The organism is Kribbella sp. NBC_00359, assembly GCF_036097425.1.
Lineage (GTDB): Bacteria > Actinomycetota > Actinomycetes > Propionibacteriales > Kribbellaceae > Kribbella.
In genome coordinates, this window is the sequence record NZ_CP107975.1 from 8,068,521 (window position 1) to 8,182,203 (window position 113,683).

At 69.1% G+C, this 113,683-nt stretch carries 115 protein-coding genes (1 of these 115 running past the window's edge); 42 read left to right on the plus strand and 73 right to left on the minus strand.

Translation table 11 applies throughout. The features are described from left to right. From OG876_RS39120 to OG876_RS39135, 4 genes are all read right to left on the minus strand, one after another. Positions 1-482, minus strand: partial view of an RluA family pseudouridine synthase gene (locus OG876_RS39120; protein ID WP_328527012.1) — the 5' portion only. It extends 427 nt beyond the left edge of the window; the window shows 482 of its 909 coding nt (coding positions 1-482); its start codon is at positions 480-482; its stop codon lies off the left edge, out of view. Between the two features lie 14 nt (positions 483-496). Beyond that, entirely contained in the window at positions 497-1,045 is a 549-nt protein-coding gene (gene lspA, locus OG876_RS39125) for a signal peptidase II (protein ID WP_328521770.1), read from the minus strand. A gap of 158 nt (positions 1,046-1,203) precedes the next feature. After that, entirely contained in the window at positions 1,204-1,893 is a 690-nt protein-coding gene (locus tag OG876_RS39130; protein ID WP_328521771.1) for a TraR/DksA family transcriptional regulator, read from the minus strand. A 181-nt stretch (positions 1,894-2,074) separates the two neighbouring features. Then, the gene (locus tag OG876_RS39135) at positions 2,075-2,350 is read right to left on the minus strand and encodes a DUF167 domain-containing protein (protein WP_328521772.1); all 276 of its coding nucleotides are present in this window, start codon (positions 2,348-2,350) and stop codon (positions 2,075-2,077) included. 276 nt (positions 2,351-2,626) lie between these two features. On the opposite strand from OG876_RS39135, the gene ileS reads away from it, so the two are divergent. Beyond that, positions 2,627-5,779: an isoleucine--tRNA ligase gene (gene ileS / locus OG876_RS39140; protein ID WP_328521773.1), complete on the plus strand. Its 3,153-nt coding sequence runs from the start codon at positions 2,627-2,629 to the stop codon at positions 5,777-5,779. Position 5,780: 1 nt separating this feature from the next. Here the strand turns inward: ileS and OG876_RS39145 are convergent, their stop codons facing one another. Then, a complete protein-coding gene (locus OG876_RS39145) occupies positions 5,781-6,257 on the minus strand; it encodes a MarR family winged helix-turn-helix transcriptional regulator (protein WP_328521774.1) in 477 nt (158 codons plus the stop codon). A gap of 47 nt (positions 6,258-6,304) precedes the next feature. Here OG876_RS39145 and OG876_RS39150 point away from each other — a divergent pair, with 47 nt between their 5' ends. Next, a complete protein-coding gene (locus tag OG876_RS39150; protein ID WP_328521775.1) occupies positions 6,305-6,880 on the plus strand; it encodes a pyridoxamine 5'-phosphate oxidase family protein in 576 nt (191 codons plus the stop codon). Between the two features lie 107 nt (positions 6,881-6,987). Here OG876_RS39150 and OG876_RS39155 read toward each other — a convergent pair whose 3' ends face one another. From OG876_RS39155 to OG876_RS39180, 6 genes are all read right to left on the minus strand, one after another. Then, positions 6,988-7,746 (minus strand): DivIVA domain-containing protein, encoded by a 759-nt coding sequence (locus tag OG876_RS39155; RefSeq protein ID WP_328521776.1) that lies wholly within the window; start codon positions 7,744-7,746, stop codon positions 6,988-6,990. Positions 7,747-7,993: 247 nt separating this feature from the next. Then, positions 7,994-8,299 (minus strand): YggT family protein, encoded by a 306-nt coding sequence (locus tag OG876_RS39160; RefSeq protein ID WP_134098308.1) that lies wholly within the window; start codon positions 8,297-8,299, stop codon positions 7,994-7,996. Positions 8,300-8,337: 38 nt separating this feature from the next. Then, positions 8,338-8,904 carry a cell division protein SepF gene (locus tag OG876_RS39165; RefSeq protein WP_328521777.1) on the minus strand — a complete coding sequence of 189 codons (567 nt, stop codon included), beginning with the start codon at positions 8,902-8,904 and terminating at the stop codon, positions 8,338-8,340. A 70-nt stretch (positions 8,905-8,974) separates the two neighbouring features. After that, the gene (locus tag OG876_RS39170) at positions 8,975-9,688 is read right to left on the minus strand and encodes a YggS family pyridoxal phosphate-dependent enzyme (RefSeq protein ID WP_328521778.1); all 714 of its coding nucleotides are present in this window, start codon (positions 9,686-9,688) and stop codon (positions 8,975-8,977) included. Beyond that, complete coding sequence (gene pgeF / locus OG876_RS39175) at positions 9,685-10,422, minus strand: peptidoglycan editing factor PgeF (RefSeq protein WP_328521779.1); 738 nt, start codon at positions 10,420-10,422, stop codon at positions 9,685-9,687. Before pgeF ends, OG876_RS39170 begins: the two co-directional genes overlap by 4 nt. A gap of 9 nt (positions 10,423-10,431) precedes the next feature. Beyond that, a complete protein-coding gene (locus tag OG876_RS39180) occupies positions 10,432-11,415 on the minus strand; it encodes a S41 family peptidase (RefSeq protein WP_328521780.1) in 984 nt (327 codons plus the stop codon). Between the two features lie 57 nt (positions 11,416-11,472). On the opposite strand from OG876_RS39180, the gene OG876_RS39185 reads away from it, so the two are divergent. Next, positions 11,473-11,994 (plus strand): ArsR/SmtB family transcription factor, encoded by a 522-nt coding sequence (locus tag OG876_RS39185; protein WP_328521781.1) that lies wholly within the window; start codon positions 11,473-11,475, stop codon positions 11,992-11,994. A 33-nt stretch (positions 11,995-12,027) separates the two neighbouring features. Here OG876_RS39185 and ftsZ read toward each other — a convergent pair whose 3' ends face one another. From ftsZ to mraZ, 13 genes are all read right to left on the minus strand, one after another. Beyond that, positions 12,028-13,614 (minus strand): cell division protein FtsZ, encoded by a 1,587-nt coding sequence (gene ftsZ, locus OG876_RS39190; protein ID WP_442914058.1) that lies wholly within the window; start codon positions 13,612-13,614, stop codon positions 12,028-12,030. A gap of 202 nt (positions 13,615-13,816) precedes the next feature. Then, positions 13,817-14,557, minus strand: coding sequence for a cell division protein FtsQ/DivIB (locus tag OG876_RS39195; RefSeq protein ID WP_328521782.1), 741 nt, complete (start codon positions 14,555-14,557; stop codon positions 13,817-13,819). A gap of 18 nt (positions 14,558-14,575) precedes the next feature. Next, entirely contained in the window at positions 14,576-16,036 is a 1,461-nt protein-coding gene (murC, locus tag OG876_RS39200; RefSeq protein ID WP_328521783.1) for a UDP-N-acetylmuramate--L-alanine ligase, read from the minus strand. Then, the gene (gene murG, locus OG876_RS39205; RefSeq protein WP_328521784.1) at positions 16,033-17,121 is read right to left on the minus strand and encodes an undecaprenyldiphospho-muramoylpentapeptide beta-N-acetylglucosaminyltransferase; all 1,089 of its coding nucleotides are present in this window, start codon (positions 17,119-17,121) and stop codon (positions 16,033-16,035) included. The genes murC and murG overlap by 4 nt, the downstream gene beginning before the upstream one ends. Positions 17,122-17,150: 29 nt before the next feature. Beyond that, positions 17,151-18,389, minus strand: a complete 1,239-nt coding sequence (gene ftsW, locus OG876_RS39210; protein ID WP_328521785.1) for a putative lipid II flippase FtsW — start codon at positions 18,387-18,389, stop codon at positions 17,151-17,153. A 15-nt stretch (positions 18,390-18,404) separates the two neighbouring features. Then, a complete protein-coding gene (gene murD / locus OG876_RS39215; protein ID WP_328521786.1) occupies positions 18,405-19,844 on the minus strand; it encodes a UDP-N-acetylmuramoyl-L-alanine--D-glutamate ligase in 1,440 nt (479 codons plus the stop codon). Then, positions 19,841-20,890: a phospho-N-acetylmuramoyl-pentapeptide-transferase gene (gene mraY / locus OG876_RS39220; protein WP_442914204.1), complete on the minus strand. Its 1,050-nt coding sequence runs from the start codon at positions 20,888-20,890 to the stop codon at positions 19,841-19,843. The genes murD and mraY overlap by 4 nt, the downstream gene beginning before the upstream one ends. A gap of 29 nt (positions 20,891-20,919) precedes the next feature. Beyond that, positions 20,920-22,314 carry a UDP-N-acetylmuramoyl-tripeptide--D-alanyl-D-alanine ligase gene (locus OG876_RS39225; protein WP_328521788.1) on the minus strand — a complete coding sequence of 465 codons (1,395 nt, stop codon included), beginning with the start codon at positions 22,312-22,314 and terminating at the stop codon, positions 20,920-20,922. Next, positions 22,311-23,837 carry a UDP-N-acetylmuramoyl-L-alanyl-D-glutamate--2,6-diaminopimelate ligase gene (locus OG876_RS39230; protein ID WP_328521789.1) on the minus strand — a complete coding sequence of 509 codons (1,527 nt, stop codon included), beginning with the start codon at positions 23,835-23,837 and terminating at the stop codon, positions 22,311-22,313. Before OG876_RS39230 ends, OG876_RS39225 begins: the two co-directional genes overlap by 4 nt. A 50-nt stretch (positions 23,838-23,887) precedes the next feature. Then, complete coding sequence (locus OG876_RS39235) at positions 23,888-25,669, minus strand: peptidoglycan D,D-transpeptidase FtsI family protein (RefSeq protein WP_328521790.1); 1,782 nt, start codon at positions 25,667-25,669, stop codon at positions 23,888-23,890. 466 nt (positions 25,670-26,135) lie between these two features. Then, positions 26,136-26,786 carry a hypothetical protein gene (locus OG876_RS39240; protein ID WP_328521791.1) on the minus strand — a complete coding sequence of 217 codons (651 nt, stop codon included), beginning with the start codon at positions 26,784-26,786 and terminating at the stop codon, positions 26,136-26,138. After that, positions 26,786-27,751, minus strand: a complete 966-nt coding sequence (gene rsmH / locus OG876_RS39245) for a 16S rRNA (cytosine(1402)-N(4))-methyltransferase RsmH (RefSeq protein ID WP_328521792.1) — start codon at positions 27,749-27,751, stop codon at positions 26,786-26,788. The genes OG876_RS39240 and rsmH overlap by 1 nt, the downstream gene beginning before the upstream one ends. A 244-nt stretch (positions 27,752-27,995) precedes the next feature. After that, positions 27,996-28,427, minus strand: a complete 432-nt coding sequence (gene mraZ, locus OG876_RS39250; RefSeq protein WP_132144096.1) for a division/cell wall cluster transcriptional repressor MraZ — start codon at positions 28,425-28,427, stop codon at positions 27,996-27,998. A 594-nt stretch (positions 28,428-29,021) separates the two neighbouring features. On the opposite strand from mraZ, the gene OG876_RS39255 reads away from it, so the two are divergent. The 3 genes from OG876_RS39255 to OG876_RS39265 are packed head-to-tail and all read left to right on the plus strand — an operon-like array spanning position 29,022 to position 33,660. Then, positions 29,022-29,960: an AAA family ATPase gene (locus OG876_RS39255; RefSeq protein WP_442914205.1), complete on the plus strand. Its 939-nt coding sequence runs from the start codon at positions 29,022-29,024 to the stop codon at positions 29,958-29,960. 3 nt (positions 29,961-29,963) lie between these two features. Further along, a complete protein-coding gene (locus tag OG876_RS39260; RefSeq protein WP_328521794.1) occupies positions 29,964-31,250 on the plus strand; it encodes a DUF58 domain-containing protein in 1,287 nt (428 codons plus the stop codon). Positions 31,251-31,302: 52 nt separating this feature from the next. Next, entirely contained in the window at positions 31,303-33,660 is a 2,358-nt protein-coding gene (locus tag OG876_RS39265) for a transglutaminase family protein (RefSeq protein WP_328521795.1), read from the plus strand. Positions 33,661-33,808: 148 nt separating this feature from the next. Here OG876_RS39265 and OG876_RS39270 read toward each other — a convergent pair whose 3' ends face one another. From OG876_RS39270 to OG876_RS39310, 9 genes are all read right to left on the minus strand, one after another. Then, positions 33,809-34,225 carry a DUF3040 domain-containing protein gene (locus OG876_RS39270; RefSeq protein ID WP_328521796.1) on the minus strand — a complete coding sequence of 139 codons (417 nt, stop codon included), beginning with the start codon at positions 34,223-34,225 and terminating at the stop codon, positions 33,809-33,811. 217 nt (positions 34,226-34,442) lie between these two features. Beyond that, complete coding sequence (locus tag OG876_RS39275) at positions 34,443-35,189, minus strand: methyltransferase domain-containing protein (protein ID WP_328521797.1); 747 nt, start codon at positions 35,187-35,189, stop codon at positions 34,443-34,445. Between the two features lie 90 nt (positions 35,190-35,279). Next, positions 35,280-36,122, minus strand: coding sequence for an ABC transporter permease (locus OG876_RS39280; RefSeq protein ID WP_328521798.1), 843 nt, complete (start codon positions 36,120-36,122; stop codon positions 35,280-35,282). Next, the gene (locus OG876_RS39285) at positions 36,119-36,934 is read right to left on the minus strand and encodes an ABC transporter permease (protein ID WP_328521799.1); all 816 of its coding nucleotides are present in this window, start codon (positions 36,932-36,934) and stop codon (positions 36,119-36,121) included. The genes OG876_RS39280 and OG876_RS39285 overlap by 4 nt, the downstream gene beginning before the upstream one ends. Next, the gene (locus tag OG876_RS39290) at positions 36,931-37,965 is read right to left on the minus strand and encodes an ABC transporter ATP-binding protein (protein WP_328521800.1); all 1,035 of its coding nucleotides are present in this window, start codon (positions 37,963-37,965) and stop codon (positions 36,931-36,933) included. Before OG876_RS39290 ends, OG876_RS39285 begins: the two co-directional genes overlap by 4 nt. Positions 37,966-38,115: 150 nt before the next feature. After that, positions 38,116-39,327, minus strand: coding sequence for a DUF480 domain-containing protein (locus tag OG876_RS39295; RefSeq protein ID WP_328521801.1), 1,212 nt, complete (start codon positions 39,325-39,327; stop codon positions 38,116-38,118). Between the two features lie 105 nt (positions 39,328-39,432). Beyond that, complete coding sequence (locus tag OG876_RS39300; RefSeq protein ID WP_328521802.1) at positions 39,433-39,699, minus strand: hypothetical protein; 267 nt, start codon at positions 39,697-39,699, stop codon at positions 39,433-39,435. A gap of 28 nt (positions 39,700-39,727) precedes the next feature. Further along, positions 39,728-40,201 carry an SAV_6107 family HEPN domain-containing protein gene (locus OG876_RS39305; protein WP_328521803.1) on the minus strand — a complete coding sequence of 158 codons (474 nt, stop codon included), beginning with the start codon at positions 40,199-40,201 and terminating at the stop codon, positions 39,728-39,730. After that, a complete protein-coding gene (locus OG876_RS39310; protein ID WP_328521804.1) occupies positions 40,198-40,752 on the minus strand; it encodes a DUF6504 family protein in 555 nt (184 codons plus the stop codon). The genes OG876_RS39305 and OG876_RS39310 overlap by 4 nt, the downstream gene beginning before the upstream one ends. 412 nt (positions 40,753-41,164) lie before the next feature. Between OG876_RS39310 and OG876_RS39315 the strand changes: the two genes are divergently transcribed. Next, positions 41,165-41,635, plus strand: a complete 471-nt coding sequence (locus OG876_RS39315; protein ID WP_328521805.1) for a YbaK/EbsC family protein — start codon at positions 41,165-41,167, stop codon at positions 41,633-41,635. Here OG876_RS39315 and OG876_RS39320 read toward each other — a convergent pair. Continuing rightward, positions 41,628-42,359 (minus strand): nucleotidyltransferase domain-containing protein, encoded by a 732-nt coding sequence (locus OG876_RS39320; RefSeq protein ID WP_328521806.1) that lies wholly within the window; start codon positions 42,357-42,359, stop codon positions 41,628-41,630. The two genes, OG876_RS39315 and OG876_RS39320, sit on opposite strands and share 8 nt — an antisense overlap. 10 nt (positions 42,360-42,369) lie before the next feature. Then, a complete protein-coding gene (locus OG876_RS39325) occupies positions 42,370-44,292 on the minus strand; it encodes an N-acetylmuramoyl-L-alanine amidase (protein ID WP_328521807.1) in 1,923 nt (640 codons plus the stop codon). Positions 44,293-44,463: 171 nt separating this feature from the next. Here OG876_RS39325 and OG876_RS39330 point away from each other — a divergent pair, with 171 nt between their 5' ends. From OG876_RS39330 to OG876_RS39340, 3 genes are all read left to right on the plus strand, one after another. Further along, a complete protein-coding gene (locus OG876_RS39330; protein ID WP_328521808.1) occupies positions 44,464-45,075 on the plus strand; it encodes a DUF4126 domain-containing protein in 612 nt (203 codons plus the stop codon). Next, positions 45,075-46,382, plus strand: a complete 1,308-nt coding sequence (locus OG876_RS39335; RefSeq protein ID WP_328521809.1) for a phytoene desaturase family protein — start codon at positions 45,075-45,077, stop codon at positions 46,380-46,382. Before OG876_RS39330 ends, OG876_RS39335 begins: the two co-directional genes overlap by 1 nt. A gap of 90 nt (positions 46,383-46,472) precedes the next feature. Then, on the plus strand, positions 46,473-48,677 hold the full coding sequence (locus OG876_RS39340) for a HelD family protein (protein WP_328521810.1): 2,205 nt from the start codon (positions 46,473-46,475) through the stop codon (positions 48,675-48,677). Here OG876_RS39340 and OG876_RS39345 read toward each other — a convergent pair. Next, positions 48,674-49,204 (minus strand): SixA phosphatase family protein, encoded by a 531-nt coding sequence (locus OG876_RS39345; protein ID WP_328521811.1) that lies wholly within the window; start codon positions 49,202-49,204, stop codon positions 48,674-48,676. The genes OG876_RS39340 and OG876_RS39345 overlap by 4 nt on opposite strands. Before the next feature lie 4 nt (positions 49,205-49,208). Then, positions 49,209-50,126 carry a methylenetetrahydrofolate reductase [NAD(P)H] gene (metF, locus tag OG876_RS39350; protein ID WP_328521812.1) on the minus strand — a complete coding sequence of 306 codons (918 nt, stop codon included), beginning with the start codon at positions 50,124-50,126 and terminating at the stop codon, positions 49,209-49,211. A gap of 57 nt (positions 50,127-50,183) precedes the next feature. On the opposite strand from metF, the gene OG876_RS39355 reads away from it, so the two are divergent. Next, on the plus strand, positions 50,184-51,254 hold the full coding sequence (locus OG876_RS39355) for a polyprenyl synthetase family protein (protein ID WP_328521813.1): 1,071 nt from the start codon (positions 50,184-50,186) through the stop codon (positions 51,252-51,254). A gap of 4 nt (positions 51,255-51,258) precedes the next feature. Here OG876_RS39355 and OG876_RS39360 read toward each other — a convergent pair whose 3' ends face one another. Next, entirely contained in the window at positions 51,259-51,678 is a 420-nt protein-coding gene (locus OG876_RS39360; protein ID WP_328521814.1) for a helix-turn-helix domain-containing protein, read from the minus strand. A 76-nt stretch (positions 51,679-51,754) separates the two neighbouring features. Between OG876_RS39360 and OG876_RS39365 the strand changes: the two genes are divergently transcribed. Continuing rightward, complete coding sequence (locus OG876_RS39365) at positions 51,755-52,111, plus strand: DUF4180 domain-containing protein (RefSeq protein WP_328521815.1); 357 nt, start codon at positions 51,755-51,757, stop codon at positions 52,109-52,111. Here the strand turns inward: OG876_RS39365 and OG876_RS39370 are convergent. From OG876_RS39370 to thiE, 3 genes are read right to left on the minus strand one after another with little or no spacing between them, the layout of a single operon-like run. Further along, positions 52,094-52,528, minus strand: a complete 435-nt coding sequence (locus tag OG876_RS39370; RefSeq protein ID WP_328521816.1) for a barstar family protein — start codon at positions 52,526-52,528, stop codon at positions 52,094-52,096. The genes OG876_RS39365 and OG876_RS39370 overlap by 18 nt on opposite strands. Beyond that, positions 52,525-52,953 (minus strand): ribonuclease, encoded by a 429-nt coding sequence (locus OG876_RS39375; protein WP_328521817.1) that lies wholly within the window; start codon positions 52,951-52,953, stop codon positions 52,525-52,527. Before OG876_RS39375 ends, OG876_RS39370 begins: the two co-directional genes overlap by 4 nt. Then, the gene (gene thiE / locus OG876_RS39380; protein ID WP_328521818.1) at positions 52,950-53,594 is read right to left on the minus strand and encodes a thiamine phosphate synthase; all 645 of its coding nucleotides are present in this window, start codon (positions 53,592-53,594) and stop codon (positions 52,950-52,952) included. The genes OG876_RS39375 and thiE overlap by 4 nt, the downstream gene beginning before the upstream one ends. Before the next feature lie 42 nt (positions 53,595-53,636). Between thiE and thiO the strand changes: the two genes are divergently transcribed. The 5 genes from thiO to OG876_RS39405 all read left to right on the plus strand — a co-directional run bounded on the left by thiO (position 53,637) and on the right by OG876_RS39405 (position 60,086). Further along, the gene (thiO, locus tag OG876_RS39385) at positions 53,637-54,785 is read left to right on the plus strand and encodes a glycine oxidase ThiO (RefSeq protein WP_328521819.1); all 1,149 of its coding nucleotides are present in this window, start codon (positions 53,637-53,639) and stop codon (positions 54,783-54,785) included. Positions 54,786-54,952: 167 nt separating this feature from the next. After that, positions 54,953-55,909: a LysM peptidoglycan-binding domain-containing protein gene (locus OG876_RS39390; RefSeq protein WP_328521820.1), complete on the plus strand. Its 957-nt coding sequence runs from the start codon at positions 54,953-54,955 to the stop codon at positions 55,907-55,909. A gap of 73 nt (positions 55,910-55,982) precedes the next feature. Beyond that, a complete protein-coding gene (gene pknB, locus OG876_RS39395; RefSeq protein ID WP_328521821.1) occupies positions 55,983-57,932 on the plus strand; it encodes a Stk1 family PASTA domain-containing Ser/Thr kinase in 1,950 nt (649 codons plus the stop codon). Positions 57,933-57,966: 34 nt separating this feature from the next. Further along, positions 57,967-58,857 (plus strand): DMT family transporter, encoded by an 891-nt coding sequence (locus OG876_RS39400; RefSeq protein ID WP_328521822.1) that lies wholly within the window; start codon positions 57,967-57,969, stop codon positions 58,855-58,857. 17 nt (positions 58,858-58,874) lie between these two features. Next, positions 58,875-60,086 (plus strand): glucoamylase, encoded by a 1,212-nt coding sequence (locus tag OG876_RS39405; RefSeq protein ID WP_328521823.1) that lies wholly within the window; start codon positions 58,875-58,877, stop codon positions 60,084-60,086. On the opposite strand, the gene OG876_RS39410 is transcribed toward OG876_RS39405, so the two are convergent. Beyond that, complete coding sequence (locus OG876_RS39410; protein WP_328521824.1) at positions 60,083-61,153, minus strand: glycoside hydrolase family 172 protein; 1,071 nt, start codon at positions 61,151-61,153, stop codon at positions 60,083-60,085. The two genes, OG876_RS39405 and OG876_RS39410, sit on opposite strands and share 4 nt — an antisense overlap. A gap of 97 nt (positions 61,154-61,250) precedes the next feature. Between OG876_RS39410 and OG876_RS39415 the strand changes: the two genes are divergently transcribed. Further along, on the plus strand, positions 61,251-61,751 hold the full coding sequence (locus tag OG876_RS39415; RefSeq protein WP_328521825.1) for an SRPBCC domain-containing protein: 501 nt from the start codon (positions 61,251-61,253) through the stop codon (positions 61,749-61,751). A gap of 192 nt (positions 61,752-61,943) precedes the next feature. On the opposite strand, the gene OG876_RS39420 is transcribed toward OG876_RS39415, so the two are convergent. Then, positions 61,944-62,471: a hypothetical protein gene (locus tag OG876_RS39420; RefSeq protein WP_328521826.1), complete on the minus strand. Its 528-nt coding sequence runs from the start codon at positions 62,469-62,471 to the stop codon at positions 61,944-61,946. Between the two features lie 70 nt (positions 62,472-62,541). Here OG876_RS39420 and OG876_RS39425 point away from each other — a divergent pair, with 70 nt between their 5' ends. Both OG876_RS39425 and OG876_RS39430 read left to right on the plus strand, forming a co-directional pair. Further along, positions 62,542-62,745, plus strand: a complete 204-nt coding sequence (locus OG876_RS39425) for a hypothetical protein (protein ID WP_328521827.1) — start codon at positions 62,542-62,544, stop codon at positions 62,743-62,745. A gap of 20 nt (positions 62,746-62,765) precedes the next feature. Further along, positions 62,766-63,080, plus strand: coding sequence for a hypothetical protein (locus tag OG876_RS39430; RefSeq protein WP_328521828.1), 315 nt, complete (start codon positions 62,766-62,768; stop codon positions 63,078-63,080). Here the strand turns inward: OG876_RS39430 and OG876_RS39435 are convergent. The 5 genes from OG876_RS39435 to OG876_RS39455 all read right to left on the minus strand — a co-directional run bounded on the left by OG876_RS39435 (position 63,064) and on the right by OG876_RS39455 (position 66,385). Next, positions 63,064-64,185 carry a Gfo/Idh/MocA family protein gene (locus OG876_RS39435; RefSeq protein WP_328521829.1) on the minus strand — a complete coding sequence of 374 codons (1,122 nt, stop codon included), beginning with the start codon at positions 64,183-64,185 and terminating at the stop codon, positions 63,064-63,066. The genes OG876_RS39430 and OG876_RS39435 overlap by 17 nt on opposite strands. Positions 64,186-64,252: 67 nt before the next feature. Further along, on the minus strand, positions 64,253-64,831 hold the full coding sequence (locus OG876_RS39440) for a flavodoxin family protein (RefSeq protein ID WP_442914059.1): 579 nt from the start codon (positions 64,829-64,831) through the stop codon (positions 64,253-64,255). Between the two features lie 101 nt (positions 64,832-64,932). Then, positions 64,933-65,214, minus strand: a complete 282-nt coding sequence (locus tag OG876_RS39445; protein ID WP_328521831.1) for a hypothetical protein — start codon at positions 65,212-65,214, stop codon at positions 64,933-64,935. 1 nt (position 65,215) lies between these two features. Further along, positions 65,216-65,803, minus strand: a complete 588-nt coding sequence (locus OG876_RS39450) for an NAD(P)H-binding protein (protein WP_328521832.1) — start codon at positions 65,801-65,803, stop codon at positions 65,216-65,218. Positions 65,804-65,902: 99 nt separating this feature from the next. Further along, complete coding sequence (locus OG876_RS39455) at positions 65,903-66,385, minus strand: MarR family winged helix-turn-helix transcriptional regulator (RefSeq protein WP_328521833.1); 483 nt, start codon at positions 66,383-66,385, stop codon at positions 65,903-65,905. A gap of 374 nt (positions 66,386-66,759) precedes the next feature. On the opposite strand from OG876_RS39455, the gene OG876_RS39460 reads away from it, so the two are divergent. After that, positions 66,760-67,719: a PPK2 family polyphosphate kinase gene (locus OG876_RS39460; RefSeq protein WP_328521834.1), complete on the plus strand. Its 960-nt coding sequence runs from the start codon at positions 66,760-66,762 to the stop codon at positions 67,717-67,719. A gap of 3 nt (positions 67,720-67,722) precedes the next feature. After that, complete coding sequence (glpK, locus tag OG876_RS39465) at positions 67,723-69,234, plus strand: glycerol kinase GlpK (RefSeq protein ID WP_328521835.1); 1,512 nt, start codon at positions 67,723-67,725, stop codon at positions 69,232-69,234. Positions 69,235-69,283: 49 nt separating this feature from the next. On the opposite strand, the gene OG876_RS39470 is transcribed toward glpK, so the two are convergent. The 5 genes from OG876_RS39470 to OG876_RS39490 form a co-directional block, all read right to left on the minus strand. After that, the gene (locus tag OG876_RS39470) at positions 69,284-70,261 is read right to left on the minus strand and encodes a ribose-phosphate diphosphokinase (protein ID WP_328521836.1); all 978 of its coding nucleotides are present in this window, start codon (positions 70,259-70,261) and stop codon (positions 69,284-69,286) included. A 72-nt stretch (positions 70,262-70,333) separates the two neighbouring features. Then, positions 70,334-71,356, minus strand: coding sequence for a threonine aldolase family protein (locus OG876_RS39475; protein ID WP_328521837.1), 1,023 nt, complete (start codon positions 71,354-71,356; stop codon positions 70,334-70,336). Beyond that, positions 71,353-72,726, minus strand: coding sequence for a class II 3-deoxy-7-phosphoheptulonate synthase (locus OG876_RS39480; RefSeq protein WP_328521838.1), 1,374 nt, complete (start codon positions 72,724-72,726; stop codon positions 71,353-71,355). Before OG876_RS39480 ends, OG876_RS39475 begins: the two co-directional genes overlap by 4 nt. Positions 72,727-72,769: 43 nt before the next feature. Further along, positions 72,770-73,162: a DUF2237 family protein gene (locus OG876_RS39485; RefSeq protein WP_328521839.1), complete on the minus strand. Its 393-nt coding sequence runs from the start codon at positions 73,160-73,162 to the stop codon at positions 72,770-72,772. 35 nt (positions 73,163-73,197) lie between these two features. Beyond that, positions 73,198-73,980 (minus strand): lysophospholipid acyltransferase family protein, encoded by a 783-nt coding sequence (locus tag OG876_RS39490; RefSeq protein WP_328521840.1) that lies wholly within the window; start codon positions 73,978-73,980, stop codon positions 73,198-73,200. 273 nt (positions 73,981-74,253) lie between these two features. Between OG876_RS39490 and OG876_RS39495 the strand changes: the two genes are divergently transcribed. The 7 genes from OG876_RS39495 (at position 74,254) to OG876_RS39525 (ending at position 79,400) form a co-directional block, all read left to right on the plus strand. Next, entirely contained in the window at positions 74,254-75,024 is a 771-nt protein-coding gene (locus tag OG876_RS39495; protein WP_328521841.1) for an alpha/beta hydrolase, read from the plus strand. Continuing rightward, the gene (locus OG876_RS39500; RefSeq protein WP_328521842.1) at positions 75,017-75,802 is read left to right on the plus strand and encodes a hypothetical protein; all 786 of its coding nucleotides are present in this window, start codon (positions 75,017-75,019) and stop codon (positions 75,800-75,802) included. Before OG876_RS39495 ends, OG876_RS39500 begins: the two co-directional genes overlap by 8 nt. Positions 75,803-75,834: 32 nt before the next feature. Further along, complete coding sequence (locus OG876_RS39505) at positions 75,835-77,082, plus strand: ornithine cyclodeaminase (protein ID WP_328521843.1); 1,248 nt, start codon at positions 75,835-75,837, stop codon at positions 77,080-77,082. Positions 77,083-77,093: 11 nt separating this feature from the next. After that, the gene (locus tag OG876_RS39510; RefSeq protein WP_328521844.1) at positions 77,094-77,516 is read left to right on the plus strand and encodes a YybH family protein; all 423 of its coding nucleotides are present in this window, start codon (positions 77,094-77,096) and stop codon (positions 77,514-77,516) included. 21 nt (positions 77,517-77,537) lie between these two features. Then, positions 77,538-78,287 (plus strand): enoyl-CoA hydratase-related protein, encoded by a 750-nt coding sequence (locus tag OG876_RS39515; protein ID WP_328521845.1) that lies wholly within the window; start codon positions 77,538-77,540, stop codon positions 78,285-78,287. Positions 78,288-78,405: 118 nt separating this feature from the next. After that, complete coding sequence (locus tag OG876_RS39520) at positions 78,406-79,149, plus strand: phytanoyl-CoA dioxygenase family protein (protein WP_328521846.1); 744 nt, start codon at positions 78,406-78,408, stop codon at positions 79,147-79,149. A gap of 53 nt (positions 79,150-79,202) precedes the next feature. Further along, a complete protein-coding gene (locus OG876_RS39525; protein WP_328521847.1) occupies positions 79,203-79,400 on the plus strand; it encodes a hypothetical protein in 198 nt (65 codons plus the stop codon). On the opposite strand, the gene OG876_RS39530 is transcribed toward OG876_RS39525, so the two are convergent. The 7 genes from OG876_RS39530 to OG876_RS39560 form a co-directional block, all read right to left on the minus strand. After that, a complete protein-coding gene (locus OG876_RS39530; protein WP_328521848.1) occupies positions 79,390-80,130 on the minus strand; it encodes an endonuclease/exonuclease/phosphatase family protein in 741 nt (246 codons plus the stop codon). The two genes, OG876_RS39525 and OG876_RS39530, sit on opposite strands and share 11 nt — an antisense overlap. Further along, on the minus strand, positions 80,127-81,269 hold the full coding sequence (locus tag OG876_RS39535) for an ROK family glucokinase (RefSeq protein ID WP_328521849.1): 1,143 nt from the start codon (positions 81,267-81,269) through the stop codon (positions 80,127-80,129). Before OG876_RS39535 ends, OG876_RS39530 begins: the two co-directional genes overlap by 4 nt. Positions 81,270-81,333: 64 nt before the next feature. Continuing rightward, positions 81,334-82,308, minus strand: coding sequence for an ROK family glucokinase (locus OG876_RS39540; RefSeq protein WP_328521850.1), 975 nt, complete (start codon positions 82,306-82,308; stop codon positions 81,334-81,336). After that, entirely contained in the window at positions 82,299-82,697 is a 399-nt protein-coding gene (locus OG876_RS39545) for a hypothetical protein (RefSeq protein WP_328521851.1), read from the minus strand. The genes OG876_RS39540 and OG876_RS39545 overlap by 10 nt, the downstream gene beginning before the upstream one ends. Beyond that, complete coding sequence (locus OG876_RS39550; RefSeq protein ID WP_328521852.1) at positions 82,694-84,007, minus strand: ArsA family ATPase; 1,314 nt, start codon at positions 84,005-84,007, stop codon at positions 82,694-82,696. Before OG876_RS39550 ends, OG876_RS39545 begins: the two co-directional genes overlap by 4 nt. A 6-nt stretch (positions 84,008-84,013) precedes the next feature. Further along, entirely contained in the window at positions 84,014-84,445 is a 432-nt protein-coding gene (locus tag OG876_RS39555; RefSeq protein ID WP_328521853.1) for an SRPBCC family protein, read from the minus strand. 11 nt (positions 84,446-84,456) lie between these two features. Beyond that, entirely contained in the window at positions 84,457-84,927 is a 471-nt protein-coding gene (locus OG876_RS39560; RefSeq protein ID WP_328521854.1) for a hypothetical protein, read from the minus strand. A gap of 106 nt (positions 84,928-85,033) precedes the next feature. Here OG876_RS39560 and OG876_RS39565 point away from each other — a divergent pair, with 106 nt between their 5' ends. The 6 genes from OG876_RS39565 to OG876_RS39590 all read left to right on the plus strand — a co-directional run bounded on the left by OG876_RS39565 (position 85,034) and on the right by OG876_RS39590 (position 90,960). Continuing rightward, complete coding sequence (locus OG876_RS39565; RefSeq protein WP_328521855.1) at positions 85,034-86,821, plus strand: AMP-dependent synthetase/ligase; 1,788 nt, start codon at positions 85,034-85,036, stop codon at positions 86,819-86,821. A 32-nt stretch (positions 86,822-86,853) separates the two neighbouring features. Further along, complete coding sequence (locus OG876_RS39570) at positions 86,854-87,294, plus strand: STAS domain-containing protein (RefSeq protein WP_328521856.1); 441 nt, start codon at positions 86,854-86,856, stop codon at positions 87,292-87,294. A gap of 102 nt (positions 87,295-87,396) precedes the next feature. After that, positions 87,397-88,332, plus strand: coding sequence for an ABC transporter ATP-binding protein (locus tag OG876_RS39575; RefSeq protein ID WP_328521857.1), 936 nt, complete (start codon positions 87,397-87,399; stop codon positions 88,330-88,332). Continuing rightward, complete coding sequence (locus OG876_RS39580; protein ID WP_328521858.1) at positions 88,329-89,093, plus strand: ABC transporter permease; 765 nt, start codon at positions 88,329-88,331, stop codon at positions 89,091-89,093. The genes OG876_RS39575 and OG876_RS39580 overlap by 4 nt, the downstream gene beginning before the upstream one ends. 12 nt (positions 89,094-89,105) lie before the next feature. Then, entirely contained in the window at positions 89,106-90,335 is a 1,230-nt protein-coding gene (locus tag OG876_RS39585; protein ID WP_328521859.1) for a sensor histidine kinase, read from the plus strand. Continuing rightward, a complete protein-coding gene (locus OG876_RS39590; protein ID WP_328521860.1) occupies positions 90,328-90,960 on the plus strand; it encodes a response regulator transcription factor in 633 nt (210 codons plus the stop codon). Before OG876_RS39585 ends, OG876_RS39590 begins: the two co-directional genes overlap by 8 nt. Here the strand turns inward: OG876_RS39590 and OG876_RS39595 are convergent, their stop codons facing one another. From OG876_RS39595 to OG876_RS39610, 4 genes are read right to left on the minus strand one after another with little or no spacing between them, the layout of a single operon-like run. Continuing rightward, positions 90,961-91,836 carry a carbohydrate ABC transporter permease gene (locus OG876_RS39595; RefSeq protein ID WP_328521861.1) on the minus strand — a complete coding sequence of 292 codons (876 nt, stop codon included), beginning with the start codon at positions 91,834-91,836 and terminating at the stop codon, positions 90,961-90,963. After that, positions 91,833-92,879 (minus strand): carbohydrate ABC transporter permease, encoded by a 1,047-nt coding sequence (locus OG876_RS39600; RefSeq protein ID WP_328521862.1) that lies wholly within the window; start codon positions 92,877-92,879, stop codon positions 91,833-91,835. The genes OG876_RS39595 and OG876_RS39600 overlap by 4 nt, the downstream gene beginning before the upstream one ends. Before the next feature lie 8 nt (positions 92,880-92,887). Then, entirely contained in the window at positions 92,888-94,147 is a 1,260-nt protein-coding gene (locus tag OG876_RS39605; protein WP_328521863.1) for an extracellular solute-binding protein, read from the minus strand. Then, complete coding sequence (locus OG876_RS39610) at positions 94,144-95,385, minus strand: hypothetical protein (protein ID WP_328521864.1); 1,242 nt, start codon at positions 95,383-95,385, stop codon at positions 94,144-94,146. The genes OG876_RS39605 and OG876_RS39610 overlap by 4 nt, the downstream gene beginning before the upstream one ends. A gap of 102 nt (positions 95,386-95,487) precedes the next feature. On the opposite strand from OG876_RS39610, the gene OG876_RS39615 reads away from it, so the two are divergent. Beyond that, on the plus strand, positions 95,488-97,209 hold the full coding sequence (locus OG876_RS39615; RefSeq protein ID WP_328521865.1) for a glycoside hydrolase family 36 protein: 1,722 nt from the start codon (positions 95,488-95,490) through the stop codon (positions 97,207-97,209). A 14-nt stretch (positions 97,210-97,223) separates the two neighbouring features. Further along, a complete protein-coding gene (locus OG876_RS39620) occupies positions 97,224-98,225 on the plus strand; it encodes a LacI family DNA-binding transcriptional regulator (RefSeq protein WP_328521866.1) in 1,002 nt (333 codons plus the stop codon). Here the strand turns inward: OG876_RS39620 and OG876_RS39625 are convergent. Further along, positions 98,174-99,400, minus strand: a complete 1,227-nt coding sequence (locus OG876_RS39625) for an MFS transporter (protein WP_328521867.1) — start codon at positions 99,398-99,400, stop codon at positions 98,174-98,176. The genes OG876_RS39620 and OG876_RS39625 overlap by 52 nt on opposite strands. 67 nt (positions 99,401-99,467) lie before the next feature. On the opposite strand from OG876_RS39625, the gene OG876_RS39630 reads away from it, so the two are divergent. From OG876_RS39630 to OG876_RS39640, 3 genes are read left to right on the plus strand one after another with little or no spacing between them, the layout of a single operon-like run. After that, on the plus strand, positions 99,468-100,445 hold the full coding sequence (locus tag OG876_RS39630; RefSeq protein ID WP_328521868.1) for a DUF5937 family protein: 978 nt from the start codon (positions 99,468-99,470) through the stop codon (positions 100,443-100,445). Positions 100,446-100,471: 26 nt separating this feature from the next. Continuing rightward, a complete protein-coding gene (locus OG876_RS39635; RefSeq protein WP_328521869.1) occupies positions 100,472-101,146 on the plus strand; it encodes a hypothetical protein in 675 nt (224 codons plus the stop codon). 45 nt (positions 101,147-101,191) lie between these two features. Continuing rightward, positions 101,192-102,166 (plus strand): EamA family transporter, encoded by a 975-nt coding sequence (locus tag OG876_RS39640; RefSeq protein ID WP_328521870.1) that lies wholly within the window; start codon positions 101,192-101,194, stop codon positions 102,164-102,166. On the opposite strand, the gene OG876_RS39645 is transcribed toward OG876_RS39640, so the two are convergent. The 7 genes from OG876_RS39645 to OG876_RS39675 form a co-directional block, all read right to left on the minus strand. After that, positions 102,163-103,314, minus strand: coding sequence for an alanine--tRNA ligase-related protein (locus OG876_RS39645; RefSeq protein WP_328521871.1), 1,152 nt, complete (start codon positions 103,312-103,314; stop codon positions 102,163-102,165). The two genes, OG876_RS39640 and OG876_RS39645, sit on opposite strands and share 4 nt — an antisense overlap. Before the next feature lie 196 nt (positions 103,315-103,510). Then, a complete protein-coding gene (locus OG876_RS39650; protein WP_328521872.1) occupies positions 103,511-104,629 on the minus strand; it encodes a glycosyltransferase family 4 protein in 1,119 nt (372 codons plus the stop codon). Further along, positions 104,626-105,870 (minus strand): M48 family metallopeptidase, encoded by a 1,245-nt coding sequence (locus tag OG876_RS39655; protein ID WP_328521873.1) that lies wholly within the window; start codon positions 105,868-105,870, stop codon positions 104,626-104,628. Before OG876_RS39655 ends, OG876_RS39650 begins: the two co-directional genes overlap by 4 nt. Beyond that, positions 105,863-107,314 (minus strand): hypothetical protein, encoded by a 1,452-nt coding sequence (locus OG876_RS39660; RefSeq protein WP_328521874.1) that lies wholly within the window; start codon positions 107,312-107,314, stop codon positions 105,863-105,865. Before OG876_RS39660 ends, OG876_RS39655 begins: the two co-directional genes overlap by 8 nt. Before the next feature lie 142 nt (positions 107,315-107,456). Next, positions 107,457-108,506 carry an NlpC/P60 family protein gene (locus OG876_RS39665; protein ID WP_328521875.1) on the minus strand — a complete coding sequence of 350 codons (1,050 nt, stop codon included), beginning with the start codon at positions 108,504-108,506 and terminating at the stop codon, positions 107,457-107,459. Positions 108,507-108,721: 215 nt separating this feature from the next. After that, complete coding sequence (locus tag OG876_RS39670) at positions 108,722-108,991, minus strand: hypothetical protein (protein ID WP_328521876.1); 270 nt, start codon at positions 108,989-108,991, stop codon at positions 108,722-108,724. A 70-nt stretch (positions 108,992-109,061) separates the two neighbouring features. Next, positions 109,062-110,369, minus strand: coding sequence for an NYN domain-containing protein (locus tag OG876_RS39675; protein ID WP_328521877.1), 1,308 nt, complete (start codon positions 110,367-110,369; stop codon positions 109,062-109,064). 174 nt (positions 110,370-110,543) lie between these two features. Between OG876_RS39675 and OG876_RS39680 the strand changes: the two genes are divergently transcribed. Next, complete coding sequence (locus OG876_RS39680; RefSeq protein ID WP_328521878.1) at positions 110,544-112,337, plus strand: DEDD exonuclease domain-containing protein; 1,794 nt, start codon at positions 110,544-110,546, stop codon at positions 112,335-112,337. Here OG876_RS39680 and OG876_RS39685 read toward each other — a convergent pair. Then, on the minus strand, positions 112,334-112,747 hold the full coding sequence (locus OG876_RS39685) for a hypothetical protein (RefSeq protein WP_328521879.1): 414 nt from the start codon (positions 112,745-112,747) through the stop codon (positions 112,334-112,336). The two genes, OG876_RS39680 and OG876_RS39685, sit on opposite strands and share 4 nt — an antisense overlap. Positions 112,748-112,870: 123 nt before the next feature. Here OG876_RS39685 and OG876_RS39690 point away from each other — a divergent pair, with 123 nt between their 5' ends. Next, entirely contained in the window at positions 112,871-113,662 is a 792-nt protein-coding gene (locus OG876_RS39690; protein ID WP_328521880.1) for a helix-turn-helix transcriptional regulator, read from the plus strand. Positions 113,663-113,683 lie beyond the last annotated feature (21 nt).

Sequence of the window (113,683 nt, forward strand, 5' to 3'; positions counted from 1 at the left end):
ACCGTGCGCTCCTTGAAGGCGCGCTTGAGCACGGTGTACGCGTACTCCGTCTTCGCGACGACCATCAGCCCGGACGTGCCGACGTCGAGCCGGTGCACGATGCCCTTGCGTTCGGCCGCGCCGCTGGTTGAGATGTTGAAGCCCGCGCCGGCCAGATGGCCGATCACAGTCGGGCCGGTCCACCCCGGTGACGGGTGCGCGGCGACCCCGACCGGTTTGTCGACCACGACGATCTCGTCGTCGTCGTACACGATCCGGAGGTTGTCCACCGTCTCCGGTACGACGGTCACCTCGCCGGGCGGAGGTGGTAGCTCCACATCGAGCAGTACCCCGGCCGACACTCGCGACGACTTCGGTGCCGGGGAGCCGTCGACCTGGACCAGACCGGACTCGATCAGCTCCGCGGCCTTGGTCCGGGATACGCCGAACAGCCGCGACAGCGCCGCGTCCAACCGCTCGCCCGCCAGTCCGTCCGGCACCATCACGGTCCGCGAACTCACTTGCGGTGCTCCCGGGTGCCGTCGAGCTTGACCCCACGCAGGGTCTGGATCACCAGCAGGATCGCGGCCGACGTGACCGCCATGTCCGCGACGTTGAAGATCGCCCAGTGCGGAGTCTGCAGGAAGTCGACCACGTGCCCGTGGAACGGCGAGGGCTCGCGGAAGATCCGGTCGATGATGTTCCCGACCGCGCCCCCGAACAGCAGTCCGAACGCCACCGCCCAGCCCGCCGACCCCAGCCGCCGGGACAGGTAGACGACCCCGACCGCCACGGTGATCTGCACGGCACTGATGTACGGCGTGTAGCCCGACCCGAGACTGAACGCGGCGCCGGAGTTCCGGATCAGGTTGAACTTGAGCAGGCTCCCGATCACGTTCACCGGCTCACCCGGCGTCAGATGCGCCAGGGCCAGAGCCTTCGTCAGCTGGTCCAGGATCAAGATCAGCAACCCGACCCCGCCGAACAGCGCCGCCCACTTCCAGGACCTGCCGGCCTGGCCGCCTCCGCCACCGGTCTCGGCGGCCGAAGAAGAGGTAGCGGACACGGCCTCACCACTATCGGAGGCGGCCGCTTCGCCGCCGGTCGGCTCACGGGAGCCGTCATCGGGGGCTGGGGACGACGGAGAACCGGCCGACGGGGTGTCGGCCGGTTCCGTTGACTCCGAGGGCGCGTCCCCCACCTGCTGGGACGAGTCGGTGTGGCTCAGCGGCGTTCTTCGCGTTCTTTGCATGACACGCACAGTGTCGCACGGGGGAACGCCTGCAACCGACCCTTACCGATCGCGTTGCCGCAGCTCTCGCACACGCCGTACGTGCCGTCGTCGATCTTCGCCAGGGCGCGCTCGATCTGGTCGAGCATGTCCCGGGCGTTGTTCGCCAGCGACATCTCGTGGTCGCGCTCCAGCGTGGTGGAGCCGACGTCGGCCTGGTCGTTCCCGGCGCCGTCACCACCGTCGCGGAGGAGTCCGACGATCTCCTGCTCGGCGTCGTGGATTTCCTTCCTCAGGTGCACCACGTCGGCTTCCAGCTCGCCGCGGAGCTCGGCCAGCTCGGCCGCGGTCCACGGGCTCTCGCCGGACTTCACCGTGAGGGTCTCTGCCTTGTGTGCTACGGACTTGGCCGGCGCCGTTGCCGGAGTCCTGTTCTCGTTGGTCTTCATGGCCACCCTCTTCGTCGGAGCATGCTTGGCAGGGGTCTTCTTGGCCGGAGCCTTCTTCGCCGCGGCGGTTGATGTCGACTTCTTCGCCGCGGAAGTCTTCGTGGCCGGCGAGGTCTTCGCCGGTGCCTTCTTGCGGGCCGTGGTCGTGGCCGGCTCGGTCGTCTTCTTCGCGGCACTCTTCTTGGCCGCGGCAGTGCCTTGGGGGGCGGTCTTCTTGGGAGCCGATGTAGCCATGGTCAGCTACCCCCTGCCTTCGTCGGTGACTGAAGCGGACTGGTCGCAAGACACTAGGCCACGTGTTCACCACGTGCCAGTCCGACGCGCAGACCGTGGGGATACGGTAGTCGGTTGTTCAAGCCCACTCGATGTTCCGCGCGTCACAGCGAAACTGACAGAAGTTCGGTTATCCCCTGGCTCAGCCGAGCAGTCGTTTCAATCTCGGCCGGATGTCGCTCTCCTCCCCCTCCACCTCGACCACCTTGTCCCGGCTGGTCGCGCCCCGCACCAACGTCACCCCAGAGCGTCGTACGCCGAACGCGGCAGCAACCGCAGTCAGGACAGCCTTCGTCGCCTGTCCCTCCACCGCACGGGCTGCCACCGCGACCACCAGGGCCGGACCAGACGGTCCGTCGTACCGGCCCCCGACCGCGGTCCGTGAAGCTCCCGGTCGCACCCGCAGGAGAATTCTCATCCCTGAATTCTTGCCTGACCACCGATTAACGATTCGTAGTTGCCTCGTACTACGCCGTACACTGACAACCGCGATCCGCAAGGCAGTGATGGGGCAATCACCCCTGAGCCGCCGGAAGAACAGTCCGCAAGGACCTATTAGAACCGGCAGCGTCTCGTAAAGGAAGTGGGTGACTGTACTCAAAGTCACCAAGGAGGGTGGTACCGCGCGGTAGCAGGCGACACGCCTGGTGCTTCGTCCCTCGTCAGCAGTCACTGGCGACGAAGGACACCGAAGATGGCGGCAGACACCCCGGAAACCCCCTGGCGGCAGGTCCCGGCCCAGGTTGATTTCCCCGCGCTCGAGCGAGAAATGCTCACCCTCTGGGACGAGCACGACACCTTCGCGAAGAGCCTCGAACAGTCCGCCGGCGGACAGCCGTGGACGTTCTTCGAGGGTCCCCCGACCGCGAACGGGATGCCCGGCACCCACCACATCGAGGCGCGCGTCTTCAAGGACGTCTTCCCGCGCTACCGGACCATGAAGGGCTTCTGGGTCGAGCGCAAGGCCGGCTGGGACTGCCACGGTCTGCCGGTCGAGGTCGCGGTGGAGAAGGAACTCGGCTTCAACGGCAAGAACGACATCGAGGCGTACGGCATCGCCGAGTTCAACGCCAAGTGCCGTGAGTCGGTGCTGCGGCATGTGGACGCGTTCAACGAGCTCACCGTCCGGATGGGCTACTGGGTCGACCTCGAGCACCCGTACCGGACCATGGACCCCGAGTACGTCCAGTCCGTCTGGTGGTCGCTCAAGCAGGTGCACGACAAGGGCCTGCTGGTCGAGGACTACCGCATCACGCCGTACTGCCCCCGCTGCGGCACCGGTCTGTCCGACCACGAGCTCGCCCAGGGCTACGAAACGGTCGTCGACCCCTCGGTCTACGTCCGCTTCCCGCTGACCTCCGGTCCACTGGCCGGCAAGGCGTCACTGCTGGTCTGGACCACGACCCCCTGGACACTCGTTTCAAACACCGCGGTCGCAGTACACCCCGACGTCCAGTACGTCGTCGCCACCGACGGCAACGAGTCCCTGGTGGTGGCCGAGCCGCTCCTGGACAAGCTAGGCGAGGGCTGGACGGTGACCGGTCAGTACGGCGGTCGCGAGATGGAGCGGTGGACGTACCAGCGGCCGTTCGAGCTGGTGGAGTTCCCCGAGCCGGCGCACTACGTCGTACTGGCCGAGTACGTGACCACCGAGGACGGCACCGGTCTGGTGCACCAGTCCCCTGCGTTCGGTGCGGACGACCTCGCGGTGAGCCGCGCGTACAACCTGCCGGTCGTGAACCCGGTGGACGCGACCGGTCACTTCAACGCCGACGTACCGCTGGTCGGCGGGCAGTTCTTCAAGAAGGCCGACGAGGACCTGGTCAAGGACCTCGCCGCGCGCGGCATCCTGTTCAAGCACGTACCGTACGAGCACCCGTACCCGCACTGCTGGCGCTGCCACACCCCGGTCATGTACTACGCCCTCCCGTCCTGGTACATCCGCACCACGCAGGTGAAGGACGCCCTGCTCCGGGAGAACGAGAAGACCAACTGGTACCCGGACTCGGTCAAGTGGGGCCGGTACGGCGACTGGCTACGGAACAACATCGACTGGGCCGTCTCCCGCTCGCGCTACTGGGGTACGCCGCTGCCGATCTGGCGCTGCGAGGACGACCACCAGGTGTGCGTGGGTTCGCTGGCCGAGCTCGGTGAACTGGCCGGCCGGGACCTGAGCGAGACCGACCCGCACCGACCGTACGTCGACGACATCACCTTCGACTGCCCGACCTGTGGCGCCGAGGCTCGCCGCGTGCCCGAGGTGATCGACGCGTGGTACGACTCGGGTGCGATGCCGTTCGCGCAGTGGGGCTACCCGTGGGCGGCCGGATCGAAGGAGAAGCTCGAGGAGGCGTACCCGGCCGACTTCATCTCCGAGGCGATCGACCAGACCCGCGGCTGGTTCTACACGCTGATGGCGATCGGCACGCTGGTGTTCGACGAGTCGCCGTACCGCGATGTCGTCTGCCTCGGCCACATCATGGCCGAGGACGGCCGGAAGATGTCCAAGCACCTGGGCAACATCCTCGAGCCGATCCCGCTGATGGACGACCACAGCGCGGACGCGGTGCGCTGGTTCATGGCCGCGTCCGGGTCGCCGTGGAAGGCGCGCGGCATCGGGCCGAACGTGCTGAACGAGATCGTGCGGAAGGTGCTGCTCACCTACTGGAACACGGTCGCGTTCCACGCGCTCTACGCCCGGCTGGCCGACTGGTCGCCGGCCGACGCTCCGGCGGTCGCCGACCGCTCGGTGCTGGACCGCTGGCTGGTTAGCGAGACGCACCGACTGGTCCGCGACACCGACGAGGCCTACGCGGTCTACGACACGCAGCGGCTCGGTCTGCAGATCAACTCGTTCGTCGACGTGCTCTCGAACTGGTACGTACGCCGTTCCCGCCGCCGGTTCTGGTCCGGTGACGCCGGCGCACTGGCGACGCTGCACGAGACGCTCGACGTGCTCACGCGGGTGATGGCGCCGCTGATGCCGTTCGTCACCGAGCGGGTCTGGCAGGACGTGTTCCGCCCGGTCACGCCCGGCCTGCCGGAGTCGGTCCACCTCACGAGCTTCCCGACGTACGACGAGAGCCTGATCGACGACGTACTGACGCAGCACGTGTCGATGGCCCGGCGCGTCGTCGAGCTCGGCCGGTCGGCACGGGCCGAAGCGAAGGTGCGGACGCGTCAGCCGCTGTCCCGCGCCCTCGTCGGGTCCGCGGCGATCGCGGACCTGTCGCCCGAACTGCTGCGGGAGATCGCCGAGGAGCTCAACGTGGGCGCGGTCGAGCCGCTGTCCGCGGCGGGCGCGGATCTGGTCGAGTTCTCTGCCAAGGGCAACTTCCGTGAGCTCGGCAAGCGATTCGCCAAGCAGACGCCGGTGGTCGCGGCCGCGATCGCCGCCGCCGACGCCGGCGCGCTCGCGGTCGAACTGAAGGAGACCGGGACGGCGAGTGTCGTCGTCGACGGCGAGGACGTCCGCGTGGGCGAAGCCGAGGTGCTGCTGTCGGAGCGGCCGAAGGAAGGCTGGTCCGTGGTGAACGAGCAGGGCGAGACCGTTGCCCTCGACCTCGAGGTGACCCCGGAGCTCAAGCAGGCCGGCCTGGCCCGCGAGGTGGTCCGGACGTTGCAGGAGGCCCGGAAGAACGCCGGCCTCGAGGTGTCGGACCGGATCAAGGTCTGGCTGACCTCGACTGACGCCGACCTGACCGATGCCCTCGGCAAGCACGCCGACGAGATCGCCCGCGAGGTGCTCGCCGTCGAGCTGAGCCAGTCGGCACCGTCGGAGTCCGCGGACGTTGCCACCGGCACCGAAGAGGACCTGCAGCTCACCTACTGGCTGACGAAGGCCTGAGCTAGCGAGGTGGACGGACGGCGCGGGCCCGCAACGACGGGCTCGCGCCGAGCAGGTTGATCGTGTCGACCAGCAGTGTGCGCGCCGCCTCGACGCGATCGTCACCCAGAGCCTGACGAAGCTCCGCATCGAGGGCGGCCCGGTGTTTGCGCGCCGCCGCGATCACGGCGTCGCCGCGGGCGGTGAGTACCACCTGCCGGGCGCGCGCGTCCGCGGGATCCTGCGCGCGGCTGAGATAGCCGCGCTTCTCCAGGTCGACGACCGACTTCGAGCCCGCCTGCTGGGTGACCCCGAGACGCTCGGCGAGTGTGCTGATCGTCACCGGTCCGCTGACCAGATGCTGGAACACGACGCCGTCGGCGAAGCGTGCGTCCTCGAAACCGTCCGCGCCGAGCCGGCGCTGGATCTCGTCCGCCAACGCCCAGCCGGTGAACAGCGACGCCAGGGACAGGTCGGCTTCAGCGGGATCGAACTCCATACCCGTGAACTATACAACCTTGGTTGTGCATCTGATAATCTACAACCATGGTTGTGCAAAAGGAGTTCGTGGACAGAGCGCACCGGATCGTCTGGTGCACGGTGGCGACGGTCGGGCCGGACAACCGGCCGCGGACCCGGATCCTGCATCCGCTCTGGGAGTTGGACACCGAGCTGGTTGGCTGGATCGTGACGCGCGCGACGCCGGTGAAGGTCCGGCATCTGGCGTACAGCCCGTATCTGAGCTGTAGCTACTGGGAACCCGCGCAGGAGGTGGCGGTTGCCGACTGTCACGCGGAGTGGGTCGACGATGTGGCGACCCGGCAACGAGTGTGGGAGCTGTATCGCGACGCTCCGGCCCCACTGGGGTACGACTTCTGGAGTGTGTTCCCCGAGGGGCCGGCCTCAGGTCATGGGGCCTCCCGGCCTGGACTGAGGAGTGGAGGGAGCGCAGCGACCGGAACGACGAGGGAAGGCCGGGAGTCAAAGCCCCATGACCCCCGCGCCGGAGGCGCGGCATTCAACAGAGAATCGCCCTCACTCCTACGGCTCGCGCCGTACCGGCTTCGGCTTACCGACGTCGAAACGCTCAGTGGCCGGAAGCAACCTCTCGCCTGGCCCTGACCCTCGCACTGACACCCTGTCACCAGCACGAGACGGTGTGTCAAAAGGGCCCGGACATGACGAAGAGGCGGTGCTGCCGGAAAGCACCGCCTCTCGTCGCGAGGTTTTTAGACGCCGTGACCGTGCGCCTGCGCGCGAGCCTCCGGACGGAAGCCGTTCCGCGGGCTGAGCGTGTCGTCGCCGTTGCCCAGCGCCTTGAGCTGCTCGGTGAAGTAGGTCTTCAGCCGGCTGCGGTACTCGCGCTCGTAGGCGTGCAGGTCGTCGATCGTGCGCTCGAGCTGGCCCTTCTGCTTCTCCAGCGTGCCGAGCATCTGCGCCCGGCGCTCGGCGATCTCGCCGTCGAGCTTCTCGGCGCGGGCGCGAGCCTCACCGGTCATCCGGTCGGCCTTGCCGCGCGCCTCGTTCTCCAGCCGCTCGGCCTTGGCGCGGGCCTCGCCGATGATCTTGTCGGCGGTGTCCTTCGCCTCCTGGACCAGGTCGTCGGAGTGCTTGGTGGCCATCTCCAGCAGCCGCACAGCGGAGCTGGAGGCGTCCCCGACGGTTCCTGCTGCCGCAGCAGCCCCCGCGGCCGCTACAGCGGGCACCACGGGTGGCTTCTCCTCCGGCTTCTCGACCACGACCGGGGGCTTGGGCTGTTGCACGACGGGCGGCAGCGCGGCGGTCTGGTCGACCGGCCGCTCCTGGCCGGCGCCCGCGCGCTGAGCCGCCGCGAGCTTGGCCCGCAGCTCCTCGTTCTCGGCGAGAAGTCGCTCGAGCTCGGCTTCGACCTCGTCGAGGAAGGAGTCGACCTCTGTGACGTCGTAGCCCTCCCGTAGTCGGACGGGCGTGAATTGCTTCGAGCGGACGTCATCCGGCGTCAGCGGCATCTTTCACCTCGTTTGTCTGTGTCTTGGCGGAGTCCCCGTGGCCAACACCATCGGCGACTCAGTAGATCACGTTATCGCTTCGTTGTGTTCTAACGGAATCCGGGCGGGCGAAACAGCCCCCCGCCCGCGGAACGCCGGCAACGAACCGGCCCCGTTTCTCGTGGTTGTACCTACCCTGTCCCCGGCGTCCTCACCCTCGGACTCGGTGGATGATCCACCGGTTCCCTGTGGTCTGCGCCGCACTGGATCACAGTGAGCGCAAGGCCGTCGAGTTGATCGACATCGCCACAGAGACGATGACGAACAGCATCAGCATGGACAGGTCGATCCGCACCCCGCCGGCCCCGATCGGGGGCAGGATCCGCCGCAGCGGCTTCAGGAGCGGATCGGTGATCGAGTAGATCAGTTCGAAGAACAGCAGCAGCGGGCCCTTCGGGTGCCACTGCGGCGCGAACATGACGATCAGACTGAGTACGAACCGCGCCACCAGCACGAGGAAGAAGGCGAGCAGCACCCAGCTGAGAACACTGAGGACGAGCGCTAGAGCAACCATGTCGTCAATGAGTGTAGAAGACGGCGGAAGGGAGCGGGTCAGCTCTGGTTGTAGAACCCGTCCGCCGCGATCTTCTCCTTCTCCTCGGCGGCCACAGTCACGTTCGGCGGGCAGACCAGGAACACCTTGGTGGTGATCCGCTCGATCGACCCACGGCAGCAGAAGATCAGCCCGGCCGCGAAGTCGACCAGTCGCTTGGCGTCGGCGTGATCCATCTCGGTCAGGTTCATGATGACGGGCGTGCCGTCGCGGAAGTGCTCACCGATGACCCGCGCCTCGTTGTAGCTGCGCGGGTGCACGGTGGTGATCCGGGCCAACTCGGTAACCTCCGGGGATGGTGCGACACCACGTCGTTCTGGAAACTTGCTGACCGTCGCGCCCTGCTCCTCGCGGCCTGAGTGAATGTGCGACTCGGCCCGCGGTTCGCGGACGTCCCGGTTCTCCCGGCCGGCGGGTACCGGCTCGGTCTCGTGGGACTCCCCGTCGACGGCTTCGTCCTCGTACTCGTCGAAGTCGTCGTACTCGTCGTCGTACCGCGCGTTGTAGCGCTCCCCGTCCTCGACCAAGCCGAGGTAGACACCCATCTTGCGCAGCGCGCCGCTCATGGCCCTCCAGCCCCTCGATCCGGTTCGACGACAACGGTGAGCAGGAAGCAAAACCTGCTCGATGTCGACACTAACCCGCGGGGGTACGCGTTCCGAGTAAGGCGCGCCCGAGCCGGACGTGTGTCGCTCCCTGCCTGATCGCGGCGTCCAGGTCGGCCGTCATCCCGGCCGAGATCCAGTCGGCGCCGGGGTGTTCGGAGCGTAGCCGGGACGCTACCTCGCGCAGGCCGGCGAAGGCTTCGTCCGGGTCCGAGCCGAGTGGCGCGACCGCCATCACTCCCCCGAGCTCGAGCCCGTCCGCCGACGCGACCTCACCAGCGAGATCCAGTACGGCGTCCGGCTCGACGCCACCGCGGGCGGCCCCGGTCGCGGCGTCCGCGGATCCGTACGACGCGAGACTCACCTGAAGGAGACAGCGAAGGATCTTCTCTTCGGCGACCGCGGCCTTGGACAGTGCGGCCACCAGCGACAACCGGTCGACCGAGTGCACGGCCGACGCGTACCGGACCACCGAGCGGGCCTTCTTCGACTGCAGCTGACCGACGAAGTGCCAGGTGAGGTCCGGGCAGTCCGGCGCCTTCGCCTTGAGCTCCTGTTCACGGTTCTCGCCGACGTCACGGACGCCGAGGTCCGCCAGCGCCCGTACATCGCTGACTGGGAAGGTTTTGGTGATCGCGACAAGGGTGACCTCGTCCGGAGACCTCCCGGCCGCCTGACAGGCCTTCTCGATCCGCTCCTGGGCGTGGTGGAGATTCGCCCGCAGCTCGTCCACGCGCGTCGTCACGCCGCGGTCACCGCGCCCAGCTTGACCAGGCCGGCCATCCGGCCACTGACCGGGCCTTCCCGCCGGTACGAGTACAGGGCCTCCGACTCGATCGTGCACGCCGTCGCATCGACCACCTCGACGCCCAGCTCGTCCAGCTGTGCGCGAACCCCGGCTGCCACGTCGATAGCCGGCGTACCCCAGCTGGTCTCTGCGTACGACGCCGGCACCCGCTCGGTGACCTCGGCCCGCATCTCCTCCGGCACCTCGTAGCAGTTCCCACAGGCGTACGGCCCGAGTACGGCGGTGATCCGTGTGGCACCGAGCTCACGCATCGCCTCCACAGTCGCCGGTACGACACCGACGTACATGCCCTTGCGACCGGAGTGAGCGGCACCGATCACGCCATCACCCGCGAGCAACACCGGAAGACAGTCGGCGGCGCGAACACACAGCACCACATCATCGCGGGTGGTGACGACACCGTCGGCAATCGGCATCGGCTGCATCGGAAGCTCGTCCTCCGGCCGCACGACAGACACGTCGCGCCCATGCACCTGGCTGACTCGCACGACACCTTCCGGCCGGACTCCGAACTCGGCCGCGATCAGCCGGAAGTTCGCCGTCACCGCCTCCGCATCGTCGCCGACCGCGCTGCCGAGATTCAGTTCGCCGTACGGCGCTTTGCTCGTGCCGCCGAAGCGGTCGGTGAAGGCGAAGCGGACGTCCTCGAGAACCTCGTCGTAGCCGAACACGACTGAAGGTTACCCAGCGGCGACCTGTGCTCCCAGCACTGTCCGAGCCTCGTCGGTCACAGTGTTCCGGTCCGGATCCGATGGCAGGCCCAGGACGTGCTCGGCAGCCCGGCGGTACGCCTCGGTGAAGGCCTGGTCCGCAGGTACGTCGACGTCCGGAGTCACGCCGGTACCTTCCCAGTTGGTCCCGGAGACCGGGTTCATCGCACGCTGCACCGAGATCGTCGCCTCGAGTTGCTCGTGCAGCTTGAACCCACGCCGTGGATGCGCACCGCCACCTGTCCGCTCGCCGACGATCACCGCTCGCCCGAGCTGCTGCAGGTTGTAGGACAGTTCCTCCGCGCCGGAGAACGTCACCGAACTGGTCAGCACCCAGATCGGCTTCGAGCCGCCGAACCGCGGACCCGGCACGTACGGCGACGTCCAGAACTGCCGCGCGGTCCCGTCGGCCGGAGTGACCAGGTCGTTCAGATGGACCGCGTCGTCGTCATCGACCAGATGACTGCAGACGAAGGCGACCTGGTCGGGTGACCCACCCAGGCAGCGACGCAGGTCGAGCAGCAGCGCGTCGGTCGACGCGAGCAGCGTCATCGCCGCGGTCACGGCCGGGCCGGCGTGGGTAGGGGCGTACAGCAACGGCCGGATCTCCAGGAGCCCGATGTTGCCGTCCAGCCGCTCCACCCGCGCCATCCCGCCGGCGTCGAGAGCGGCGCGGCGGCGCCAATGGGCCTCCTCGGCGATCGGGTCGGCCTCGTCCGGCAGCCCGTCGCGGTGGAACCTCAGCCGCAGATGTTTGTCGTGGTTGCCGACCTGCAGGTCGTCGGTGACCCGCTCGGCCAGCCGCTCGGGCTCCCGGAGTTCGTCGTACCGGCCGGTGGCGGTGGCGGCGGCGAGCCGGTCGGCCACCTCCCGGCCGGTCTCGGGGAAGACGTAGTGCTCGGCGACGAGTGCGCCCAGCCGGCCGACGACGGCGCGGATCTCTTCGGTCTGCATGCGCAGGAGTGAAGCATGCGGCTTGACAAAGCGTCAAGAGATATTGACGCTTGATTCATGAGCGAGATTTCCGACCGGCTGGAGGTGTCGACAGCCGCGCAGTTCAAGGCGCTCGGGCACCCGCTGCGGCACCGCTTGCTGTTCGCGCTCGGGCAGGAGGCGGCCACGATCAGCCAGTTGGCCGGCGCGCTCGGCACGGCGAAAGGCAACGTCGCCCATCACCTGGGCGTGCTGCGCGAGGCCGGCATGGTGCACGTGGCCGAGACCCGGCAGGTGCGCGGCGGGACCGAGCAGTACTACCGGCGATCCGCGCGGAAGTTCGACTTCGTCGGTGAGGGCGCGCGGGCGAACAACACGGTCGTCCTGCAGGCGATCGCGGCCGAGCTCGAGACCGACGACGCCGACCCGCTGGTGCTGTTGCGGAACGTCCGGCTGACCGCGGACCAGGCCGCGGAACTGGCCGCGACGCTGGAGCGGATGGTCGATGACCTCACCGACGCCGGCCCGGGCGAGTCCCGGTACGGCGTCGTCGTCTCGGTCTACCACCCCCGCCAGCCCCAGCCATCCGCCGGGACCTGACGCAGAGCGCGCGGCAGGAGCTGGCGGAGGGTGTTACTTGAGGAAGTCCGGGATGTCGAGGTCTTCTTCGGGGTCCGGCTTGCGGGCCGGGCGGGTCGGGGTGGGCTGGGACGAGCCGTTGCCCGACGTCGACCCAGGCGTCGCGCCCGCGGTGCTGGGGCCGTGGGTCGGCCAGGAGTGCTGGGTCCCCGGCGCGGTCGGAGAGGCCGGGGTGTGCGGCGCCGACTGCGGCGACTGCTGCCCAGACTGGACCGTGCGAACTGGGTCGCCGGGCTGAGGGCGGGCCGAGTTGGTCGTGCCCGCACCCGGACGGCCCTCGGTCGGAGCCGGCACCGGGACGGTGTCGTCGGTGGGGACCGGCGGGTTCGCGAACTGACCTGCCTGCCCGTTCGAGGAGCCCGCGGCGCCCTGACCGGCAGCGGCCTGACCGGCACCCGGCTGACCAGCGGCCTCACCGGCGGGCTGTCCACCGGCGAACTGGCCACCCGTCGACTGCCCACCATCGCCGGTCGCGCCACCCGGCTGGCTCGCCGGGGGCTGACCGGCCTGCTGGCCGGCCGGTGCCGTCGGGTTGTTCGTGCCGGACATCGGCGCCGAGTAGCTCTGCGACTCCGACGACGGCCGGGAGGTCTGCGGGCGGGCGGTGCTCATCGCCTGCTCGCGCCGCTTCGGCATCCCGCCGTCGAACCCGGCCGCGATCACGGTCACCCGCACCTCGTCGCCGAGGGCGTCGTCGATCACCGCGCCGAAGATGATGTTCGCGTCGGAGTGCGCGGACTCCGAGACCAGCTGGGCCGCCTCGTTGATCTCGAACAGCCCCAGGTCGGAGCCGCCGGCGATCGACAGCAGCACGCCGTGCGCACCCTCGATGCTTGCCTCGAGCAACGGCGAGGAGATGGCCGCCTCGGCCGCCGCGACCGCGCGGTCCTCGCCGCGGGACGAGCCGATGCCCATCAGCGCGGAGCCGGCGTTCGACATGACCGCCTTGACGTCGGCGAAGTCCACGTTGATCAGGCCGGGCGTGGTGATCAGGTCGGTGATGCCGGAGACACCTTGCAGCAGCACCTGGTCGGCCTGCTTGAACGCGTCCAGCACGGACACGGCGCGGTCGGAGATGGTCAGCAGCCGGTCGTTCGGGATGACGATCAGGGTGTCGACCTCTTCACGGAGGGCGGCGATACCGTCCTCCGCCTGGGTCGCACGGCGTTTGCCCTCGAACGAGAACGGCCGGGTCACCACACCGATCGTCAGCGCGCCGAGCGATCGCGCGATGCGGGACACCACCGGCGCGCCGCCGGTGCCGGTGCCGCCACCCTCGCCGGCGGTGACGAAGACCATGTCGGCGCCCTTGAGCGCCTCCTCGATCTCCTCCGCGTGGTCCTCGGCGGCCTTCTGCCCGATCGCCGGGTTCGCGCCGGCGCCGAGGCCCCGGGTCTCCTCCCGGCCGATGTCGAGCTTGACGTCCGCGTCGCTCATCAACAGCGCTTGCGCGTCGGTGTTGATGGCGATGAACTCAACGCCCTTCAGACCGTGCTCGATCATCCGGTTCACGGCATTGACGCCGCCTCCGCCGATGCCGACGACCTTGATGAGTGCCAGGTAGTTCTGCGGTGCCGCCACGTCCGCGCCTCTCGCCTCGTTCTGTTCCTGTTGTGGCCGGTTGGCCCCTGTTCCAGCGAAAAGTTCCAGCGAAAAGACTGAACCTCAAGTGGATGCTTAGACTTATGTCAACTTTAGATTACGACGCACGCTACGGGACGGCTTCGGGCAATGTCCACGCGCCTCGCCGCGCGCCCCGTCATGTGCTCCGTGATGTGATCCGTCACCGCTTTTCCCCTTTGGTGACAGGGAGATCGGGCGCCGAGACGTCGTACACCTTGGCCTTGCGTTTCATCAGCACGCTGAGTACCTCGGCCTTTCGCTCGCTGTCATCGGAACTGCCCCAAACGACCTTCACCCCGGAGGCGAGGTTGAGAGTGATCGAGTCCGGCGACAGCGCCGAGATCGACCCGACCTGGGCCCGCAACGTGTCCGGCAGAGCCGCCGAAACCGTCACCAGCGAACGGATCGTGACGTCGCGCCGGGTGCCGGTCACCTTCGCCTCCGGCAGTCCGGCCGGCCGGTCCGGCACCGTTTTGAACGTCGTTCCGGTCGCGTCGACCAGCTCGAACCGCGAGCCGTCGGTGACCACGACCACCGGCACCCGTTCGGTGACGACGATCACGATCTTGTTCGGCCAGGCGCGGGTCACCTGCGCGTCCTCGACCGCCGGGATCGTCCGCACCCGGTCCGCGATCGACCGCAGGTCGACCTGCGCCAGCGGTGTGCCGATCGGTGCCGCCGCCTGCTGCTCGATCGTTGCCACCGGCACCGTGTCCGCACCGCTCACCCGGACCCCGGCGACCGCGAACGCGGACGAGTAGTAGAACAACCAGACGATCAGCCCGGCCAGGACGAGCAGAGCGCCGCCGATCGCCCACGGCAACCAGCTCCGCCAGCGCACCAGCCGTTGCCGGCGCGCGAACCGCTGTTGTGCCCGAGCCAGATCAACGCTCTGGCTCATTCAGTGAACCCCACCCTTTTACTCCACCACAGGAGCGAGGGCCTCGGCCGCAGACTCGCGGGCGGCAGCGCGTTCGGCCAGCAAACCAACGACTTCCGGGCCGATCAGCGTCACGTCGCCCGCGCCCAGCGTGACCACCAGGTCACCCGGCTCGGCGAGATCCGCGACCAGCTGCGGTACGGCGGACCACGACGGCTCGAACCGCACCTGATCCGGCTTCAGCGGCACGTGGTTCGCGATCAGGGCGCCGGTGACACCGGGCTCCGGGTCCTCACGGGCGGCGAAGACGTCCATCACGACGACCTCGTCGGCCAGCGCGAGCGCCTCGGAGAACTCCGTGGCGAAGATCCTGGTCCGGCTGAACAGGTGCGGCTGGAAGCACGCGACCACGCGCCCCTCCCCCGCCACCTGCCGGGCAGCGGTCAGGTCGACGGCGAGCTCGGTCGGGTGGTGGGCGTACGAGTCGAACACCCGCACGCCGTCCTCCAGGCCCTTGAACTCGAACCGCCGGCCGGTGCCGGTGAACGACTCCAGCCCCTCGGCCAGGTCGGCCGCGGAGAACCCGAGCCCGAGGCCGACCGTCAACGCGGCCGACGCGTTCAGCGCGTTGTGCTTGCCCGCCTGCTGCAACTGCACCATCGGCAGCCGCCGCCCGCGGTACACCGGCACGAACGACTGCGTCGCCCCGGTCGCGGTGATCTCGGTGACCCGCAGATCCGCATCGTCGGACTCGCCGTACGTCCGTACGTCGATGCCGCGCGCGCCGGCGAAATCGGCCAGCCTCCGGGCGCCGGCGTCGTCGTAACAGATCACCATGAAGCCGCCCGGGAGGACCCGGTCGCAGAACTGCTCGAAGGCGAGCCGGTAGCTGGCCTCGTCGCCGTAGTTGTCCAGGTGGTCCGGCTCGACCGATGTGACGATCGACACCTCGGGCGTGTAGGTCAGGAACGACTTGTCCGACTCGTCCGCCTCGGCGACGAACAGGTCACCGGTGCCGTCGTGGGCGTTCGAGCCCGACTCGTTCAGGTTGCCGCCGATCGCGTACGACGGATCGGCCGCGCAGTGCTGCAGCGCCACGGTCAGCATCGACGTCGTGGTCGTCTTGCCGTGCGTGCCGGCGACCGCGAGCGTCCGCCGGCCGACCATCACCGAGGCGAGTGCCGCGGCCCGCGGCAGGATCGGGATCCCGGCGGCCCGGGCGGCGATCACCTCGGGGTTGGTCTCGCGGATCGCGGTCGACACCACCACGGTATCGGCGTCGGCGACGTGCTCGGCGGCGTGACCGACCCAGCAGGTGGCGCCGAGCGCGCGCAGCGCGGCCAGCACCTTCCCGTCCTTGGCGTCGGAGCCGGACACCTCGATGCCGCGGGACGCCATGATCCGCGCGATACCGGACATCCCGGCGCCGCCGATACCGACGAAGTGGACCTTGCCCAGCTTCTCCGCGGGCAGCGTCGTGTCAGGAGCGGTGACGATCACGAAGCAGACCTCACCACATCCAGGATGATCCGCGCCAATCGCTCGTCGGCATCCGTACGGATCAGGCCTTTCGCCGCTGTGGACATGGCTGTCAGACGCGCCGAGTCGTGCAGAAGTTGCGGAACGGTGGCACGAACCCAGTCCGGCGACACCGTCGCGTTGTCCACCAGCAGGCCGCCGCCCGCATCCACCACGGGCTTGGCGTTCAGTGCTTGCTCACCGTTACCGTGCGGAAGCGGAACGTAGATTGCGGGCAGACCGACACCGGACACCTCGGTGACCGTGTTCGCGCCCGAGCGGCAGACCGCGAGATCCGCGGCGGCGTAGGCCAGGTCCATCCGGTCGATGTACGACAGAACGGCGTACGGCAGGGGTCCGGTCTGCGGGACCTCGAGCGTGTTCTTCGGACCGATCGCGTGCAGGACCTGGATGCCGGCCGCCTGCAGGTCCGCGGCGGCACCGGCGAACGCCTCGTTCAGCCGCTGCGCGCCCTGTGAACCGCCCGTCACGAACAGCGTGGGCGCATCCGGGTCCAGCCCGAAGAACCGCCGGGCCTCGGCCCGCAGCGCGGCCCGGTCCAGCGTGGAGATCGCGCGCCGGATGGGCAGGCCGACGTACTCGGCGTGCGGCAGATCGGTGCCGGGGAACGACGTCTTGACGTGCTGCGTGCAGTAGCGGGCGGCGAACTTGTTCGCGATCCCCGGTACGGCGTTGCCCTCGTGCACCACGATCGGCGTCTTCCGCCGCCAGGCCGCGACGTACGCGGGGGTGGAGACGTAGCCGCCGAAGCCGACCAGGACGTCGGCCTTCGCCTCGTCCAGCGCCTTGCGGGCCGCACCGACCGAGGCCAACATCTTGCCCGGTACGGCGAGCAGCGCGGGCGTGGGCCGGCGCGGCAGCGGCACCGGCGGGATCAGCTCGAGCCGGTAGCCGGCCTCCGGGACCACGCGGGTCTCGAGCCCGCGCTCGGTGCCGAGCGCGAGGATCTCGATGGTCGGATCGAGCCGCCGCAACGCGTCCGCGGTGGCGATCAGGGGTGAGGTGTGGCCGGCGCTTCCGCCTCCGGCCAGGACGATGCTGGGCACAGCTTTCAACGCTCCCGCGTGTTCTCTCGTCAATGCGTGCGCGACGGCAGCCACCCGAACCGCGGCCGCCTGGTCTCCTTCAGGGCAGCCTGCGCGCCGGGCTCGGCCTTCGCGAAGGACAGCAGCATGCCGATCGCGATCAGCGTCGGCAGCAGTGCGGAACCACCGTACGACAATAGCGGCAGCGGGATACCCACGATGGGTAGGAGTCCGATCACGGCGCCCAGGTTGACCAGGGTCTGCGCCATGATCCAGATGGTGATCCCGGCCGCCGCGTAGCGGACGAACGGCTCGGTGTTCCGGGTCGCGATCCGCACCCCTGCGTAGGCCAGGGTGAGGAACAGGGCGAGTACGGTGAGCGACCCGACCAGGCCGAGCTCCTCACCGATCACGGAGAAGATGAAGTCGGTGTGCGCCTCCGGCAGGTTGCCCCACTTCTGCCGGCTGTTGCCGATCCCGACGCCCCACCAGCCACCCGTCGACAGCGCGTAGAACGAGTGGTACGCCTGCCACCCGACCGCGGTCGGGTCGGCGAACGGGTCCAGGAACGAGGTCACTCGCTCCATCCGGTACTTCTCCGCGTTGACGAAGTACATCGCGACCGCGCCCACCACCGCGATCGTGGCGACGAACAACCGCGTCGGCGCGCCGACGATCCAGATCATGCCGATCATCACGGCCATCAGGACGAGCGCCGTACCCAGGTCGTGCTGGCCGACGACCAGTGCGATCACCAGGCCGCAGACCGGCACCATCGGGACCAGCAGGTGCTTCCACTGGGTGAGCAGCTTCTCCTTGCGCGCGTACAGATCCGCGCACCACATCACCAGCGCCAGCTTGGCGAACTCACTCGGCTGGATCTGCAGCGGTCCACCGAGGTTCAGCCAGTTGGTGTTGCCGTTCACGCCGACTCCGAGGCCCGGGATGTAGGTCAGCACAAGCAGGAAGATCGATCCGAGCAGAGCGACGTACGAAAGCATGCGGAAGTGCCGCGGCGTCATCCGGGAGGCGACGTACGCCATCGGCAGGCCGACGCCGACCCAGATCAGCTGGCGGATGAAGATCGTGTAGCTGTTCCCGTTCGCGCGCAGCGACAGCACGCTGGACGCCGACAGCACCATCAGCAGCCCGAGCACCAGCAGCAGGCCGGTGGCGCCGAGCAGGATGTGGTACGACGTCAGCGGCCGGTCCAGCACGTCCTTGATGGCCGCCAGCCAGGGCCGCTCGTCAGCTTTCTTCTGATCCGGCTGATCCGCGATCGATGTCACTCGATCACCCCCGGATCAGTTGTCGCCCAGCGCACGTACGGCTTCGGCGAAGGCGTCCCCGCGGGCTCCGTAGTTGGCGAACATGTCCCAGGATGCGCAGCCAGGCGCGAGCAGCACGGTGTCACCCACCTGTGCGAGCTTCGCCGCCTCCCCCACCACGATCTCCATGGCTCCAGTGTCGGTTGCCTCGATCACGATCCTCGGGACATCCGGTGCGTGTCGCTCGAGAGCTTCCGCGATCACGGCCTTGTCCTGACCGAGCAGTACGACGGCACGCAAACGATCCCGGGCCGCGATCACCAGCTCGTCGAACGTCGCACCCTTGGCCTGACCACCCGCGATCCACACCACGTGCTCGTACGCGAGCAGCGACGCCTGGGCGGCATGCGGGTTGGTCGCCTTCGAGTCGTCGACATAGTTGACCCCGGCAACGTCCGCGACATGCGCGATCCGGTGCTTGTCCGGCGTGAACCCACGCAGTCCGTCCCGGACTGCCGTCGCCGGTACGCCGAACGCCCGGGCCAGCGCGGCCGCGGCCAGCGCGTTCGCCACGTTGTGCGGCGCGGGCGGATTGACGTCGTCGATCGTGGCCAGCTCCAGCGCCGACGTCGCTCGCTGCTCGACGAATGCGCGGTCCACCAGCAACTCGTCGACCAGGCCGACCATCGACAGTCCCGGCGTACCGAGGGTGAAGCCGATCGCGCGGCAGCCCTCGATCACGTCCGCGTCCATCACCAGCTGCTCGGTGACCGGGTCGGCGGCGTTGTATACGCACGCGACCTGGCAGTTCTCGTAGATCCGGCCCTTGTCCTTGGCGTAGGCGTCCATCGAGCCGTGCCAGTCGACATGGTCCGGCGCGAGATTCAGTACGGCGGCGGAGTGCGCCGACATGGACTGTGTGAAGTGCAACTGGTAGCTGGACAGCTCGACCGCGATCACGTCGTACGGCTCGGGATCCATCACGACCTCGAGCAGCGGCAGCCCGACGTTGCCCGCGGCAACGGCTCGGTGACCCGCGGCGGTCAGCATCGCGGTCAGCATCTGCACCGTCGTGGTCTTGCCGTTGGTGCCGGTGATGCACAACCAGGGCGCGGCGTTCGCCGGGTCGCGCAGCCGCCAGGCCAGCTCGATCTCACTCCAGATCGGCACCTCCCGCTCGGCCGCCTGAGCGAGCATCGGCGCGTGCGGCGGTACGCCGGGCGACGTCACGACGACATCGACTTCCTTGGGGAGTTCGGCCGTACTGCCGGGACCGAGGGTGACCTTGGCGCCGAGGATCTCCAGGATCTGGGCCTTCTCGCGGAGCGCCTCGTTGTCCCGGTCGTCCAGGACGACCAAGTGCTCAGCGCCGGCCTGAAGCAGCGAGTCGGCGCACGCGTACCCCGCCGTCCCGAAGCCCAACACCACGAACCGGGTCGTCGCCCAACCGTCCGACGTGCGTGTCTCGAGACTCATCCCGTCACCCACTCTGCATAGAAGACCCCGAGACCGATCACCACGCACAGGCCCTGGATGATCCAGAACCGGATCACCACGTTCACCTGTTCCCAGCCGAGCATCTCGAAGTGGTGCTGCAGTGGCGCCATCCGGAATATTCGTTTGCCGACGCCGGTGGCGCGTTTGGTGACCTTGAAGTAGCCGACCTGCAAAATCACCGAGGCGGTGATGATGACGAACAGACCGCCGAGCAGCAGCACGAGCAACTCGGTCCGGGTCATCACCGCCATGCCGGCCAGCGCGCCACCCAGCGACAGCGAACCCGTGTCACCCATGAAGATCTTGGCCGGCGACGCGTTCCACCACAGGAAGCCGAACAGCGCACCGGTCAACGCGGCGGCGACAACGGCGAGGTCATGCGGATCACGGACCTCGTAACACTTCGCGCCGACGCCCTGCGCGGTGGCGCAGCTCTGGTTGAACTGCCAGATGCAGATCAGCGTGTAGGCGCCGAACACCATCATCGAGGCCCCGGTGGCCAGACCGTCCAGGCCGTCGGCGAGGTTGACGCCGTTCGACATCCCGGCGATCAGCAGCAGGATCCAGATCACCACGAGGATCACCGGTAGCTCCAGCCAGCCGATGTCGCGGATGAACGAGATGAACGGCGACGCCGGCCGCTGGCCGCGCTCGTCCGGGAACTGCAGCGCGAGGACCGCGAACACCACCGCGACCATCGTCTGGCCGGCCAGTTTCGCCTTGCTGCGCAGGCCGAGGCTGCGCTGCCGGAAGATCTTGATGAAGTCGTCCAGGAAGCCGACCGCGCCCATCCCGGCGAACAGGAACAGCACCAGCAGCGCCGAGGCGGTCGGCGGGGTCATCGTGAACAGCTTCGCCGCGAAGTACCCGATGATGGTGGCGAGGATGAAGACCGTGCCGCCCATGGTCGGTGTACCGCGCTTGGTGTGGTGCGAGGTCGGGCCGTCGTCGCGGATCTCCTGGCCGTAGCCGCGGCGGGCCAGCAGGGTGATCGCCCAGCGCGTGCCGAGCAGTGTCAGCACCATCGAGACGGCGCCGCCGAACAGGATCGAGATCACTGCACGTCCTCCCCGATCAGCGCGTCCGCGAGACTGCGGAGCTTCGACCCCTTCGAGGACTTCACCAGTACGACGTCACCCGCGTGCAGCTCGGATCGCAGCAGCTCGAGCGCTTCCGGGATGCTGTCGACATAGGCCGACTCGTTGCCCCAGGAGCCTTCCAGCGAGGCACCGAGATGAATGGGTTTCGCCCCCGGACCGACCACGAGCAGCCGGTTCACGTCGAGTCGCACCACCAGCCGCCCGATCGCGTCGTGCTCGTCGGCCGACGCGTCGCCCAGCTCGAGCATCTCGCCGAGCACCGCCCAGGTCCGCGCGCCCCGCGACCGGCCGATCGCGACCAGTGCCTTCAATGCGGCGCGGGTCGAGTCCGGGTTGGCGTTGAACGCGTCGTTGATGATCGTGACGCCGTCCGCGCGCTCGGTCAGCTCCATCCGCGCCGCGGACACCCGCGTGGCGGCGTTGAGGCCGTCCGCGAGTTGCTCGGGGGTCATACCGACCGCCGACCCGACGGCAGCGGCGGCCAGCGCGTTCGACACGTAGTGCTCGCCGATGAACTGCAGCTGGATGTCGCCGCTGAAGTCACCGATGCGCAGAGTGAACGCGGGCTGTCCCTCGGCGTCGAGCTTCACGCCCTCCGCACGGATGTCAGCCTCGGGTGCCTCCCCGAAAGTCAGCACCCGTTCCGGCGTCCGGCTGCGCATCGCGGCGACGCGATGGTCGTCTGCGTTGAGCACCGCGGTGCCGCCGGCGGTCACGGCCTCGATCAGTTCGCCCTTGGCGACGGCGATGTTGTCCTGGGTTCCGAACTCGCCGATGTGGGAGGTACCGACGTTCAGCACCAGCCCGATCTTCGGCGGCGTGATCCCGGCCAGGTAGGCGATGTCGCCCTGGTGCCGCGCGCCCATCTCGGCGACGAGGTACTTCGTGCGCTCCGTCGCCTGCAGCGCGGTGAGCGGGTGCCCGATCTCGTTGTTGAACGACCCCTCCGGCACCACGGTCTCGCCGTGCGAGCGGATCAGCTGCCCGATCAGGTCCTTGGTGCTGGTCTTGCCCGACGAGCCGGTCAGCGCGATCACGGTCAGGTCGGGAAGGCGGCTGACCAGCAGGCGGGCCAGCGCTCCGAGCGCGGCCTGCGGGTCAGCGACGACGATGCACGGACTGCCCTCGACCGGCCGGGTCGTCAGTGCCGCCGTGACGCCTGCGGCGGTCGCCGTACCGACGTAGTCGTGCCCGTCGACGTTCTCGCCCGGCAGGGCGACGAACAGCCCACCGGGGCCGGCGGCTCGCGAGTCGATCACCACCGCGCCGTCCACGACGGCCGACGGGGTGACCCCCACGAGCTCGCCGTTCACAGCGTCGGCGATCTCGCCGCAACTGACAGGGATCACCGGTCTGCCTCCAACAGCTCACGCACGGTTTCGCGGTCGTCGAACGGGTGGATCACACCGCCGACGTCCTGGCCTGTCTCATGGCCCTTGCCCAGTACGACGACCGTGTCGCCCGGGCCGGCCAGCGCGATCGCGCTCGCGATGGCCTGCCGGCGGTCGCCGATCTCGTGCAGGTCTACGCCCGGGACCGCTTCGCGGGCGCCGGCCAGCGCAGCGGCGCGGATCGCCGCCGGGTCCTCGCTGCGCGGGTTGTCGTCGGTGACGATCACGACGTCCGCCGTCCGGGCCGCCGCGGCACCCATCGCGGGACGCTTGCCGGGATCACGGTCGCCGCCGCAGCCCACGATCGCGAACAGCCGGCCCTTCGTCGCACTCCGCGCGGCCTGCAGCGCCAGCTCGACCGCGTCCGGCGTATGCGCGTAGTCGACGATGACCGCCAGGCCGTCCTCGCGGGTGAACGCCTCCATCCGCCCCGGGACGGTCGCGGTCCGCAGCCCGGCCGCGATCGCCTCGGCGGGTACGTCGAGTTGCCGCAACATCACGGTCGCGAGCAACGCGTTCGCCACATTGAAGTCTCCGGGCAGCGCGATCTCGACGGTCAGCGCCTCGGCCGGCCCCTGGATGTCGACAACGGTCGTGCCGTGCTCCGACTGATGCTGGTTGGCCACCATCCAGTCGGCCGCACCCTTGGTGGAGACGGTGACGAGAGGTACGACGGTCTGCGCGGCGAGCCGGCGCCCGTAGTCGTCATCGATCCTAACCACGGCCACATCACACCGCTCCGGGGTGAACAGCGAGGCCTTCGCCGCGAAGTACTCCTCGAACGTGCGGTGGAAGTCCAGATGGTCCTGCGTCAGGTTGGTGAACCCCGCGACCGCGAAGCGAGCCCCGTCGACCCGGCCCATCGCCAATGCGTGGCTCGACACCTCCATCGCACACCACGCGACCGCCTGCTCACGCATCACGGCGAACAGCGCCTGCAGGTCGGTGGCCTCCGGAGTGGTCCGGACGCTCTTCACCACCTCGTCGCCGATCCGGGTCTGGATCGTCCCGATCAACGCTGTCCGGCCGAGCTCACGCAGTACGGCGTCCAGGAGGAAGCTGGTCGTGGTCTTGCCGTTGGTCCCGGTCACTCCGAGCAGGCGTAGCTCACTGGTCGGCTCCCCGTAGATCCGCGCCGCGACCGCACCGAGCACGTCTCGCGGCCTGTCGACCACGAGCACCGGGAGACCGGTTGCCGTGGCCCGCTCCTCGCCCGTCGGGTCCGTGAGTACGGCGACAGCGCCGGACTGGCGCGCTTTCGCGACGAACTCCGCGCCATGCGTGACGGCTCCGGGCAGAGCGGCGTACAGGTCGCCGGGAAGAACGGACCGGGAGTCGAGCGTGACTCCGGTGACGTCGGCAGCCGGACCGGCCGGGACGGCTGCTCCTGCGACCCGGGCCACGTCGGCAAGGCTGACCGGCACGACATGTCGTGGCCTGATCGCTGCGACGGCGCCGCCTGCGGCGGTAGGGGTGGACACGGGCCCTGAGGCTACCGCTCCGGACCCTGTGACTCCTACCTGACCCTGCGTCACCAGGTGACGGGAACGTCGGGCTGCTTCGCCCCCGACGGCGGGACGACGTACTTCTGCAGCGCGTAGCTCATCACGTCTCGGAACACCGGTCCTCCTTGGAAGCCACCACCCCGAGCACCCAGGGGATCGTGCAGTACGACGTACGTAACGAACCGTGGGTTGTCGGCGGGAGCGAATCCGGCGAAAGACGTCGCCCACTTGCCGTACTTGCCGGTCTTCGGGTCGACCTGCTGCGCCGTCCCGGTCTTGCCGGCCACCAGGTAGCCGTCGATCGCCGCCTGCGGCGCGGTGCCCTTCTTCGCGGTCACCGCCTCCATCATCGTGGCGACCTCCTTGGCGGCTTTCTCGCTCACCACCCGGTGCGGCGCCGGCGTCTGGTTCGGTACGACGGTGCCGTTCGCGTCGATGTAGTTGCGGACCAGCTTCGGCGGGACGTAGACGCCGCCGTTGGCGACCGCGTTCACCGCGGCGGTCATCTGGACCGCGTTCACCGACAGGCCCTGACCGAACGCGACGTTCGACCGGGTCAGCTCGGGCCACTCGTCGCCCGACTTCATCAGCCCATTGCTCTCGCCGGGGAAGTTCAGCCCGGTCGGCTCGCCGAAGCCGAAGTCGTGCAGATACTTCACGAACTGCGGGATCCGCATCTGCTGCGCGGCCATGATCGTGCCGACGTTCGACGACTTCGCGACCACGCCGGCGATGGTCAGGTTGAGCGGGCCGTGGTCCCAATGGTCCTTGATCGTCCGCCGCTGCACCTCGATGCTGCCAGGCACCCGGAGCTTGGTGTTCAGGTCGATCAGCCCGGCGTCGGCGAGCGCGGCCATCGTGACCACCTTCTGCACACTGCCCGGTTCGTAGGTGCGCTCCAGCGCGGGGTTGTTCAGGTCGGCGGACTTGTACTTCCCGTTCGGGTCGAAGGACGGGTAGTTGGCCATCGCAAGGATCTCGCCGGACTTCACGTCCATGGTGATCACCGTGCCGGAGGTGGCGTGGTACTGCTCGACCGCCTGCTGGATCCGCTTCTCCGCGAAGAACTGCAGGTCCGTGTCCAGGGTGAGCTGCACGCTGACGCCGGGCTTCGGCTCCTCGACCGTGTGATTCGCGTTCGGGATCTTGTTACCCCGGGTGTCGACCTCGTACATCGCCCTGCCGTCATGGCCGGACAGCTTGTCGTTCAGGCCGTACTCGAGCCCGGACAGGCCCTTGCCGTTGGCGCCGACGACTCCGACGACGGTCGCGGCGACGCTCCCGTTGGGGTGGCTGCGGATCGGGTCGTCCTCGGTGTAGAGGCCGGCCAGCAGTGGAGCCTGCTGCTCCTTGGCCTTGCCCTTGTTCTGCTCGGCGATGTCCGCGTTGCGGGACTTGATGTCGGCCTCGATGGCGTTCCAGGTCTGGGGGGTGACCTGATGCGCGAGGACCGCGAAGCGGCCTTTGCCGGTCATCGCGGTGACCAGCTTGGCCGACGTCGTACTGGTCAGCTTCGGCGCCAGGATCGCGGCGAGCTGGTCGGCCACCGGCTTCGTCTGGGTCGGGTCGGCGGTGATCGCGACCGCGTCCTCGGACACCGCCAGCTCGACACCGTTGCGGTCCTCGATCGACCCGCGCGACGCGTGCAGGATGTTGCCCTGGGTGTTCTCCTTCGTGGCCGCCGCCGCGTAGCTGTCCGGGTCCACACCCTGCAGCAGCACCAGCCGCCCGGCGAACAGCGACAGCACGAACGCCATCACCCCGAACGTCATCCGCAACCGCAACCCCGACCGCCCCAGCTTGAGCATCCGAGGCGGCTTCCGCACCTTCCGCCGCTGCGGAGGCCGCCTGCTCTGCGGCCGCTTCCGCGGCGGGCTCTTCTTGGCCGCAGCCTTCTTGGCAGGCGCTCTCCCGGCTCCCTCAGGAGGACGGCGAGGCGCCGGCCGGCTCGCGGCCGCTTTCGGCGCCTGCTTGCCCCCCGCGCGCTTGCGCGGCGCGGCCGCGCGCCTTGCACCGTCGGGCGCAGGGCGCTTGCGCCCACTCGTGGGCCTTCCTTCCCCGCCCGCGGCGGGGCGGCGCGGAGCGGCGCCTTCCTGCTCCTCGCGGGCCTGGCGGAGAAGTCTTTCCCGGGTGGATTCGGGACGCTGGGGGGTGGTGCGGCTGCTGTCTGTAGTGGCGGACGGACGGGACGGAGCCTTGCGGGCCGGGTTGCCCCGGCCCGGTTGAGTGCCGCGCTTGCGCGGCGGCTCGCTGCCCCGTCGGTCCGTCATCCGATCATCCCCCGGTGGTCGTGGTGCCCTGCGCTCCCGTCGTACCGGCGCGCGGCTTGTTCGTCGTGGCGGGCGGCTTCTTACCCGTCGCCGTACCTGTCCGTGCTGTCGTCCCCGGCTTCGCCGTGGGCGGCTTGACCACCGGGGGCTTGACCACAGGCGGCTTGACCGGTGGCTTCGCGACCGGAGGCTTGACCGGTGGCGTGGTCGCTGTGCCCGTCGGCGTCCCCGGACCGAACATCGCCGTACCCGTGCCGGCCTTTCCTTCCGCCGGCACGCCGAGCACCCGCCCGTCGGACAGCCGCAGGAAGACCGGGTTCGGGTTCGGCACCATGCCCATCCGCAGCGCCCGGTCGGCCAGGTTCTGCGGCGACTCGAGCGTCCGGACCTGCTTCTCCAGACCTTCCTGCTGATCGCGCAGCTGGTCGGCCTGGCTGTTCAGCCGGGTGATCTCGAACGTCCCGCTCTGCAACTCCGTGTTCAGCAGCAGCAGGCCGACCAGGCCGGCCGCCAGCAGCGACACCACGAAGATGACGAACGGCATCCGCGGCGGCCGGAACGGCGCGCCGTAGACCACCCGCAGCTTCGGCTCCGAGCGCTTGGCCGGAGCGGCCGGCGTGACCCGCGCCTTCTGCGGGCTGAAGACAGTACTCATCAGGCCACCAGCCCCTTCTCCCGGATGCGTTCGGCCGCCCGCACGCGAGCGGAGGCGGCCCGCGGGTTCGCCGCGACCTCCGCTTCGGTCGGTCGTTCGGCCCCGCGGGTCAGCAGTTTCAGATACGGCTCGTGCCCGGCCGGAATCACCGGCAGGTCGTCCGGTACGTCGCTCTTCGTCGCGGCCGCGAACGTCTGCTTGGTGATCCGGTCCTCGAGCGACTGGTAGCTCATCACCACGATCCGGCCGTGCAGCGCGAGCGCCCCGAGTGCGGCCGGCAGGGCCCGCCGCAGGACCTCGAGCTCGCCGTTCACCTCGATCCGCAGCGCCTGGAACGTCCGCTTCGCCGGGTGTCCGCCAGTACGGCGGGCCGCCTGCGGGATCGCGTTGCGAACCAGCTCGGACAGTCGCGCGCTGGTGGTGAACGGCTCGGTCTCGCGCTCCCGCACGATCCGGTCCGCGATCCGCCGGGCGAACTTCTCCTCGCCGTACTGGAACAGGATCCGGGCCAGGTCGGCCGCGCTGTAGGTGTTGACGATGTCGGCCGCCGTGGTCGGGCCGGTGCTGTCCATCCGCATGTCCAGCGGCGCGTCCTGCGCGTAGGCGAAGCCGCGCTCGGCCTCGTCCAGCTGCATCGACGAGACGCCGAGGTCGAACAGGATCCCGTCGATCGCGGGCACGCCGAGATCGGAGAGTGCGCGCGGGAGTTCGTCGTACACCGCGTGGACGAGGGTGATCCGCTCCTGGTACGGCGCCAGCCGGTCACCGGCCAGCCGCAGCGCGGCCGGGTCGCGGTCGAACCCGATCAGCCGGGCGTCCGGGAACTGCCGCAGGAAGGCTTCGGAGTGACCGCCGAGACCGAGGGTCGCGTCGACGAGGACGGCACCGGGATGCGCGAGTGCCGGCGCCAGCAGCGCGACCACGCGCTCCAGCATCACCGGCACATGCCGCTCCGCAGCATCCATCTCGACCCTTCCGTCGCCGCGGGAGCGACCCTGCCCCCGCAGGTTCTGTGGTGTTGCGGTGCCGATCAGTGGGGAGCCGTGCGGAGACGACTCCGTCCGGTCAGATCGCGGGTTCGCCTTCCGGGGAAGTACCTCGGGGTCTTGGCGCCGGGGAAGTGGCGCCAACACCTGAGGTCGGAAGTCGGACCCGTGATCTCACCGGACGGCCGGTGTGCTCGCGATGCCGCTTGCCCACTGTTCAGCTTCAGAAGATGCCGGGCAGTACCTCCTCGGAGAGGTCGGCGAATGCCTGCTCCTGCTCCGCGGAGTACCTGTTCCAGTTCTCCGTGTTCCAGATCTCCACCCTGTTCATCGCCCCGATGACGACGCAGTCCCGATCCAGTCCCGCGTAATCGCGCAGCATCGGCGGGATGGTGACCCGGCCCTGCTTGTCCGGCACCTCGTTGGAGGCCCCGGCGAACAGCATCCGCAGATAGTCCCGCGCACCCTTGTTGGTGATCGGCGCCTGCTTCAACTGTTCGGTCAGCTGAACGAACTCGCGCTCGGGCCACACGGACAGCGACCGCTCCTGTCCACGCGTGATCACCAGGCCGTCAGCCAGTTCGTCCCGGAACTTCGCCGGCAGGAACAGCCGTCCTTTGTCGTCGAGCTTGGGGAAGTGAGTTCCGAGGAACACGCTCCACCTCCCCGTTGCGGACTCTCCGTCTCAGGCGAGCTGTTTCCACCACTTCGGTTCCACTGCGCTCCACCTTACTCCACTTTCCACCACCGTCAACCAACTTCCGCCCCAATCGCTCCCCGTGCCGCCTGATTCCGGCGCGACTCCACCGCGTGTCGCTGCCGCCTCAGGAGCCTGGAATCCACGCTCAGCCCCTCCACTTCGCTCCCCCCGCCCCTCCACTCCGCTCCCCGGGACCGGCTCGCGGGTTTCCTCCACTTCGCTCCACCGGCTCCTGCACCGGACGAGCCGGATGAACCTTCCGGGCATCCGTCGCGTGAACCTTCCTGGGGTTCGGTACGTCGTACGCCCCACGCACCGCTTTCTCCGCCCGTACGCTTGGAGGGACGTCAAATCTCGAAACCAGAGACCGACCCGCCGTGAGGGCGTGTGCCGATGAACACCGAAACGCCAGGTAACGAAACCCCCGCTGCTCTAGGCCCGACCCCTACAGCGGGTGAGAATGTGTCGGCCGTCAATGAATGGGGAGGACTCAGGGTGAGCACCACCGCGACCAGCTCGGCGTTGGCAGGAGCCGGGGATTTCGACGAGCTGTCCGAGGTGGCGGGACGTGTCCGCCGGGCGATAGAGCAGGTGATCGAGGGCAAGCCCGACGTGGTCGAGGTCGCCATCACCGTGCTGCTCGCCGAGGGACACCTGCTGATCGAGGACGTGCCGGGCGTCGGCAAGACGATGCTGGCCAAGGCGCTGGCCAAGTCGATCGACTGCACCGTGCGCCGGATCCAGTTCACACCGGACCTGCTGCCGTCGGACATCACCGGCGTCTCGGTCTTCAACCAGGAAATCCGCGATTTCGAGTTCAAACCGGGCGCGGTGTTCGCGAACATCGTGGTCGGTGACGAGATCAACCGCGCTTCGCCGAAGACCCAGGCCGCGCTGCTGGAGTCGATGGAGGAGCGCCAGGTCACCGTCGACACCACGACGTACCAGCTCGAGGCGCCGTTCATGGTCATCGCGACCCAGAACCCGATCGAGATGGAAGGCACCTACCCGCTGCCCGAGGCGCAGCGCGACCGCTTCATGGCCCGCGTCTCGATGGGCTACCCGGAGCCGGCCGCGGAGCTGCGGATGCTCGACGGGCACGCGGCCGACGATCCCCTGCTCACGCTGCAGCCCGTCACCGACGGTCAGCAGATCCTGCGCCTGGTGAAGACAGTGCAGTCGGTGCACGTGTCGGAGTCGGTCAAGGAGTACGCCATCGCCCTCGTGGGTGCGACCCGCCGGTCGCAGGAGCTCCGGCTCGGGGCCAGCCCACGGTCGACGCTGCACCTGATCCGGGCCGCGCGCGCGGCCGCGGCGCTCGATGCCCGGGAGTTCGTCCTGCCGGACGACATCCAGGAGCTCGCAGTGCCGGTGCTGGCGCACCGGGTCCTTCCAGCGGCTGAGGCGCATCTCGGTGGGCGCGGTGCAGCCGACATCATCTCCGGGCTGGTGGCCACCGTGGCGCTGCCCCGCACGCGTCGGGACTGAGACATGCGGCAGGCACTGCGCGGACTGACCACCAGGGGGCGGGCATTCCTCGCTGCCGGTATCACCGCTTCGCTGTGCGCCCTCCTGCTCGGGCAGAAGGATCTGTTGCGGGTCGGCGTCCTGCTGGTCGCGCTGCCGGTCGTGGCGGCGCTCGTCGTCGGCCGGACCAGGCTGCGCCTGCAGGTACGGCGCAGCCTCGCGCCGGACCAGGTCCCGGTGGGGACGCAGGCGACGGTCGAGCTCGCGCTGAGCAACCAGGGCCGGATGCCCGCCGGTCTGCTGCTGCTCGAGGACCGCATTCCTTATGTCCTGGGCCACCGGCCACGGTTCGTGGTGGACCGCGTCAGCCCGAACTGGCGTCGTACCGTCACCTACCCGGTCAAGTCCGACGTCCGTGGGCTGTTCCAGGTCGGCCCGCTGATGCTGACGGTGGCCGACCCGTTCGGGCTGGTCGAGACCAGCCGGACGTTCACCCGCAGCCAGCACCTGCTGGTCACGCCGCGGGTCTACCGACTGCCCGAGATCCGGCTGGGCGCCGACCGGGCCGGTTCGGGCGAGAACCGGCCGCGGGCGATCGCGTCGGCCGGCGAGGAGGATGCGACCGTCCGCGAGTACCGCGACGGCGACGACCTGCGCCGGGTGCACTGGCGATCGACGGCCCGCCGCGGCGAGCTGATGGTCCGGCGCGAGGAGCAGCCCTGGCAGAGCCGGTGCACGATGTTCCTGGACGCGCGGACGATCTCGCACCACGGGCACGGACCGTCGTCCAGCCTCGAATGGGCGGTCAGCGCCGCCGCCTCGATCGGCACCGACCGGATCCGCCGCGGCTACGTCACCACCATGCTCGGTGGGCCGACGACCCTGGCGGCGATCGCCCATCGCACGTCGGCCGCCGTCCATCAGCCGTTGACCGCGCAGCAGTTGCTGACCGAGTGCGCCACCGTCGAGGAACACCGGTACGCCGAGGTCAGTCCGCTGCTGACCGTCGACCGGCACGCGCAGGAGCCCAGCCTGGTGATTGCGATCGTCGGCGCGTGCAGCTCCGATGACGTCGTCGCCCTGAACCGGTGGCGGACCAGCCAGGCGACCGGGGTCGCGCTGCTGCTGGACGCGGCCAGCTGGGCGGTCGGCGCCGAGGCGACGGAGAAGGCGGCCCGCCTGAGCGCGGCCACCACCGCCACCGAGAACGAACTGCGCCGGAACGGATGGCGGGTCGTCAAGGTCCAGCGCGGAGATCACCTACCCACCGTGTGGTCCACCTTAGGACTACGGAGCGGACGGATCGCATGATTGTCTTCATGGCCCGGCGTCCGGCGCGGGCGCGGTCAGGGGGCGTTGGCTCATGACCGGTCACGCCAGGATCTCTCTCGCTGCCTGGGGAGCGACCGTACTGGGGTCGCTGGTGCTCACGCCGGTGTTCTCCGGGCCGTTCCTGTTCATCAGTGCGCTGCTGTGCGGCGTGATCACCGGCGTCGGCGTGCTGTTGCAGAACCTGCGCACCCCGCGGATCGTCGTACCGCTGGTCCAGCTCGTGGTGCTGGTCGAGCTGCTCTCGATCTTCTTCCTGAAGGACACGCTGAAGTTCGGGCTGATCCCATGGAAGGCGACGGCGCTCGAGTTCAACCAGCAGATGGTCAACGCGATGGACTCGATCAACCGGTTCAGCGCGCCGCTGCCGCCGGACTCGCATCTGACCCTGTTCGCGGTCTCGGTGATCTCGGCGACCGGGTTGCTCATCCACGTCATCGCCGTACAGCTCCGGCAGGCCGCGTGGGCCGGGTTGCTGTTGCTGATCATGTACACGGTGCCGGCCGCGACCGTGCACGGCGGACTGCCGGCGCTCCTGTTCATCCCGCCGGCGGTCGGCTACATCCTGCTGCTGTCCGCGGAGGGCCGGAGCAGGCTGAGCCGCTGGGGCCGCCGCATCTCCGGGGTCTCGCACCTGGATGCGGCCGAGCCTGTCGAGGCGTCCGCGCTCGGCCAGGCCGGCCGCCGGATCGGCCTGTCGGTGGTCGCGCTGGCCGCACTGCTGCCGGCGTTGCTGCCGGCCCTGCCGGAAGGTGTCATCGGCAACGGTCTGGCCGGCAGCGGCCCGGGTGGCGGGTTCGGCACGTCGATCTCGTCGACCGACCCGATGCTCGACATGGCCAAGAACCTGAAGCAGGGCGAGAACGTGGTCGCGCTCACGTACAAGGGCGGCGCGGCCGGCGGGACGTACCTGCGGCTGACCGCGCTCGACCTCTTCGACGGCAACACCTGGCGGATCGCGCCCCGGGAGGACGGCCACAAGATCAACGGCGACCTGACTCCGCCGCCGGGTTACATCGGCGACCTGTCCAAGGTCCCGGAGACCAAGATGGAGATCGACGTCACCCGGAACTTCCGGTCCCAGTTCGTGCCTGTCCCCTACCCGCTGCACTCGATCTCCCTGAAGCGGGACTGGCGGTACGACGCCGGCGCGCTCGACATCGTCTCCGCGGGCGGGCAGGTGATCGCCGGCAAGAAGTACAGCGCGACGTCGTACGACCTGCAACCGACGCCCGATCAGCTGTCCACCGCGGTCTTCACCAGCCAGCCGGACCAGTACACCAGCGCCGTCCCGCAGCGCACCCCGACGGCGATCAAGACGCTGACCGACCGGGTCATTGCCGGTGCCAACGGCAACAAGTTCGAGGCGGCGGTGCTGCTGCAGCAGTGGTTCCGCAGCGCCGGCGGCTTCACCTACAGCACCCAGAACGCCCGCGGCAGCGGGATGGGGGCGATCCGCGAGTTCCTGCTTCAGAACAAGTCCGGGTACTGCGAGCAGTTCGCCACCGGGATGGCGCTGATGGCACGCATCGCGGGCATCCCGTCCCGGGTCGGCATCGGCTTCCTGCCCGGTCAGGCCGGCAAGGACGGTCAGTACACGGTCCGGATGCACGACATGCACGCCTGGCCGGAGCTGTACTTCCAGGGCACCGGCTGGGTCCGCTTCGAGCCGACCCCGGCCGCGCGGGTGCCCAGCACCCCGAACTGGACGGTCGCCGCCGGCGCAGACCCGACCAACCCTTCGATTGCGCCGAGCACCGCGCCGGGCACGCCCGGCGCGACCAACGACCCCGAGATCAGCCGGCGGAACCTCGACCCCAACCTGCCGGCCGACAGCGGCATCCCGACCCTCAACAACGGCAACTGGTGGACCAAGGGCGGGGGCCGTGCGATCGGGATCGGCGCCGGGGTGATCCTGCTGATTTCTATCCCCTGGATGATCCGTAGCCTGACCCGGCGGCGGCGGTTCGCCCGGGAGCCGGGCCGCGCCTCGGCCGAGGGCTTGTGGGCCGAGATCCGGGACACCTCCCGCGACCTCGGGCTGGACTGGTCCGACGTGTCCACGCCACGACAGACCGGTGAGTGGCTCGTCTCGAAGCTGCCTGCCGAGACGAAGCCCGACGCACTCCGGCTGGCCCGCGGCATCGAGGCGCTCCGGTACGCCGGGGACGCGAACCCGACTGTGGACCTCACGTCGGAGGCGGCCGCCGTACGCAAGGCTCTCTGGAGTCAGGCTCCCCGTCGGCGCCGTTGGCGGGCGCGCCTGCTGCCGCCGTCCTGGCGCTGGTACCTGAACCGGGGCAGCACCGAGGCCTCCGACCTCCTGGACGAGTTCGACCTCCTCCTGGCCCGCCTCCGGTCCCTGGTCCTCCCCCGCCGCCACGCCAACTAAGCACCACAGGGCCGTGTACTCCACCGGAGTACACGGCCCTTCGCATGCTCCGCCACCGGCTCAGGGGGCAAAAAACAACCACACCCGTCCCACCAGGGCACGGGTGTGGTTCGTCGACGGGGTCGCGCTCAGGCGGCGCGTCGCGCTGTCAGAGGTCTTCGTCGCGGCGGCGGCGCCAGCGATCTTCCATCCGCTCCATGAAGCTGCCGGACGAGTCGTGCCGGGTTTTGTGCTTCTTGGTCGGCGGCGGCGGTGGGATGTCGTCGGCGTCCCCGGCGTTGCTGATCCGCTTCATGCTCAGCGCCGCGATGTAGAGGCAGGCGACCATCATCACGAAGCCCACGACTCCGATGATGGTGTTGGGAACGATCGCGCCGGTCATCAGCACCGCGATGCCCAGCACGAATCCGACGCCGGCAAGAACTGCCCGGCGCTTGTAGTACAAGCGCACATTGGTCCCTCGCATGGCGGAAACGAACTTCGGGTCTTCCGCAGCGAGGGCGCGTTCGAGCTGCTCGAACTGGCGCTGCTCTTCTTCCGAGAGGGGCACCGTCGATCCCTCCATGATGAGCGCGATCTCGATAGGCCGCCTTCAGTCTAGGCCGCGCGTGCCCCACACGAAACCCTGACCGCCTGTCCAGCGCGTCACGGTCCGGCAACTGCCCCTACAACACGAGCTCCAAACCTGCGCTCGATGGCGTGTCGCTCACAGTTCTCTCACAGCTTCGCAACCGCGGGAAAGCCCCTCCCGCCGGAGGTCACCCGGCGATCACCGTCCGTGGTCAGCGGGTGGCGAGGATGTGGAGCTGGGTGGCGAGGGCGCGGAAGGCCGGGTGCTGGCTGGCGGCGCGCTCGAGCTCAGCGAGGGACTCGGCGGCCCCCGGTTCGGAGTCGACGAAGGCGGACGGGACGAGGTCGGCGAACGTGCGTACGCCGTGCACCGTGTGCACCATGAAGCCGGCGTCGACGAGCTGCGCCGTGATCCCGGCCTCGTCGAACCGCCGCGGCATCGGATCGGTCGGACCCCAGCGCCCGTCCGGGTCCTGCAACGCGACGCGGGCGTCGGCGAGGTGACCGGCCAGCGCGCGGGCCAGCACGACAGCGTTGCGCTGGGCAACAAGCAGACTCAGTACGCCGCCCTTCCGCAGTACCGAGGCCATCGCCTGCAACGCCTGCACCGGGTCGTCGACGACCTCGAGCACGCCGTGGCACAGGACGGCGTCCGCACTCGACTCACCGGCCAGTCCCGGGAGCTCGGTCGCATCACCCTGGACGCCACGGACCAGCTCGCTCACACCCTCATCACTGGCCCGGCGCTCCAGCGACGCAAGTGCGTCCGGGCTCGGGTCGACGACCGTCACCCGGTGGCCTTCGACAGCCAGTGGCACCGCGAACCCGCCGGTCCCGCCCCCGAGGTCGACGATGTCCAGCCCGGCTCCCGGATCGGTCCGCGCCCGTCCCGCCAGCGCCACCCGCAAAGCCTCGCCTACGAGCGCGGTCCGCACACCCCGCCGCCGCCGATCCACCATCCACAACCCTCCAGCCGGTCCCCCAACACCCACCCCACCGGGCCACACCCTACTTCCACCCCGCATCCCACTTCCGACCCGCACCGGGCACTAGGAGCTCGCGCTGGCGTACGAGCGCAACCCGCGCCGCCACAGCCTCCGGACGAGCGTCACCGCGACCACCGACAGCGCGATCCCGCCGGCGACCGGCGCCCAGCCGAGGTCGCCCGCCAGCGCCTGGACCGGGAACGTCGTCGCGAACGCCACCGGGAACGCGAAGGTCAGGAACGTCCGCACCACCGCAGGGAAGAACACCAGCGGATACCGGCCCGCTTCGACCAGGTTGAGGTAGATGGCTCCGATCGGGTTCACCGACTGCAGCCAGAACGCGAGGAACGACATCGCGCTCCACACGGACGCGAGCAGCACCACCCCACAGGCCGCGAGTACGAGCGCCTGCAGGATCTGCCCCACGTCCGGACTGGTGCCCGACTGCACGAGCCCGATCACCAGGACGACGATGCCGCTCGCGACGTTGCTGAGCTCCGCGACGTTGATCCATCGCAGCGTCAGGTAGAACTGGCTCGACACCGGCCGCAGCAGCACGGCGTCGAGCTCGCCCTCGGTGATGTAGGCCGTCATCCGGTTCAGGTTGGGCGCGACGAACGCCGCCATCAGGCCGGTGATGATCTGGTACGCCCCGACGAGTGTGATCACCTCGGCCCGCGACCAGCCGTGCATCTCCTGGGTGAAGCCGAACAGCAACAGGATCGGCACGATGCCGAGCCCGAGCTGGACGAGGCCCACCAGCAAGGTGGTGACGAAGTGCGCGCGGTAGTGCGTTTCGCGGACCACTGCCTGGGCGAGGAACCGCCGCCACAGCCGGAGGTGGCGCAGCTGCCTGTGCAGCCCATTGCGGTCGAGCGGCGGCCGGTCGCCGGCGTACGTGCTCATGCGCCCACCGCCGAGTACGCGCGGATCCCGGCCGCCCAGACGAGGCGCGCGACCGTTGCGAACCCGAGCACGTACGCGAACTGAACGCCCAACCCCACCACAAGGTCTTGACCGGACAGATGGCCGGCGACGATCTCGACCGGGAACGACACCGTGTACCTGAACGGCTGGTTGTCGATGAAGCCGCGCGACCAGTCCGGCATCAGCGCGAGCGGCACGACGGAGCCGGACAGCACACTCGCGATGATCAGCCGGGCCTGCGCCAGCGCGGACACGTCGTCCATCCAGAACGCGAGCGCCGCGATCAGGATGTCGATCGTGAACACCAGGATCGCCCCGAACACGATGCTGACCGCGAACAGCGCCCAGCGGTCCGGGCCGGCCGGGATGTTCATCGAGTCGCGGAAGATCCACCACAGCACGCCGATCATCGGCAGCAGCGCGAACAGCTTCAGGAACTTCTCCGACAGGTTGTTGGCGATGAAGCTCAGCAGCAACGACGCCGGACGCACCATCCAGCTGGAGAGTTTGCCGAGCCTGATGTCGTTGGCCAGGAAGGCCGTCATCCACGACGACGTGGCCATCGTGACGAAGCTGAGCAGCACGAAGTACGTCGTCACGTACCGCTCGTCGATCGGGAGTTGCGCGCCGTTCGCGATCGCGGTGCGCCAGATCAGTAGCGAGATGATCGGCATGCAGACGTTGGCCGCCATGAAGATGATCCACGCGCCGCGATAGATGGACTGCTGGGCGATCTTCGCCGCGGTCATCCGGCGCAGTACCCGGAGGTTCCGCGCGAGGGTGGTCGTCACGCGTCCCCCAGCGTGCTGCGGCGCAGGAAGAGGTCGCGCATGATCTCCTCGATGTCGGCGTCCGCGACATCGAGGTCGACGAGTGGACCGATCCGCGTCAGCTGCTCGAGGACGTCGCCGGCCCGCTCGCGATCCACCTCGAGCTTGATCAGCTGGCCGGAGCTGTCGACCGCAGTCACACCCTCGAGCGCGGCGAGGTGGCCGCCGTCGACGGTCGTCGCGTACGTCGCCTGCACGAGCTTGCGCGGGCGCGCCGTGTGCACGAGTTCGTCGAGGCCCCCGTCGTACTGCAGGCCGCCGTGGTCGATGATCATCACCCGCGAGCAGAGCGCCTCGATGTCGTCCATGTCGTGGCTCGTGACGAGGATCGTGGTGCCGCGGATCTGGTTGACCTCGGCAAGGAAGGTCCGCACCCGCGCCTTCGCGACCACGTCGAGGCCGATCGTCGGCTCGTCCAGGAACAGGATCTCCGGGCCGTGCACGAGGGCCGCCATCAGCTCGAGCTTCATCCGCTCGCCGAGGGAGACCTTGCGAACCTGGACGTTCAGCAGGTCCTCGACATCGAGCAGCTCGGCCAGCTCGGCGACGTTGCGGTCGAACTCCTTCGTCGTCAGGCCGTACATGTCCTTGTGCAGCAGAAGACTCTCCATCGCGGGGACGTCCCACCAGAGCATGGTCTTCTGCCCCATCACGAGGGCGATGCGCCGCAGGTAGTCGTGCTTGCGGTCCGACGGGGCGAAGCCGAGAACCTCCAACTCGCCGGACGTGACGTAGAGGAGGCCGGAGAGCATTTTCAGCGTGGTGGTCTTGCCGGCCCCGTTCGGGCCGAGCAGCCCGACGACCTCGCCGCGGTCGATGCTGAACGTGATCTTGTCGACGGCGAGCCGGGTCTCGTACGTCCGCCGGACGAGGCTCTTGATCGCCCCGCCGAGACCGGCCTGCTGCTGGTGGAACGTGTAGGTCTTGGTCAGGTCGGTCGCCACGATCACCGGTGGCTGCGGCGAGGGGACCTGATGGGATGCGTGCGTCACGGATGAGCACCGCCTTCGAGAGTCGGTTGGTGCATCGGACCGGGCAACGTCAGCGCAGAGCGCGCGAAGCCCTCTGGTCCTTCCGACATACGGCTGCCAGGAGGAACGCTAAGGCAGGCCGGAAAGCGATGTCCATCGCATTTCGCGGGGTCAGGAGGCGGTGCGGCCGACGACGTACAGGCGCCGGGTGGTCTCCTCCCGGGCGGCGATCGGACCACGGAGGTACCACTCGACATCGACGAGACCGGCGGACTCGACGACGCCGACCACGAACGCCGGGTCGTGCAGGACGACGTCGAGGTCGACCTCGTGGCCGAACCACTGGTCGACGTGGCGGACCTCGGCTCCGGCGTGCAGGGCTAGGACGAGCAGGCCGCCGGGATCGAGCGGGCGCACGAGGGCTGCGATCGCGTCGGGGAGTTCGGCGGCCGCCAGGTGGATCAGGGAGTACCAGCCGAGCACGGCCGCCCATCCGGAGCTGGTCGGTGGGCGACCCAGCCGCCGCAGGTCGCCTTCCTGAAAGTTCCGGTCCGGGAAGCGTCGGCGGGCCTCGGCCACCATCGCCGGGGAGAAGTCGACGCCCGTGGCATCGGCGCCATGCTCGGCCAGGTACGCGGTGATGTGACCGGGGCCCGAGCCGACCTCCACCACTGGGCGTCCACCGGCGTCGGCGATCACCCGGTTGAGCAGCCAGGTCTCGAACGACAGCCCGGCCAGCTCGTCGGCCAGGCGGTCGGCGTACGTCTCCGCGACGGCGTCGTACGACGAACGCACCCGAGCGTCCCGCGCCTCGGCTCCTTCGGCGATCACCACGTCTCGGTCGACCGTCTCCGCGACGACCGGCTCGGCCTGCCCCGGCACCGGCCCGAGGAGATGGATCCAGCGGCGGTCGTGCTGGCCGGGGCGCAGCTCGAGCTCGCGGACCAGTGGCTCGGGGCGTTCCGCCATCCGGCGCAGGCAGGCCTCGACCTCGGAGCGGTCGGCGAAGCCGTGGAGTCGCTCGGTGCGGGTGCGCAGCTCACCGGGTGTCTGTGCGCCGCGAAGGAGTAACACCGTGAGCAGCGCTCGCTCGTCGGTCTCGAGCCCGAGCCGCTCGTCGAGGATCTGGTGGTACTTCAGCGTCCGCCGACCGGTGTCGACCCAGACGATCCGCACCAGCTCCCGGTCCCTGAGCGACCGCGCGGTCCGCTCGACCGTCGCCTGGTCGTAGTCGACGACAGGCTCCCGATTACTCGTCTGGTTGCAGGCCGTCCGCAGGGCGTTCGCGGTGAGAGGGTACGACGCCGGCACCGTCGTCTGCTTCTCCAGCAGACTCCCGAGCACCCGCTGATCTTCAGCCTCAAGAACAGGAAGTTCACTCACCCCCAAGACCCTAAAGCCTCCCCCACCCCATTCCCCCCACCACAGCCTCCGGCCGCTTAGTTTGATGGGTGGGTTAACCGGGGTGGGGGTCTGGGTTGGGGTGGGTTAGCTGGGGTGGGGGGTGTCTGGGGCGGGGAGGGTTATTGGTTCGAAGGCGGTGCCGTTGCAGTGGGGGCAGGGGGTGCCGGCTTGGGTGCCGGCGCCGGCGCAGTGGGTGCAGAGGCCGTCGTGCCAGGACTCTCCGGTCAGGGAGTGGTGGGGGCGCGGGTAGTGGGTGTCGGGGAGGTAGCACTCGATGCCGGTGATGGCGTGCACTCGGCCGCACAGGTCCACGCCCATGCCTCGGTCCAGGCGGCTGCGTCGTTCGATCACGTTCGGGGTCTCCTGCGTCGCCGGCTGGTCAGCTGGCTTGCATCCAGGGTTGGGTGAGGACGGACTGGGGGTCGGTGGTCGCCGTCAGGGCGGGGGTCGTGGAGAGGCGGAGGCTGGCTTCCACCTGGGTGTAGAAGGTGTCCACGGCACGCACCAGGTCGTCGGCCTCGCGAGTGCTGACGGCGCGCTCGAGACCCGCCTCGGCGGCGGCACGCTGGGCAGCGCCGGCGGCGAAGAACGTGGCCCACTCGCCGAACTCCGGAGCGACCTCAGCCAGCAGCACCCACGCGTTCCGCTGGACCCGGCGGCGGGGTCCCGAGCGGACCGGACGGGCGCGGACGGCGAGGACCGCGGCCGCGACCCGGAGCGCCGCGACGTGGGCGCTCGAGTAGCGGATCAGGTGGTCGCTCGTCTCCACTGCCTCGGCCAGCGCGGCTCGCGCGCGGGACAGCTCCCGGCTCGCCGACCCCGCGGCCGCCGGGGAAACCGGTGAAACAGTCATCGGTCCGTCACCCTCTCCAGTTGCCAACGGCCGGAATCCGGGTCGTGCGCGAGATCGAACAGCTCCCGCCGGCCGTGCCGACCGCACGCCGCCTCTACCCGGTACACCGCCCGCCGCGGACCCCAGTCCGCATCCAGTACGCCGACTGCCGCCGGACTCCCGGACAGTCCGCGAGCCGGCTCCTCGCCGGCCGCATCCGCACCGCGCTTCCCGGTGGCGGCGAATGCGCCATCGCTACCGGCGGGAGCGAGCCCGGCCAGGCAGTCGGCGAGAGAACGGGGACTCGCCGACGCCGCCGCGCCGTTCGTGTGGTGCCGCGTCGCTCCTCCACCCGCGTGGGTGCGCTCGGCGTGAGCCCAGTGGTCGGCGCGGCCGTCGTACGTCAAGCCGGTGCCGATGATGCCGCGTTCCCACCACGCAGCGGTCTCGGTCCAGTGCGATTGGACGGAGCAGACTCGCCAGAGGCGGCCACGCCAGAGGAACTGGTCCGGGGTCTCGGTGTCGTCCACAACCACCGAGTGCACCTCGACGGCCTCGTCGAACTCCCACATGCTCCATCGCCTCCTGTGAACGAACCGCTGCCCCTGATCAGGCACTAGGCCCTGGTCGGAGGCCCGGCGGGCCGGCACGGGGTGGGGGTCGAGGTCCACCCCGGTGCACGGCCCGCCGGGACCACCGGTTTCCGATGCGGCCGCAACTCCGCACCGGAGCCGTCCAGCTGTCCGGCTCACCCCCGCCCGGCCTCCCGACGAAACCGGGTCAGAGGTAATCGAACATCTGTTCGAACACTGGAAGCGTAGCGTCGCCCGCCGACAATCGTCAACGGCCCGCGGGCCCGGCGGCGCTGCTTCGATCTCCATGCACTCATCGTCGACGACGCCACCGACACTTTCCGCCGGACCGAAAGCCGCCGACGGGGAATCGGCGTGACCCGCCCGCGCGCCGCCGCATAGGGTGCCGAGGGTGAGCAGTCATCCCAACGTGCAGAAGGTGGCCGACGCCCTGCGGGCGGCCGGCGCCACCGGTGAGATCGTGATCCTCGACGAGGCGGTGCCGACGGCGGCGGCCGCGGCGGCCGAGCTCGGGTGCGAGGTCGGCGCGATCGCCAACAGCCTGATCTTCGACGGCGACGGCACCCCGGTACTGATCCTGACGTCCGGCGCGCACCGGGTCGACACACCGAAGGTCGCCGCCGAGCTCGGGATCGGCAAGCTGCGCCGCGCAACCCCGGAGTTCGTCAAGGAGCACACCGGTCAGTCGATCGGTGGCGTCGCCCCGGTCGGCCACCCCGGCCAGGTCCCGACGTACGTCGACACCGCCCTCGAGCGGTACGCCGTCGTCTGGGCAGCCGCCGGGATCCCCCACTCGGTCTTTCCCACCACGTACGCCGAACTCCTCACCCTCACCAACGGCACTCCGATCACCGTCAACTGATCACCTGCGGGATCGCCGTACTCACGAACCGCCGGGTCAGCACGGCCCGGCGGTGCCGCCACAATGGGGTCAAGCGGCGGGACGGGCCGTAGCGTCGGTGAGTGATGTCGGAGACCACAGCGGCCGGGGCGTGCAGGGACGGGAGCACGTCGAGGGCGGCGCGCTTGGTGATCAGCTCCCCCGTCGTCAGCGTGACGTGGGCGCGGGCGATCGTCAGCAGGCTGAGGTCGACCCAGATGTCGGCGTACCACGGGGTCCGCTTGCGGGTCACCGGGAACCAGAAGTCCCGCAGATCGCGCCGGACGAAGGCGGCGAGCTCGGCATCGCTGGTTGCCGGTAGCAACGATGACGGCGGTGGGCCGAACAGCGAGAGGTTGCTCAGGGCAAGTTCTCGGCGGGTCACCGGCGTCACCGGGCGGTCGAAGTAGCGGCCCTGGGCGAACGTGGCGTGCCGGACTGCGGGGTCGGCCAGCTCCGCCGCGACCAGATAGGAGCAATGCAGCTTGGCGGCCAGTGGCGCGGACCGGATCAGCCGTCGGTGCACGTCCTCGATCGCGGCCGGCGGAGGCGAAGAAACGACGGCGACCACGTCGAGATCGCTGCGGCCGAGCTGAAAGTCGCCGAGGGCCAGCGAGCCGTGGAGCCAGACGGCCTCAATGGCCGCGACCTCGCGGATCGACGTGACGAAGCCGTCCAGCAAGCGCTGGACGGCTTCGTCGATCACAGGACCCAATCTAGATGGCTGGGCGGATGTCCACGTCGGCGGCGCGAACGTAAGCCATCCGGTGCCCGAACCAGATCTGGTAGTACCGGTCCTTGCCGAGCACCTGGACATGGTCGGTTGGCGGCTGACCCGCGAACGTCACGGCCCGGTAGTAGTCGGTCTCGATGTTCAGGTCACCCACCGGGTAGGCCTGGCCCGCGCTGATCGTGTACTGCAGCGGCGTGACCGTCTGATACGGAATACCGGCCGGGTACGCCGCCTGCTCCGGGTACGCACGTCCGTACACCGGCACCGAGGCCAGGCCCGCCTTCGGCTTCACCACGAGACCCGGCTTCGCGAACGCGTCCGGAGCTGACGCCGGGCTCTTGAACCACCCGAGCGCCCCGAGGTACCAGACCGCAACCCAGTCGCCCTGCCGTTGCGCCACGACGTACTGCGATCCGGCGGCGGCCCGTGAGCCCATGTCGGACACGTCAGTGGTCCCGTCGATGCCGCTCGGGTGCAGGCCGATGTCCTTGACCAGCGGAGCGTTGTCGTCAGGCGACTGACGCAGGTAGACGAAGTTCGTGCCCTGCGGCGTGCACGGGGTGGCCGGTGCGTCGCAGTTGCTGACGACCTGGACGTTGCCCTGGAAGCCCGGCTTGATGGTGACGATCGAGCCGGCCTTCACCGGGAACACGGAGTGCCCGTAGATCGGAGCGCCCAGCAGATCGAAGTAGTGCTCCCAGTCCCAGTACGGTCCCGGGTCCCAGTGCATGCCGGCGACCGTCGACGGGACCGTGCCCGGGACCTGGTCGTGGCCGATGATGTGGGCCCGGTCGAGCGGGATGTTGTTCTTGGCGGCCAGGTAGCGCACCAGCTTGGCCGAGTTGCGGTACAGCGCCTCGGTGAACCAGGTCGCACCCTGCGGCGCGAAGCCCTCGTGCTCGATGCCGATGCTGTGCATGTTCACGTACCAGTTGCCGGCGTGCCAGGCGACGTCGTTCGCCTTCACGTGCTGCCACGTGTGGCCGTCGGACGAGCGCATCGTGTACTGCCAGCTCACGTACGTCGGGTCCTGCACCAGGTTGAGCACACCCTGCCAGGTGCCTTCGGTGTCGTGGATGACGATGTAGTCGATCTTGCCGGTCTTCGGCCGGTTCGCCAGGTCATGGTTGCCGTAGTCCCCAGCAGTGCCGAACTCCGAGTACGGCGCCGGCAGCCACTCGCACCCGAGCGACGGCGGGCACTCCACTCCGGAGTTCGCCGGCTTGGTGCCCGCGGGCAGTGCCAGCTTGTTGACCTGCGCCTTGTCCGGCGTGACAGCGACGGCAGGCATCACGACCTGCTGCCCGGTGTTCGTCGTACGGGCCGCACCGCGGGCCATGATCGAGTAGACGTCGTCGGCAAAGCCGGACGCGGCCACCCGGTCCCCGGCCTCGGCGTACGACGCCACTGCGCCGTACCACTCGGCCGGAGAGGTGTTGGCGCCGACGGGCAGACCGAGGGACCGCTGGTACGACGCCAGCAGCGCGGCACCACCGTTGATGTTGGCGGTGGTGTCGGTGCGCAGCGCGGCCGGGTCCAGACCAGTCAGGTCGGACGCCTTGTAGAGCGTCCGCAACGACGAGGCCTTGGCGACCTTCTGCTTACCGGACAGGTCCGCGACCGTGCTGGGGTCGATGGCGGTGAGGTGCATCGGGCCGTAGCCACCCGAGGTGCTCGGCGCACCCCGGTGGTCGTCCCACCGCGACTCCGAGTACGACACGGCCAGCAGGACCGACTCCGGTACGCCGTACTTCGCAGCGGCCGCGCTGTACGCCGAAGCCTCGACGGCGGCCGGTGCCGGTGGCGGCGCCGCGGCCGCGGGTGGACCTCCGGACGACACGCCGGTCAAGGTAATGGGCAGCGCTACCGCAGCCAGTGCGGCGAGAATCTTCGGACGACGCAGCATGTTGTTCTCCTGAACCCAAGGCGGGTGCCGGTCACACAGACTGGCAGCCTAGTCACTGTGAGTCGAGGCGGGCCGGATGTCAACGGTTAACCAAAACTCACCTCGGAGGGTTCGATACTGACGAAAGCATGCCGCCGGCGAAACGGCGACTGAGGGTTACGGAGCACGACGATGGAAGCGTTGCCGTTGGCGTTCACGACGGGCTGGGCCAGTGGCATCAATGCCTATGCCTGCGTGCTCATTCTCGGCCTGCTCGGCCGGTTCGCCGGTGCCGACGACGTCCCCACCGCACTGACCAGCAACGCCGTTCTGATCGCAGCGGGTGTTCTCTTCGCGTTCGAGTTCGTCGCCGACAAAATCCCGTACGTCGACTCCGCCTGGGACGCGATCTCGACAGTGATCCGGCCGACGATCGGCGCGATCCTGGCCGCCCTGCTCGCCGATCAGGCGACGACGCTGCACCAGGCCGTCATCGCGACCACCGGCGGACTGGTCGCCCTGCTCTCGCACTCGGTGAAGTCGAGTCTGCGGCTGGCGATCAACACCTCCCCCGAGCCGGCGACCAACATCGCCGCGTCGTCCGCCGAGGACATCACCGTCGTCGGCGTGGTGTCGCTGGCCGCGTTCCACCCGGAGGCCGCGCTCATCATCGCCGGCATCTTGCTGTTCCTCGGCCTCATGGGGGTGTACTTCGCGTTCCGCTTCATCCGGCGTGGCTACCTCCGGTTCAAGGGGTGGCGGGAGAAACGGCGCGACCCGGCGACCGGGAACAGTGCCGCCTGATGGCCACCGTGATCGTCATCGGGTCCGGTCTGGCCGGTCTCGCCAGTGCAGTCCGGTTGGCCAAGCTCGGCCACCAGGTCACGGTCTGCGAACGGGACGAACGCCTCGGCGGGGTGCTGGGCCGGGTCGAAGCGGACGGGTTCACCTGGGACGCCGGAGCAGCCAGTACGACGCTCCCGGCCGCACTGCGGGACCTGTTCCGCAAGAGCGGTCGTCCGATCGAGAGTCTGCTCCAACTGGAGCCGGTGACCGAGCCCCGGCGGCACATGTTCGCTGACGGCTCGGTGCTGGACCTGCCGATCAACGACCGGGGCTCACAGCAGGACGCCTGGACCGACCTGGCCGGCCAGCAGGTGGCCGAGCAATGGACCGCACTGGTCGACGGCTATGGCGAGACGTGGCAGATCCTCCGGAAGACGTCACTCGAGCCACCCCTGCAGGACAAGCTGCCGCTGAGGAGCATCCGGACCCTCAAACCCTGGCAGTCGCTGGAGAAGGTCGCGCAGCACGAGCTGAGTGACGACAGAGCCCGTGCAGTACTGCGCCACTTCGCAGCGCAAGGTGGATCCGACGCGAAGCTCACGCCGGGGTACGTCGGCGTCTGGTCGTATCTGGAACGCACCTTCGGCCGCTGGACGATCGAGGGCGGCTTCGGCGCGTTGGCGGACGGACTTGTGCAGCGGGCGAGCGAACGGAAGATCACCGTACGCACCAGCGCCGAGGTGGTCGCCGTCATCACGGCCGGTGGCACTGTGACCGGCGTACGGCTGGCTGACGGGACGGACCTGCCGGCGGACATCGTCGTGAGCGACATCGATCCGCGTGAGCTCTACGGACACCTGGTCGACGACCTGGCGGCCAAGAAGGTGCGCAAGAGGATCCTGTCGACGCACCAGGCGCAGGCGGCGTACGTCGTCCACCTGGGACTGAAGGATCCGGTGCCGGCCCTGCCGTTCGAGACCGTCCTGCACGGTACGCCGACAGTCGTCGTACGGACCGGTGGTCAGGCGCCGGTCGGGCACACGGCGTGGTCCGTACTGGTCCACGGCTACCCGACGGACGACGTACTGGACCTGCTGATCGCGCGTGGGCTGCACATCCGGGAGAACGTGGTGTCGCGGCAGACCTCGCCGTCATGGTGGGCCGGTGTGGCCTGGGAGGGTTACAAGACGGCCCGCCGCCGCGCGGCCAACGTGTCTCCGGTCAAGGGCCTGTACTGCGTCGGGGCGGGCGCTCACCCGGGGTCCGGGGTACCGGCCACGACGCTCGGCGCCGCGATTGTGGCCGACGCCATCGGGAAGGCCTGAGACCGGTCTGGGGTTGAGATACCGAGCGCACTAAGATTGATCGTTCCTGTTCCATGTCGGGGTAGGTGCCCGGCAGTAGAGAGGACCTCGGTGGATCAAACCCCCACGTCGGCCGATCACGAGAACGTCGAGCCGGCTGAGCTGGCGGCTGAGCAACAACATGTCGACCGGGTGTACGACCGGGTCGCGGAGGCTGCCCGCTCCGCGTCACGGATCGCGGTCGAAGGGCACCAGCGCGCGCAGGCGCAGAACGTCGGCCGCGTCCGCGAGGAGGAGCAGACCGGGCTGTACGAGCGTGACGTCCTCGTGTTCGCCGCGGCCCGCCGGATCGCCGAGCTGGACGCCGAGCACGAGGGCCTGGTCTTCGGCCGGCTCGACTCCGACCACGGTGACGACCAGCCGGCCGCCGAGACCGCCGCGGACCTCGAGAAGCTGTACGTCGGCCGGATCGGTGTCCGGGACGCGGAGTACGAACCGCTGGTGATCGACTGGCGTGCACCGGCTGCCGAGCCGTTCTACCGCGCCACCTCGACTGACCGGCTCAAGGTCGTCCGCCGGCGCGTCCTGCGGAACAAAGGCCCCCGCATCGTCGGGCTCGAGGACGACCTGCTGGCGCCGGAGCGTGCACCCGAGGACCTGCCCGTGATGGGCGAGGGCGCGCTGATGGCGTCCCTGTCGCGGGCCCGCGGTCACACGATGCGCGACATCGTCGCTACCATCCAGGCCGAGCAGGACAAGGCGATCCGGGCGCCGGCGCGTGGTGTGACCGTCATCGGCGGTGGGCCGGGCACCGGCAAGACGGTGGTCGCTCTGCACCGGGCGGCGTACCTGCTCTACAGCGACCGCAGGCGGTTCGAGCGGGGCGGCGTACTGGTCGTCGGACCGTCCGCTGCCTTCATGGCCTACATCGAGCGCGTCCTGCCGAGCCTCGGTGAGAACACGGTCTCGCTGCGGGCAGTGGGCGAACTGGTGGACGGCGTCAAGGCCACTGCAGTCGATGAAGCCGAGGTTGCCGCGATCAAGGGCTCCTTGCGGATGCGCGGCGTACTGTCGCGTGCTGCCCGCGACCGGGTGCCGACGGCCCCGGCCACTCTCCGGGTGTTCATCGGCGGTGCCACGGTGGAGCTGGACGCCAACCAGCTCGACAACGTACGGCGGAACGCACTGCGCCGGACGCCACGCAACAAGGCGGCTACTGAGGCTCGTAAGGCTCTGGTGGCCGCGCTCTGGCAGCGGTTCCCGGACGACTTGCGCACCGGGGTCTATGGCGACCGGGAGGCGTTCGGCGACCGAGTGGTCGACACCCCTGCTTTCAGGACGTTCTTCAGCCAGTGGTGGCCGGTGCTGACGCCGGAGGCGGTGCTGCGCTGGCTCGGTGACCCACGGCGGCTACAGCGTTGGGCCCGGAACGAGCTCACCCCCCGAGAGGTCGACGCACTCGCCCGTGCGATCCGCAGCACGGACGAGTTCACGATTGCCGACGTGGCGCTCCTGGACGAGCTGAGCACGCTCCTGGGCCGTGCACCGGTCAACGAGGCCAAGGACGACGAGTTCGACTGGATGGAAGGTCTGAGCGACGGCGTCAACGAGGTGCTGACCACGTCCGAGCGTCGTGCCCGGGCCGCCGCCGCCCGGGAGGCCGACGAGCCGGAGGAGTACGCGCACGTGCTGGTGGACGAGGCACAGGACCTGTCCCCCATGCAGTGGCGGATGGTGACCCGGCGCGGTCCGCAGGCGAGCTGGACGATCGTCGGCGACCCGGCGCAGAGTTCGTGGCCCGATCCGGACGAGGCGCGGGCGGCGATGGACTCGATGCTGTCGCACCTGCAACGGCACTCGTTCCGGCTGTCCACCAACTACCGGAACTCGGCCGAGATCTACGCGTTCGCCGGCGAGGTGATCCGCCGTACGCTCCCGGACGCCGATCTGCCGAACGCGGTCCGCAGCACCGGTGTCGACCCCGAACACCGGATCGTCGACGACGGCAAGGTCGCCGAGGCAGCGGGTGACGCCGCGGTCGAGCTGCTCCAGCTCGTCGAGGGCACGGTCGGCGTGATCGTGCCGCCGAAGCTGCGGCCCGTCGTCGACCCGGTCCTGGCCGAGCTCGGTGACCCGCGCGTCGTCGCGGTCAGCCCGCTGGAGTCCAAGGGCCTCGAGTACGACGCGGTCGTGGTGGTCGAGCCCGACCGCATCGTCAGCGACACGCTGGGCGGCGTCCGCGCGTTGTACGTCGTCCTGACCCGCGCCACTCAGCGCCTGATCACGGTCAACAGCACGACAAACTGGTTGCCTTAACCGCGAGGTACGACGAAGGACACCAGGTCGGCCTCGTTTGCGGCGAGGTCGGCCCAGCGGCAGGTGAGGTGCAGGACGGCGAGACCCGTGGTCGGGTACTTCCGGCTGAGCTCGGTGCGCTCCGGGCTGGTGCCGTCCAGGGCGAGCTCGTCGGCGAGCCACGGGATGCCGGGCCCGTGGCCGACCATGATCACCGTCCGGGCCTCGGTCGGAGCCTCCCGGACGACCTCGAGGAGCTCGTCGGTGCCGGCGCTGTAGATGCGGCGGTCGTACCAGACGTCGGTCGCGGTCGCCCCACCCTCGACGGCGTACTTCCAGGTCTCCCGGGTGCGCTTGGACGGCGAGCACAGGACCAGGTCGGCCTCGATGCCCTGGGCAACCAGATAGCGGCCCGCGGCCTGGGCGTCGGCGCGGCCGCGGTCGGACAGCGGGCGCTCGAAGTCCGGCATCGACTCGGGCGGAACCGACTTCGAGTGCCGGAGCAGGACGAGCGTGCGATCGATCAACAGATCCGACGGGTCAGCCATCGAGTCAGGATACGACGGATGAGCGGAGGTTCAGGAAGACCTGACGGGTCGCGGTGGACCTGTTCAAAGTGATGAAGTGAATGCCGGGAGCTCCCCCGGCCAGCAAGGCCTCGCACAGCTCGGTCGCGATCTCGATGCCGACCTCCCGGACCGCGGCCGGTTCGTCCTCGACCGCGAGCAGCCGGTCGGTCACCGCGGTCGGCAGCGCCATCCCGGTCAGCTCCGCCATCCGCTGGATCTGCTTGATGTTGGTGACCGGCATGATGCCCGGCAGCACCGGCATGTCACAGCCCAGCTCAGCCGCCCGGTCGACCAGCCGGAAGTAGTCGTCGGCCCCGAAGAACATCTGCGTGATCGCGTAGTCGGCCCCGGCCCCGGCCTTCGCCGCGAGAACCTGCGCGTCCGCCTCCAGCGACGCCGCCTCCGGGTGCTTGTCCGGGAACGCAGCGACACCCACGCAGAAATCGCCCAGGGACCGGATCAGCTCGACCAGCTCGACCGCGTGGTTCAGTCCCTCTGGGTGCGCGACCCACGGCTGGTTCGGACCGCCCGGCGGGTCGCCGCGCAGCGCCAGCATGTTGCGCACACCGGAACCCGCGTACGCACCGATCACCGACCGCAGCTCGTCACGCGAGTGCGCGACACAGGTCAGGTGGCCGAGCGGTGTGAGCGAGGTGTCCTGCGCGACCCGCTCCGTGACCCGGATCGTGCCGTCGCGCGTGGTCCCGCCGGCGCCGTACGTGATCGAGACGAAGGTCGGCCGCAGCTGCTCGATCTCGCGGATCGAGCGCCACAGCACCTCCTCGGCCTCGGGCGTCTTCGGTGGGAAGAATTCGAACGAGAACGAACGACTCCCCGAGGACAGGAGCTCGCGGATCGTCGGCGTACCACCAGGAAGCGTCGAGGGAAGTCCGTTCGCCATGGCGACAGGTTACCCGCGGTGTCTACCGCCGCGCTCGTACCGACTACGCTCCGAGACGTGTATGGCGATGTGGACATCCCGGCCGAGGTCCAGCGGGCGCTGACCGGCTTCCTCGACCTGCAGGAGCAGCGACTGGCCGCGATCGGCCCGGAGCTGACCGAGCAGGTCCAGGCGGCGCGGGACGCGACCAGCGGCGGCAAGCGGCTCCGCCCGTCCTTCTGTTATTGGGGTTTCCGGGCCGCCGGTGGTGATCCGGCACAGCCGATCCTGACGGCCGCGGCCAGCCTGGAGATGCTGCACGTCAGCGCGCTGGTGCACGACGACGTGATGGACTCCTCCGACGTACGGCGAGGTGCACCGGCTGCCCATCGCCGGTTCGAGGCGTTGCAACGGGCCCGGTCGGAGGCGTCAGGTCGCGGTGGCGATCCGGTCGGCTTCGGGGTCGGCGCGGCCATCCTGCTCGGCGATCTGTGCCTGATCTGGGCCGACGAACTGCTGCACACATCGGGCTTCGACGCGGCCGCGCTGGCGCGGGCGGCGCGGTTCTTCGACGCGGTCCGGGTCGAGGTGACCGCCGGTCAGTACCTCGATCTCGTCGCGCAGGCGAGCGGCGAGTCGGACATGGATCTGGCGTTGCGAGTCCTGCGCTACAAGTCGGCGACCTACACGGTCGAGCGCCCGCTGCACGTCGGCGCCGCGCTGGCCGGTGCGGACGAGCGGTTGATCGAGTCGTTGTCGGCGTACGGCCTGCCGGTCGGTGAGGCGTTCCAGTTACGCGATGATCTGCTCGGGGTGTTCGGCGATCCGGCGCTGACCGGGAAGCCGGCCGGCGACGATCTGCGCGAGGGCAAGCGGACCGTGCTGGTGGCGTACGCGGTGGATCACGCGTCGGAGGTGCAGCTGGCCGAGTTCGACCGGTTGTTCGGACGGCCCGACCTGGACGACGACGAGATCCAGCTGCTGCGCGAGATCCTGCAGGACTCGCGGGCCGTGCAGGCCTGCGAGGACCTGATCACCGAGCGCACCGAGGACGCCCTCGACGCGCTCGACCGCGCTCCCCTGGCCGACGACACCGCCCGCAAGGCGCTGGCCGACCTCGCAATCGCCGCCACGTCGCGCCTGCTTTAGCCGGCTACGGCGCGGTCATCAGGTTGATCAGCCGGAGCAACTCGGCGGTCGGCGCGAGGTCGCCGAGGATGATCACCTTCAGTACGGCGCGATCCTCGTCGTACACGGTCTCGACGCGGAGCCGGCCGATCCCGCTCTGATTGAGGGATCCGACCACGTGCGTGCTGATCCGGTCGGCCGCGGCCCGATCGATCGCGTCGATGTGCACGATGCTCGACGCCTCCACATGCCGCTTCGTCTCGTCCACCTCGAGGGCGGCCGCGGTCGTGCCGGTGAAAGCCTCCAGGTCCTCGCGGGCGATCCGGTACTGCTTCCCGATCCGGACGGCCTTCAACCGGCCGTCGCGCACGTAGTTCCGGATCGTGCGGACGTGCAGCCCGAGCCGGTTGGCCACCTGCTCGACCGAGTACAGCTCCTGAGGCATGTCCATCAGACTACGGCAGGTTCCTTAGAATTCCCTATAAATAGCCAGATAGGGATCTTTTAGGTACTTTAGACGAATGATCGACGAGCTGAGTGGGTTGCGGGTGTTCGTGAGTGACGTACGGGTGGGCGACGATCGCGACGCGGTCCAGCTCATCGCCCGGGCGCACTACGAGCACCAGGCCGAGTGGGTCGCTTTCACACCGGAGCAGCTGGGTGACGAGTTCTTCGAACTGCGCACCGGCCGGGCGGGCGCGATCGCGCAGAAGTTCGTGGACTACCGGATGGGCCTGGCCGTGGTCGGCGACATCGCGGGCCGGATTGCGGGCAGCACGTCGCTGGCGGACTGGGTGCGGGAGAGCAACCGCGGGCGCAGCCTGTGGTTCGTGCCGGACCTGGACGCGCTGGCCGCGCGGCTACACGGTGGGCAGTGAGCTCAGCAGGGCCGGCGTCTTCGCATCGGCCGGTTGGTGGATGAGGACGCGGAGTTGACCGGAGTTCGTGATGTCCTCGGTGAAGATCTGCAGAGCCACGTCGACGGTGTCGTGGTCGTGATCGAGCAGGTGCTGCAGGCCGGCCCAGAAGACGATCTCCGGCTCGCCGGTGGAGCGGTCGCTGAGTGAGTCGGCGAGGGCGTCCCAGTTCCGGCCGAACCAGCGCGGCAGGTCGAACGCGGTCGCACAGAGGTCGAGGAAGCCCGCCTTGTCGTGGATCTCGGTGGTGTCCAGCAGGACGAAGTCCCACCCCGCCGCCACGACGTCACGCCGTACCTGCTCCGGCGTCCGATCCGACTGCCAGCGGTAGACCCCGGGACGCAGCCCGTCAGCCAGCAACGTGCGCAGGTCACTCATGAGGTTCCCCCGTCTTCCGTGATTCGGCGGAAGGATTTGTAGTGGTCGTCGGAGTAGTAACGCTGACCACCGTTGCCGGTCACGATCCGGCGGGCACCACGGTCCTTCTCGCCCGGCGTCGTCACGGTGTACTCGTGGTAGTAGCCGCGGTCGTGCTTCGGCAGCAGCTTCTCGAGGTTGCCGAAGACCACGCCGTCGCGGCTGTACGGATAAGGTCCGCCCTGGTCGATCAGCTCGAGCGTGGCCTGCGCCTCCTTCGGCAGGTCCGCGACCGCGACGATCTTCAGGCCGCTCTCCGGGTCGGTGCTGTCCGACGCCGACGGCTTGGCGGCGGCGCAGCCGAACAGGGACGCCGCCAGGGTGATCACCAGCATCGCGATCACCACGATCGCGACGATCCGCGCGGTCTTCGGGTTGTTGATCACCCGGCGTCCCGCAACCGCCGGCTGAACTCCGCGGCCGCCGCGCCCGGGTCGTCCGCGGCGGTGATCGCGCGGACGACGACCACCCGGGTGGCACCGGACTCGAGCACCTGGTCCAGCCGATCGAGATCGATGCCACCGATCGCGAACCACGGCTTCGTCTGCGGACGACTGGCGGCGTACGAGACCAGCTCGAGGCCGGCGGCCTGCCGCCCGGGCTTGGTCGGGGTTTCCCAGGTGGGGCCGACACAGAAGTAGTCCGAGCCCTGCTCGGTCACGGCGGCATTCACCTGGCTGAACGTGTGCGTAGAGCGTCCGACGATCGGCTCCGCACCGATGATCGCCCGAGCCGCGTGCACCGGCAGATCCCGCTGGCCAAGATGCAGTACGTCGGCTCCCGCCGCGAAAGCGATGTCCGCCCGGTCGTTGACCGCCAGCAGCTTGCCGTGCCGCTTGCAGGCGTCCGCGAACACCTCCAGAGCCGCCAACTCGTCCGCAGCTTCCATCTCCTTCTGGCGCAACTGCACGATGTCCACGCCACCGGCCAGTGCGGCATCCAGGAACTGTTCGAGATCGCCCTGCTTCTCGCGCGCATCCGTGCACAGGTACAGCCGGGCATCAGCGAGACGGTCGGTGTCAGTCACACCCCAAAGCCTGCCATGACCAGCCAGACGTAGGCTTACGGCATGCCTGAGCAGACGTCCGATGTGGTGGTGATCGGCGCCGGGCTGATCGGACTGGCGACTGCCTGGCGGCTGGCCGCAGACGGTATCCAGGTGACGGTATGCGACCCGACGCCGGGCACCCAGACCTCAGCGGTCGCCGCCGGCATGCTCGCCCCGGTCACTGAGGTGGAGTACGGCGAGGACGACCTGCTGGCCCTCAATCTGGCCAGTGTCAACGCCTGGCCGGCGTTCGCGGCCGAGCTGGAAGAGCTGACCGGACTGTCAGCAGGCCTGCACCAGACCGGCACGCTGTCCGTCGCGTACGACGTCGACGACGCAGCCGCATTGCGCCGGCTCGCCGACTACCAGCGGAGGCTCGGGCTCGAGGTCGAGGAGCTATCCGGTCGCGATGCCCGTCGACGCGAGCCCCTGCTCGCAGCGGGCGTCTCCGGTGGCGTCTGGGTCCCAGGCGACCACTCCGTCGACAACAGGCAAGCAGTCGAGGCACTCCGCCGCGCTATCGACCTCTCCAGCGTTCTGCTCATCCGCCAGCGGGTAGCCCGCGTGATCACCTCCGGTACGACGGCTGTCGGCGTACAACTCGACAACGGGGACACCGTGCATGCCGGGCACGTGATCGCCGCGACTGGGCCTTGGTCGTCGCAGTTGGAGGGCATTCCGGATGAGCTGCGGCCGCCCGTGCGGCCAGTGAAGGGTGAGGTGCTGCGGCTGCGGGTGCCTGAGGCCTACCGGCCCGCACTGCGGCACACCGTACGCGCGACGGCGCGAGGATTCTCGGTTTACCTGGTGCCGCGGCCGGGTGGCGAGCTGGTCGTTGGTGCGACCACCTCTGAGCTCGGCTACGACACCCGCGTGCTCGCCGGTGGCGTGTTCGCGTTGCTGCGGGACGCCCGGACCGTGTTGCCGATCACCGACGAGCTGGAGCTGGTGGAGACGATCGCCGGACTCCGGCCCGCCACACCGGACAACGCACCGATCCTGGGGCCGTCCGGTCTGGATCGGTTGCTGTGGGCAACTGGGCACTACCGCAACGGCGTCCTGCTCACTCCGATCACCGCGCAGATCATCGCCGACACCGTGCGCACCGGCGTCCTGCCAGAGCTCGGGAAACCCTTTTTGGGCAGCCGGTTCGGCCAGTCCGGCCACTGAGGTCTGCCGGTTGCCCTGAGCAACGGGAAGCTTGTGAACCACAACCATGTAGTTCAGCCTTGAATTGTAAACATTGAGTTACAGGCGTAACAAGCACCCCATGCACCCCTGTTGTCACATCAGCATCAGCACTTACGGTCAAGTGACGTTCACACGGGGAGATGGATATGCGAAGCGTCGTACGAATACTGACCGGAATCGCCGTACCGGTGCTGACCGCGGCCGTGATCACCGCCGGCTCGCCGGGTTTCGGCGCCTACAAGGTGAAGGACGGCGACACCCTCAGCCACATCGCCAGTCGCTACGGCACCAGCGTCAAGACACTGGTCGCGCTGAACAGCCTGCCCGGCAACGGCAACGCGATCTACGCCGGCGAGGTGCTGAAGGTTCCCGGCAAGGGCAGCACGACCGCGGCACGTCCGGCCAAGCGCTCCCAGCTCGGCCGGGTCACATATATCGTCAAACCAGGCGACACCATCTCGAAGATCGCCAAGCGCTACAAGTGCTCCCAGGCAAACCTGCTGGCCGCCAACAAACTACGGTCGAGCGACCGCATCTACGCCGGCAAGCCGCTGCAGGTCCCGGTCAAGATCCGGCCGAAGACCAAAGCGCCGGCGAAGAACAAGAACAACACCTTCGCCGGCCGCACGTACGCCGACCACATCGTCGCGCGCGCCAACCGCAACCGCGCGATCCTGAAGAACCGCAAGCTGCCGACCCGCTCCCAGATCCGCGGCCTGATCGTCAGCACCTCGAAGCGGTACGGCGTCGACCCGGAGCTCGCGCTGGCGGTGAGCTGGCAGGAGTCCGGCTGGAAGCAGCGGGTGGTCTCCCCCGCCAACGCGGTCGGCGCGATGCAGGTGATCCCGTCGACCGGCAAGTTCGCCTCGAGCATCGTCGGCCGCGAACTGGATCTGCTCAGGCCGCAGGACAACGTCACCGCCGGAGTGGTGCTGCTGGACCGGCTGACCGGCGCCGCGCGGCTCGATATCGCCGTCGCGGGCTACTACCAGGGCCTCGGCGGGGTGAAGAAGAACGGGATGTACCCGGACACGAAGCTGTATGTGAAGAACGTGCTCCGGATCAAGGCCCAGCTCGAACGCGGGTGGGATCCCCTGCGGTGAGCCTGGCGCTGTCACGCTGCGCCGTTATCTACACTCTCTGAGCAGAACGGTTTGGAGAGGCGGCTCACCGCAAGTGACGGACGACGTGGGGACGCAGGTCAGCGACCGCCTTGTCGGGCGGGTGCTCGACGGACGGTACCGCGTCGGCGCGCGCGTCGCCAAGGGCGGCATGGCCACTGTCTACCAGGCGCTCGACATGCGGCTGGACCGGACCGTCGCGCTCAAGGTAATGCACGACGGGCTCGGTGACGACGCCCAGTTCGCCCGCCGGTTCGTGGCCGAGGCCCGGGCCGCGGCCCGCCTCTCGCACCCGAACGTGGTGGCCGTCTTCGACCAGGGTGACGACGACGGGACCCTTTTCCTGGCGATGGAGTACGTTCCCGGCCGCACGCTGCGGGACGTGATCCGCGAGCAGGCACCACTCTCCCCCGCCCGCGCGCTGGACCTGCTCGCCCCGATCCTGTCCGCGCTCTCAGCCGCCCACGATGCCGGCATCGTGCACCGTGACATCAAGCCCGAGAACGTGTTGATGTCCGACAAGGGCACGGTGAAGGTCGCCGACTTCGGTCTGGCCCGGGCGGTCAGCGCGACCGGCAACACCGCGACCCAAGGTCTCCTGATGGGCACGGTGTCGTATCTGGCGCCAGAGCTCGTCACGGACGGTAGTGCGGACGCCCGCTCGGACGTGTACTCGGCCGGCATCCTGCTGTACGAGATGCTCACGGGCAACAAGCCGCACTCCGGTGACACTCCGATTCAGGTCGCTTACGCGCACGTCCACGCCGACGTGCCCGCTCCGTCGCTGGAGCAGCCGGGCATCCCGCCGTACGTCGATGCACTCGTGCAGCGCGCGACGGCCCGGGACCGGGATCTGCGGCCGGCCGACGCGCGGGTGTTCAGTCGTCAGGTGCACCGGGTCCGCAGTGCGCTCGAGGAAGGGGTGCCGGACGACCCGGAGCTCACCGGCGACCTGACCGTGCCGATCCAGCAGATCCGCCAGGACAGCGGGTACGACGACGGCTACACGCGCGGCATGCCTGAGCCGACCGACCAGAACGTCCTGCGCCACGACACGATCGTCGTACCGGTGGAGAAGGGCCGGCCGACCGGCACCCCGATGAAGCCGCCCGCGCAGCAACGGAGAGGGCGCGGACCGATCGCACTGCTCCTCATCCTGGTCGCCGCCATCGCCATCGGCACCGCGGCCTGGTACTACGGCATCCACCGCTACACCTCCACGCCGGACCTGGTGAACATGGTCCCCGCGGATGCAGCCACCAAGGCCGAGCAGTCCGGCTTGCGGACCACGCTGGACAACCAGGACTTCTCCGAGGACGTGCGCGCGGGTGAGGTGATGCGGACCGACCCCGGCGCGGGCGATCGGATCCGCAAGAACGGTGAGATCGGTCTCACCGTCTCCAAGGGTCCCGAGCGGTACCGCGTGCCGCAGCTGGTCGGGCTGCAGTTGGACGCCGCTCAACAGGCCCTCGCCCCGATCAAGCTGAACACCGGGCAGATCAACGAGGTGTACAGCGAGACCGTGCCGAACGGCCTCGTGATCGCGATCAGCCCGAAGTTCAACACCGTCGTGAAGCCGGGCGACGCGATCAACTTCGCGGTCAGCAAGGGCAAGAAGCCGATCACCGTCCCGGACTGGACCGGGAAGAGCTATCGGGACGCGAGCAAGGCCCTGCGCAAGCTCGGTTTCCTCGTCGGCCGCACCGAGCAGTACGACCAGAAGGTGCCCGAGGGAAACGTGATCACCCAGACACCCAACAGCGGCACGCTGTTCGCCAAGGACAAGGTCCAGATGGTGGTGTCGAAGGGTCCGCCGCTGGTGGACGTGCCGAACGTCAAGCGGAAGAGCACCGCCGAGGCGCAGCAGATCCTCACCGACGCGGGCTTCGTCGTGAAGGTGGAGAAGGCGCCGTTCAACCTCGGCCTGAACATCGTCGCCGCGCAGAACCCCGGCGCCGGCAAGAAGGCCCAGCCCGGCACCACTGTCACCATCACAGTGCTGTAGCTCGTTTTGGTGCTTACCCCGGGCGTCTGATGAGATGTCCGGCGTGAACCACCCGCGTCTGGCCGTATTCGCCCTGCTCGCGGTCGCGGCGGCGTGGGGATCCACGTTCTTCCTGACCAAGGATCTGCTCACCAGGATGGACGTCGCCGACTACCTGGCGTTGCGGTTCCTGATCGCCTCGGTCGCGCTCGTCCTGGTCCACCCGCCGGCGATCTCCCGGCTGAGCCGCCTCGACCGCGGCCGGGCCATTGCCCTCGGCATCACCTACGGCATCGCGCAGCTGGTCCAGACCGAGGGCCTGCGGCACACCTCGGCCAGCGTGTCCGGCTTCGTCACCGGCATGTACGTCGTCTTCACCCCGCTGCTGGCCGCGGTCATCCTGCGCCACAAGATCGGCCGCTGGGCCTGGGTCGCCGTGATCCTCGCCACGGTCGGCCTCGGCGTCCTGTCGCTGAACGGCTTCAGCATGGGCACCGGCGAGCTGCTAACGCTCGCGTCGGCCGGCCTGTACGCCCTGCACATCATCGGGCTCGGCGCCTGGTCCACACCACAGAACGCCTTCGGCCTCTCGTCCCTCCAGATGATCGTGATCACCTGTGTCTGCGCCATCGGCGCGCTGCCCGGCGGTTTCACCGTCCCGAGTACCGGCGGCGACTGGGTCAGTGTGATCTACATGGCACTGGTCGCGGGCGCGCTCGCACTGATCGTGCAAACCTGGGCGCAGGCACACCTCAACCCGACACGGGCGGCGATCGCGATGACAATGGAACCGGTGTTCGCGTCGGCCTTCGCAGTTCTGTTCGGGTCCGAGAGTGTCACCTGGAGGATGCTGGTCGGCGGCGCCCTGGTGCTGTCGGCGATGTATCTGGTGGAGCTCGCACCGCGGCGCAAGATCGAGGCCGAGGTGCAGCACCTCGCACAATAGGCGGGTCAGGAGGGGCGATGCGGCAGGGGAATGAGGGGCGGGGCTTCGCGGCCGTCGTCATCATCGTGCTGCTCGCGTTCCTGGCCGCGGGTACGGCGAACAACCTGGTCCGCAACCCGCAACCGCGGCTGGTCGCCGACGGTGTCCCGGGCCGTACGGCGCCCCACACGACGTCGTCGCTGGGCGGTGGCAGCGAACAGTACGGCGATCTGATCCGTCATGCGCTGTCCGACCTCGACGCCCTCACCCTGCCGAACGGCGCGACGCTCGCGGGCTGGGACGGGCCGTGGCGGTACGTCTGGCCGCGGGACGCGTCGTTCGTCGCCGCGGCCCGCTGCTCGATCGGCCAGTACGACGAAGCCTTCAAGGTGCTGTCCTTTCTCAACGGCGTCCGGCCGCCGACCGGGCGCTGGGAAGCCCGCTACACCGCGACCGGCGGCCTGATCGGTGACGGCCGCGAAGCCCAGCTGGACGGCTCCGGATGGGTGCTCTGGGCAACGTGGTTCTGCCGGGGTGGTAGCAGGTACTGGGAACTGGTCCGCGAGTCAGCCGAGCAGATCGTCGCCGAACTCAACCCGGACGGCCTGCCCGGTCCGTCGTCCGACTACTGGGAACGACCCGAGTCGCAGCTGACCCTGGGCACGGTCGCGCCGCTGCTGGCCGGCCTCCGCTGCGCGGTGCTGATCGCCACCGAACAGCACCGCCCGGACGAGGCCATGCGGTGGCGCGCCGCGCTCGACAAGTTGGCCAAGGCAACTGATCGGGCCTTCGGGCCGGACTATCCACGCACCCCGGGCCGCGCGACGAGCTTCGTCGAGCCGGGCGTCGACCCCATCCAGCTCGGCGGTGGCGCTGACGCGATCATCACCATCCTGGGGCCGCCGTTCGCGCCGGCCCGGGAGGTCGTGTCCACGGCGATCGACCGGGCGCGCGCCGTACTGACGCAGCCCAATGGTGGCGTGACACCTGGTGAGGACTGGCGGGCGGACGGGGTTTCCTGGACACCGCAGACCGCGCTGTTCGCGCTGAGCGCGGCGGCTCGCGGAGACGACACGACAGCCGATGCGTTGCTGACCTGGCTCGACCGGCACCGCACCAGCACCGGCGCACTGCCGGAGAAGGTCAACCGTGATCTGCAACCGGCCGGCGAGGCTCCGCTCAGCTGGACCGCTGCGCTGGTGGTCCTCGCCGGCACGGCGCTGCAGAACGCGCTACCGACTCCCGGTTAGCAGATCTCCATCACGTCGTGCGTCGGCGCGTCCGGTCGCGCCGTACTGGTCCTGGCCGAGTAGAAGAACGCGGTCGACGCGATGTCGTCCCGCAGCGGCAGGTAGCGGCCGCCCGAGCGCCAGCCCAGCGCCTGGACGTTGGCACGGAGCTTCTCCTTGAAGCGGATCGGGTCAGGCAGGTGGAAGCGATACATGCCGAACCGTTGCTGGCTCGCGTACTGCCCGTCCGGCCGGATCACCTGCGGCATGCCGAGGTACGGCGTACTGAACTCGGTGTAGCCGCCCAGGTGGGGGACGTCGAAGTTCCACGCGCCACCGAAGTAGTCCTCGGTACCGGTACCGCAGATGGTCGGGAACTCGTCGTCGCCGTCGAGGTAGAACTTCACCTCGCCCTCACCCCACCAGCCGCTGCTGTTGACGCCCCACGCGAGGTAGGTGCCGACGTAGTGCCCCGGGCCCTCGACGCCGTCCAGCAGGGTGTGGACGGTCTTGTCCGGCAGCGGGTTGCTCCGGCACCACTGCGCGTGCAGGTACGCCGACTTGTCCGGTACGGCGCCCAGCCAGTAGTCGACCTGGAAGTAGACGACGACCTTCTCGTCGTGGGTGTTCTCGAGGGTCAGCGTGGCCCGCTCGGTGAACGGCATCTCCCAGTAGCTGTTGAAGCCGCCGTTGGGGTTCACCGCGACGGGCAGCGAGTTCACCTGGGCGAACTTGCCCCAGCCGGAGCAGAAGAAGTCGCCGACCGGAGTCTCGATCGCCGGCGCCTCGTCGCCGTTCCAATGCGCCCGCAGCACCAGCCGCCGCCAGTTGTCGACGTGCGTAGTCAGCCAGATGTGGGTGATGCAGCCTGACCCGGCGATGTCGGCCAGTGTGGCGGTCTCGCCCGGACCGATCTCGATCGACGGCGAGACCTTCCAGCCCTGACCAAGATCCCGGGCCGCGTGGGCGCCGGTCCCCTCGGTCCGCCGCCCACCCTGGCCTGGCTCGCCGGTCGGGTTCTCCGCACTGATGGAGCGCGACTCGACGTCGGCGAGAGCGCTGATGCCGGACAGATTCCCAAGAGTCATACCCGGGACCTTAAGGCGGTCGTGGGTCCACCAGAAATCGATTGCCCATCACCTGGAATCCGCTGTGGTTATATGCCTGATGGGTTATATTGGGGAGATGGACAGTCGGCGTGGGACGGTGTTCGGGACCGCGGACGGGCGGGTGGCGATCCGGTTCGTGCGGCTGGTGGCGCATCCGCCGGAGAAGGTGTGGCGGGCGATCACGGATCCGGAGCAGCTGCGGGAGTGGTTTCCGGCCGTGGTGGAGCTGGATCGGCCGGTCGGGACGCCTGTGTTCTTCGGGGTGACCGACGAGCAGCGGCGGCGATACGGGATGGCGGACGACCCGGATCGAGCGCCGAACGGGCGGATCCTGCGGAACCAGCCGCCGTTGGTGCTCGAGTACGAGTGGGCCGGCGAGATCCTGACCTGGGAGATCACCGGTACACCTGAGGGCAGCCGGCTCGTGTTCACCAACGTACTGTCCGAGCCCGACGCCGCCGGCCCGGCCGCCGCCGGATGGGAAGCCGGACTCGAGGTCGTCGAGGCCCAACTCGACGGCACGCCCATCACCTGGAACCCACTGGACCGCGCCGAGCAACTCGCCCGCCGCACTTAACCACGCACGGCGGAACAGCCGGCGCCAGCCGCTTGCCTCCGCACAGCCGGCGCCAGCCGCTTGCCTCCGGACCGCCGGCGCCAGCCGCGTGCATAAGGACAGGACGTATATCTGTGCTGTGCTGCCGTCCTCCGCCTGGGAGCCGGTCGGCGATGGCCGCTCGACCGACTACCTCCTGTCCTTCGGTACAGCTCAGCAGGCGCGGACCTTGGCGTCGAGGCCGTGGACGAACGAGACACACGCGCGTGGGCGGCCCTGGTCGAGCTTGGCGCGGACGATAAGTGGGAACGCGTCCGCGCCACGGACCTGCGGGCTCTTCTCGGTCTTGAGCGAGCCAACGGCACCACCGCGAGCCTCGGCAGCTGCCTTCACGTCGGCGACCGTGACCGCGCTGCGCGCGTCCTTCGTGGCTGCATTCTTCGCGTCGGTCGCGACGGCGAGCGCGAAGTCGATCTCCGGCGGCGTCGACCAGGTTGTCGTCGTGACCGGGAAGACCAGGCCGAACATCAGCAGGCCGATCCCGGTAATGACCAGCCGGAACTGCCGACTCTGATCGGTGAGCAACAGCGCCGCGCAGCACAGCGCGAGAAACAAGGTCAGCCCGCGCAGAATCCAATGCCGATCGAGTCTGCTGTCCACCGCCAGCGCCGCACCGAGCGCGATCACCACACAGAGAACCGCAGCGACAAGGGCACGGACACGCGGCGACACGGATTGCATGGCGCAGACGATAACGCCCACCACAGCATCAGTCCGACGCCCGCCACCGATGGTGGACACGGCAGCGGGTGTGACGACGCGCGAGCTTCTGCGCGGGAACGTGGACATGGTGCTGCGGATCCATCGCGGCGGCGGCCTGGTCATCTCCGGGACGGACAGTCCGCCCGACAACATCGCGGTCTCACTCCACGCCAACCTGCGCTCGATGGTTGCGGGCGGCTTCACGAGGTACGAGGCGCTCACCACGGCGACCGCAATCCGGCGAAGTGGCTGAACCTCGAGGACCGGATCGGCGTGATCAAGCCGGGTGCTCGGGCCGACCTGTCGTTCGTCGACGGCGATCCACTGGCGGACATCCGGATCGTGGCGGCGGTCGATCGCGTGATGGTCGCGGGCCGGCTTCACACGGTCGACGAGCTGCTCGCGCCGTACGCCGCTGGCACCTGGGTCCAACCTGCGGTCCACGCCGCCAACGCCTCGCAACCACTGTCCCGAGAAACAAGCCCACGCCCACGACGACGAGGTTCTGGTGGCACGAGCCCGGGTGGCTGCACAGAGCGTGCTGCGAGGGCTGACGATCCCTTGAGATCTGTCAGAAGGAGGTGGTGAGGTCCTGCGTCCGACCGGTCGCGGAGGCCCGATACGCGGACTCGATGATGTCGATCACATGGCGCGCGTGTTCGGCGGTGACGATCGAGGGCTTGCCTTCGCGGACCCAGTCGACGAGCTGCATGACGTCCTCGTACACATGCTGCTCCTCGATCTCGCGATGCACGCCGGTCACATGCGGAAGCAGAGCCTGGTTGCCAGTCCCGCGGGGCGAGAGCTCGGAGGGATCGCGGTCGGGGAAGTCGAACGGCTCGCCGTTGAGCAGCAGGCCGTCGATCGTCCCGGTCGTTCCGTAGTAGGCGCCGCCGAAGCCGCCGCGCATCAATCCCGCGGCGGTTCCGGTCGCGACGCAGAACAGGTTGTCGCCGAAGTCGATCAGCACGACGGTGTTGTCGTCGGCGTCCGTCTGGACGTCGACTCCGCCGCTGGTGCGCACGGGAACCCGTACGCCGGACATCGCCGTCACTCGCTTGGCCGGACCGAGGATCCCGGTCACGGCGTGCAACGCGTACACCGTCATGTCGTACATCGGTCCGCCCCCGGGCTTGCGGAAGTACCACGACGGATCGATGTTCGTCAGTACGTCGTTGCCGCCACGGACGGACTCGTCCTCGTGGTAGGTGCCGAACGCCGCGCCACAGCTCACCCAGGACAGCGTGCCGATGGCGCCATCGGCGATCAGCTCGCGGGTCCGGATGTGATGCGGGCGCAGCATCTCCCCCGGCGAGGCGACGATGCGCAGGCCGTTGGCGGCCGCGAGATCGATGAGTTCGGTCGCCTCGGCGACCGTGATCGTCATGGTCTTGTTGAAGTGCACGTGCTTACCGGCCTGCAACGCAAGCTTGCCCTGCTCGTAGTGCAAACCGATCGGCGAAGCGATCGTGACAGCGTCGACATCCCCACGAGCCAGCAGGTCCTCGTACTCCGTGAACCCCTGCTCGACCCCGAACTTCTCAGCCGCCGCATCCGCCCGCCCTGGTACCGGATCGCACACCGCGGCAAGCTTCACCCGCCCCGCAAGATCCGCCTGCCCCAGATGCGGAAGAATCCCGCGCACCGAAATACTCCCCGCCCCGACCACACCCATCCGCACCGTATCCGCCATGCACCTGATCCTCCCACGCGGCACCCCGCCCGGTCCTCCGTCGCTGCCTTCCGCAGGGAGCAGACGCCTAGCTCGCTACCGGCTGCGCCGCCGCCACGCCGGCGAAGAGGTCGCGGGCGCGGTCGGCAGCGCCCTCGTCGGTCAGCGCCTCCCCCGGGCGGTTGCCATAGGCAAGTAGCTCGCCACCCCAGCGCATGCCCATGTACTCCGAGATCAGCCGCAGCGTACCGAGCATCGGTTCGACCTCGGCCGGATCCTTCGCCGTGTGGGCGCAGATCGCCCACAGCGTCTTACCCCGCATCCGGGCCCGGAAGTCCACTCCCGGCACCCGCATCCAGCCCGACCAGTGGTCGAAGTACTCCTTCACAGCCGCCGAGACGGTGAACCAGTAGAGCGGCGACGCGATCACCAGGTCGGTCGCCTCCAGTGTTGCCTCCAGCAACCGCCGATGATCACCGCAAGGAATCGGGTACACACCATCGCCGTCGTGCCGGACGTCACGGAACGGCTCGAGGTCCAGCTCGCTCAGCCGCAGCCAGGTCTGGCCGACGTCGGCCGGCAGGTGTTCCGCCGCGGACCGCGCCAACGCCTCAGTATTGCCACCGGGACGCGTCGTCCCCTCCAGAAACAGGAAGCTGCGGCCCACCGGCTCACTCCTAATCTATGCATCTGCAACTGTTGCACAAGCTTACAGAGGGCGTAAGCCGTCTGTCACCCCCGGCCTTGCACATCGTCGCCGGCGAGTGGCTAGCGGAGTCTGGCAGCGGCTGCGCGTAGGCCGTCCAGTAGGGGCGTGGTGGGTCGGCCGATCAGATGGCGCAACTGGCCGGTCGCCTCCGCCGAGACGCCGGCCGCGACATCTGCATCCAGTTGGACGAGGAAGTCGACAGTCGGGTCGTCGAGGCCGCTCGCCGTGAGCACCTCGGCGTGTTCGGCCGGCGAGAGGTCCTGGTACGTCACCGGCGTACCGAGCACGTCCGCGACTGTCGCGGCGAGCTCGGGATAGGTCCAAGAGGTGTCGCCGGTCAACTCATAGGCCCACGTTCTCGTGTCCGGCACTCGAGAGGACGACCGCGGCCGCCTCGGCGTAGTCGACGTGATCGGCGCTGGCCACCCTGCCGTCGCGCACACTGCCGACGATCGATCCGGTCGCGCGAGCCGGCTCGAGGAACGGCACGTAGTTCTCGTGGTACGAGTTGTTGCGCAGGATCGTGTATGGCAGACCGGAGTCACGGATCATCTGCTCGGTGGCCTTGTGCTCGGCCACGATCGCGGTCTCACTCGTGTCCGCGTGTGGTGCGCTGGTGTAGACGATGCGGGACACCCCGGCCTCCTGGGCGGCCCGGATCACGTTCTCGTGCTGGGCCATCCGCTTGCCGAACTCGTTTCCGGAGATCAGCAACAGGACGTCGACGCCGGCGACGGCGGCATCGACCGCTGCGCGGTCGTCGTGGTCAGCGATGCGGGTCTGGACAGACTTCTCCAGCACTGCCGGCACCTTGTCCGGGTTCCGCGCGATCGCCACGACGCGTTCGGCCGAGGTCCGGGCGAGCAACTGGTCGACGACCAGCCTTCCGAGCAGTCCGGTGGCACCCGTGACCGCAATGAGATCCGACATGATGCTTCCCCTTCACAGCTTGATATCGAGAACAGTTCGTACTACGAACCATAATGGTTCGTAGTACGAACTGCAAACATTCGATACGAGGGGCCGGCCTCAGGTCTGCGTCGCGGCACCGCCCGTCTCGTCCAGCTCCAGGAAGACAGCGGGAACCTCGTTGTCGAGCACGACCCGGCCCAACAGCCCCGCGAGCGTGTCCCGCTCGCCGGCACTCAGGCCCGCCGGCAACCTGTCGATGCGCCGGCAGGTCTCCGCGTAGAACTCCTCCGCGACCACATGGCCGCGCGGCGTCAGGGCGACTCGCACCGCCCGGGTGTCCCGCGGATCGGGCTCGCGCCGTACCAAACCGTTGCGCTCGGTGCGATCCACCAGTCCGGTCATGCTCGACTTGGCCAGCCCCAGCATCGTGCCCAGCGCGCTCATGCCGTACGGCTCGGCCATCAGCACACAGAGCAGCTGCCCCTGCTGCGGCGTCAATCCTCGTTCCCGGCTCGCCTGCGCGTAGACCGCATTCACCAGGAACGCCGAGCGAACCAGCCCGGCGACTACCCCGATCCGACCGTCATCATGCTTAGCCACCCTGCCACGCTAGCACTCATTTCCCAGCTAATTCGCGACACGAACTATCCGGCCGCTACACGGGTCGAGGGCAAGCTTGCCGAGGGTCTGGCCGGCGCCGAGACTCCGGAGGATCGCCGGCGTAGGTTCCATATGTCTGCGTGACGTCCGCGAAGTTGACTCCGGCGGCGCCGACACGAATCAAGTACTCCGCACCTCGTCGAGGAACTCCGTCCGCAGCAGCTCCGCGCTCGCGTGGGCCGCCCGCGAAGCTTTCGTGATTACCGCAGCGGATCAGCGATGACGCGGATCCGCCGCGAGGTCGGCAGCGCCACGATCGAGGGGAGTCTGCGCCATCTGCGGGCGACGAAGTATTCGTAACAGGAGGTTCAGCCATGCCTACCGATGCCCCATCAGCGAAGCGAATCGCCCGGTTCATCGAGCCGTTCCGAGTGGCTCCGGGCTCACACGTGACACTCGCCGAGGACTTCGATCCAGCGTTCAAGGCGGGGGTCGAGAAGAAGAAGGACGGCGCCGAGCTGTTGACCGAGGGGATCGAGCTGCTTGCGGACTACCAGGCCCGGCTTGCGGCTCAGGACACCATCGGCGTCGTCGTCGTCCTTCAAGCGCTGGACGCGGCCGGCAAGGACGGGACGATCCGCCACGTGATGAGCGGCGTGAATCCCCAGGGCGTGAGAGTCGAGAGCTTCAAGGTTCCTTCGGCGACCGACCTCAACCACGACTTCCTGCGCCGGTACCAGGAGCACCTGCCGTCCAGGGGCGAGATTGGCATCTTCAACCGCTCCCACTACGAGGAGGTGCTCGTCGTCCGGGTGCACCAGGAGAACCTCGTCCGCCAGAAACTGCCGCTCGCTACGCGCGAGGACCACGTCTGGAAGCACAGGTACGAAGCGATCAACAACTGGGAGCACTACCTCGTCGAGAACGGCTTCCGGGTAGTGAAGCTGTTCCTCAACCTCTCGAAGGAGGAGCAGCGCGTCCGCTTCCTGAGGCGCATCGACCTGCCAGAGCACAACTGGAAGTTCTCCGCGCACGATGTGCAGGAGCGCCGGTCCTGGGACGACTACCAGGAGGCGTTCTCGCAGATGCTGAGCCACACGAGCACCGAGTGGGCTCCCTGGCATGTCATCCCGGCGGACCGCAAGTGGTTTGCCCGGATTGCAGCCGCGGCGGTGATCGCCAACGCACTGATCGAGGTCGACCCGCAGTACCCGACGCTCGATGACCATGCGCTGCGAGACCTTCAGGCGACGAAGTTCGAGATCGAAGCGGAGGCACCCGACGGGGCGGCCCCGGATCCGTTCGAGCCGACTCTCTCAGAGTGGAAGGTGTGAGCAATGGCAGGCAGATTCGTCGCGGCCATCGACCACGGCACCACCAGCACCCGGTGCTTGCTGTTCGGCGAAGATGGCACCGCCGTCGCAACCGCACAGCGCGGGCAGACCATGCACTACCCCGGACCGGGCCTGGTCGAGCTCGACATGGCCGAGGTCTGGCAGCGAACCCAGGAGTGCATCCATGATGCGCTCGCCGCGGCGGATGCCCAGCCGGCGGACATCGCCGGGATCGGGATCACGAACGAGCGCGAGTCCGTCGTACTGTGGGATCGCCGTACGGGACGCCCGGTAGCGAACTCGATCACCTGGCAGGACACGCGGACGGCGGCCGCCGCCGACGCGCTGGCGGCCGACAAAGGCATCAATCGGTTCCAGCAGCGCACCGGCCTGCCGATCTCGACGTATTCGTCGGCTCTCAAGCTCCGCTGGTTGCTCGACCAGGACCCGGCCAGGCGGGAGGCGGCCGGCCGGGGCGACCTGTTGTTCGGCACTCCCGACACCTGGCTGCTGTGGAACCTCACCGGCGGTCCCGATGGCGGCGTGCATGTGACCGAGCCGAGCAACGCCAGCCGAACGCTTCTGATGAACCTGCACACGCTCGAGTGGGATCAGGAGCTGCTGGACGTGATGGACATCCCGCGTGCGCTACTCCCCGAGATCCGGTCTTCGAGCGAGGTCTACGGCACCGCGAAGGGCGAGCTGGCCGGCGTCCCCGTGGCCGGCGTACTCGGCGACCAGCAGGCCTCGTTGCTGGGTCACACGTGTTTCGACCCCGGTGCCATGAAGAGCACGTACGGCACCGGAGCCTTCCTGCTGGCCAACCTTGGGACAGAGCCGGTGATGTCGAAGCATGGCTTGATCACGACGGTCGCTTGGAAGCTGGGCGACGCCGACGCGGTCTACGCGCTGGAGGGTTCGGTCTCGATGGCCGGCGCCCTCGTCCAGTGGCTCAGCGAGAACCTCGGAATCATCACCGACGCCTCCGAGGTCGAGACCCTCGCGCGATCCGTCGAGGACTCGGGTGGCGTGGTCTTCGTCCCCGCGTTCTCCGGCCTGTTCGCGCCGTACTGGCACGACGATGCGCGTGGGGTGATCGTGGGGCTGACCCGGTTCGCCAACAAGGGACACATCGCACGTGCGGCGCTGGAAGCCACGGCGTACCAGACCTACGACCTGGTTGAAGCGATGCTGGCCGACACCGGTCTGGCGGAGCTCGGCGAACTCCGGGTGGATGGAGGCATGACCAAGAATGAGCTGCTGATGCAGTTTCAGGCCGACGTCCTCGACTCCCACGTGGTCGCTCCGGCCGCAGCCGAGATCACCGCCACCGGCGCCGCCTACGCAGCGGGGCTTGCGACCGGGTTCTGGTCTGGGCTGGACGACCTGCGTGCGAACTACACCATCACGCACGGCTGGGAACCACACATGAGCGCGGACGAACGGAAGCGCGGCGTCGCCGGCTGGCGCCTCGGTGTTGAGCGCACCCTGGGCCTGGCCGGTAAAACAGGCTGACGGACTGGCTACGAGTGGCGTCTGCGGAGCGCGCGGGGGTTGGATCCAGTTAGAACGGGAGTTTGGGTTGGGGTGGGGCGTGGGTGGGGTCTACGCCGTCGAAGAGGCTGCTGACGGATTCGCCCTCGTGGATGCGCTTGATGGCTTCGGCGAACAGGCCGGCGACTGAGCTGACCTGGAGTTCGGGGAAGCCGGCTGGGCGCGGCACGGTGTCGGTGCTGATCACCTCGGTGATCGAGGGGTGCGACCGCAGCCGCTCGACCGCGGCGCCGGAGAACAGGCCGTGGGTGCAGGCGACGGCCGCCTGGGTGCAGCCGCGGTCCTTCAGGCGGTCCAGGAGCTCGATGATCGAGCCGCCGGTGGCGATCTCGTCGTCGAGGATGATCGCCCGCTTGCCGGCCACGTCGCCGACGATCGCGTCGATCACCACGCGGTCGTCGGCCAGGCGCTGCTTGCTGCCCGCCGCGACCGGTAGGCCGAGCAGCCGGGCGAACAGGGTCGCCGTCTTCGCGTTGCCCAGGTCCGGGCTGACCACGACGGTGTCGGTCAGATCGTGGTTGCGGAAGTGGTCCGCGAGTACGCCGATCGCTGTGAGGTGATCGACCGGGACCGAGAAGAAGCCGTGCACCTGGGGCGCGTGCAGGGCCATGGTCAGGACGCGGTCGACGCCGGCCGTGACCAGCAGGTCCGCGACCAGGCGACCGCCGATCGAGATCCGCGAGGCGTCCTTCTTGTCCGAGCGCGCGTACGCGTAGTGCGGCATCACCGCGGTGATCTGCTCCGCCGAGGCGCCGCGGGCGGCGTCGATCATCAGCAGCAGCTCCATCAGGTGCTCCTGCGTCGGCGGCACCAGCGGTTGCACGATGTACACGTCCCGCTGCCGGCAGTTCTCCTGCAGTTGCACCTGCAGACAGTCGTTGCTGAAACGATGGATTTCCACCGGTGCGAGCGGTACGCCGAGATCGGCACAGATCCGCTCCGCCAAACCAGTGTGGGCACTTCCGCTGAACACGACGATCTCTCGCACGGCTCTCCCCGAACGCTGCGACCCCAACACCTGCACCCTATCTCGGAGCTCGGCTGATCAAGACCTCGGTGCTCAACTGACCAAGCGGGCGAGGGTTTCCGCGGCGGCGCGGCAGTCTTCGGTCGATGCGTCGAGATGGGTTACCACGCGGAGGTGAGTCGGGCCGACGCCGCTGACCAACAGGCCTGCGGCGCGGGCGGACTCGACCACCTGGGGTACAGATGTGCCGGTGGCGGAGAGGTCTGCCACGACGATGTTGGTTTCCACCTGATCGGGTTTGACGGAGCCGGGGGCGGCGTCGGCCAGGGTTTCCGCGATCAGGCGGGCGTTGGCGTGGTCTTCGGCCAGGCGCTCGACGTTGTGCTCGAGGGCGTAGAGGCCGGCGGCGGCCAGCACGCCCGCCTGTCGCCAGCCGGCGCCCAGGCGCTTGCGCCAGACACGAGCCTCCCGGATCAGCTCGGTCGAGCCGACCAGGACGGAGCCGACGGGCGCACCGAGGCCCTTGGAGAGGCAGACGCTCACGGCGGCAGCGCGGGAGGCGTACGCCGAGGCCGGGACACCGGCGGCCACGGACGCGTTCCACAGCCGGGCGCCGTCCAGGTGGAGCGGCAGGCCGCGGGCGTCCAGTTCGTCGGCGAGAGCGTCGTACTGGTGCTGGATGGCGCCACCGCCGAAGTTGTGGGTGTTCTCGACCGAGACCGCCGACGTGGTGACGAAGTACGGGCCGAGGTCCGGGGCGATCAGCGCGCGGATCTGCTCGAGGTCGATCTGTCCCGCCGGCGCGGACCACGTTCGCGTGGTGACCCCGCTGACGGCCGCGTGCGCGCCGAGCTCGGCGCGGGCGATGTGCGCACTCGCCTCACACAGCACCTCGCCACCGCGAGGCACCAGCGCCCGTACGCCGAGGATGTTCGCGAGCGACCCGGTCACGGTGAACAGCCCGGCCTCATGCCCGAGCAGTCCGGCGACCGTCTCCTCGAGCCGGTTGATCGTCGGGTCCTCGCCGTACACGTCGTCCCCGACCGGCGCGGACGTCATCGCGGCCAGCATCCCCGCGGACGGGCGGGTGACCGTGTCGGACCGCAGATCGATCATGCCCGCACGCCACGCAGCCGCTCGGCGACCAGGAAGGCCAGCTCCAGCGACTGGTGCCGGTTCAGTCGCGGGTCGCAGGCAGTCTCGTACCGGTTCACGAGATCCTCCGCGACCAGTTCCTCACCACCGCCAAGACACTCGGTCACGTCGTCCCCGGTGAGCTCCATGTGGACGCCGCCCGGCCAGGTGCCGACCTGCTCGTGGGCGTCGAAGAACCCCTGCACCTCGTCCATGACGTCGTCGAAGTTGCGGGTCTTGTACCCGTTCGGCGTCTCGTACGTGTTCCCGTGCATCGGGTCGCACACCCACGCGATCGGCGAACCGTGGTCCCGGACGGCCTCCAGCAGCGGCGGCAGCGCCGCGCGGATCTTGCCCGCGCCCATCCGGGTGATGAATGTGAGCCGGCCCTCGATCCCCTTCGGGTTCAGCTTGTCGATCAGGGTCCGGATGTACTCCGGCGTGGTGGTCGGCCCGATCTTCACGCCCAGCGGGTTCGTCAGCGAAGCCAGGAACTCGACGTGCGCGCCGTCCAGCTGCCGCGTCCGCTCCCCCACCCACAGGAGGTGACCGGAGACGTCGTACGGCTGCTCGGTGCGCGAGTCGATCCGGGTCAGCGCGTGCTCGTACTCGAGGATCAGCGCCTCGTGCGACGCGTAGAAATCGACCGTCCGGAACTCGTCCGAGGTCGCGCCGCAGGCCCGCATGAAGGCGAGCGCCCGCTCGATCTCGGACGCCAGCTGCTCGTAGCGGCGCCCGACCGGCGACGACTTCACGAAGTCCGTGTTCCACGCGTGCACCTGGTGCAGATCGGCGTACCCACCGGTGGTGAACGCGCGGGTCAGGTTCAGCGTCGCGGCGGCCGCGTTGTAGACGCCCCGTAGCCGCTGCGGATCCGGGATCCGCGCCTCTGGGGTGAACTCGAGGCCGTTGACGGCGTCCCCGCGGTACGTCGGCAGCGTGAGACCGTCCCGCGTCTCCAGGCCCGAGCTCCGCGGCTTGGCGTACTGACCGGCGATCCGGCCGACCTTCACGACCGGCACGCTCGCGGCGTACTGGAGGACGACGGACATCTGCAGCAGCACCCGCAGCTTGGCCCGGATGTTCTCCGCCGTCACACCTTCGAAGGTCTCCGCGCAGTCGCCGCCCTGGAGGATGAACGCCTCGCCGCGCGTGACCGCCCCGATCTTCGTGGTCAGGTCGTCGCACTCACCGGCGAACACCAGCGGCGGCAGCTTCCGCAGCTCGCCGATCACCTGATCCAGCACCGCCGCGTCCGGCCACTCCGGCTGCTGCAGCGGCTTCAACGCCCGCAGCTCGTCCAGACTCGGAACCCCAGGCACTTCCCCCGCCGTCAACGTCGCAAATTGCATGGCCCCAACTCTAGGCCAGCCGCCACGACGCAGAGTCAGCGTCTCAGGTCAACAGCCCCGGATCCGGCGGTACGTCGACCGCGTGCTCACGCAGGACCGTCAGCGGGATGGTGTCCAGCGACCGGGCGTGCGACGACGCCAGTACGACGGGAGCTGCGGCGCCGGCGTGGTACGCCTGCAGCCAGCGAACCGCGACCACGCACCAGCGATCACCCGGCGCGAGACCCGGGAAGCCGAACTCCGGGCGCGGGGTGACCAGGTCGTTTCCGACCGAGGTCTGATGGGCGAGGAACTCCGGCGTCATCACGGCGCAGACCGTGTGACTCCCGAGATCCTCCGGGCCACTCGTGCAGCAGCCGTCCCGGTAGAAGCCGGTGACCGGATCGGTCCCGCACTCCTCCAGCGGTTCGCCGAGGACGTTCAGGTCGCTGTCCATGGCGACATCCTGACCCGTACGGGTGGCAAAGACCGTCAGCTGGCCTTGGTGTCGCCGAGGTGGAGGTGCTCGTCGACGGACTCGCCGGCCTTGATCAGTTCCTTGGCCTTGTCGGCGTACATGTCGACGTACTCCTGGCCGGACAGCTCCATCAGCGCGTACATGATCTCGTCGGTGACCGAGCGGAGCACGAACCGGTCGCGCTCCATCCCCTCGTAGCGGGAGAAGTCCAGCGGCTTGCCGATCGCCACGCCCGGGCGGACCAGCCGGGGCAGCCGGCGGCCGGGCTCACGGATCAGCCACTGCGGCCAGATCGTGCCCGGCGGCTGCAGCTTCTCGGTGTCGATCATCGCGACCGGGATCACCGGCACACCGGCCACGATCGCCATCCGGGCGACGCCGGTCTTGCCCTTGTAGAGCCGGCCGTCGGGCGAGCGGGTGCCCTCGGGGTAGATCCCGAACAGCTCGCCCTTCTTCAGAATGTCCAGACCGGTGTTCAGCGCGGCCAGCGAGGCCCGCCCGCCGGATCGGTCGATCGGGATCTGGCCCACCGACCGGAAGAAGGTCGCGACCAGCTTCCCCTTCAGCCCGGGCGCGGTGAAGTACTCCGACTTGGCCGGGAAAACGATCTGCCGGGGGACGGCGACCGGCAGGAAGATCGAGTCGCAGAACGCCAGGTGGTTGGAGACCAGCAACGCCGGACCCTCGGACGGGATGTTCTCCAGTCCGGTCACCTTGGGGCGGAAGAGCAGCTTCACCAACGGTGCGACCAGGAACCGTCTGAGGAACAGGTACAGCATCGCCTTCACCTCCGTCACTCGTCCGTCACGTCACACTCGGCCCAGTACCCAGTGTCCGCCCGCGGCGACAGTTGCGACAGCGCCGGCGCCCACCGTCGGTGCAGGACATTACGTTCCAGCTTCCTCCTCAGGCAATGTCACCGCCAGGAATGCGGGTGTTGCTCACCGTGTTGTCACCTGGATGCAGACTGGACGCAGCCCAGATGCGACCATGGGCTGGCGCACAGATCCAGCCGTGACCCCGGCCGTGATCTGGCCGCCTGTGAGGACCCTGACCGGCGAGGAGTCGACGTGCCAGTGCAAGGCCACGCGGAGGAATACCGCAGTCCCGGGACCGGGGAGAACGCCGCCGTCGGAGTCCTGCTCAGTCACGGATTCACCGGGTCACCGAAGTCGATGCGTCCGTTCGCCGAACACCTGGCCGCCGAGGGGTACGGCGTCGCCGTGCCGCGCCTGCCCGGTCACGGGACCACCTGGCAGGAGATGAACAAGACCGGCTGGCCGGACTGGTACGCCGTCCTGGACAACGAGCTGGAGCGGTTGCGCAAGGAGCACGACCAGGTGTTCGTGGCCGGACTGTCGATGGGTGGCTGCCTGGTCCTGCGGCTGGCCGAGGAGCACGGCGCGGACATTTCCGGTCTGGTCCTGATCAACCCGTCGGTACGGACGGACGACAAGCGGTTGGTGCTGCTGCCGGTGCTGTCCCGGCTGGTGCCGTCGTTCCCGGGCATCTCGAACGACATCAAGAAGCCGGGTGCCGACGAGGGCGCGTACGACCGGATGCCGTTGCGCGCGCTGCACTCGCTGTCCCAGCTCTGGCAGCTCACCCGGGACGATCTCGCGAAGGTGACACAGCCGGTGCTGCTGTTCCGCAGTACTGTCGATCATGTGGTGGAGCCGAGCTCGGGGCGGACGGTGCTGTCCTCGATCTCGTCCCGCGACGTGACCGAGACCCTGCTCGAGGACAGCTATCACGTGGCAACTCTGGACAACGACGCTCCGCGGATCTTCGCCGACTCCGCGGCCTTCATCCGCCGGTTGAGCGGTCGCAGCGATGCGTGACAACGGACTGACGGCGGCGCAGTACAGCTCACTCGGCGGTATCGACCCACTGGTCGCCGAGCCGGTGCTGGCCGCCCTGGCCGACGCCGGCATCGCCGCGTACTGCGGATCTCCCGGCGAGCCCCGGACCACGGAGACGTCCGACGTCGACGCCCGTACGCCGGACTCCGCCGACGAACCGCGGGCCGGGGCGGAGGCGACCGACAAGCCCGAAGCCCCGGCCAAGGCCGAGGAACCGGCGGCGGTGCCGGCCGGGTTCGAGGAGATCTTCGTCGACGCCGACGCGGTGGACCGGGCCCGGCCGGTGATCGAGCGGAGCACCGAGGACGCCGAGTGGGCGTCGCTGGTCGAGCAGTTCAGCGCGCCGTCCGCACCCGGGCACGACAGCGGGGACACCGCGGTGCCGCGGTGGCCGGCCAGTGAGGACGTCGACGAGAAGTACGAGCCGCTGATCGACGTACCGGCGAGTCTGACCTTCGAGGACAAGGCCGCGGACGAGGACGAGGAGCCGGCGAAGAAGGCCGACGACCCTCACGACCACTTCGTCCCGCCGGAGCCGCCGCGCGGTCCCCGGCTGGACTGGATCAGCCGGCTCGCCTGGCTCGGCCTGATCGGCGGCCCGTTGCTGCTGATCGCGGCCGCGGTGCTCGACTTCGGCACCGGTCGGATCACGACGCTCGCGGTGGTGGGTTTCGTCGGCGGCTTCCTCACCCTGGTCATCCGGATGAAGGATCGGTTGCCACCAGATGACACTCCCGACGACGGGGCAGTCGTCTGAGTTAGAGTGCGGATCGTCGGACAATCCGACGAATGCCGAGGGAGGTACCCGTGCAGGTCACCGAGACCGTCGAGATCACCGGCCACCTGATGGACACCGGACTGCTGTCCCGGGTCCTCGACGACATCCGCGGGTACGGCGGTGACTACACGCTGGACAAGTTCGACCTCGGCTACGACAAGGACGACCCGTCCACGGTCCGGATGACGGTCGGCGCCGAGGACGAGGAAGCCCTGCAGCGGCTGCTCATGCGGATCCAGACCAAGGGCGCCAACCTGGTCAACCCGGGCGAGCCGGAGATCAGTGCGGTGGTCCAGGACGGCGTCTTCCCGGACGGCTTCTACTCGACCACCAACCTGCCGACCAGCGTCCGGCTGCACGGCCACTGGGTCCAGGTGCGGCACCCGGAGATGGACTGCGGCCTGCTGGTCGAGGGGGACGACGTCCGCACCATCCCGATGTCGGAGGTGCGGGCCGGCATGCGGATCATCACCAGCGCCCAGGGCGTCCGGGTCACTCCCCCGATCGCCGAGACCCCCGAGGGCGGCTTCGGCTTCATGGAGTCGGACGTCTCCAGCGAGAAGCCTCAGCGGGTCCTGGTCCGCCAGGTCGCCGACGGCATGCGCGAGGCGAAGGCGAATGGCGAGAAGGTGCTCTGGGTCGGCGGCCCGGGCATCGTCCACACCGGCGCGGCACCGGCCATGGTCGCGCTGGTCGAGGCCGGTTTCGTCGACGTCCTCTTCGCCGGGAACGCACTCGCCACACACGACATCGAGTCGTCGCTCTACGGCACGTCGCTGGGCGTCGACCTGGACCGGGGCCGCGGCGTCGAGCACGGTCACGAGCACCACATCCGCGCGATCAACACGATCCGCAAGGCGGGTTCGATCGCGGCCGCGGTCGACCAGGGGGTGCTCACCTCGGGCGTGATGCACGCACTGGTGAAGATGGGCAAGAAGTTCGTCCTGGTCGGATCCGTGCGCGACGACGGCCCACTGCCCGACGTGTACACCGACGTACTCGAGGGCCAGCGGGCGATGCGCGCCGAGCTGCCCGGTGTCGGCTACTGCCTGATGGCCGCGACGATGCTGCATTCCGTTGCTACTGGCAACATCCTGCCGGCGTCCATCCCGCTGACCTGTGTGGACATCAACCCGGCGACGGTGACCAAGCTGGCCGACCGCGGTTCGTCGCACGCCCGCGGCATCGTCACCGACGTCGGCCTCTTCGTCGAGCACCTGGCCCGCGAACTGTCCCCGTCGTACGCCGAGGTCAAGTAAACTTCCTGGCGATGTCACAGAGCTTCGAGGCCTTCCTGATCCAGTTCGAACAGGCCAACACGGCCTTCGTCAACGGCGATGCCTCGTTGTGGCTGCCGTTGGTGTCGCGCAGCGAGCAGAGCTCGATCTTCGGCGGGTTCGGGGGCCAGGAGGTCGGCTGGTCGCAGATCGGGCCGCGGTACGCGTGGGCCGCCTCGCAGTTCCGGCCGAGTGGCGCGAAGGTCGAGTTCGAGTATCTCGAGAAGCACGTCGGCTCCGATACGGCCTACACCGTCGCGATCGAACGCTGCACCGTCCGGCACCTGAGCCAGCCCGAGGCGGTCCCGCACGTGCTGCGGGCCACGATGGTCTTCCGCGCCGAGGACGGTGGATGGAAGATCGCTCACCGGCATGCCGATCCGCTCAGCCCTACCGCGTCGCCATCGGGACCCTGACCGGTGGTGTTGGATGTGGGCATGACCGAGCTCGTGCAGCTGGATGTGACCGACGGCGTGGCCACGATCACGCTGGACTCCCCGCACAACAAGAACGCGCTGTCCCAGCAGCTCACCGGCGAGCTCCTGGAGCGGCTGGACAGCGCCGGGACCGACGAACTGGTCCGAGTGATCGTGATCCGCTCGGCGCTGGACGTGTTCTGCTCCGGCGCCGATCTGTCCGAGGCGACCACGGTCGGCATGGGTGTCGGCGCGCAGCGGATGGTCGACGTACAGCGCGCGATCGTCGCCAATCCCAAGCCGGTGGTGGCGCGGGTCGCCGGGCCGGTGCGCGCGGGCGGGATCGGGATCGTCGCGGCGGCTGACATCAGCGTCGCCGGCGAGAGCGCCACCTTCGCGCTGACCGAGGTCCGGCTGGGGCTGGCTGCGGCGACGATCTCGCTCACCGTGCTCCCCAGGCTGACCGATCGCGCCGCGTCGTACACCTTTCTCACCGGCAACGGCTTCGACGGGACCGAGGCGGCGCGCCTCGGCCTCGTCACCCGCGCGGTGCCCAACGGGGAGCTGGACGCCACGGTCGACGCGGTCGTGCAGTCGCTCCTCAAGGGCGCCGCGCAAGGCCTCCGGGAGAGCAAGAAGCTGCTCAACCGCGAGCTGCTCGCCGACATCGATGCCCGCGGCAAGGACCTCGCCGAGCTCTCCGCCGACCTGTTCGGCTCCCCCGCGGCCCAGGAAGCGATGCTCGCCTTCCTGAACCGCAAGCGGGGCTAGCCGCTACCCGGATGGCCACGCATCTGTTCGCGGTCGAGGACTACTTGCACGAGCGACCGCCGGAGCCGGCGCAGTAATTCGTTTGCCGGTGCAGGAGGCCACTGGTGGACTGGCTGGCATGCCGGAGATCACCGAGGGGCAGCGGGCGCAGTTTCGGGAGCATGGGTACGTCGTTGTCCCGGCGGTGCTGACGGACGACGAGGTCGCGGTGGGACGGCAGGTCGTCGCGCGGATGCTGGAGTGCGAGCCGCCTACAGGAGTCGGAGCGCACTTTCTCTGGCCTCGGTTCGACGGTGGCCATCCGTTGCTCGAGCTGTATCGGTCGGCCGGGATCGCGGAGCTGGCCGGGCAGTTCCTGCGGGCGGATCTCGACGTACAGGAGCCGGACTTCGCGCAGGTCGCGACGACGATTCCGCCGTGGCCGCATCGGCCGGGTGGGCCGCATGTCGACGGGCTCACGCCTGGGCTCGACGACGGCAGTCCGGCGACGTTCACGATGCTCGCCGGACTGTGGCTGACCGGTCACGACGAACTCGACCGCGGCAACCTCTACGTCTGGCCCGGCACCCACCTCGGCTTCGGCGCCTACCTGGCCGAGCGTGGCGCCGACGCCCTCACCCGCCTCGACGAGATGAACGTCGGACCCTACCCGGACATCCCCCTCGGCGATCCCATCCAGGTCACCGGCTCGGCCGGCAGCGTGCTCTTCGCCCACTACCTGCTCGCCCACAACATCGGCGGTCACTCCGGCACGGCGGACGACGTACGCCGCGAAACCCTCTACTACCGCCTCCAGGCCACCAACCACCGCACCAACTGGCGTGCCGCCGTCACCAACCCCCTCCTGGAGTTCCGCTCCTGACCTCGACTTTGTGCACCAGATCCGTACGGCGGGAGCAGTCGACCGCGGATCCGGTGCACAAAGTCGCGCGCCCGAGCCACCCGGTGGGTGGGTCGGCGCGGCTCGGCGGTGAGCTCGATCAGTTGCCGGAGCCGCCTGAGCTCGACTTTGTGCACGAGATCCGTACGGCGGGAGCGTCCGACTGCGGATCCGGTGCACAAAGTCGCGCGGCCGAGCTGCCGGGTGGGTGGGGCGCGGCGGTTAGGCGGTGAGCTCGATGAGTTGGGGGAGGTGGTCGGAGGCGGCGGCCAGGTCCTCGGGGGTGGCTGGGGTGGGGAGGATGCGGCCGGTCAGGGCTGGTGACAGGTGGGCGCCGTCGATGCGTTTGTGGGGGTTGGTGGAGCTGAAGGTGGGGCCGGCGTCGGCGCCCAGGTCCGTGAGGCCTTCCTCGGCGAGGCGCTTCCAGACCGGGCCGTCGGGTTCTTCGTTGAGGTCGCCGGCCAGCAGGTAGGGCAGGTTGAAGGATCGGCAGCCCTTCAGGACCTGTTCGAGTTCGTGCCGGCGGCCGCGGATGTGCAGGCCGAGGTGGCAGACGACCAGGGCGAGCCGCGTCGAGCCGAGCGCGACGTGACCGCCGACGGCGCCGCCGGGCAGTTGGGTGGCGATGAGGTTCAGCCGCCGGCGGACGAACGGTCGCCAGATCCGCCAGTGCAGCGGCCCGGTCAGATCGGTGCCGTCGGCAACCAGGATCGCGTTGCGGGCCGAGCCGACGACGTACCGCATCCCGAAGCTCGCCGCCATCGCGCGCCGCTTCCGCCGGGTCCCCCACCAGGTCGGCGCCTCCTGCACCAGCATCACGTCCGGCGCGCACGCCCTCACCACCCGCGCGAGCGCCGTACGGTCGTCGCCCCACCGATGCACGTTGTACGACAGCACCCGCAGCACCGCCGTGCCACCGACCGGACCCAGCTTCGAGCCGTCGTCGGTGGGCTCGTGGCTCATGCCTCGGGGTCGCCGTTCAGGTCGGCGTGGTGCAGGTCTGCGTCGGCGGCCGCGGCGCGCATTCCGGTACGACGGCCGGCCGACTTGCGGGCGGCTCGCTCGAGGCGGGTGGAGCGGCTGCGGGCGGCGGCCGTCTTCGCGGTGACGGCGGTCGTCTTGACGCGGACCCGGCGCAACCAGGTCGCCTCCTCCCGGGCCAGGTCGGCCGCGCCGACGAGGCCGGCCTCCGGGCCGAGGACGGCGCGCACGATCCGCGCCTCCGGGCGGAACCCACGACCGGTCAGCGTCCGCTTGAACGCCTCCCGCGCCGGCGCCAGCAGCAACTCACCCGCGTCCGACACGCCGCCACCGATTACGAAGGTGCCGGGGTCGAGCGCAGCGGCCAGGTTGGCGAGCCCGATGCCGAGCCAGCGGCCGACGTCCTCGAGCAGCTCCACCGCGACCGGGTCGCCGTCCTTGGCCAGCTCGGTCACCATCGGGCCGTTGATCTTGCGCGGATCGCCACCGGCCGCGCGGAGCAGGTTGTGCGCCACCGGTGATCCGGACCGCGCCAGCTCCCGCGCCTCCCGGGTCAGCGCGTTGCCGGACGCGTACTGCTCCCAGCAGCCGCGGTTGCCGCACTCGCAGCGATGACCACCCGGCACGACCTGCATGTGCCCGAACTCACCGGCGATGCCGAACTTCCCGCGCTGCAACGAGCCGTCGTTCAGGATCGCGCCACCGATACCGGTCCCGAGCGTCACACAGACCAGGTGGCTCTCGCCCTGACCGCCACCGAACCGCCACTCCGACCACGCGGCCGCGTTGGCGTCGTTCTCGACCACGACCGGCAGGCCGAGCCGGCGTTCGACCGCGTCCCGCAGCGGCTCGTGCCGCCAGGCGAGGTGCGGTGCGAACAGCACCGACGACCGCGTCCCGTCGACGAATCCGGCCGCGCCGATGCCGACGGCGATCACGTCGTGCCGGGACTCCAGATCGTGGACGATCTCCGCGATCGCGTCCTCGGTCTCCTTCGGGTCCGTCGTCGGCGTGTCCCGCCGTACCCGGTCCAGGATGTTGGCCTCGGGGTCGACCACCCCGGCGGCGACCTTGGTCCCGCCGATGTCGATCCCGATCGTCAAAGCCTGCGTCAGAGCCACTGCACGACCCTCCTCGCCGTACCCCCAGCCCCCGCCGGACTACCTCCAGTATCCCGTGTCCCGTTCATGACCGGGATTTCTCTGGAACGAGGGCTGGGTGGCGGGCCAGGTCGGCGGCGCCGATCAGGCCGGCGTCGTTGCCCAGCTCGGCGACGCTGAACGTCGGGTGCGGGCGGTTCGCCTTGGCCGGGAGGACCTTCTCGAAGGCCGTTTCGGCAGACTTCAGCAGCAGCTCCTTCGCCGCGCTCACGCCACCGCCGACGACGATCAGCGTCGGGTCGAACAGGGTCGCGAGACTCGCCAGCCCCTCGCCCAGCCAGCGCCCGAGCTCCTCCAGCAGCTCCACCGCGCACGGATCGCCCGCGGCCGCCGCCTTGGTGATCATCGGCCCGGTCAGCTCGGCCGGGTCGGAGATCCCGCACACGCTCAGCAGCTGCATCGCGCTCAGCGAACCCGACTCCGCCTGCGCCCGGCCCTCCCGCACCAGGGCCCGCCCGGACGCGTACTGCTCCAGGCATCCCCGCGCCCCACAACCACACCGATGCCCACCGGGTACGACGCGCATGTGCCCGAGCTCGGCCGCGACACCATGGGCGCCGCGCAGCAGCTCGCCGCTGTGCACGACACCGCCGCCGATCCCGGTGCCGACCGTGATGCAGACCATGTCCTGGACGTTCTTCGCGGCGCCGAAGGCGAACTCGCCCCAGGCCGCGGCGTTCGCGTCGTTCTCGACCACGACGGGGATCTTCAGCGTGTCCGCGACCCGGACGCCGAGCGGCTCGTTCCGCCAGGCCAGGTTCGGCGCGAACAGCACGGTCGACCGGTCCGACGAGACGAACCCGGCCGCGCCGATCCCGACCGCCTCCACGTCGTGCCCGGCGATCAGTTCGGCGGCCGCGTCGCAGATCGCTGCGGCGGTGCCGTCGACCGAGTCCGCCGGGGTGTCGCGATATGCGCGGGCACCGATCACGCCGTCCGGTCCGACCAGGCCGGCCGCGATCTTCGTTCCGCCGACATCGATGCCGATCGTCAGTCCCATGGTTCGGGGTCCTCACTCACGTCGATCCGGTCCACCCGGGACCGGACCGGCTCCTCCTGAGCGGTACGCGACGCTGCGTCCGCCTGCGCCTGCCGGGCAGCCTCCGCGGCTGCCTCCAGCAACGATCGCACCGACCCGAGCACATGCGCGGCCGCCGACGACAGCTGCTCGATCGTCTCCGGGCTGGTGTTCCGCACCTTACGAATCAGCTGGCACACCGGACACCACTGACACTCGGGGCCGGCGTGGTGCTCGTGCGCTGCCTGCTCGTCGTCCGCGGGTGCTTCCTCGGCGTGCGTCGTACCACCGGGACCGGCTGCGGCCTGCTGGAGTACGGCGAACAGCTTGGCCGCCTCCTCGGCGACGGATCCGATCGGCTCCTTACTCACCGGCCCTCCCCGATCGCGGCCTCGTGGGTGAGCCGGGCGTGGAACTCGGCCGTCAAACCCTGTGCCAACTCCTGCGCGGACTCGAGCGGCCCGGTCCCACTCGGTAACTCAGACGGCATCGGCCGCGCGGTCTCCCGGGGCGCGAACCGCACCTGCAGCCGACCGTCGTCCAGCCGCGCGCCCGCGACCACTCCGCGGGCCAGTGCCGCAGGCAACGGCAGCACCCGCCGATACGACCCGACGGTGATGATCAGCTCGTCACCGTGGCGCGCCAACTCCAGCTCGCTCGCGGAGGCCAGCGGCAACGGCATCGTCAGCGTGTAGGTCCGGCCGTCGGTGTCGATGTGCCGATCCACCCACAGCGACGTCTCGTCTGTCGCACGGGCGAACGGGTCGTCCCCGCCGTACATCTCCACTGCGAACGCGGCGAGCTCCTCCACGCCGACCGGCTCACAGGCCCGGTACGGCGACTCCCAGATCGGCAGCGGCCGGAACGAGTCCGCCACGTCCTCGAGGATGCCGCGCTGCGCCGCGACCCACTGCCGCCGCCAGTTGTCCGCGCCGGCGGCCGGGAACACCCGGTTCGCGACCACGCCGTCGACGCGGTAGCCGTACAGCGACAGGGTTGTCAGCGATCGCCGCGCCTCGGCCACCACCACGGCCTCCGGCGTCAGCACCAGCCGCACCGACGCGTCCGGTCCGGCAAGCAGGGTGCGGATGTCCGACAGGTCGCTCTGCAGCCGCCGCAGCGCGTCGAAGACGGTGTCGTCCGGCATCGGGATCCCCGACGCACGACTGAGGAACGGCCGGAAGGTCCGCATCACCTTGCGCTCGGCATTGAAGATGCGGTCCATGTACCAGTTGAGTGCCTCGGGCAACGCAAGCAGCCGGAGCGTCTCCGCGGTCGGCGCGCAGTCCACCACGATCACGTCCCAGCGCCCGGACCGGACGTGGTCACGCACCTCGAGCAGCGCGAGCACCTCCTCGGCGCCCGGCAGCACAGTCAGTTCCTCGGCCTCGATCGGGTCCACCCCGACCATGTGCAGCACCGACCGCAGGTACGCCTGGATGTCACCCCAGGACCGCTCGAAGCGGCGCTGCGCGTCGATCTGCTGGACGAACAGCAGGTCGTCGATCTCGGTCGGCTCGAGACCGACCTCGGAGTCGAACGCGTCCGACAGCGAATGCGCGGCGTCGGTCGACAGCACCAGCGTGCGCAGCCCACGCAACGCGGCGAGCGTGGCCGTGCCCGCGGCGGAGGTCGTCTTGCCGACGCCGCCCTTACCCGTGTACAGCAGAACCCGAGTCACTCTGGATCAGGACTCGACGCGCTTCTTGAGGCCCTTGAGGGCCGTGTCGATGATGACCTTCTCGGCCTTGCGCTTCAGCATGCCGATCATCGGGATCGCCACGTCGACAGCCAGCCGGTACGTCACCTCGGTCCCCTCCGCGCCCAGGTCGCGCAACACATACGCGCCGTCCATCCCCTTCACCATCTTGGCCCGCACCAGCGTCCAGGTCACCTCGTTGCGGGACCAGACATAGTCCAGCGTGTACTCGTCCGAGATGGCGCCGGCGTCGACCTTGAACCTGACCTGCTTCGGCCGGCCCGCCTCGTCGGTGGACAGCACCTCGGTCTCCCGCATCGAGTCGGCCCATTCCGGGTACGCCGCGAAGTCCGCGATCACCGCCATGATGTCTTTGGGAGTCGCGTTCACCACGATGGTCGAGGTGGTCTGTTCCGCCATTGATACACCTCTTAACTGCCAGGGCTGGTGGTGCGTGAACTGTCGGGACGAGTCGTGCTGGGACCGCCGGTCTCGGTGTCCTCCCCGGAGACTATCGCGGGATCGGATCCGGGACGGCGCTCGCCCGCGGCGCGGCCCGTCTCGGCCTCGTCCTTGAACCGCCACAGGTGCTCCCGGTACGCCGCGACGTACCGCTCCTTGAGCCTGGCGAGCGCCTGACCGCGGACCGGTTTCGCCGGATCGACGCGCAGGTACCAGTGCACGACGACCCCGTCGCGAACCGGCTCGAGCCACCACTCCGCCGTACCGATGGCGGCGCCGGTGACGGCCCAGCGGACGCCCTCCGGGCCGCGCCGCTCGGACGGGGTCAGGGTGAGGTCCGGCCACCACTCGCGCCAGAGGGTGTCCGAACCGAGCCGCTCGGCGACGTAGGCTGGATCGGCAACGACCAAGTCGTCGCAACTGATGTCGATGGTGGACATGGAGAGAACCTAGTTCCGTGGGTCACATAAACCTGGCTACTTGTGGGTAGGTGACTGTACCGTGCGCCGGACGTCGACAATTTCGTGACCGACTGAGGAGACGCGGATGCGTGAGTACACCGTTCCTGCTGTGACCGAGCCACTCACCGGGAGCCTGAGCGACCCCGTGTGGGCGAACGCGTCCTCTCATCCCGACACCGCGATCTTCAGCCGGCGGGCCGAAGGCGGCTGGCTGGACGTGTCCGCGGCCGAGTTCGCCCGGCAGGTGACCGGCGTCGCCAAGGGCCTGATCGCGGCCGGCGTGAAGCACGGCGAGCGGGTCGCCCTGCTCAGCGCCACCCGGTACGAGTGGACCCTGATCGACTACGCGATCTGGAGCATCGGCGCGGTCACGGTGCCGATCTACGAGACCTCGTCGGCGTCGCAGATCCAGTGGATCCTGACCGACTCCGAGGCGGTCGTGGCGATCGCCGAGAACGCCGCCCACGGCGCGGTGGTCGAGTCCGCCCGCGCCGAGGCGCCGTCCCTGCAAGAGATCTGGCAGATCGAGGCGGGCGCGGTCGAGGAGCTGACCGTCCTCGGGCAGGAGATCTCCGACGCCGAGTTCGACAAGCGCCGGACCGCGGTCACGGCCGACGATCTCGCGACGCTCATCTACACCTCCGGTACGACGGGACGCCCGAAGGGCTGCAAGATCAGCCACTCGAACTTCCTCGCCGAGCTCGGCCAGGCGGTGAAGGTGCTGGACGACCTGTTCGACGTGAATGGAGCAAGCACGCTGCTGTTCCTGCCGCTGGCGCACGTGTTCGCCCGGATCATCCAGGTCGGCTGCGTGATGATGCGGGTCAAGGTCGGCCATAGCTCGGACGTGAAGAACCTGGTCGCCGATCTCGGCGCGTTCCAGCCGACCTTCATCCTGAGCGTCCCGCGGGTGTTCGAGAAGGTGTTCAACTCCGCCAGCCAGAAGGCACACGCCGACGGCAAGGGCAAGATCTTCGACGCCGCCGCGGACACCGCGATCGCGTACTCGCAGGCGCTGGACAAGGGCGGCGCGTCGTTCGTGCTGAAGGCCAAGCACGCGCTGTTCGACCGGCTCGTCTACTCCAAGCTCCGCACTGTGCTCGGCGGCAACGTCGAGTACGCCGTCTCCGGCGGCGCGCCACTCGGTGACCGGCTCGGCCACTTCTTCCGCGGCATCGGCGTACCGGTGCTGGAGGGCTACGGCCTGACCGAGACCACCGCCGCGGTGTCGGTGAACCTGCCCGACGACATCCGCGTGGGCACCGTGGGCCGGCCGCTTCCTGGTGTGACGGTCGCCGTCGCGGAGGACGGCGAGCTGCTGTTCAAGGGCGGCCAGGTGATGCAGGGCTACTGGAAGAACGACGAGGCCACGGCGGCCGCGATCGACGCGGACGGCTGGTTCCACACCGGCGACCTGGGCGAGTTCGACGTCGACGGGTTCATCAAGATCACCGGCCGGAAGAAGGAGATCCTGGTCACCGCCGGCGGCAAGAACGTCGCGCCGGCCGTGCTCGAGGACCAGATCCGCCTGCACCCGCTGGTCAGCCAGTGCATGGTGGTCGGCGACGGCAAGCCGTTCATCGCCGCGCTGATCACGATCGACCCGGAGAACGTGGTCCCCTGGGCCACCGAGCGCGGCAAGCCCACCGACGTCGCCTCGCTGACCGACGACGCGGATCTGATCGCCGAGATCCAGAAGGCCGTCACCGAGGCCAACGGCTCGGTCTCCCACGCCGAGCAGATCAAGAAGTTCTCCATCCTCCCCACCGACTGGACCCAGGAGTCCGGCGAGCTGTCGCTGAAGCTCTCGCTCCGCCGCCACATCGTGATGAAGAACCACGAGGCCGACGTCGAGGCCCTGTACGCCAAGTAGGCGGGGGTTTGCCGGCGGGTACCGGGGACCACATGAAGTCTCGACACGATGCAGGCCATCGTCGTGGCACGGCACCACGGGTGGTCGGATCCATAGCTCCACCTACTGACATCAGCGGCCCCTTCGTCTTCAGCTGGAGCGCGGTCGGAGAGTGTGCGGTCGTCCGCGTCGCCGGTCAGGTCGACGTCGCCACCGCGCCCGCGTTCCGGACCGAGCTCGGGCATGTGATCACCACCAAGCTGTCCAAGCTCGTCGTCGACCTGCGGCGCGTCACGGCGATGGAGGCAGCCGGCCTCCACGTCCTCGTCGACGCCCACGATCTGGCCGTCCAGCACGGCGGCTGGCTGCGCGCGTCCGGAGCCGGGCAGTGGCTGGCCGACCTGATCCGGGCCGCCGGAATCAACCGGCCGCTCGACCACTACCCGACGCTCGCGGACGCGCTGCCCGCGCACCGCCCAGCCCCACTGACCTAAGTACCGCGAGGACGTCGTACTGCGAGATCAGCCGATCGGGTGATGAGCGGTCGAGCCTGATGGGCGATTCGGGCGGGGTGGGCTCTCCGCGAGAGTCGTCGTATGACCTTGGAGAGTGTGCGGACGACGGCCCGAGGGCCTGTTGTCGAAGTCAGTGAGCTGCGGAAGTCCTATGGCGGCCGGAGTGTCGTCGACGGTGTGTCGTTCGCCGTCGAGGAGGGCGAGATCTTCGGGATCCTCGGCCCGAACGGCGCCGGCAAGACCACCACGGTCGAGTGCGTCGAGGGACTGCGCGTCCCCGACGGCGGCCGGGTCCGGGTCGCCGGTCTCGACCCGATCGCCGATCACGCGGCTGTCACCCAGGTCCTCGGCGCCCAGCTCCAGGAGAGCGAGCTGCAGGCCAAGCTCACCGTCCGCGAGGCGCTCGAGCTGTACGCCGCCCTGTACCCGAACCCGGCCGACTGGCGCCCGCTCGCCGAACGTCTCGGGCTCGTCGCCCAGCTGAACACCCGGTTCGGTGTCCTCAGCGGCGGCCAGAAGCAGCGCCTGTTCATCGCCCTCGCCCTGATCGGCAACCCCCGCGTGGTCGTCCTCGACGAACTGACGACCGGGCTCGACCCGCGCGCCCGCCGCGACACCTGGGAGGTCGTCGAGGACGTCCGCGCGCGGGGCGTCACCGTCCTCCTGGTCACGCACTTCATGGAGGAGGCGCAGCGGCTGTGTGACCGGATCGCCCTGATCGACAAGGGCCGGATCACCGCGCTCGACACCCCGCGCGGACTGATCAGCCGTACGGCGGGATCCACCATCATCTCGTTCACCCCGTCGGCCGCGCTCGACGACGAGGAGCTGGCCGCGCTGCCGGCGCTCGCGTCGGTCGAGCACAAGGAGGGCCGGATCACGCTGGCCGGATCCGATGACACCGTCACCGCGGTGCTCTCGCTCCTCGCCCGGCACCGCATCACAGCCCACCAGCTCCGCGTCACTGACGCCACCCTCGACGACGCCTTCCTCGACCTCACCGGAGCGACCTCATGAGCACGACAGCACCGACGCGTACCAATCCCGGCCGGGCCGTTCTCCGGGCGGAGTCCCGGCTCTTCCGGCGCGAGCCCGGCAATCTCTTCTGGATCCTGGGTTTCCCGCCGCTGCTGCTGGTGATCCTGGGCAGCATCCCGTCGTTCCGGAAGGCCGACCCAGGCCTCGGCGGCCTCCGGCTGATCGACGTGTACGTCCCCATCCTCGTCCTCGTCGCGCTGATCGTGACCGGCCTGCAGGCGATGCCACCCGTCATCACCGGCTATCGCGAGCGCGGCATCCTGCGCCGGATGTCGGCGACTCCGGTCCGCCCGTCCGCGCTGTTGTCGGCCCAGATGGGTCTGAACGGCGCAGCGGCCCTCGTGTCGGCGCTGGCCTGCATGGCGATCGGCCGGCTCGCGTTCGACGTACGGCTGCCGCAGCAGGCGTTCGGCTACGCGCTCGCGCTGCTGCTCACGGCCGCCGCTGCCTTGGCCCTTGGAGCCTTGGTATCAGCGCTGGCCCGGACGGCGCGGATCGCGACAGCGATCGGCACCGCGGTGTTCTTCCCGAGCTTGTTCTGCGCGGGTATGTGGCTGCCGGTGCGAGCGATGCCGCATCTCCTTGGCCACATCGTCGTACTCACTCCGTTCGGCGCCGCGGCCCGCGCCCTCGACCAGGCGTCAATCGGCCACTGGCCGGCCTGGTCCCACCTCGGGGTCCTCGCCGCGTGGGCTGTCCTTCTGTCGGCCGCGGCTACCCGCTGGTTCCGGTGGGAGTAGGAGACTGAGCAGGTGACGACTGCGGACACGGACCTCGACCGCCGGCGGGATCTCTACCTCAAGGGGATGCCGTACGGACTGCTCGGCGTCGCCACGCTCCTGTCGGCCGCCACGGCCGGGCTGATCATGCCGACCGCGGCGATCCGGATCGCGGCCGCGGGGCTGGTCGTCGCTGCGCTCGTGTTCCAGTTGGGGTGGAGCTGGATCTCCCGCACCCGCCCAGGACCGAACTGGATCTCGGCGACGTACTACACCGCCCGCTGGGCGATCGGCTTCGCCCTGACGCTGCTGAATCCGTTCTTCGCGTTCTATGCCGTCGCCGGGTACTTCGACACCGACGAACTGATCCCCGCACAGCGCTGGAAGCGGATCGCCCTCTTCGGCTGTTCCATCCCGGTGGCGGGCGCCCAGACCAGCGGCATCCCGGTCCAGGACTCGACGAAGTGGATCGTGTTCGCCGGCCTGCTGCTGGCCAACAACGTCCTGCTGACCGTCGTCCGGCACTTCGCCGACCAGGAGGAGGAACGGTCCCGGGCGGCCACCATCGCCGAGCTCCAGCAGGCCCACGAGGAGAACGCCGCTCTGCAGGCCCAGCTCCTCATCCAGGCCAGGGAAGCGGGCATCGCCGACGAACGCCGGCGGCTGGCCGCCGAGATCCACGACACCATCGCCCAGGGACTGACCGGCATCATCGCCCAGCTTCAGGTCGTCGCGAAGACCGGCGACCCGGCGGCCGCGCGAGAGCACGTGAACCGGGCCACCGACCTGGCCCGGCACAGCCTGGGCGAGGCCCGCCGCTCGGTGCAGAACCTCGCCCCGGTCGGCCTGTCGTACGACGGACTCCCCGAGGCGATGCGCAAGACGGTCGACCAGTGGGCGGAGCGGACCGGCGTACGCGCGGAGTTCACTCTCACGGGTCCGGCGCAACATCTGCACGGAGAGGTGTCGGCGACGCTCCTGCGGATCACGCAGGAGGCGTTGGCGAACGTGGCCAAGCACGCGGCCGCTACTCGCGTCGGGGTCACACTCAGCTACATGGACGACGAGGTCACCTTGGACGTCCGCGACGACGGGAAAGGATTCGAACCGATGACGCTGCCCACCCGCACCGGTACCGGCGGCTTCGGCCTGGACGGCATGCGTGCCCGCGCCGAGCGCATCGCCGGCTCGCTCACCGTGGAGTCCGAGCCGGGCTCAGGTACGGCGGTGTCGGCTCGCGTACCGTTGGTGCTCCATGGCTGAGATCTCGCTCCTCCTCGTCGACGACCACCCAGTGGTCCGGAACGGTCTGCGCGGCATGTTCGAGGCGGAGCCCGGCTTCACCGTGCTCGCCGAAGCGTCCAACGGTGTGGAGGCGGTGGCACTGGCCGCCGAGCTCGACCCGGACGTGATCCTGATGGACTTGCGCATGCCCGGGGGCGGCGGACTGGACGCCATCACCGAGCTGACCCGCCGCGGCGCCCGGGCTAAGGTCCTGGTCCTCACCACGTGGGACACCGACACCGACACGCTGCCCGCGATCGAGGCGGGCGCGACCGGCCACCTGCTGAAAGACGCGCCACAGGACGAGTTGTTTACCGGGGTCCGCGAAGCTGCGGCAGGACGCACGGTGCTCTCCCCTGCTGTCGCCTCCCGGCTGGTCTCCGCCGTCCGTACGCCGGCCGCGACCCCGTTGGCCGCCCGTGAACGCCAGGTCCTCGCACTGGTTGCCAAAGGCACCTCCAATCGCGAGATCGCCCGCGAGCTCTTCATCAGCGAGGCGACGGTGAAGACCCACCTCAGTCACCTCTTCACCAAGCTCGGCGTGACCGACCGCGCGGCAGCGGTGGCCAAAGGCTACGAACTCGGCATCCTCGGCCAGGACTGATCAGCGGCCACCGGTGAACGTTATTCCGTTCGTGATGTGTTTTTGGGCGACGAAGAAGACCACCAGGCAGGGCAGGGTGATCAGCACAGAGGTTGCCATCAGCAATGGTGTGTCGGTGCCGTTGACGGACTGGAAGCCGGCCAGGGCGAGCGGGAGGGTCTTCCACTGGTCGGAGTTGATGTAGATGGCCGGGCCGAGGAAGTTGTTCCAGTAGCCCATGAACAACAGGATCGACACCGCGACCACAGCCGGCCGAGCCAGCGGCAGGTAGACCAGCAGGAAGGTCCGGAACCAGCCGCACCCGTCGACCACCGCGGCGTCGGCCAACTCGGACGGCATCCGGGCGAAGAACTGCCGGAACAAGAAGATGTAGAACGGCGACCCGAAGAACGCCGGCAGGATCAGCGGGTAGAGCGTGTCGATCATGCCGAGGTTGTTGAACAGCATGAACTGCGGCACCATCGTCACCTCCCCCGGCAGCAGCATCGTCGCCAGCACGACGGCGAACACCACCCCGGAGAACCGCACCCGCAGCCGCGCGAACGCGGCCAGCGAGCACGAGAACACGGTCCCGACGATCGGGATGAACGTCGTCAGCACCGAGTTCAGCGCGTAGCGCCAGAACGGGAACGACGTGATCGCCCGGGTGTAGTTGTCCCACAGGAACTCGCGCGGCCACACGCTGGCCCCGGAACCGCCCACTCCGGCCAGTGACCGCAGCGACGTCGCAAGCATCCACAGGAACGGATAGACGAACACCAGCGATCCGAGGGCGAGGACGACGTACAGGGAGACGGTGAGGGACACGTTCCGGCGCCAGAACGGACGGTCGGTGCGGAACGCCACCGCGGGACGTGCTTCGGCCAGGGCCGTCATCGGGTCCTCCTCTTGCGGCGACCGGACAGATCGGACTCGTAGTACACGGCGAACGCGCTGCCTCGGGCCGTCACCAGGGTGAGCGCGAGGATGACGACGAACAGGATCCAGGCCAGCGCCGACGCGTAGCCCATCCGGAAGTTCTGGAAGGCGTTGTCGTACAGGTAGTAGACGAAGAACAGCAGCGAGTCCTTCGGTCCGCCGTTCGCGACGAAGCCCTGGGTGAAGATCTGCAACGCGCCGATGATCCCGGTCAGCGCGTTGAAGAGGATGATCGGCGACAGCTGCGGCAGCGTCACGTGCCAGAAGATCCGGACCGGGCCGGCGCCGTCCAGCGCCGCCGCCTCGTAGAGGTTCGTCGGCACGTCCTTCAGCCCGGCCAGGTAGATCACCATCGCCCCGCCGACCGTCCACAGGCTCATCAGGATGACGGTCGGCAGCGCCCACGACGGATCGTTGAACCACCCGGGCCCGTCGATCCCGACCTTGCCGAGTACGTCGTTCGCCAGGCCGTACTGCGGATTGAACACCCACAGGAACAGCACCATCTGGGCCACGCCGGACACCAGGCTCGGCAGGTACCAGACGGTCCGGAAGAACCGCATCCCGGGCAGCTCGGTGTTCAGCAGCAGGGCCACCAGGAACGCCAGGACGGCCTGCAGCGGCACGCTGATCACGGCGTACAGCAGGGTCACCTTGAGCGCCTGCCCGACCCGCGGGTCCTGGAACGCCTCGGTGTAGTTGGCCAGACCGACGAACTTCGGCGGCGTGATCAGGTCCCACGAGGTCAGGCTGACGTAGAGCGAGGACACCATCGGCCCGACCGTGAAGAGGCAGAAGCCGATCAGCCACGGCGAGACGAACAGCCAGAACGCGATCGTCTTGTCGGCCCGCGGCCACTTCCGCCGCGCCCCGTACGCCGCCAGTCCGATGACGGCGTACAGGACGATCAGCAGGAGCAGGAACGGGACCAGCGGCACGAGTGCGGTGGGGACGCCCCAGGATTCGGCGAGTCCCCGGATCCAGCCAATGGTCGGGTTCACGGGCTACCTCACTGCTTGAGCGACTGGGTGCACTTGGCGGCCAGCTGCGGCAGGATCTTGGCGACGTCGTCCTTGCCGGTGCCGAGCGGGGTGTAGCTCGTCATGCCCTTCTCCGCGTCACCGGAGATCTGCGCCTCCTTGGCGACCGACGGGCCGACGATGCCGCTCTTCAGCGCGGTGGTGAACGCGGCCAGGTTGCGATCGGCCGGCAGCACCTTCTCCAGCGTCGGCGTCGAAGCCGCGATGATCGGTACGCCGAGCGCCGTGTTGCCCTGGATCAGCTGGTCCTGAGCGACCTGCTGCGTGCTGGCGAACTCGACGAACTTCTTCGCGGTCTCGAGCTGCTTGCCGGACGCGTTCTTCGCGATCCCGAGCCCGTCCACCTCCATCGGGAATCCCTTGCCGGGCACCGGGACCAGGGTCCAGTTCGGCTTGCTGATCTTGGCGAAATCGGCGACCGTCCAGGGACCGAAGTCGCTGAAGGTGGCCAGCCGTCCGGCCGCGAACCACTGCGCCTGGTCCTGCCCCTGGATGTCCACCGAGGTCGGCGCGGAGCGGTCCTTCTGCAGGTCGACGACGTACTGCGCGGTCCGCACGCCGGTCTGGTCGCCGAACGTGCATTCGGTCCCGTCGGCGTTGTAGTAGCCACCACCGGCGGCCGTCAGCCAGCCGCGGTACCAAAGATTGCTGGAGCCGTAGACGCGGGCCTTGCCGTCGCCGTGGGACAGCTTCGCGGCGATCGTCTTGAACTCGTCCAGCGTCAACGGAGTCGTTGCACTCGGCAACGGTACGCCCGCGGCCTTGAACGCGTCGGTGTTGACCGCCATCACCTTGGGCTTCGCGGCGAACGGCATCGCGTAGTACTTGCCCTGGAACTGCAGCGCGGACGAGATGTTCGGCTGCACGTATTTGCCGGGGTCAACGGTCTGCTCGGCGAAGCTCGGCGCGAACCCGGCCAGGCTGGTGTTGCTGATCTCCATAACGGTCGACTGGGTGCCGGCCGCGATCGACGTCTGCAGCTTCTGCTCGTAGTCGGCCTGGATCCAGTTCGTGGTCACCTTCGTGCCGGGGTTGGCCTTCTCGAAGGCCGCGGCGATCGCCTTGAGCGACGCGGCCTCGGAGTTCGTGCCCCAGAAGGAGAAGCTGATGGTGGCGGAGTCCCCGGAGGTATTGCCGGCGCCGTTGCCGGCGGGCTGGTTGCCGGTGGCGCAGCCTGCCGCCAGGAGGACGGCGGCGACCACAGGGATGAGGCGGTTGGATTGCTTCATGAGGGGTCCTTCGGCTGGGTGCTGACCCGGGCGGTCCGACCGGGTTCGAGGATGCGGTTGGTGCTTCCTGGGCCGACCGTCACCGTCAGCGGCCCCGGTCCGCTGTGCACGGTGACTTCGGTCGTGTGCCGGCCTTCCTGACTGATCCGGAGATCCCAGTCGCCGACCCGGACGTGGTCGGCGGTCAGCCGGCCGATCGCGGCCGGCAGATGGGATTCGATGGTCAACGCCGCCGACGCCGCGTCCGGCCGCAGCCCGAGCAGTCCGGCGACGAGATGCTCGACGACGGTGAAGGAGATCTCCGGGTAGTCGTCCCGGCTGTCGATGAGGTGCTTCGTCCAGCGCCAGGCGGACTCGTCGCGACCGTGCTTGAAGAACACGGCCGGGAGGTAGCTGAACGACTCGATGTTCAGCGGCGGGTGAGACTCCATCCGGGCTTCGATGTAGTCGAGGAGCCGCTCGTTGCGTTCCCCGGTGCCGCTGAGCCCGAACAGCGGGACGAGGTCGTGCGACTCCAGGCCCCATCCGTAGTCCAACCCGTCCTTGGTCCGCCCCCGGGCGAACTGGTCGCCGTTCCACCAGTCGTTCAGGTACGTCGCCTGGATGCGCTCCGCCTCGGCGTCCCGGCCGAGCTTGCGGAGTACGGCGTACTGGAGTGCCATGCCGTCGCCCGCGACGATGAGCGGCGCCTCCCGCTCGTTGTAGGTGGCGGTGCCGAGGAAGATGTCGCCGGTCCCGCCTGCCTCGGGGACGCCGTCGCCGTCGGCGTCGTGGGCCTCGACGAACTCGCCGACGCTGTGCCGGTAGTACGCCGCCAGGTCGGGGTCGTCGAGCCATCGGCGGTCGCCGGTCCAGTCGTACTGTTCCAGCGCCCGGAAGCTGAGGTCGAACACCGCGGGGATCTCCCGGACGAAGTGCTCGTCGTGGTGGTAGTCGAGCGCGGCGATCCGCCCGTCGAAGTGGAATGCCCAGATCGGGAACCACTTCCGGGCCGGCGTCGCCGAACGCGCGAAGTGCCGGAACATCGCGAAGTTCTCCGCGTCCAGCCCGAGCAGATGCGCACCGGTCGCCTGGTGGCAGACGTCGCGCGAGTAGAACATCGGCCGGGACGGATACCCGGCCCAGTACGACGGCAGGTTGCCGGGCTCGGCGTCCGTCCGGACCCAGTCCAGCGCCCGCTTCCGGGCCCAGGCGAAGGCGTCCTCGACGAGCGGGTTGTCGGAGCTCACAGCCAGCACGGGTACTCCTCGATGAATCCGATATTAGCGCTAAAACTAGAGACCTGGACCAATTCGGTCAATACCTTCTGGCGATCTGGTTTTACCGCTATAGTCCCCAACGTGACGACTTTCGAGATCCGCTCGCCCGACGGCCGCACACACCGCACCGGCACGATCGACGGCGCCGCCACGGTGACCGAGCGGCCGGCCGACGAGCCGGGTGTGCTGCGGTACGACGTGGCCGCCGACGGCCCGGTGACGCTGCGGTGGACCTGGCCGGCCGAGACCGCGGTGACACTGTGGCGCGCCACGCAGGGCTCGCGTCGCGAGCTGCCGATCGACTGGGGTTCGCACCGCGATGTCCGGTCGGTCCGCTCCGCGCCGGTCGCGGCCCTCGTCGACGCGCAGGACCGCAGCTTGTCGACAATCTCCTTGTCGGCAAGTGTCCGCGGCTGCGACTTCGCCGTCGGTGTGAACGAGGAGACCGCCGAGCAGTTGATCGAGCTCACCGTGGACGACGTCGAAGCCCGGCGCTTCACCCTGCGGATCGACCTTCGTGAGCTGCATTTCGCCGAGGCGCTTCGGGGCGTGACTGCGGAGTGGACCGGCGAGCTCGGCGACCGCATCGCGCCCGTGCCCTCGGTGGCACGGGCGGCGATGTACTCCACCTGGTACAGCGACCACCAGCACGTCTCGGCCGAGTCCGTCGAACGGCACGCCCGCGCGGGAGCGTCGTACGGCTGTGCCGCCGTGATCGTCGACGACGGCTGGCAGACCGACGACACCGCCCGCGGGTACGCGTACTGCGGTGACTGGGAGCCGACCAGCCGGACGTTCCCCGACATGGCCTCGCACGTACGTCGGGTGCACGAGCTCGGATTGCGTTACGTGCTCTGGATCGCGCCGCCGCTGATCGGCGTGCACTCGAAAGCCTGGGATCGGTTGAAGGATCGCATCCTCGGCTTCGCGGACGGTGAGGTCACAGCGGTGCTGGATCCGCGCTACCCCGAGGTGCGCGAGCACCTCCTGGAGAGCTGCATCCGGCCGGTGCGGGACTGGGGTGTCGACGGGCTCAAGATCGACTTCATCGACTCCTGGGCGTGGTCTTCCCCGCCGCCGGCGCCGGATGCCGATTGCACGTCGGTCGACGAGGGTGTCGAGTTGCTGCTGCAGGCGATCACCACCGAGTTGCGGAAGTTGCGGCCGGACGTGCTGATCGAGTTCCGGCAGGACTACGTGAACCCGCGGCTGTGGCAGTTCGGCACATTCCTGCGCGCCGGGGACTGTGCGATGGACCCGGTGGAGAACCGGGTGCGCACGATCGACAGCCGCTTGCTGGCCGGCGATCGCGCGGTGCACTCGGACATGCTGATGTGGCACCCGTCGGCGTCCGCGGAGAACGTCGCGCAGCAGTTCATCGGTGCGATGTTCAGTACGCCGCAGGTGTCGATGGAGCTCGATGCGATGTCGCCCGAGCACGAGCGCGTGGTCCGGCATTGGCTCGGCTTCCTGAGTGATCACGCCGACGTGTTGCTGGACGGCGTACTGGTGCCTTCGCGGCCGGATGCTCGGTATACGCAGGTCCGGGCTGTCGGTGCGGACACCGTGGTGGCCGTTTTCACCAACCCGGTGGTGCGGTTGACGGACACCGATCGGTCGATCGTGCTGGTGAACGGCGGGGCCTCGAGCCGGATCATCGTGGAAGATGCGGGACCTGGGCCGGTCGACCTCGTAGTGTCGGACTGCTCGGGCACGGAGGTGTATCGCGGGCGGACGACACCGCCGGAGGTGTGGGCGATCGACGTACCGGTCGCCGGGGTGGCCCGGATCGAACGGGTCTGACAGAGGGGGCTGGATTGACGCAACAGAAGCCGCGGCGGACGACCGTCGCGGATGTGGCCCGGCTGGCCGGGGTGTCGGCGATGACGGTGTCGAACGTACTGAACGCGCCGCACCGGGTGGCCGAGCCGACCGTCCGGACCGTGCGCGCCGCGATCGAGGAGCTCGGCTACACCCCGAACCACGCGGCCCGGGCGTTGTCGTCCGGCCGCAGCCAGGTGATCGGGTTGCCGCTCTACCTCGAGGACGACACGTTCAGCGAGCAGAACCCGGGCCTGGGTGGGTTCCTGCACGGTCTGCTCGGTGGCCTGGTCAAGGCGGCAGCGGTGTCCGGGTACGGCGTGCACGTCACGACGCCGACCGAGGGTGCGACGGAGATCGCGCTGTACGAGAAGCTGATCGCCGCCCGGCAGGTCGACGCGATCGTCGTCCTGGAGACGATGCCGCGGGACGAGCGGATCGAGTTCCTCAGCCAGCGGCGGTTCCCGTTCGTCGCGTTCGGGCGGACCGGGCCGCAGCATCGGCAGTGCTGGGTCGACGTGGACAACGAGACCTCGATGGCGGGGATCGCACAGCACCTGCGGTCGACCGGACGCTCGCGCGCGGTCTACCTGGCGACCGACAGTGCGTTGCCCTGGGTGCATCAGCGCCAGGCCGGATTCCTGCAGGAATTCCCGTCAGCGATCGTGCGATCGTTCGGGTCGCTCGAGGCAGTCGCGTCGTACGTCGAGGAGGCCGATCAGCCGGATGTCTTCGTGGCGGACAACGACGCGTACGCCGTGGTCGCTATGCGGGCGCTGCAGCGGCGCGGGATCGCGGTCGGCGAGGATGTCGCGGTCACCGGGTTCAACGACTTCCCCTTCGCGAGCATGCTCGACACGCCGCTGACAACAGCGCGGATCCCGTTGCGGGACATCGCATCGTGCCTGTTCGACCGCGCGCTCCGGGAGATCAGCGGCGACGTCGATCAGCCCGGCCGGCTGGTCACCGCTCCCCTGGTCGTCCGCTCGAGTGCCTGACGGGCGATCAGGAGGGTGGTCGCCGTACCGAGGATGCCGGCCGCGGCGATGGTGAGGTTCGGGGCGAGGAAGGTGCCGACGACGCCGGCCAGCGCGATGCTGACGCCTTGGATCGCCATCAGGCCGCTGGTCTGGACGGTGAAGAGCCGCCCGCGGTACGCCGGATCGACCGCCTGCAGGATCAACGGATCGACGCCCTGGTTGAACGCGTAACCGGCGCCGGAAACCGCGAGCAGGACGGCCGCGACCGGAATGGACGGGGTGACGACGAAGGCGATCGCCGGGAGCTGCGTCATCAGCAGGAGTGGAACGACGAGCCGTCGCCGCGTGGAAGGGGGAAACCGCGCGGCGACGAACTCGCCGAGTACTGTGCCGGTCGCGTAACCGGTGAAGAGCGCACCGGCGGCCGCCGCGATCGTTCCGGCCTGCGCCGTGTAGGCGACCGCCAGACCGTCGGGGACCGAGGAGAACGCCGGCGCCACCCAGGTCAGCAGGATCAGACTCCGAAGCCTTTTGGTGGTGAACAGGTAGCGCAGCCCGGTCCAGGAATCACGGACCATGTTGCGCCGCCGCTCACCGGCCGGGGTGTACGGCGTACCCACGCCGATCAGCACGGCGGACGCGACGAAGGACACCACGTCGAGCGCGAGCAACCAGGTCGGCCCGATCGCCGCCACCGCGACCGCCCCCAGCGCGAACCCGGTCAGCACCGTCACCTGACTGATTGCCCGAAGCAACGACCTCCCGATCGGGAACAGGTCACCGGGCAGCAGGTGCGCGAGACTCGCGGCCCGCGCGCCCGCGAAGACCGGCGCGACGATCCCGGTCGCCAGCAGCAGCCCGAGCAGCGCCGCCACCGGAAGTCCGGGGATCAGCATGACGCCGATCCACAGCCCGCTGAGCAGATCACAGCCGACCAGCACCCGCCGTGCCGGGAACCGGTCCGCGATCGACGAGAGCAGGATCCCACCCAGCGCGTACGGCAGGAACGAACACACCAGCACCAGGGCCGACAGCAACGGCGACCCGGTCCGCTCGAACACCAGAATCGACAACGCGACCTGGGCGGCCACCGTCCCGAGCATCGACACCGTGTGGGCGAGGTAGATGGCGGGCATGCCGGGAACGCGCAGGACGCCTCGGTAGCCGGGGTTGGTCACAACAGTCGCGCTCACGTCGCGAGCGTGCACGACGGCGGTGGCGCGGGCGTAGAGTTTTGGTTGTGACCGAAAGTTCGTTGCGATGACGGTACTGCGCTTCACTCAGGGCGACGCGTTGCGCTGCCGGTTCGGTGCTTCGCCGTTGTGGGAGACGATGTCGGCGGTGCGGGTGCTGAACGGCTCGAAGCATCAGCCGCTGTACGCGGGCTGGGTGGAGACGAAGCGCGAAGCCGCGGCCGGACTCGACCTTCGCGGCCTGAAGGCGCTACAACCCCGCGTCGGGTTCACCCCGGACTTCCTGACTCCACCCCCGAAGGCGTCGCGGGCCAAGTTCGCGACCGAGATCGCCCGGGTCCGCAGTACGCCGCTGGACCGGGTGCGGACCGAGCTGATCCGCTCACGCGACGAGCTCAGCAACCCCGCCGCACCGGCGATCAACCAGATGCTGCAGGACCTGGCCGGCACCCGGGAACGACTCGCGGACGAGATCGAGAGCGCGTGGATCACCTTGATCCAGCCCGACTGGCCGCTGATCAGCCGCGTCCTCGAGGACGACATCGCGTACCGCGGTCAGCAGCTCACCGACGGCGGCTTGGCCGCGCTCTTCGACGACCTGCACCCGACACTCACCTGGGAGGACGACCGCCTGATCGCCACCCGGTACCGCTCGGAAGACCGTGATCTCACCGGACAGGGCCTGCTCCTCGCCCCCGGCGTCTTCGCATGGCCCTACCTCGTCATCGTCGTCGACCCAAGCTACCAACCCACTCTGGTCTACCCAGCCCGCGGTGCAGCCCGCCTCTGGTCCGACGCACCCGCTCCCCCGGATCCACTGGCTCGCCTCCTCGGCCGCACCCGCGCAACCCTCTTGGTCGCACTCGACCCACCGGCGACCACCAGTGCACTCTCCACTCAATACGGATTGGCCCTGGCCACGGTCGCCGAACACCTCTCCGCCCTGTACGACGCGGGTCTCGCCACTCGGCGTCGTACGGGACATCAGGTGCACTACCGCCGTACCGAGGTCGGACAAGCCGTCATCGACGCCTCCGTCGGTTGACCAGGTTTCGGGGTCAGAATGCTGGAGTGAACAAGGAGCCGAAACCCGCTGCCGGACCCAGTAGTCGTCATACGCGGCGGTGGCCGGCTTCGCTGGCGGTGTTCGCGGTACTGATCCTCCAACTGCTCGTGCCGACGCAGATCAATCTGCTGCCGCGATGGCTCATGCCCATCATCGGTGCGCTGCTCCTGCTGCCGCTGGTGTGGACGAACCCGTTCCACCTTCGCCGGGACGAGCCGTGGCTGCGCTGGGTGGAACTCGTGCTGGTCGCGATCCTGGTCGCCGTCAACGCGCTGTACCTGGCCGGCCTGATCGCCTTCCTCAACTCCGGCGAGGCGACCAACGGCAGGGTGCTGGTGAAGGGCGCTGTGGTGATCTGGGTGACGAACTTCGTCGCGTTCGCGGTCTGGTACTGGGAGGTCGACCGCGGTGGCCCGTTCGCGCGGGCGCCGGAACACGAGCGCAAGGTCGAGCGAGCGGACCTGCTGTTCCCCCAGATGACGGTCGACCAGCGCGGGTGGGAACACTGGCTGCCCGGGTTCACCGACTACCTGTTCGTCGCGTTCACCGCCTCGACCGCGTTCAGTCCGACCGACACGATGCCGCTGAGCGCGCGGACGAAGGCGCTGATGGGTGTCCAGTCGCTGATCTCACTGCTCACCATCGCGGTGATCGCGGCCCGTGCGGTGAACGTCCTCTGAGATCCGTCTCGACAGAGATGTAATGGGCATGAGACTGTTATGCCCATGTACAGCACGAAGTCGGTCGGGTTGGGGTTCGCGGTGTTCTCCGCGATCACGTTCGGCGGGTCGGGGCCGTTCGCCAAGGCCCTGATCGGCGCCGGCTTCACGCCTGAGCAGGCGGCCTGGTTACGCATCCTCGGAGCCGCCGCCCTGCTTCTCCCGCTGGTGCTGATCTTCCGCGGTGCGGCGGGACTCCGCGCGGCCCGATCGTCCTGGAAGTCCCTCGTGCTGTACGGCCTGACCGGGATCGCCGGGTGCCAGACCCTGTTCTTCATCGCGGCCAGCCGGCTGCCGGTAGGCGTCGCGCTGATGCTGGAGTTCTCCGGACCGGTGCTGGTGGTCGCGTGGCTGAAGTTCGGCCAGAAGGTCGCCGTACCGCGGTCGGCCGCACTCGGTGTCGGCATCGCGCTGATCGGCCTCGCCACGGTGGTCGAGATCTGGTCCGGGCTGCAGCTCGACGCGGTCGGCCTGCTCGCCGGACTCGGTGCGGCCGCGTGCCAGGCGACGTACTTCATCCTGATCGACAAGCTCACGGGCGCCGCGGATCCGCTGGTGATGACCGCGGCCGGGAGTGTGGTCGGTGCCGTGCTGCTGACCCTGATCTCCGCGCCCTGGGGCATCCCGTGGCACACGCTGGTCGACACCATCGCGATCGGCCACCGGCACGCTCCCGGCTGGGTGCTGGCCGGCTGGCTGATCGTGGTCAGCACGGTCGTCGCCTACCTGGCCGGTGCGGCCGCGATCCAGCGGCTGTCGGCCGCCGTCGGCGGAGCAGTCGCGTACGTCGAGGTGGTGGCGGCGAGCATCTTCGCGCTGATCCTGCTCGGCGAGACGTTGAGCACCAACCAGATCATCGGCGGCGCGATCGTCCTGGTCGGGGCCTTCGTGGCCCAGTCGTCGGTCGGGAAGGTCGTGCCTCCGGAGATCCCGGACTCCGACGTTCCCCGCACCGACGTACTGGATCCGGCCCGCATCTAGCGCAACGAGTCGACGAGCTCGCGGGGCAACCCGTGGGTCTCGTGCAGGTACTCGTAGTCGGTGTCGTCGAGGGACTTGTGGAACCGCTCGTGGCTGAGCACCTTGCGGCCGCGATCGAGCAGGTTGCTGAACCGGATCCCCTCGTCGATCAGGATCCGGCGGACCAGCGTGACCGTCTCGCCCTGGTGGAAGTGGTTCAGCGTGTGCTCGAACAGCTCCAGCGGCAGGTCGGACAGCGACCGGGACTCGTCGTCGCGCCACAGGATCGTCAGCACCCGGCGGATCAGCCGGCGCAGCACGTAGCCACGGCCGGTGTTCGACGGGTGCACGCCGTCCCCGACGATCACGATGCTCGAGCGCAGGTGGTCGATGACGATCCGCTGCGACTCCTCGTCCAGCTGCCACAGCTTCGGGACGATCCGCAGCCACGGCTCGAACAACGACGTCTCGTACACCGAGTCCTTGCCCTCCAGCAGCATGGTGAGCCGCTCGAGGCCGAGGCCGGTGTCGATGTTCTGCTGCTGCAGCGGTTCGAGCGAGCCGTCGTCGAGCCGGCGGTAGCGCATCATCACGTGGTTCCACACCTCGACCCAGCGCTTGTCGGTGCTCGGCGTACCCTCCGGCTCGCCGTCACCGGTCCAGACGAACATCTCCGAGTCCGGGCCGCACGGACCGGTCGGACCGTTCGACCACCAGTTGTCCTCGGTGGTCCGCTCGATCGGCACACCCAGCTCCTGCCAGGTCGTGAGTGACTCCTCGTCCAGCGGCACCTGTTCGTCGCCGCCGAACACGGTCACGTACAGCTTGCCGGGGTCGATGCCGAAGCCGCCGGTCAGCAGTTCGTAGCCCCAGCGCAGCGTCTGGCTGCTCCCGTAGTCCCCGAGCGACCACGAGCCCAGCATCTCGAACACGGTCAGGTGGGTCGGATCCCCCACCTCGTCGAGATCGGTCGTGCGCAGGCATCGCTGGATGCCCACGAGTCTGCGCCCCAGGGGATGGGGTTCCCCCTCCAGGTACGGCGTCAGTGGATGCATCCCCGAGGTCGTGAAGAGCACCGGATCACCGAGCCGCGGGATGAGCGTGGAACCCGTCGTCGGGATGTGACCGCGGTCGAGGAAGAAGTCGATGAAAGTCCTGCTGGTGGTCATGGTTCTGGTCCTTGTCTTTTCCCATGACCGGAAACCAGACCACCGGGCCTCAGAAACAACAAACCGGCGAACCGTTTCCGGTCGCCGGTGGAGTTGGAAGATGTCAGGCAGCGGCAGCCGGAGAGCGCGAAGCTCGTACGGCTGCAATAAGTCGGCCCATCTGCTGCATGTCGGCCAGGGTACACGATTCGCGGACCTAGATGTCCAGGAGTTTCCTCAGTTCGGTGCCGGTGTGCGGCCAGGTCCAGGCGTGTTGGACCCAGTCGCGGCCGGCGGCGCCCATGGCTTGGGCTCGGGCGGGGTCGGTGAGGAGCTCGGCGATGCGTACGCCGGTGGGCGCGGGGTTGTAGGGGTCGACGAGGTAGCCGGTCTCCCCGTGGCGGACGGTGTCGGGGGCACCGCCGGAGTCGCCGACCACGACGGGCTTCCCGGTCGCGGACGCCTCCAGCGTGACGATCCCGAGCGCCTCAGGCTCGAGGCCGAACCGCCGGGTCCGGCACGGCATCGCGAACACATCCGCGGCATCGACGTACGGCGGAATGTCCGCCCACGGCACCGGCCCGGTGAACACCACCGACGCCCGCACCCCCACCGCCGCCGCCAGCTCCTCGAGCCGTTCGCGATCAGGACCACCGCCGACCAGGAGCAGGATCGCCGACGGTACGGCGGCCAGGACCCGCGGCCACGCGCGGATCAGCGTGTCCTGCCCCTTCCGCGGAATCAGCCGCGACACACACGCGACCACCGGCACCCCCTCGAGACCAAGCCCCTTGCGGACCTGCTCTCCCCCGCAGCCCGGGAAGAAGCGATCCGTGTCGACACCGGGCGTCAGCCGCCGCATCCGTCGTACGGCGGCCGGCGACAGCGCCGGCGCAATCTGTGCCTCGCACCAGGACGACACCGTCGTCATCGTGTCCGCCGCATCACCGATCCGCCGCAGCGCCCACCGCGCACCCGGTACGCCGGCCCACCAGGTCTCATGCCCGTGCGTCAACGCGACGATCCGCTTCGCGCCAGCCCGCCGCAGCGCCGGCCCCATCAGCCCGAGCGGCGCGGCCGCACCGAACAGCACCCGGTCCGCTTCGTACTCGCGCAGCAGCCGGACGGCGTGCTTCGTGATCCGGGCCGTCGGCAACAACATCGTCGTCCGGTCCCGGACCACCGGGAACGGAAGGCTCGCGTCGTACGCCGTATCGCCGGGCTCGTGCGACGTGTAGACGACAGGCTCGGGAAGCTCATCGCACAACGACCGGACGAACGTCTCGATCCCGCCTTGGCGCGGTGGGAAGTCATTGGTGACGACGAGCACGGTCATCGCGGCACCAGCGGCGGGACGGGCGTGCCGTACTCGGACGCCCAGGCCCGGCCCATCGCGATCCGCTCCGGCGCGGTCGGGTGGGTGGCGAACAGCCAGTACCGCCAGCGGCTCGGGTCCAGCCCGGAGATGTTCGTCACGGCCAGGTCGTGCTGCATCGCGACGAAGTCCTTCGGGTCGTTCGTCAGGTGCAGCGAGTGGTAGTCGGCGCGGGCCTCGATCCGGCGGCTGACCAGGTTCTGCACCGGGGAGGCGAGCGTCGTACCGGCAACTATCAGCGCGAGCAGCAGTGCGGTCCGGCGCGGGTCGGCCATCCGGGCCCCGAGCAACAATCCCGGCAATGTCACCGCGAAGGCCGCGCCGAGCACGCCGATGATCGTGCCGTGCAGTACGTCGTTCTCCGCGGCGTGACCGAGCTCGTGCGCGACCACGAGCCGGACCTGCGCGGGCGGCGTGTCCTTCAGCAGCGTGTCGTAGACGACCAGCCGGCGGGTCGAACCGAAGCCGGAAACGTAGGCGTTCACAGCGGTCGTGCGCTTCGACGCGTCCGCGACCAGCACATCCTTGACCGGAACGCCGTCCTGCGCCGCCAGCTGCATGAACTCGTCACGCAAGGCTCCGGCCGGCATCGACGTGAAGTGGTTGAACCGCGGCTCGACCAGCACCGGATAAGCGAACGACACCCCGAGCACCAGCACCGCGGCAGCAATTGCCGCAGGCAACCACCACGCGCTGCGCCAGCGTTTGGCCAGGCCGATCAGGACGAGGGCGATCACCACGAGTCCGAGCGACATCAGCAGCCAGCTGACGGCGCGGTCACGTGTCCACAACCCCCAGTCCTGCACCGACAGCCCGTACTTGCGGGTGACCCGCTCGGCCATCACATCCGTCGGGACTGTGATCAGGCTGGTGAGCAGTCCCAGTCCGAGGACGAGCAGCGGTACGGCGACGTACCAGCGCCGGATGCGGATGGCGTCGTACAGGCGAGGGCCGAGCGGGCTGAAGCCGATCGCGAGCGGGACCAGGATCGCGAGCACCCACGAGGTTGTTGACCACGGCAACAACTCGTGGCGGAACGCGTTCTGCCGGGCGATCTCCGCGGCGGTGAAGTCGAGGCTCGCGTCAGGTCTGGGCAGGTCGATCAGGTGCCAGGGCGTGGTGACGACGATCGTCAAGATCAGCGCCACTGCGAGGACGCCCGCGGCCGCACGTGGTGCCCACCGTGCGACCGGCTCAGACACCGGCAAGCCTCTTGAGGTACTGCTGCCACTCGGCGACGAACTCCGCCTCGGTCATCCCCAGCACCGACTTGAACGCGTCGGCCAGACCGCTCGTGGTCTTGGACGCGTGCACCGCCCGGTAGAACTTCACCAACTTGCTCTGCCCCTCGCGCTCGGAGATGAGCCGGCACGCGAGCCAGGCCGACTCGTACGCCTGGGGCAGCTCGGTCGCCGACGCCGCGAACGCCTCCGGCGCCGGGAGGGTGGCCGGCACCTTGCCGGCCCGGATCGCCTTGAACAGCTCCTTCGCCGCCGACTCGTCCTGCACGGGTACGGCGGTGAACGCGACGTAGTCGGCGAACCCCTCGGCCAGCCACAACGGCACCGGCGAGGCCGTCGCGGTCGAGGCGACGTGGGTGGTCTCGTGCGTCAGCACGATCCGGCGGCCCTGTTTGCCGAGCTCCTCGAACAGCTTCGGATTCGCCACGATCCGCACCGGCGCACCGGCCTCGGGCGTGTCCAGCTCGGCCATCGTGACGGCGGCGATCTGGGTATAGGTGTTGGGCTGGGCGCCGAGGACGGATTCCATCTGCGCCTGCTTGGCCGGCAGATAGACGATCACCTTCTGCCGCCAGCCCTTGCCCCACACCTTGGTGACCGACTCGACCGCCTTGTCCGCGACGGACACGTAACTCTTCGCGTCCGCCTCCGAGCCGAGACTGATCACCAGGCTGTGGTCGCCCTTGGCCACATCGATCGGGCCGAGAGCCCAGATCGGCCGGCGCTGACCGGCCACGAACCGCTCCGAGAACGAGGCGGCGTACGTCGCTCCGTCACGCGTCACGAACGTGACCGGGAGGGTCTCCCGGGCCGGCTTGGCGTCGAACCCGGCGAGCTGCCAGGACACCTCGACCTGAGCCAGCCAGGCCTGACTGCCGCCGAGCTGGCGCTGGCGGTCCGGAGTGAGCGCCCCGGTGTCGTCGCTCACGTACCGTAACTGGAACGTGCCGATCGGAAGCGTGCTCAGATTGGCGAAGATCGTCCGCGCGCTGGCCCGGAACTCGGCGGCCTTCGGGTCGATGCTGTCCAGGAACTCGGTGCGGTTGTCGTTCTCGACCGCGTCGGTCATCTTCTGCAGGACGGCCTCGCCCGCGACGGCCCGCCGTACCCCTTCGGCGGCCTCGTCCGGGGTGGTGGAGGTCTGCGGTGGGTGCGTGCCGGAGGCGTTCGGGTCGGCCGGCGCGTCGGCGATCTGGCGGAGTCCGGCGTACCCGGCTCCGGCGACCAGGCAGACGGCCAGGCCGAGGGCGACCTTCTTCGCGATCGGGGCGAACGACGGCGGGATCCCGCGACCCCGCAGCGCCGGGCTGCCCGCATCCGACGCTTGGTCATCACTTCGCTCCGGACGGTCACCGGCCGGAGGAACCGCCGGGAGAGGCACTGTGTCGCCCTGTTCGTCGATCACCTCGGCCCCTCGCTGCTCACCTGCCCCAGTCAGGCGGGACACTACGTGCCTCCTCCGACACTACGGCACTCCGATGATCGTGAAACGACTCGGCTCCGGGGGTCGTGCCCCCCGGAGCCGATGAGTATGTCAAGGACGCAGGTCAGCCCGGGCGGACCGCGGTGTTGTAGGGCATCTCGTCCATCGGGGCGATCTCGACCGACTTGCCCGGACGCGGGGCGTGCACGATCCGGCCGTTGCCGAGGTACATCGCGACGTGGCTGATCGGCGAGTAGTAGAAGATCAGGTCGCCGGGCATCAACTGGTCCTTGCTGACCCGGCGGCCCTCGCCGGCCTGCGCCTTCGACGAATGCGACAGCGAGACACCGGCCTTGCCCCAGGCGTACATCATCAGGCCCGAGCAGTCGTAAGAGCTGGGACCGGCGGCGCCCCACACGTAGGGGTCACCGAGCTGCGACAGCGCGGCCGACACCGCGTCGCCGGCGCGCCCGCTGGCGGACACCGGGATGTTGTCCATCCGGTCGCCACTGCGGGTCGGACGCTGCTTGCGGGCCTTCTCGGCCGCGTCGGCGTTCTCCTGCGCGATCCGCTGGCGCTCGGTGTCGCTGAGCTTGTCGAGCACCTTCTCGGCGGCGTCGAGGTTGGTCTGGATCTGCTTCTTCAGCGCGTCCTGCTGCGACTGCACGGCCTGCAGGGCGGACAACTCCGTCTGCTCACTGGCCTGCAGGTCGGTCAGCTTGCCCTGCGCCTGCTGGTAGCGGCGCAGCGCCGTGTCCTGCTGGCCTGCGAAGGCCTGGGCGGTCGACGCCTGGCTGAGGAACTGATCGGGGTTCGGCGACAGCAGCAACTGGGCCGTCGTCGACATCCCGGAGGTCTGGTACCCGGCGACCGCGAGGGATCCGATCTGTCGCTTCACCGTGTCGACCTGGCCCTGCTGCTTGGCGATCGCGGCCTTCAGGGCGTTCACCCGGGCGGTCGAGGCGCCGATCTGCCCGCGCAGGTCGTTGGCCGACTCACCCGCGACCTCCGCCTTGTGCTGCAGTGCGGCGACCTGCGCCTTCGCCTGGGCCAGAGTGGGCTTCGGATCGGCGTCCGCGGCTCCCTGGATGAAGATCACGCCCGCGATGACAGCGGTGCTGGTGATGGCGGCGAGGGCGATTCCCTTGGTGCGGTTGATGCGTCCGGTGGACACAGCCCGGTCGGTCCCTTCCTCTGCTCGCGCCGTCCCCGTCAACCGCGCCGGCTGTGGATGTCTCACCCACAGGTGCCGACTGGTTACTCCCTCGGCTTACCGCTGCCCGGCCGGTCTGATCAACCGGCACCCTGAGGCAACGAGAGGTAACAGTAGTGACCGTTTCGTAACCAGTGCAATTCGCCCCTCGGGTTTGATCCAAAATTAACGAAGGATCATCCCGACCCAACGGCCGTTTCACCTTCACCCGCAGGGCTTTCGGCAGCAGTGTCGGGGTCGACACTGCTGACAGCGTGGACGAGGCGGAGCGGTGGCACCAGACCCGACTCGGCCAGGGCGTCCAGGGCGGCCTTCTCGTCGTCGTCGATCCGCAAACTGCCGGACCGTTCGGCAGCGAAGCCGAGCACCACGGTGACCACGCAGTCCTGACAGCCCGGACCCTTCATCACGCACGCGTCGCAGTCGATCAGCACAACGTCCTCCAAGGTGGGGAAGCACCCGGACTTGCATCCGGCTGAGAAGGACGCTAGGGAAGGCCGCCGACAGTTTTCGTGGTCAGGCGCGAGCGATGCGTGCGATCAGGCTGGCCGCGGAGAGTGAGCGCGCGCCGAGGTTGATGATGCTCTCGGCAACCTCGCGGTCGGTGGAGACGACGACTACCGGTCGTCCTGGGGGCTCGGCGCGGACCAGTTGCCGGATCACCTCATCGGCGATCACCCCGGCCGGGCTGAAGCGCACGCGCACACCACGCGGCGGATTCAGCTGCACCGGACCGGACAGCTCCGCACCGTCGAAGACGACCGTGACTTCGATCCTGCGTTGGGCGACCAGCGCACCCAACGCGGTCACCAACCGCTGACGCTGCGAATGCAACGGTGAGTTCGGCCATGCGGTCTTCGTCACGTTGTAGCCGTCGATGATCAGATGCACCTGCGGCAACGACAACAGTTCGTCGAACAACGCCGGATCGTCCTCCGGTGCGGTCCGCCCGACCGGCGCGGCGTCCGGTTCTCTCCCGGCCACTGTGTCGGCGGGCCTGAGCTCTCCCCCGGGCGGCAACGCCAGTTCGCGCCGCAGTCCACTCGCTGCCTCGAGCACCGTGTCCAGCAGCAAGCGGGTCCGGGTCGATGCGAGTTCGCGTTCCTGTCCCGCCGTACGACGGGCAGCGTGTTCGACCGCTTCCAGTTCGGTGATGCGGGCGCGGAGTTTGCGCAGCTCACGCTCCACTTCGGCGCGGGCGGCGTCGACGCGCTCGTCGGCTGTCTCGGCCTGCGTCGTCCGGAGCTCGAGATCGCTCTGCAGTCCGCTGATGCGCTGACGCGCCTCGTTCAGTTTGCGGCGGAGCGTGACGTTCTCGGCCTTGAGCTCGTTGACCTGTTCACGAAGCCGTTCGCGGACCTGGCGGGTCTCGGTCCGGGCCTGATCGAGCTGGTCGGAGAGCCTGCTGACGACCTCGCCGTCGACCTGCGGCGTCTCGACCGGCATCTGGGCGGCCGCGGCGACGCGCTGCTCCCAGTCGTCCGGGCGGAGCAGGTAGGCCAGCGCCGCGACCTCGATCGGATCCGCGGTCGGAACCGGGATGCCCTCGGCCACGGCATCGCCGAGCTCCGGGTGCTCACGCCGTACCTGGAAGGCCGCGAGCCGGCGGAAGTGGTCGTCGGTCTCGAGGATCGGGCCGAGCACGGACGCCGACAACTTCGCACGCTTGGCCGGCGCGAAACTGGCGAACCGGCGCAACGGGGCCGGGATGTCGGACGCCGGGAGCTGGCCGAGGGCGTGCGCGGCGAGAGTGAGAACCCGTTGCCGGACCGGTTCGGGCAAAGTCGTAGCGGCGGAGCTCGCGGCGGTGCCTGCCTCAGTCACCGGTCCGCAGTCCGGCCGGAATGCTGGCCTGGCTCAGCCAGTGATGCAGACCACAGCGGGCGGGCACGAAGCCCGGAATCGCGGTGATCGCCTGTGTACGCATACAGAGAGCCTAGTCGACTCCCGCGCGTGTCACCTGCGGAATTGTCGGTGGTGGCTCTTAGCGTCGTGGACATGACCAGCCCCGTGCGCGCGCCGGCTCCGGAACCGCTGATGCCGATCCGCGGTGTCCAGCCGAGTTTCGACGACCTGGGTACGCCGCTGCGCGACGTCACGTTCTGCGTCGTCGACCTGGAGACCACGGGCGGCGCGCCGGGTGAGTCGGGGATCACCGAGATCGGTGCGGTGAAGGTGCGGGCCGGCGAGCTGATCGGCGAGTTCCAGACGCTGGTGAACCCGTCGGACCCGATCCCGCCGTTCATCGCCGTACTGACCGGCATCACCAACTCGATGGTTGCCTTGTCACCGCGGATCGAGTCTGTACTGCCGGCCTTCCTGGAGTTCGCCCAGGGGTGCGTGATGGTGGCGCACAACGCGCCGTTCGACATGGGCTTCCTGAAGCACGAGAGCCTCGTGCACGGGTACGACTGGCCGGACTTCGCCGTCGTCGACACCGCGCTGCTGGCGCGCCGGGTGATCACGCCCGACGAGGCGCCGAACTGCAAACTCGGCACGCTGGCCAAGCTCTTCCGGACCACCACGACGCCGAACCACCGCGCCTTGTCGGATGCCCGTGCGACCGTCGACGTGCTGCACGGGCTGTTCGAACGCGTCGGCTCGCTCGGTGTGCAGACGCTGGAGGACCTGCAGACGTTCTCGTCCCGGGTCGCGCCGGCGGTGCGCGCGAAGCGGCACCTGGCCGAAACGTTGCCGCACGCACCGGGTGTGTATCTGTTCACCGACGATCGCGGCGAGGTGCTGTACGTCGGCAAGTCGAAGGACCTGCGGACCCGGGTCCGGTCGTACTTCACCGCGTCCGAGACCCGCAACCGGATCGGCGAGATGGTCGGCATCGCGAGCGGCGTCCGCGGCATCGAGTGCGGGACGTCGCTCGAGGCCGAGATCCGCGAACTGCGGCTGATCGCGGAGCACAAGCCGCGGTACAACCGGCGGTCGAAGTTCCCGGAGCGGCAACACTGGCTGAAGGTCACCGTCGAACCGTTTCCCCGCTTGTCGCTGGTGAAACAGGTGCGCGACGACGACGCCGGGTACCTCGGCCCGTTCAGCTCGCGGAAGACGGCCGAGCGCGCGATGGCCGCGCTGCACGAGGCGTTCCCGATCCGGCAGTGCACCGCGCGGATGTCACGGCACCCGCAGTTGTCGCCGTGCGTCCTGGCCGAGATGGGCCGCTGCGTGGCCCCGTGCGACGGACGCATCTCGATGGATTCGTACGGCGAGTTCGTGACCGCGCTGCGGACGGCGCTGACCGTGGATCCGACGCCCGTGGTCGAGGCGGTGGACCGGCGGATCGACGTACTGTCGGCCGACGAGCGGTTCGAGGATGCCGCCGTCCACCGGGATCGGCTGAGTGCTTTCGTGCGCAGCTCGGCGCGGATGCAGCGGATGGCGTCGGTGACCGGGTGCGCCGAGATCTGCGCGGCCCGGCGGACCGATGACGGCGGCTGGGAGCTGCACGTGATCCGCCGCGGCCGGCTCGCGGCGGCCGGGATCAGCCCGCGCGGGACGGATCCGCGCAAGTACCTGGACATGCTCCGCGCGTCCGCCGAGACCGTGCTGCCCGGCATCGGCCCGGTGGCCTCGGCCTCGCCGGAGGAGATCGAGCTGGTCCTGCGCTGGCTCGATCAACCCGGCATCCGCCTGGTCGAGATGGACGGCACCTGGACCTGCCCGGTCAGCGGCGCCGGCCGCCACCTCACCCGCCTCGACAACGCCCACTCCGACGTGCACCACCACCCCACCGAACGCCGCCGCCACCTGCGCCCGCTCGGTCCCGCGCGGGTTGGCTAGGCCTCGATGAACTGGTAGTCGGTGCGGATCCTGCCGTCGGGTGCGAGCAGGAGGAGATCGATGCCTACCGCAAGCACCTCTCCACCGCCGGCCGGCACCATCTCCCAGCGCAGCTTCACCATGTCCTGCAAGGCCGCGGCCTCACCGTGCGGCCGGAACACGAACTGCCCCGGCGCGACGAACTCGTCGTACGCCCGCGTCACCCGCCGTACGAGTTCCTCGTGCCCGCGGGCCTCCAGCGTCGCGGTGACGCCGATCTCCTCGGCCCGCTTGACGATCTCCTCGGGCGGTTCGAGCAGATGCAGGCCGTCCTCTGTCCACAGTTCCTGGATCGCCTTCCGTCGCGTTTCCGCGTCTGGTTCGTTCCACATCGCGACGTACCGCTCGGCCAATTCCTGCGCGTCGGACAAGACATCCTCCTCGAGTCCGGGCGACCCCTCGCCGCCCCTGCCTCAGAGCTTGCCGAGAGCGCTGTACCTCGGACAATTCCCTGCTGGGTATGGATTGTCGGTGCGATGCGCTAAACAGAGAACATGTTGACCTCGCCGCACCCCTCCGACCTGTCGAACGGCCTCCGGCTGTGGCGGAACCGCCGGCGGGTGAGTCAACTGGAGCTCGCGCTCCGAGCCGGCACGACACAGCGCCACGTGAGCTTCATCGAGAGCGGCCGCTCGGTCCCCGGCCGCGACATGGTCATCCGCCTCGCCGAGTCCCTGCAGGTCCCGCTCCGTGACCGCAACGCGCTGCTCCTGGCCGGCGGCTACGCTCCCGCGTACGACGAGACGCCGTACGACGGACCGGGGCTCGGGGCGATCCGGACGGCGCTGACCGGGATCCTCGAGGGGCATCGACCGTACCCGGCGGTGGTCGTCGATCGACGCGGCGACCTGGTGCTCGCGAACCGCACCTTCCACGCGCTGACGACGGGCGTCTCGGCCCATCTCCTCACGCCGCCCGTCAACATCCCCCGCCTCCTCCTGGACCCGTCCGGCCTGGCTCCCCGCATCGTCAACTTCGCGCAATGGTCCTGGCACGTGATCGAGGCGCTGACCCGCGAAGCCGTGCAGAACCCGACGCCCGAGTCCGACGCCCTGATCCAGGACCTGACCGCCCTGATCCCACCGCGCCCAGAGCCGGCGCCGGGGCACCTGGGCTTCGCGGTCCCGCTCTGCCTCCGTTCCGAGTACGGCGACCTGCGACTGATCACGACACTCACCCGCTTCGGCACGGCGGTCGATGTCACGGTCGCCGAGCTCCGCATGGAAGCGTTCCTCCCGGCAGACGACCAAACCGCCAAGGCCCTCCGAGCCCTGGACCCCACCTGACCGGCTCGTCGTACCTCGGAG

Coding starts and splice junctions, on each gene's coding strand:
- OG876_RS39165 (WP_328521777.1), bottom strand. CDS start 8,904: ATGAGCGGCGCGCTGCGCAAGATGGGTGTCTACCTCGGCTTGGTCGAG.
- murD (WP_328521786.1), bottom strand. CDS start 19,844: ATGAGTCTCGAGACACGCACGTCGGACGGTTGGGCGACGACCCGGTTC.
- OG876_RS39475 (WP_328521837.1), bottom strand. CDS start 71,356: ATGATCGATCTGCGGTCCGACACGGTCACCCGCCCGTCCGCGGGGATG.
- OG876_RS39500 (WP_328521842.1), top strand. CDS start 75,017: ATGCGTGACAACGGACTGACGGCGGCGCAGTACAGCTCACTCGGCGGT.
- OG876_RS39135 (WP_328521772.1), bottom strand. CDS start 2,350: ATGAGAATTCTCCTGCGGGTGCGACCGGGAGCTTCACGGACCGCGGTC.
- rsmH (WP_328521792.1), bottom strand. CDS start 27,751: ATGGATGCTGCGGAGCGGCATGTGCCGGTGATGCTGGAGCGCGTGGTC.
- OG876_RS39335 (WP_328521809.1), top strand. CDS start 45,075: ATGGCCACCGTGATCGTCATCGGGTCCGGTCTGGCCGGTCTCGCCAGT.
- OG876_RS39460 (WP_328521834.1), top strand. CDS start 66,760: ATGCCTACCGATGCCCCATCAGCGAAGCGAATCGCCCGGTTCATCGAG.
- OG876_RS39530 (WP_328521848.1), bottom strand. CDS start 80,130: ATGAGCCACGAGCCCACCGACGACGGCTCGAAGCTGGGTCCGGTCGGT.
- OG876_RS39405 (WP_328521823.1), top strand. CDS start 58,875: ATGCGGCAGGGGAATGAGGGGCGGGGCTTCGCGGCCGTCGTCATCATC.
- OG876_RS39235 (WP_328521790.1), bottom strand. CDS start 25,669: ATGCTCAAGCTGGGGCGGTCGGGGTTGCGGTTGCGGATGACGTTCGGG.
- mraY (WP_442914204.1), bottom strand. CDS start 20,890: ATGGTGCTGACACTGCTCGGCACGCGCTGGGCGATCACCCTGCTGGCC.
- OG876_RS39240 (WP_328521791.1), bottom strand. CDS start 26,786: ATGAGTACTGTCTTCAGCCCGCAGAAGGCGCGGGTCACGCCGGCCGCT.
- OG876_RS39575 (WP_328521857.1), top strand. CDS start 87,397: ATGACCTTGGAGAGTGTGCGGACGACGGCCCGAGGGCCTGTTGTCGAA.
- OG876_RS39390 (WP_328521820.1), top strand. CDS start 54,953: ATGCGAAGCGTCGTACGAATACTGACCGGAATCGCCGTACCGGTGCTG.
- OG876_RS39595 (WP_328521861.1), bottom strand. CDS start 91,836: ATGACGGCCCTGGCCGAAGCACGTCCCGCGGTGGCGTTCCGCACCGAC.
- OG876_RS39400 (WP_328521822.1), top strand. CDS start 57,967: ATGTCCGGCGTGAACCACCCGCGTCTGGCCGTATTCGCCCTGCTCGCG.
- OG876_RS39145 (WP_328521774.1), bottom strand. CDS start 6,257: ATGGAGTTCGATCCCGCTGAAGCCGACCTGTCCCTGGCGTCGCTGTTC.
- OG876_RS39410 (WP_328521824.1), bottom strand. CDS start 61,153: ATGACTCTTGGGAATCTGTCCGGCATCAGCGCTCTCGCCGACGTCGAG.
- OG876_RS39580 (WP_328521858.1), top strand. CDS start 88,329: ATGAGCACGACAGCACCGACGCGTACCAATCCCGGCCGGGCCGTTCTC.
- OG876_RS39270 (WP_328521796.1), bottom strand. CDS start 34,225: ATGGAGGGATCGACGGTGCCCCTCTCGGAAGAAGAGCAGCGCCAGTTC.
- glpK (WP_328521835.1), top strand. CDS start 67,723: ATGGCAGGCAGATTCGTCGCGGCCATCGACCACGGCACCACCAGCACC.
- OG876_RS39650 (WP_328521872.1), bottom strand. CDS start 104,629: ATGACCGTGCTCGTCGTCACCAATGACTTCCCACCGCGCCAAGGCGGG.
- OG876_RS39370 (WP_328521816.1), bottom strand. CDS start 52,528: ATGAGTGACCTGCGCACGTTGCTGGCTGACGGGCTGCGTCCCGGGGTC.
- OG876_RS39690 (WP_328521880.1), top strand. CDS start 112,871: ATGTTGACCTCGCCGCACCCCTCCGACCTGTCGAACGGCCTCCGGCTG.
- OG876_RS39360 (WP_328521814.1), bottom strand. CDS start 51,678: ATGCCTCAGGAGCTGTACTCGGTCGAGCAGGTGGCCAACCGGCTCGGG.
- OG876_RS39420 (WP_328521826.1), bottom strand. CDS start 62,471: ATGCAATCCGTGTCGCCGCGTGTCCGTGCCCTTGTCGCTGCGGTTCTC.
- OG876_RS39560 (WP_328521854.1), bottom strand. CDS start 84,927: ATGTCCACCATCGACATCAGTTGCGACGACTTGGTCGTTGCCGATCCA.
- OG876_RS39640 (WP_328521870.1), top strand. CDS start 101,192: ATGTACAGCACGAAGTCGGTCGGGTTGGGGTTCGCGGTGTTCTCCGCG.
- OG876_RS39680 (WP_328521878.1), top strand. CDS start 110,544: ATGACCAGCCCCGTGCGCGCGCCGGCTCCGGAACCGCTGATGCCGATC.
- OG876_RS39590 (WP_328521860.1), top strand. CDS start 90,328: ATGGCTGAGATCTCGCTCCTCCTCGTCGACGACCACCCAGTGGTCCGG.
- ileS (WP_328521773.1), top strand. CDS start 2,627: ATGGCGGCAGACACCCCGGAAACCCCCTGGCGGCAGGTCCCGGCCCAG.
- OG876_RS39515 (WP_328521845.1), top strand. CDS start 77,538: ATGACCGAGCTCGTGCAGCTGGATGTGACCGACGGCGTGGCCACGATC.
- OG876_RS39510 (WP_328521844.1), top strand. CDS start 77,094: ATGTCACAGAGCTTCGAGGCCTTCCTGATCCAGTTCGAACAGGCCAAC.
- OG876_RS39485 (WP_328521839.1), bottom strand. CDS start 73,162: ATGGACAGCGACCTGAACGTCCTCGGCGAACCGCTGGAGGAGTGCGGG.
- OG876_RS39275 (WP_328521797.1), bottom strand. CDS start 35,189: ATGGTGGATCGGCGGCGGCGGGGTGTGCGGACCGCGCTCGTAGGCGAG.
- OG876_RS39180 (WP_328521780.1), bottom strand. CDS start 11,415: ATGCAGACCGAAGAGATCCGCGCCGTCGTCGGCCGGCTGGGCGCACTC.
- OG876_RS39505 (WP_328521843.1), top strand. CDS start 75,835: ATGCCGAGGGAGGTACCCGTGCAGGTCACCGAGACCGTCGAGATCACC.
- OG876_RS39280 (WP_328521798.1), bottom strand. CDS start 36,122: ATGAGCACGTACGCCGGCGACCGGCCGCCGCTCGACCGCAATGGGCTG.
- OG876_RS39630 (WP_328521868.1), top strand. CDS start 99,468: ATGACGGTACTGCGCTTCACTCAGGGCGACGCGTTGCGCTGCCGGTTC.
- OG876_RS39365 (WP_328521815.1), top strand. CDS start 51,755: ATGATCGACGAGCTGAGTGGGTTGCGGGTGTTCGTGAGTGACGTACGG.
- OG876_RS39450 (WP_328521832.1), bottom strand. CDS start 65,803: ATGTCGGATCTCATTGCGGTCACGGGTGCCACCGGACTGCTCGGAAGG.
- OG876_RS39265 (WP_328521795.1), top strand. CDS start 31,303: ATGACCGGTCACGCCAGGATCTCTCTCGCTGCCTGGGGAGCGACCGTA.
- OG876_RS39330 (WP_328521808.1), top strand. CDS start 44,464: ATGGAAGCGTTGCCGTTGGCGTTCACGACGGGCTGGGCCAGTGGCATC.
- OG876_RS39155 (WP_328521776.1), bottom strand. CDS start 7,746: ATGCCGCTGACGCCGGATGACGTCCGCTCGAAGCAATTCACGCCCGTC.
- OG876_RS39325 (WP_328521807.1), bottom strand. CDS start 44,292: ATGCTGCGTCGTCCGAAGATTCTCGCCGCACTGGCTGCGGTAGCGCTG.
- OG876_RS39645 (WP_328521871.1), bottom strand. CDS start 103,314: ATGACCACCAGCAGGACTTTCATCGACTTCTTCCTCGACCGCGGTCAC.
- metF (WP_328521812.1), bottom strand. CDS start 50,126: ATGGCGAACGGACTTCCCTCGACGCTTCCTGGTGGTACGCCGACGATC.
- OG876_RS39415 (WP_328521825.1), top strand. CDS start 61,251: ATGGACAGTCGGCGTGGGACGGTGTTCGGGACCGCGGACGGGCGGGTG.
- OG876_RS39345 (WP_328521811.1), bottom strand. CDS start 49,204: ATGGCTGACCCGTCGGATCTGTTGATCGATCGCACGCTCGTCCTGCTC.
- OG876_RS39435 (WP_328521829.1), bottom strand. CDS start 64,185: ATGGCGGATACGGTGCGGATGGGTGTGGTCGGGGCGGGGAGTATTTCG.
- OG876_RS39310 (WP_328521804.1), bottom strand. CDS start 40,752: ATGTGGGAGTTCGACGAGGCCGTCGAGGTGCACTCGGTGGTTGTGGAC.
- OG876_RS39480 (WP_328521838.1), bottom strand. CDS start 72,726: ATGCAATTTGCGACGTTGACGGCGGGGGAAGTGCCTGGGGTTCCGAGT.
- OG876_RS39195 (WP_328521782.1), bottom strand. CDS start 14,557: ATGAGCCAGAGCGTTGATCTGGCTCGGGCACAACAGCGGTTCGCGCGC.
- OG876_RS39185 (WP_328521781.1), top strand. CDS start 11,473: ATGAGCGAGATTTCCGACCGGCTGGAGGTGTCGACAGCCGCGCAGTTC.
- OG876_RS39160 (WP_134098308.1), bottom strand. CDS start 8,299: ATGGTTGCTCTAGCGCTCGTCCTCAGTGTTCTCAGCTGGGTGCTGCTC.
- OG876_RS39305 (WP_328521803.1), bottom strand. CDS start 40,201: ATGACTGTTTCACCGGTTTCCCCGGCGGCCGCGGGGTCGGCGAGCCGG.
- OG876_RS39260 (WP_328521794.1), top strand. CDS start 29,964: ATGCGGCAGGCACTGCGCGGACTGACCACCAGGGGGCGGGCATTCCTC.
- OG876_RS39565 (WP_328521855.1), top strand. CDS start 85,034: ATGCGTGAGTACACCGTTCCTGCTGTGACCGAGCCACTCACCGGGAGC.
- thiO (WP_328521819.1), top strand. CDS start 53,637: ATGCCTGAGCAGACGTCCGATGTGGTGGTGATCGGCGCCGGGCTGATC.
- OG876_RS39150 (WP_328521775.1), top strand. CDS start 6,305: ATGGTTGTGCAAAAGGAGTTCGTGGACAGAGCGCACCGGATCGTCTGG.
- OG876_RS39130 (WP_328521771.1), bottom strand. CDS start 1,893: ATGGCTACATCGGCTCCCAAGAAGACCGCCCCCCAAGGCACTGCCGCG.
- OG876_RS39605 (WP_328521863.1), bottom strand. CDS start 94,147: ATGAAGCAATCCAACCGCCTCATCCCTGTGGTCGCCGCCGTCCTCCTG.
- OG876_RS39555 (WP_328521853.1), bottom strand. CDS start 84,445: ATGGCGGAACAGACCACCTCGACCATCGTGGTGAACGCGACTCCCAAA.
- OG876_RS39520 (WP_328521846.1), top strand. CDS start 78,406: ATGCCGGAGATCACCGAGGGGCAGCGGGCGCAGTTTCGGGAGCATGGG.
- OG876_RS39540 (WP_328521850.1), bottom strand. CDS start 82,308: ATGGGACTGACGATCGGCATCGATGTCGGCGGAACGAAGATCGCGGCC.
- OG876_RS39570 (WP_328521856.1), top strand. CDS start 86,854: ATGAAGTCTCGACACGATGCAGGCCATCGTCGTGGCACGGCACCACGG.